The 115,343-nt window shown below is 35.4% G+C and carries 72 protein-coding genes and 1 tRNA gene (2 of these 73 cut by a window edge); 25 read left to right on the plus strand and 48 right to left on the minus strand.

The genetic code is table 11. The annotated features are described in order from the left end of the window. From cyoE to C8C85_RS05640, 22 genes are all read right to left on the minus strand, one after another. On the minus strand, positions 1 to 595 hold the 5' portion of the coding sequence (gene cyoE / locus C8C85_RS05535; RefSeq protein WP_116798386.1) for a heme o synthase. The gene continues 320 nt to the left of window position 1, outside the view; 595 of the gene's 915 nt are visible here — the first part of the coding sequence; its start codon is at positions 593 to 595; its stop codon lies off the left edge, out of view. A 195-nt stretch (positions 596 to 790) separates the two neighbouring features. Next, on the minus strand, positions 791 to 1,879 hold the full coding sequence (locus C8C85_RS05540; protein WP_116796184.1) for a glycoside hydrolase family 18 protein: 1,089 nt from the start codon (positions 1,877 to 1,879) through the stop codon (positions 791 to 793). Between the two features lie 46 nt (positions 1,880 to 1,925). After that, positions 1,926 to 4,040, minus strand: coding sequence for a gliding motility protein RemB (locus tag C8C85_RS05545; RefSeq protein ID WP_116796185.1), 2,115 nt, complete (start codon positions 4,038 to 4,040; stop codon positions 1,926 to 1,928). A gap of 17 nt (positions 4,041 to 4,057) precedes the next feature. Then, positions 4,058 to 4,801: a deoxyribose-phosphate aldolase gene (deoC, locus tag C8C85_RS05550; RefSeq protein ID WP_116796186.1), complete on the minus strand. Its 744-nt coding sequence runs from the start codon at positions 4,799 to 4,801 to the stop codon at positions 4,058 to 4,060. Positions 4,802 to 4,902: 101 nt separating this feature from the next. Next, entirely contained in the window at positions 4,903 to 5,295 is a 393-nt protein-coding gene (locus C8C85_RS05555) for a VanZ family protein (RefSeq protein ID WP_116796187.1), read from the minus strand. After that, the gene (gene gcvH / locus C8C85_RS05560) at positions 5,288 to 5,668 is read right to left on the minus strand and encodes a glycine cleavage system protein GcvH (protein ID WP_111409784.1); all 381 of its coding nucleotides are present in this window, start codon (positions 5,666 to 5,668) and stop codon (positions 5,288 to 5,290) included. Before gcvH ends, C8C85_RS05555 begins: the two co-directional genes overlap by 8 nt. 84 nt (positions 5,669 to 5,752) lie before the next feature. After that, entirely contained in the window at positions 5,753 to 12,901 is a 7,149-nt protein-coding gene (sprA, locus tag C8C85_RS05565; RefSeq protein WP_116796188.1) for a cell surface protein SprA, read from the minus strand. 24 nt (positions 12,902 to 12,925) lie between these two features. Then, the gene (gene ruvA / locus C8C85_RS05570; protein WP_116796189.1) at positions 12,926 to 13,507 is read right to left on the minus strand and encodes a Holliday junction branch migration protein RuvA; all 582 of its coding nucleotides are present in this window, start codon (positions 13,505 to 13,507) and stop codon (positions 12,926 to 12,928) included. 144 nt (positions 13,508 to 13,651) lie between these two features. Next, entirely contained in the window at positions 13,652 to 15,937 is a 2,286-nt protein-coding gene (locus C8C85_RS05575; RefSeq protein WP_116796190.1) for an NADP-dependent malic enzyme, read from the minus strand. 151 nt (positions 15,938 to 16,088) lie between these two features. Further along, on the minus strand, positions 16,089 to 16,514 hold the full coding sequence (locus C8C85_RS05580; protein ID WP_116796191.1) for a CBS domain-containing protein: 426 nt from the start codon (positions 16,512 to 16,514) through the stop codon (positions 16,089 to 16,091). A 76-nt stretch (positions 16,515 to 16,590) separates the two neighbouring features. Then, positions 16,591 to 18,456, minus strand: coding sequence for a trehalase family glycosidase (locus tag C8C85_RS05585; protein WP_116796192.1), 1,866 nt, complete (start codon positions 18,454 to 18,456; stop codon positions 16,591 to 16,593). Beyond that, the gene (locus C8C85_RS05590) at positions 18,440 to 19,666 is read right to left on the minus strand and encodes an MFS transporter (protein WP_116796193.1); all 1,227 of its coding nucleotides are present in this window, start codon (positions 19,664 to 19,666) and stop codon (positions 18,440 to 18,442) included. The genes C8C85_RS05585 and C8C85_RS05590 overlap by 17 nt, the downstream gene beginning before the upstream one ends. Before the next feature lie 108 nt (positions 19,667 to 19,774). Then, on the minus strand, positions 19,775 to 21,511 hold the full coding sequence (locus C8C85_RS05595) for a glycosidase (protein WP_116796194.1): 1,737 nt from the start codon (positions 21,509 to 21,511) through the stop codon (positions 19,775 to 19,777). Between the two features lie 6 nt (positions 21,512 to 21,517). Further along, positions 21,518 to 22,444 carry a carbohydrate kinase family protein gene (locus C8C85_RS05600; RefSeq protein ID WP_116798387.1) on the minus strand — a complete coding sequence of 309 codons (927 nt, stop codon included), beginning with the start codon at positions 22,442 to 22,444 and terminating at the stop codon, positions 21,518 to 21,520. Between the two features lie 16 nt (positions 22,445 to 22,460). Next, entirely contained in the window at positions 22,461 to 23,765 is a 1,305-nt protein-coding gene (locus tag C8C85_RS05605) for an MFS transporter (protein ID WP_116796195.1), read from the minus strand. A 123-nt stretch (positions 23,766 to 23,888) separates the two neighbouring features. Continuing rightward, positions 23,889 to 24,800 carry a GyrI-like domain-containing protein gene (locus C8C85_RS05610; protein ID WP_116796196.1) on the minus strand — a complete coding sequence of 304 codons (912 nt, stop codon included), beginning with the start codon at positions 24,798 to 24,800 and terminating at the stop codon, positions 23,889 to 23,891. A 2-nt stretch (positions 24,801 to 24,802) separates the two neighbouring features. After that, positions 24,803 to 26,155 (minus strand): vanadium-dependent haloperoxidase, encoded by a 1,353-nt coding sequence (locus tag C8C85_RS05615; protein ID WP_116796197.1) that lies wholly within the window; start codon positions 26,153 to 26,155, stop codon positions 24,803 to 24,805. A gap of 40 nt (positions 26,156 to 26,195) precedes the next feature. Further along, entirely contained in the window at positions 26,196 to 29,456 is a 3,261-nt protein-coding gene (locus C8C85_RS05620) for a VCBS repeat-containing protein (protein WP_116798388.1), read from the minus strand. Then, positions 29,449 to 32,766, minus strand: a complete 3,318-nt coding sequence (locus C8C85_RS05625; RefSeq protein ID WP_116796198.1) for a VCBS repeat-containing protein — start codon at positions 32,764 to 32,766, stop codon at positions 29,449 to 29,451. Before C8C85_RS05625 ends, C8C85_RS05620 begins: the two co-directional genes overlap by 8 nt. 164 nt (positions 32,767 to 32,930) lie before the next feature. Continuing rightward, complete coding sequence (locus C8C85_RS05630) at positions 32,931 to 34,460, minus strand: RagB/SusD family nutrient uptake outer membrane protein (protein WP_116796199.1); 1,530 nt, start codon at positions 34,458 to 34,460, stop codon at positions 32,931 to 32,933. Positions 34,461 to 34,471: 11 nt separating this feature from the next. After that, positions 34,472 to 37,459, minus strand: coding sequence for a SusC/RagA family TonB-linked outer membrane protein (locus C8C85_RS05635; RefSeq protein ID WP_243412064.1), 2,988 nt, complete (start codon positions 37,457 to 37,459; stop codon positions 34,472 to 34,474). A gap of 449 nt (positions 37,460 to 37,908) precedes the next feature. Further along, positions 37,909 to 39,915, minus strand: coding sequence for a glycosyl hydrolase family 95 catalytic domain-containing protein (locus tag C8C85_RS05640; protein WP_243412066.1), 2,007 nt, complete (start codon positions 39,913 to 39,915; stop codon positions 37,909 to 37,911). Between the two features lie 180 nt (positions 39,916 to 40,095). Between C8C85_RS05640 and C8C85_RS05645 the strand changes: the two genes are divergently transcribed. The 12 genes from C8C85_RS05645 (at position 40,096) to C8C85_RS05700 (ending at position 56,566) form a co-directional block, all read left to right on the plus strand. Further along, a complete protein-coding gene (locus tag C8C85_RS05645) occupies positions 40,096 to 41,718 on the plus strand; it encodes a glycoside hydrolase family 32 protein (protein WP_116796200.1) in 1,623 nt (540 codons plus the stop codon). Positions 41,719 to 41,721: 3 nt separating this feature from the next. Then, complete coding sequence (locus C8C85_RS05650; protein WP_116796201.1) at positions 41,722 to 43,050, plus strand: sugar porter family MFS transporter; 1,329 nt, start codon at positions 41,722 to 41,724, stop codon at positions 43,048 to 43,050. Then, positions 43,047 to 43,955 (plus strand): carbohydrate kinase family protein, encoded by a 909-nt coding sequence (locus C8C85_RS05655; protein WP_116796202.1) that lies wholly within the window; start codon positions 43,047 to 43,049, stop codon positions 43,953 to 43,955. Before C8C85_RS05650 ends, C8C85_RS05655 begins: the two co-directional genes overlap by 4 nt. A 12-nt stretch (positions 43,956 to 43,967) precedes the next feature. Continuing rightward, on the plus strand, positions 43,968 to 45,722 hold the full coding sequence (locus tag C8C85_RS05660; protein WP_116796203.1) for a glycoside hydrolase family 13 protein: 1,755 nt from the start codon (positions 43,968 to 43,970) through the stop codon (positions 45,720 to 45,722). A 13-nt stretch (positions 45,723 to 45,735) separates the two neighbouring features. Continuing rightward, positions 45,736 to 47,472, plus strand: coding sequence for a glycoside hydrolase family 13 protein (locus tag C8C85_RS05665; protein ID WP_116796204.1), 1,737 nt, complete (start codon positions 45,736 to 45,738; stop codon positions 47,470 to 47,472). A gap of 25 nt (positions 47,473 to 47,497) precedes the next feature. Then, a complete protein-coding gene (locus C8C85_RS05670) occupies positions 47,498 to 49,186 on the plus strand; it encodes a glycoside hydrolase family 13 protein (RefSeq protein WP_243412068.1) in 1,689 nt (562 codons plus the stop codon). A gap of 183 nt (positions 49,187 to 49,369) precedes the next feature. Beyond that, a complete protein-coding gene (locus C8C85_RS05675; RefSeq protein ID WP_116796206.1) occupies positions 49,370 to 49,921 on the plus strand; it encodes a hypothetical protein in 552 nt (183 codons plus the stop codon). Positions 49,922 to 50,281: 360 nt separating this feature from the next. Further along, positions 50,282 to 51,487, plus strand: a complete 1,206-nt coding sequence (locus C8C85_RS05680; RefSeq protein WP_133243372.1) for a hypothetical protein — start codon at positions 50,282 to 50,284, stop codon at positions 51,485 to 51,487. Between the two features lie 21 nt (positions 51,488 to 51,508). Next, positions 51,509 to 52,420: a hypothetical protein gene (locus tag C8C85_RS05685; RefSeq protein WP_116796208.1), complete on the plus strand. Its 912-nt coding sequence runs from the start codon at positions 51,509 to 51,511 to the stop codon at positions 52,418 to 52,420. Position 52,421: 1 nt separating this feature from the next. Further along, positions 52,422 to 53,978: a phosphatase PAP2 family protein gene (locus C8C85_RS05690; RefSeq protein WP_116796209.1), complete on the plus strand. Its 1,557-nt coding sequence runs from the start codon at positions 52,422 to 52,424 to the stop codon at positions 53,976 to 53,978. Positions 53,979 to 54,437: 459 nt separating this feature from the next. After that, positions 54,438 to 55,457 (plus strand): LacI family DNA-binding transcriptional regulator, encoded by a 1,020-nt coding sequence (locus tag C8C85_RS05695; RefSeq protein WP_116796210.1) that lies wholly within the window; start codon positions 54,438 to 54,440, stop codon positions 55,455 to 55,457. Positions 55,458 to 55,543: 86 nt separating this feature from the next. Then, complete coding sequence (locus C8C85_RS05700; protein WP_116796211.1) at positions 55,544 to 56,566, plus strand: LacI family DNA-binding transcriptional regulator; 1,023 nt, start codon at positions 55,544 to 55,546, stop codon at positions 56,564 to 56,566. Between the two features lie 67 nt (positions 56,567 to 56,633). Here the strand turns inward: C8C85_RS05700 and C8C85_RS05705 are convergent, their stop codons facing one another. From C8C85_RS05705 to C8C85_RS05765, 13 genes are all read right to left on the minus strand, one after another. Next, positions 56,634 to 58,580: an OmpA family protein gene (locus C8C85_RS05705; protein WP_116796212.1), complete on the minus strand. Its 1,947-nt coding sequence runs from the start codon at positions 58,578 to 58,580 to the stop codon at positions 56,634 to 56,636. Between the two features lie 11 nt (positions 58,581 to 58,591). After that, positions 58,592 to 59,521, minus strand: coding sequence for a type IX secretion system membrane protein PorP/SprF (locus C8C85_RS05710; RefSeq protein WP_116798391.1), 930 nt, complete (start codon positions 59,519 to 59,521; stop codon positions 58,592 to 58,594). A 37-nt stretch (positions 59,522 to 59,558) separates the two neighbouring features. Further along, positions 59,559 to 73,178: a Calx-beta domain-containing protein gene (locus tag C8C85_RS05715; RefSeq protein WP_116796213.1), complete on the minus strand. Its 13,620-nt coding sequence runs from the start codon at positions 73,176 to 73,178 to the stop codon at positions 59,559 to 59,561. A gap of 235 nt (positions 73,179 to 73,413) precedes the next feature. Beyond that, positions 73,414 to 74,334 (minus strand): tRNA epoxyqueuosine(34) reductase QueG, encoded by a 921-nt coding sequence (queG, locus tag C8C85_RS05720; RefSeq protein WP_116796214.1) that lies wholly within the window; start codon positions 74,332 to 74,334, stop codon positions 73,414 to 73,416. Positions 74,335 to 74,461: 127 nt separating this feature from the next. Continuing rightward, positions 74,462 to 75,484 (minus strand): Holliday junction branch migration DNA helicase RuvB, encoded by a 1,023-nt coding sequence (ruvB, locus tag C8C85_RS05725; protein WP_116796215.1) that lies wholly within the window; start codon positions 75,482 to 75,484, stop codon positions 74,462 to 74,464. Positions 75,485 to 75,566: 82 nt separating this feature from the next. Continuing rightward, a complete protein-coding gene (locus tag C8C85_RS05730) occupies positions 75,567 to 77,363 on the minus strand; it encodes a cbb3-type cytochrome c oxidase subunit I (RefSeq protein ID WP_116796216.1) in 1,797 nt (598 codons plus the stop codon). Between the two features lie 28 nt (positions 77,364 to 77,391). Further along, positions 77,392 to 78,549 (minus strand): cytochrome c oxidase subunit II, encoded by a 1,158-nt coding sequence (locus C8C85_RS05735; RefSeq protein WP_116796217.1) that lies wholly within the window; start codon positions 78,547 to 78,549, stop codon positions 77,392 to 77,394. 19 nt (positions 78,550 to 78,568) lie between these two features. After that, the gene (locus C8C85_RS05740) at positions 78,569 to 79,897 is read right to left on the minus strand and encodes a quinol:cytochrome C oxidoreductase (RefSeq protein WP_116796218.1); all 1,329 of its coding nucleotides are present in this window, start codon (positions 79,895 to 79,897) and stop codon (positions 78,569 to 78,571) included. A gap of 30 nt (positions 79,898 to 79,927) precedes the next feature. Continuing rightward, on the minus strand, positions 79,928 to 80,476 hold the full coding sequence (locus C8C85_RS05745; protein ID WP_116798392.1) for a c-type cytochrome: 549 nt from the start codon (positions 80,474 to 80,476) through the stop codon (positions 79,928 to 79,930). Between the two features lie 7 nt (positions 80,477 to 80,483). Then, positions 80,484 to 81,008: a DUF3341 domain-containing protein gene (locus tag C8C85_RS05750; RefSeq protein WP_116796219.1), complete on the minus strand. Its 525-nt coding sequence runs from the start codon at positions 81,006 to 81,008 to the stop codon at positions 80,484 to 80,486. Further along, entirely contained in the window at positions 81,001 to 82,404 is a 1,404-nt protein-coding gene (gene nrfD / locus C8C85_RS05755; RefSeq protein ID WP_100432160.1) for an NrfD/PsrC family molybdoenzyme membrane anchor subunit, read from the minus strand. The genes C8C85_RS05750 and nrfD overlap by 8 nt, the downstream gene beginning before the upstream one ends. A 36-nt stretch (positions 82,405 to 82,440) precedes the next feature. Further along, positions 82,441 to 85,503 (minus strand): TAT-variant-translocated molybdopterin oxidoreductase, encoded by a 3,063-nt coding sequence (locus C8C85_RS05760; protein ID WP_116796220.1) that lies wholly within the window; start codon positions 85,501 to 85,503, stop codon positions 82,441 to 82,443. A gap of 108 nt (positions 85,504 to 85,611) precedes the next feature. After that, positions 85,612 to 86,946, minus strand: coding sequence for a c-type cytochrome (locus tag C8C85_RS05765; protein ID WP_116796221.1), 1,335 nt, complete (start codon positions 86,944 to 86,946; stop codon positions 85,612 to 85,614). 218 nt (positions 86,947 to 87,164) lie between these two features. Between C8C85_RS05765 and C8C85_RS05770 the strand changes: the two genes are divergently transcribed. Further along, positions 87,165 to 87,554 (plus strand): SPOR domain-containing protein, encoded by a 390-nt coding sequence (locus C8C85_RS05770; RefSeq protein WP_116796222.1) that lies wholly within the window; start codon positions 87,165 to 87,167, stop codon positions 87,552 to 87,554. A 31-nt stretch (positions 87,555 to 87,585) separates the two neighbouring features. Here C8C85_RS05770 and C8C85_RS05775 read toward each other — a convergent pair whose 3' ends face one another. The 4 genes from C8C85_RS05775 to rimP form a co-directional block, all read right to left on the minus strand. After that, positions 87,586 to 88,341 (minus strand): 5'-methylthioadenosine/adenosylhomocysteine nucleosidase, encoded by a 756-nt coding sequence (locus C8C85_RS05775; RefSeq protein ID WP_116796223.1) that lies wholly within the window; start codon positions 88,339 to 88,341, stop codon positions 87,586 to 87,588. Between the two features lie 334 nt (positions 88,342 to 88,675). Further along, positions 88,676 to 91,579 (minus strand): translation initiation factor IF-2, encoded by a 2,904-nt coding sequence (gene infB, locus C8C85_RS05780; protein WP_116796224.1) that lies wholly within the window; start codon positions 91,577 to 91,579, stop codon positions 88,676 to 88,678. Between the two features lie 90 nt (positions 91,580 to 91,669). Then, the gene (nusA, locus tag C8C85_RS05785; protein WP_116796225.1) at positions 91,670 to 92,923 is read right to left on the minus strand and encodes a transcription termination factor NusA; all 1,254 of its coding nucleotides are present in this window, start codon (positions 92,921 to 92,923) and stop codon (positions 91,670 to 91,672) included. Positions 92,924 to 92,936: 13 nt separating this feature from the next. Continuing rightward, the gene (gene rimP, locus C8C85_RS05790; protein ID WP_116796226.1) at positions 92,937 to 93,401 is read right to left on the minus strand and encodes a ribosome assembly cofactor RimP; all 465 of its coding nucleotides are present in this window, start codon (positions 93,399 to 93,401) and stop codon (positions 92,937 to 92,939) included. Between the two features lie 174 nt (positions 93,402 to 93,575). On the opposite strand from rimP, the gene C8C85_RS05795 reads away from it, so the two are divergent. After that, positions 93,576 to 94,400, plus strand: coding sequence for a universal stress protein (locus tag C8C85_RS05795; protein ID WP_116796227.1), 825 nt, complete (start codon positions 93,576 to 93,578; stop codon positions 94,398 to 94,400). Between the two features lie 109 nt (positions 94,401 to 94,509). Here C8C85_RS05795 and C8C85_RS05800 read toward each other — a convergent pair. Further along, positions 94,510 to 94,580, minus strand: a tRNA-Gln gene (locus tag C8C85_RS05800). 262 nt (positions 94,581 to 94,842) lie between these two features. On the opposite strand from C8C85_RS05800, the gene C8C85_RS05805 reads away from it, so the two are divergent. After that, positions 94,843 to 98,118 (plus strand): DUF2723 domain-containing protein, encoded by a 3,276-nt coding sequence (locus C8C85_RS05805; protein ID WP_116796228.1) that lies wholly within the window; start codon positions 94,843 to 94,845, stop codon positions 98,116 to 98,118. A gap of 94 nt (positions 98,119 to 98,212) precedes the next feature. Further along, positions 98,213 to 98,863 (plus strand): polysaccharide deacetylase family protein, encoded by a 651-nt coding sequence (locus C8C85_RS05810; protein ID WP_116796229.1) that lies wholly within the window; start codon positions 98,213 to 98,215, stop codon positions 98,861 to 98,863. Positions 98,864 to 98,877: 14 nt separating this feature from the next. On the opposite strand, the gene C8C85_RS05815 is transcribed toward C8C85_RS05810, so the two are convergent. From C8C85_RS05815 to C8C85_RS05840, 6 genes are all read right to left on the minus strand, one after another. Beyond that, positions 98,878 to 99,174 (minus strand): thioredoxin family protein, encoded by a 297-nt coding sequence (locus tag C8C85_RS05815; RefSeq protein ID WP_077371545.1) that lies wholly within the window; start codon positions 99,172 to 99,174, stop codon positions 98,878 to 98,880. Positions 99,175 to 99,246: 72 nt separating this feature from the next. Continuing rightward, positions 99,247 to 100,482 carry a metallophosphoesterase gene (locus tag C8C85_RS05820; RefSeq protein ID WP_116796230.1) on the minus strand — a complete coding sequence of 412 codons (1,236 nt, stop codon included), beginning with the start codon at positions 100,480 to 100,482 and terminating at the stop codon, positions 99,247 to 99,249. A gap of 177 nt (positions 100,483 to 100,659) precedes the next feature. Continuing rightward, complete coding sequence (locus tag C8C85_RS05825) at positions 100,660 to 100,857, minus strand: hypothetical protein (protein WP_116796231.1); 198 nt, start codon at positions 100,855 to 100,857, stop codon at positions 100,660 to 100,662. Positions 100,858 to 100,960: 103 nt separating this feature from the next. Next, positions 100,961 to 102,295, minus strand: coding sequence for a sensor histidine kinase (locus C8C85_RS05830; RefSeq protein ID WP_243412070.1), 1,335 nt, complete (start codon positions 102,293 to 102,295; stop codon positions 100,961 to 100,963). A 24-nt stretch (positions 102,296 to 102,319) separates the two neighbouring features. Beyond that, the gene (locus tag C8C85_RS05835) at positions 102,320 to 102,994 is read right to left on the minus strand and encodes a response regulator transcription factor (protein ID WP_116796232.1); all 675 of its coding nucleotides are present in this window, start codon (positions 102,992 to 102,994) and stop codon (positions 102,320 to 102,322) included. Between the two features lie 185 nt (positions 102,995 to 103,179). Further along, positions 103,180 to 103,368 carry a hypothetical protein gene (locus tag C8C85_RS05840; protein ID WP_116796233.1) on the minus strand — a complete coding sequence of 63 codons (189 nt, stop codon included), beginning with the start codon at positions 103,366 to 103,368 and terminating at the stop codon, positions 103,180 to 103,182. 234 nt (positions 103,369 to 103,602) lie between these two features. On the opposite strand from C8C85_RS05840, the gene polA reads away from it, so the two are divergent. Both polA and C8C85_RS05850 read left to right on the plus strand, forming a co-directional pair. Beyond that, the gene (gene polA, locus C8C85_RS05845; protein ID WP_116796234.1) at positions 103,603 to 106,476 is read left to right on the plus strand and encodes a DNA polymerase I; all 2,874 of its coding nucleotides are present in this window, start codon (positions 103,603 to 103,605) and stop codon (positions 106,474 to 106,476) included. A 101-nt stretch (positions 106,477 to 106,577) separates the two neighbouring features. Next, positions 106,578 to 106,967 carry a hypothetical protein gene (locus C8C85_RS05850; protein WP_116796235.1) on the plus strand — a complete coding sequence of 130 codons (390 nt, stop codon included), beginning with the start codon at positions 106,578 to 106,580 and terminating at the stop codon, positions 106,965 to 106,967. 56 nt (positions 106,968 to 107,023) lie between these two features. On the opposite strand, the gene C8C85_RS05855 is transcribed toward C8C85_RS05850, so the two are convergent. Next, a complete protein-coding gene (locus C8C85_RS05855; RefSeq protein ID WP_116796236.1) occupies positions 107,024 to 108,043 on the minus strand; it encodes a LacI family DNA-binding transcriptional regulator in 1,020 nt (339 codons plus the stop codon). Between the two features lie 351 nt (positions 108,044 to 108,394). On the opposite strand from C8C85_RS05855, the gene rplM reads away from it, so the two are divergent. The 4 genes from rplM to tsf all read left to right on the plus strand — a co-directional run bounded on the left by rplM (position 108,395) and on the right by tsf (position 111,303). After that, entirely contained in the window at positions 108,395 to 108,850 is a 456-nt protein-coding gene (gene rplM / locus C8C85_RS05860) for a 50S ribosomal protein L13 (RefSeq protein ID WP_111409710.1), read from the plus strand. Further along, entirely contained in the window at positions 108,850 to 109,236 is a 387-nt protein-coding gene (rpsI, locus tag C8C85_RS05865) for a 30S ribosomal protein S9 (RefSeq protein WP_077371473.1), read from the plus strand. The genes rplM and rpsI overlap by 1 nt, the downstream gene beginning before the upstream one ends. A gap of 173 nt (positions 109,237 to 109,409) precedes the next feature. Then, a complete protein-coding gene (rpsB, locus tag C8C85_RS05870) occupies positions 109,410 to 110,204 on the plus strand; it encodes a 30S ribosomal protein S2 (protein WP_116796237.1) in 795 nt (264 codons plus the stop codon). 136 nt (positions 110,205 to 110,340) lie between these two features. After that, positions 110,341 to 111,303, plus strand: coding sequence for a translation elongation factor Ts (gene tsf / locus C8C85_RS05875; RefSeq protein ID WP_116796238.1), 963 nt, complete (start codon positions 110,341 to 110,343; stop codon positions 111,301 to 111,303). A gap of 321 nt (positions 111,304 to 111,624) precedes the next feature. Here the strand turns inward: tsf and C8C85_RS05880 are convergent, their stop codons facing one another. Next, positions 111,625 to 112,866: an MFS transporter gene (locus C8C85_RS05880; RefSeq protein ID WP_116796239.1), complete on the minus strand. Its 1,242-nt coding sequence runs from the start codon at positions 112,864 to 112,866 to the stop codon at positions 111,625 to 111,627. A 222-nt stretch (positions 112,867 to 113,088) separates the two neighbouring features. Between C8C85_RS05880 and C8C85_RS05890 the strand changes: the two genes are divergently transcribed. From C8C85_RS05890 to C8C85_RS05900, 3 genes are all read left to right on the plus strand, one after another. Beyond that, a complete protein-coding gene (locus C8C85_RS05890; protein WP_116796241.1) occupies positions 113,089 to 114,147 on the plus strand; it encodes an exopolyphosphatase in 1,059 nt (352 codons plus the stop codon). A gap of 146 nt (positions 114,148 to 114,293) precedes the next feature. Then, a complete protein-coding gene (locus tag C8C85_RS05895) occupies positions 114,294 to 115,007 on the plus strand; it encodes a hypothetical protein (RefSeq protein WP_116796242.1) in 714 nt (237 codons plus the stop codon). Beyond that, positions 115,007 to 115,343 carry the 5' portion of a DNA-3-methyladenine glycosylase I gene (locus tag C8C85_RS05900; protein WP_116796243.1) on the plus strand. 227 nt of this gene lie beyond the right edge of the window, so only the first 337 of its 564 coding nucleotides appear in the window; its start codon is at positions 115,007 to 115,009; its stop codon lies off the right edge, out of view. The genes C8C85_RS05895 and C8C85_RS05900 overlap by 1 nt, the downstream gene beginning before the upstream one ends.

Consider the following 115,343-nt stretch of genomic DNA (forward strand, 5'->3'; position numbering starts at 1 on the left):
AAAACCAACCAATCGCCCAAAAATGAGGAAATTGCCAGAAAAATTGAATCAAAAACAAAGTTCCCGCTTCAATACCAAACTCTCCCGTTGCCGCAACCCATCCTAACATAAAAGGAATTGCACCCGGAAAAGCACCCACAAAAACCGACAGCGAAGTTACTGTTTTAAGTGGTGTATAAATACTGGTATATAAGAAAATTGAGATAGCGCCAAACATGGCTGTTTTTGGATTTATCGTATAAAGTAAAGCCACACCCACAACAGTAAGCAAACTTGCTACGATCAAAGCCAAACTAGGAGACATTCTTCCAGAAGCAACAGGACGATTCTTTGTACGATCCATCAAAGCATCCAAATCTTTCTCTATAACTTGATTGTACGCATTGGAAGCACCAACCATACAATATCCTCCTATTGCGAGTTTTAACAAAACCAACCAGCTAAAAGAATGTGTAGAATCAAATCCTAATACATAACCAGCGATTGAAGAAAAAACAACACTAATAGCTAAACCCGCCTTTGTAATTGCTTTAAAATCAACATAAATAGACTTGAACGAAATGGAATTAGGTGTTGTATTCAATGCAGATGAAATTGGTATATTTTTTGAAAACTGGTGCAAATATACAAATTAGATTCAAAAATGGTCTATGAAATTGAAATTTGAAAAATTAGTTATTGCATTAGTCGGTTTTTACTGTTTAATTAAGCTCTTCAAAGAAAAACATTATTTCAAAACAGTATTACTATAGAATTAAAAACTTATTGCTTAGACAGTATCAAACAAAAACTATTTTTTAGTTTTTAATTCATAAATAGCGTTTACCATACCATTTCTGGTTGTGTCCAAACCAAGTTCCCAAAACATAATCCCTCCAAGTTTCTTTTTTATAACATAAGAAGTTTTCGCTTTTACAGATGCAATATCATCACTTGTTGCAAACATTTTTTCTTTCTGATTGTACCAATATGGAGCATTTGCTTTTTTATCCCAAAAATACTTCCACCCTTTCTCTTCAGTCAATTCGTCTTTAAAATTATTAAAACTCACGCCTCCAGTATGGATTCCCGGCTGATATAATCCATTGTTAATATTCTCTACATCTTTCCATGTTCGTGTGTAAAAAGCCGAGCCAATAACTATTTTATGAGACGGAATACCCAACTTCAACAAATATTCGACTGCTCTATCTGTAGATTCCTCATCTTTATTGGTACTAAAAAGCGGGGTATGATGGCCTGTAACTTTTGAATATCCATTCACTAAGTCATAACTCATAATATTTACACGATCCACTAGTGGCATTACCAATTCCCACTCTACAGATTCGTCCAAATATTTCTGAAAACCTCCTGCCGCAAAACTTAATTCGTTAGCATTTCCTAATTCAGTCCTTAAAACTTTTACCAACTCCGTGAAATTCTTTCTATCAGCCGGTTGATATAAATGATCCGGAAACCCTTTAATCGTAGGATATTCCCAATCCAAATCCAACCCGTCGGTTTTAAAATAGTCATTAACTTCTTTTACAGATTTAGCGAAAACAGCCCTCCCTGAAGCAGTTGAAAAAGCACTCGAACAGTTTTCACAACCACCCCAACCGCCTAGAGACAACATTATTTTCAGCTTAGGATATTTGGTTTTTAATGAAACTAAATGCTTAATTGTGATAGAATCATTGGCATTATCAACATTTAGTTTTCCATCTTTAAGATGACAAAAACTATATATTATATGAGTTAATTTTTCAACTTCAAAATCATTTATCTGCTTATCATCACCTGTATAATAGGCCAATACGGAAAAGTTTTTACTTTTTTGAGCTTGTAAACTAAGACATGTGATCACTAAAAGAAAAGTCATTATGTGTTTTCTCATTTTTCCAATTTTAAATTAATCCTAAAAAAAATACCTTCTAAATCTATTAATAATCAAAATACCAATTAAACACATCTGACCTAAAACCAACAGTAAACCAAGTAGTTTGTTCTTTAAATACTGCTGCAGTATTGGTTGTAGGATCAAAATTTCGATATAAAAAATTACCAAAAAACTTCAAATTAGTAGCAGGATTAACCAAATAACCCACCTGAACTTCTGTGATAAAAAGACTTGTTTTATTTCCCTGTCCTACTTTCACCCCTTTGTCATAAGGTCTGCTTTCATCGTAGTCTTTATATATGTTTTGACCATAATTAAAAGTATTATCAGCCGTATCAAAATCAAGTCCTCGCGTTCCTATAGTAAACTTAGCATTTGAATAAAATCTATCTTTATGATAATAGCCTAACAAAACCAACTCCTGGAAATTTCCTCCCCATTGATGCCCTAAACTTTGGTTGTTATGCCCATAATTGGTAATCGGATCACTATGTGAGTAAACATAAGGCCGAACATGATTAAACTCCAATTGCAACACCAAATTATCTACATGAAATGCATTGAAATATTTGGCTCCCAATTGATATCCCAATTTATTTTTCCAGCTATTATCGCCGGCTGCTATATCACTAGTAGAAAATTCATCAATAAGAAATTGCCCATACAAATTTACCTGATTGTTCCATTTGTACTTATAGCTCAATCCCAAAACAGCATTCCCACTTCTGGATGAAGACGAAAACTCAACTGCTCTATAAAACACGATTGGGTTTATAAAATTTGCATCAAAACCTCTTCCATTAGTATTTGTCCAAATAGCCGATTCAAAAAAACCTAAATTCAATCGATTCGAAACATTCCAACTCAAATAGTGATTCACCATATATTTGGAAGCATACGTTCTATCAGCGGTAACTTCAGGACGAACGTCCTTTAACCACATATAATTTACGGTATATTTAATTTTCCAAAAATTGGCATCTATCTTAAAAAAAGGATATGGACTTACTCCATCACTCAAGAATAAGGAACGGTAACCGTCTCCAATAAAATTTTTTCCATATCCTAATTGCAAATCCAAAAATTTTGCAGCATTATAGGAAATATTAGCATCAGCCAAAGGAAAATCATAAGCATCCGAATTATACGATTTTGCAATACCAATTCCCGGCACAATTGCTGGATTCCCCCCAGATGGCTTTATCGAATTAGCATAAGCATTGTAATAATCGGCAAAACGACCTTGGCTTTCATAAAAAGTGGTTGTGAAATTCAAATGATTCCCAAGGCCACCTTTAAAATTAAGTGCCCTTGTATTCACAAATGTATAATCTGTCTTGCTTGGATTGGAAATTCCACCTTGAACATTAAACAAAAAATTTAAGGCAAACCAATATCCTTCACCCTTAATTTCTGCTAAATTTTCATTCCATACTTTTCGTCCCCACCATCCTGACTTATTTTTCATAAGACTGGCATTGACTTTTTGAAAATTATAATATTTTTCAACTTCGGCATAAGAGTATGGCTTTGAAGCTGTGTGATTATTACTCCCAACCTGATTTATTTCACCGTCAAACTGAGCATAATAACTATGTGAAAATGGAATACTTAGATGACTAGAAAATTGGGGATTATCAAAACGTTTGTAAACAATACTATCCAATTCTGTTAAGCCTTCGTTTACGTTAATATTTTCTTTTTTTGCCAATAGCGTTGCCGCAATCTCTTCAGGAGATAACAACGGAATATCTATACTTATATTAAACTTGGAGTAAGTTGGATTTCCAGCATATGTAGGCGGGTCAATTTTAGGAAAACCAGCAAAGACCCTTTTAGTTTCGGCAATAAGCTCTTCATTATTCGAATTTATGTACAGCACTTTAAATTTACCTGTCACATCAACTTCAAAAAGCACTTTAACAAGTCCTTTATAATTATTCTGTTGCAACTTTTCGGGCACTTTGAAATTATGATATACGTGTTGCTGAACTTCATTATAGAAGCAATTTTTCAAATCTTGTCCTTGCAAATTTTGACAATTTGAAAAAACAGGAAAGCGCTCATCAGAAGATTCCAACTTACTCGAAGCTGGAGTTTGCGCATTTACAGCTAATGCACCAAGAAATAGAAGAAAAGAAAAATAGTTTTTTATCATTTGAATAATATGTCTAATCAATATTGAGAAGAAGACTCTTCTCCATTTGCAATCGCTTTCGCCCCCGAAGTTCCAATACGTTTTACACCAAGCTCAATCATCTGCATGGCTTCTTCATACGTTCTTACTCCACCAGCCGCTTTGACAGGAAGTGGCGATGCATTTTCAAGCATTATTTTGATAGAAGAAACAGTAGCGCCATTAGGTAAATCATTTTCTGTTTTATAAAAACCTGTCGATGATTTCACAAAAACAGAACTAAACGATTCCTCGCTAAAATTAGAAATCACCACATTTTTAATCAATGCGGACAATTGTGCAATCTGCAATTCATTTAAAGCTGCCACTTCAATAATCCATTTTACTGTTTTATTATGTTTCAATCCTAGCTGAGTACCTTCTAGAATTTCTTCTTTAACCAAATCTATGTCTCCAGCTTTGAAAGCTTCATAATTACAGACAAAATCCAAATCATCGGCACCATTTTGAATACATTCAAAAGCCTCATCTAATTTTTTATCCAAAGAAGATTTCCCTTCCGGAAAGTCTATCACCGTCCCAACCAATACTTTGGACTGTGCAGCAACTATCATTTCCTTTGCCAAAGTAACTCTATCAGGACGTATCATTATCAATTTAAAACCCTCGTCTATAGCTTCCTGAATAAAACCCTGAGCTACAACTATGTTTTCACTTTCGCTCAAACCAGCTTGAATATTGGTTTTTAAATAGGTAGAATCCAAATAATCCTTAATGTTCATCTTTAGATTTTAAGAAGTTAAACTAAGCAAAATTACATCATTCGAATGAAACGACCTCAATGGTATTTCATACAAAATAAAAAAACCCACCGAAGTGGGTATTATTTTTTTAATATTGAATTTAAAATATTGAATTTATTACAAATTAAAACTGTAAAAACAGCCAATATTGCTCCAATACTATTGGCAACTACGTCCAAAATATCGGCATGTCTAGTTGTCGTGATTGATTGTTGCAACATTTCAATTGCTATTCCAAAAACAAAAGAAAAAACAAAAGAGTACATCAAAGGCTTAATTGCATTATCACTTTGAAGCTGTTTTCGAAAAAACAAAAACCAAACAAAAGTAAACACTAAATGAAAGAAAGTATGAATGCACTTGTCCAGATTTGGAATATTTATGACAGGAATTTCATTTGAGTTAACCAAACAAAAATAACTCACTATCCCAGTCCATATTAAAGCAACCAAGAACAAAAAGTATTTAGGCACCTATAAGTTCTTTATACGCCTCACTTGAAAGTAACTCTTCAACTTCTGACGGATTCGAAATTTTCACTTTGATCATCCATCCAGCACCATAAGGATCTGCATTTACACTTTCTGGATTACTTTCTAAAGCATCATTGAATGCGATGATTTCCCCAGACAAAGGAAGAAACAAATCAGATACTGTTTTTACAGCTTCAACTGTTCCAAAAACTTCATCTTTATCTAAAGTTTGATCCAATGTTTCAACTTCAACATATACAATATCTCCTAATTCCTTTTGTGCAAAATGAGTGATTCCCACTGTAGCAACATCTCCTTCAAGACTAACCCATTCGTGATCTTTTGTGTACTTTAAATTTGCTGGTATGCTCATAAAAATGATAATTGATAATTAATACTTATTTTTTTGTACAAATGTAACAATCTTATGTACAATTACGGTTTAGATTTTCAAAAATTAATTTCCAAAACTATAACGGAAAGTAAATCCGGAACTAATATTTGTTAGTGGAAACGAAGTTGAAATAACCGGTTTAGAAAAAGAGTGGTTATAATAAAAGATTATGGTCAAGTTTTTGCTCAAAGAATAATCGGCTGTAGTATTCAATGTCCATATATTTTGCCCACCACCCAACTGATTGTTATCATAATCCAAATAACGGACAATCGTTTGATTGTCTCTATAAGTCAAATCGACTTTGATGTTAATATCACTTTTTATAATCCCCATCGGATTATCCGCCAAGGTGGAAGAGAAAATAACATCTTTTATTCGATAACCTAAACCTACCACATATTCAATTCCATGAACTTCCGTCAATAAATTATTATCAAAACTCATGGACAATGCTCTATCCTTATTAATTTGTGTCAATAATTTGAAAGAGTTTTTCAATTCAAAATCAATTTTCAATAACGGATTAAACTGTTCTACCAGAGTAACATTTGACATAATAGTAGGATTGTAAAAATTCCCGCTATCATCAACACCATTTGGATTATTTGTATAATTAAAATTAGATCTGAATGAATTTACCGTATAAGATGCTCTATAGTTTTGCTGCAAAGAAAAACGCTTAAATGTCTTCTTGAAAAACTCATATCGCATCAATCCAGTGTATTTAATAGCCCAGTTAGGCAATGGAAAACTCTTAAAAATATCAAAAGAAACATGATCGGCACTTGTCCCTGAATAAGCAGCCAAAAATGCGGGCAATAAAACGGCTTGATTAGAACTGGAATAACCAATTGGATACCCTTTCGAGTCAAGACTGGCCGGATTATTAATATCTATTCCTCTTTCGGTAGCCAATCTATTAGCTACAATAAGCCTATTCTTTCTGAACTCATCAAAAGCCGTAGATCGAACTTCATTACTGGTAGAAAAAGAAGTTCCAATCAATACTGTCGAAATTGAGAAAATACCAAAACTATAAGGAGACCTTGGATTGTAACCTCCATCAGCACCCACGTCATACTGTTCTGAAAAATTCTCGGAATAGGAACGGTCTCCCAGTAAATCTATCTTTAAATCCGGAGTTAATTCCAAATTGGCAGAACCTTTAAAGATCTGATTATTGACAGTCGTATAATTTTGATTAAACTCCTGATAAGTGGTCAGCCAACCTCTTTTGGCTGCCTCATATCGCACATCATTTTGACTACCAAAAACAAAGCCCAAAGTAGGCTTTGAAGACCCAAAGAATCCAACACTAGGAATATATCCCGGAAGAACAGTTCCTTGATTCTCAGTAAAACTAAGATTGATACTTTTTACACTCGTCAATATCCCTTTCAATCCATCTATAAACTGATTTTGGTTAATCTTTTTTAATGGATCTGTTTTTACGATTTTTTCACCAGGCTTAGGAGCTACAACAGGCTTTGGCTTACTACCTGAGCTTTTGGAAATCCCTATATATTTATACAAGGTTTCCATATTGAATGTGGAATTAAAATTAGTTGATTTGGCATTTTGCACCGTATTACCCAAATCATAAAATTCTCCTCCAATTTCAATATTACTCAATGCCTCAGAAGCTTGCTGCCAACTGTAATCACCCGTATATGAATAATTAGCCTTTATAAAACTTAAAAAAGGAATCTTATCAAAAGGAATTTCATAGTTTAAAATGAACTGTTGCATGTGGTAATTGGCAGTTCCCGTATCGAAATAACCATCCCAAATCGTAACATCATTCATAGGCTGATCATTGGCATCCAAATAATTCTTTACTAAGTTTCTCGAAGCTGCCGTATAATTTATTTTTAATGATTTTGTCAAATTAAAATTAAAACCATATTGGTAATTAAAGCCAAAATTTCTTCTATACAATGGTTCAAAACCAATACCTATATCTTCCACTTGTCTAAATTGTTGCTCATTACTTTGTCTTACCACATTGGTATTAAAAGTAACATTTGAAGGCAAATAATTAAAATTAAGATCACTCAAAAACTTCCAATAGGTGCTTTTCTTCATGAACTTAGTTTTTTGAAAAGGCTCAACCGGTTTTGGTTTAAAAGCAAAAGCATAATCAACGGTGGTTCTTGATTGCTGATCCACATTCTTTTCAACTTCGAAATCGTGGCGCTCTACTTCATTATAATATTGCGAAAAAGTGAAGTTTTCGGCATCATATGGCATGGGTTTCTTTTCGGCGCTTCTTTCTTTTCGCACTCCTATCAAATTGATACTTTTACGTTTGGTGTAATCAATTGCCTGATCCAATTTACTTTTTCTTTCGGCCGCAGTATCGGCATCATCCAAAACTTGTTTTAGCTTGATATCTTCATAAAACGGATCGTATTCAGGTTTAATAATTTCTTCTCCAATAGAATAATTAAAAGGCACATTAACCCCCCATTTTTTAGGCAAAAACTTTCCTAAATTAATATTGGTCACTACATTATACTGCTGAATATCTTCTCTACTTCTTTCATTAGGGCCTTGTTCAATAGTACCAAAACCAAAATTTTTGACATTACCTGTCAATGAAACCGTTGCCAAATCGGCAAAGTTAGTATCTACGTTTAACAAAGCTGCAATACCGCCTTTATTGTCCATGTCAGCCAAACGAAGTTCATTGAACCATACTTCTCCTTTTATATCTTGATGAAGTTCATTGCTTTTTAAACCAAGCATTATATTTCGAATCAAACCTAAATTGGGATTTCCCTTGATTCCTAAACGCAGCTTGCTATTTCCATCACCATCAGTTTCATTTGGATCGTCATCGGAATAATAAATACCATCTGCAGGCAAAGTTGACTTATCTATCTTTAACGATTTAAGCTTTAATTGGGTCAATAATTCCAACGACAAATCTATTTCGTTATCTGATGGCCAAACTAAATCTGCACTCAATGGCGGGCAATCTTTTCCACCAGAAGCAGAAGCCACTGTAACTTTCAAGGGAATTTCTACTTGATAAAAATCATTCGAGTAATCCGCCCCAAAACGCAAAAAAGCAACCATTTGATTGTCTTGCAAAGCGATTTCATCTGGCAGAGATTCGGCATGCAAAAACATTTTAAGTTTATTATATTGACGCATATCGATATTGAAATTTTTGAAAGCCCCACGCCCATCCAAAGGCTCAAGCCCTTTTCCAGAAACTTTCATCGATAAGGACTGCTCATCCTGATTGATAACAGTATTATTATTATACAACTGTTCTCTTTTCACACTTGGCGGACTCACATAATTTATAGGACATCTACTGGAATTCTCTTCAATATTCACAGAAGCTGTTTCATAAACAGTTCCATCATCATCTACATTCAAATCATTAAAATCTAATGCTTGTGTATAGCGTCTCCATTCTCCTCTTATCAAATCCAATGCTCCGAAACGCAAAGTAACTTGATCCGTAAATTTCGTCATAAACATTCTCATGAATCGAATGGATCTAAAATCTGAAATTTTTCCAATAGTATTTTCTGGTTGGGAAATCGGAATTTTAAACTGAATCCATCTTGCTTCGGTCGAACTGCCGTTTGGCAAAGTAACTGTTGTATTTCTTACATCTGCAATATAGTTTTGTCCAACTTGCATATCCGGTTTCATATCAATGCTGTATTCATAATAAGCATTAATGGTGTTCATTGTATTATCCCTATTCACATCTTCCACATCAGGAACTGTTGAAGAACCCCTGTTAGCCGAATTAATGTTAACATTTGAATTCCCATCAACTCCATTGTAATTTCTATAACGGTCTAATACGCCGCCAGTAGTATTTAAATAATAAATGTAATCATCACCAGCTGGATCGGGTTCAGAAGCATAATTAGAATATACTTTTGCCTCTTCAGCGGAAGCAAGTCCATCTAATCCTATATCCTGGTTGGTGCGGTTGCCCTCATTATTGTCAAAAGCATAAATTAATGATTGAGAGGCTGGTGCATTTCCCCAAACAGGAGGAGGATTCACTACAACTTGATCGGGACCAAAACCGTTCTCATATACTTTTCTACCATCTTTCAAAACATCCTCAGAAATTTCCCCAAGATTGAAATAGACTTTTCCCGTATTAGATTTTGGCACACTTCCCGCACCCACATAAGGATCCATAACCCAAAACTGAATATATTCTACGTTACTTTGCTCAAAATTGGTAGAACTTAACGATCTCACAATTCCTCCAAAATTTTCATTAGGATTATCAGCTACCGTAGATGAATTATTATAAGGTCCTCTATCTTTTGGATAATAACTCATGTCCAACGTACTAACCACAAGCGACTGACCTTGAACAATATCTGTCAATGGATACAATTCTTCACTATAAACCCTCCTTGTAGTATTCAAAGACAAATCATCATTTGTTATTCCCGATGGTTTTGAAGTATAAAAAACAGGATCTATAGAATACCATGCTAATTTGGCCCTTTTGAAACCATAATCCAACCCATTTAAATTTCCATTAAAATTGTAAGGACTGGTTGTATTGTTCTCTGGAGTAGATGACATGGTCCAGGCATAAGGAGAGCGCAAATCGATTGAAGACTGAGAGCTTTCAAAATCATCAACATAAATAGTAGATTCGCCCTGAAATTGATCTCCTTTAGAAGCGTTTGGCATCAAATAAGCAAACTCTCCACTCACTGAAATATTGGAAGGAACATCAGTATCTATGTTCGGTAATTTATTAACCAAACGAGTGAAAAACGGAACTTGCGATGAAAAATTCCCATGCAATCCAAAAATACTGTTATTTACGGATTCTTGACCATAACTTGATTTTTGTGTGAACGGTTTCTCTTTCATATTTAAGAAAGTAGCCCCAACCATAAAATTTTCGGATATTAAATGATCGACATTCACCCCAAAAAATCTTCTGGTTTGTTGTCCAAAAACAGAGTTGTTTTCCAATGAAATTTCAATTGGCGTATTTGACGCCTGTAAAGATGGATCCAAAATTTGAACTCTACCCAATTGATAATTGACGCTATAATCAACACCTTCAACCAAAACCCTTCCGGCAGCAGTAACTTTCACGGACCCCAAAGGGACATTAAATGCTCCAATCGGAATTCCTTCTCCGCCTACAGATTTATATTTTCCTCGCAAAAGAAACTTATTCACTTCTGGGTTTTGAATCGCTCCTGCTTGGGTAACCCTGTACATATATGGATTTACATACTTTTTTTGATTCTCGTTATAGGTATTTATATCATTGTAATCTTCGGTCGAGCCTTGATTTTTCAGTTTAGAAAACAATAACTCACCAAAAGGTTCTTTGCTCGTAAAAATGATTCTACCATTCTGTTGATCCACGGTTAGACCTGGAATAAAATCAAAAAAACCATCACCTCCTGCTTGTGGATCATTGTTATAATTCAATTTGTCTACATTAAGCACTTTCAACAAAGTGGTGTTTTCTACCGTATTTTCAGGAGTTGGATTGGCTGGAAAAGGACTTCCATCAACAGGAGTTATATAATTTAATGCTGATGGATTTTTATATAAAATATTCAACCTAAAATCTTCCTGCTGTAATTGATAGGCGCCTTGTATTTGATAAATATTTTTCATCATCAAATTCCAAACTGGGTTTGATACATTTGTCAAACTACTTTTTAACATTTTCAGAATTAAAGTCTGAGAAACAATCGTTTGATTGGACGGCTGATTTCCTCCCACTACAGTAGCTTCAACGCCATCATTACCGAACTCACCTACTTGATAAACTTTGTCTCCAATTGAATATTGGTATGCTACTGCCAAAATCTCATCATTCCCTAATCGTTGTTGCAAGGAGATATATCCCAACTGAGGATTAAAAGTATACTCATTCGACAATAACTTTCTGGCATTTTCCAATTTTGAATAATCTTGCCCCTCACTAACGGTGATAGTAGGCGAAAACCCAGAACTTGCGGTTACTATTTCACGAATATTATCATTCAAATAACCTGTGTTCGTCTTGATTAAAGCGGGGTCATAAAGGTTGTTGGTATTATCTGATGGAGAATCAATTGGTTTGATAAACATTCCTGTAGAAGGATTCAGCACTACTACTTTATTATCCGGCAACCCCGTTATTTGTGCCTCACCTAAATCCTGAAGCGCTATAATATTTCTTAAATTATTACTGGTTGTGTTTACTCGGTTTTGTTTGTTTGTAATCCAAACTTCCAGCCTTGTTATTTGAACCCTTGAATCAATAAAAGGGTAATTCTTTAATGAAGCATCATATTTATCCCTGAAATATTGAGACAAGAAGAAGTGGCGATCATTGTCATAATCCAAACCATACATTTCAAATTCCTGAATCGTTCCTCCACCTTGGGCAATTACGCTTTTGGCTTGCGATTTTTGTTCTGAAAAAACTCCCGTAACCGTTGTTTTACCAAACTGCAATTCCGTTTTTACACCAAATAAACTCTGAGCTCCTTGAATCAAAGTACTGTTTAAGGGCATACTAACATTCCCGACTTCAATTTTACGAACAATGTCATCGTCCGCCGGAGTATATTCTAATTTTAATAAATTTTGAAAAGCAAAGGTAGATTGGGTGTCAAAATTGGCATTAACCTGCAGTCTTGTCCCCACTTTTCCTAACAAACTCATACTTATCCTTTGATTAAAATCGAATGAGGTGTTCGTTCTATTGCGAGGAGAGAAAGCCGGATTATCTTGTTTGGTATACAATAGTCCCAAATCGATCTCGATAGATCCAGTAGGTTTTACGTCAATGGTATTACTTCCAAAAACGGATTCAAAAAGTCCAGATTTTATATAATATCGAGGCAGTAAATCCTTTTTGGCTGCATCACTTCCTTCTTTTTTTCCATCAATAGCATCCAACTTTTTACCAAAATAATCATTCATTGATTCCTTTAGCATCAACTTTTCATACTCGGCAGGAGTTAAAACAATAGGGTAATTGATATTGAAATCGTCTATAGAATTGGTATAGACATAAGTATCCGTAACTGGATCATAGGTGTATGCAGACAAAATGCTTTGAGGATTTGCCATCTGAACCTCACCAACATCGTATCCTTTTTTTATGGTATCCTGAACAACACCTTGCACTTGAGCCTGCGATACAAAACCACAAAATAATACCAGCAAAAAAATGTAAATTTTATGCATATCGATTAGGCCTCTATTATCCTCTTATAAATTTTTTAAAGCTTTTTTAATTATAGCCTCCACAGTAGCCTCTGGATCTTCTTTTACAATTTTTTCAATGATTTTTTCAGATGTTTTTCGAACAAAACCAAGAACTTCTAGAGCAGATAACGCCTCATCTTTATTTGTATTGCTCAATGACATTGAAACTTCATCTAAATCATATAATTTTAACACTTTTTCTTTTAAATCAAGAATTACCCTTTGAGCCGTCTTGCTACCAATTCCTTTTATTTTTTGAATGGTAACTACATCTCCCGACGCTATGGCATTAATAATTTGCTTGGGTTCCAAAGAAGAAAGCATTGTTCGTGCAATACTGGCTCCAATCCCGGATACAGACAGCAACATTTTAAAAATTTCTCTTTCAGATTTCTCTACAAAACCGAACAAAGTATGCGCATCTTCCTTTATTTGAAGATAGGTATAAAGTTTTACAAAATCGGTATTGGGCAGTAATGAATAAGTGTGCAAAGATATATTTACGTGATAACCAACTCCACTACAGTCTATCACAACATCTGTAGGTGTCTTTTCCACTAATTTTCCTTGTAAATGTGCTATCATAAAATAAATTATCTGTTCAAATATAATAAAATTTGAGATTAAAAGACAATTGTATTGCGTTTAATGGAGTACACTTTTATGTATAAACCAACACGTTACATTTTAATCTTAAAATCTCAAATTTTAATCTACGGGTATTTAAATTTATTTCCCTTTTAATCTCATACTTTTTTCTTGTGCATCAATTACTGCAATTGCAGCCATATTTACCATTTCTTCAACACTGGCACCCAATTGGAAAACGTGGACAGGGTTTTTCATTCCCATCATAATTGGTCCAATTGAACCAACTTTGTTCAACTCTTTCAAGAGTTTGTAAGTAATATTAGCCGATTCCAAGTTTGGAAAAACTAAGGTATTTACCTTTTTGCCTGCTAGTTTTGAAAAAGGGAATTTGGCAGATAACATCTCTGGATTCAATGCAAAATCAGCTTGAAGTTCTCCATCAACAATAATATCTGGATGATTTTCATGCAAATAAGCTACCGCTTCTTTCACTTTTGAAGCGCTTTTATTTACAGAAGACCCAAAATTTGAATACGACACCATCGCAATCACGGGTTCAACTCCAAACATTTTTGCCGTATTGGCTGTCATTACAGCAATTTTAGCCAATTCCTCGGCAGTTGGATCTATATTTATCGCCGTATCCGATAAAAACATCGGACCGCGATTAGTCATCATAATATTTGTAGTTGCTACCAAAGAAACATTCGGGGCTTTACCAATTATTTGCAACATCGGTTTCACAACCGAAGGATAACTTCTAGAATGCCCAGAGACTAAAGCATCGGCTTCACCAGTATTCACCATCATTGCAGCGAAATAATTTCTCTCTCTCATGAACTTTTCAGCATCAAAAAGTGAAATTCCATTTCTTTTTCTGGATTCCCATAATTCAACAGCATATCTTGTTCTTCTATCTTGTTCTTCGTCAAGTTTTGGATCTATAATTTGAACATCAGCATCAAAACCAAGTTCTTCCTTTAATTCCAATATGATTTCTTTATTCCCTAATAAAATTGGGAACCCGATACCTTCTTCATAAACAATTTGAGCCGCTTTTAAAACGTCTAGTTGTTCTGCTTCCGCAAAAACAACTCTCTTAGGGTCAGTTTTGGCTCTGTTAGTAATCATTCGAATCATTTTATTGTCGTTACCCAAACGATTCAAAAGTTCTTCCTCATACTTTTCCCAATCCGTTATCGGATTCAATGCCACACCAGATTCCATTGCAGCTTTAGCTACAGCTGGTGCAACAACAGCAATTAATCTAGGGTCAAAAGGTTTAGGAATGATATATTCCCTACCAAAAACCAATTTAGTGGCTCCGTAAGCAATATTTACCTGTTCTGGAACATTTTCTTTGGCAAGTGCTGCAAGTGCTTTTACTGCGGCCATTTTCATAGCCTCATTGATCTTTGTGGCACGAACATCAAGTGCTCCTCTAAAAATATATGGAAATCCAAGTACATTATTTACTTGGTTAGGATGATCTGAACGTCCCGTTGCCATAATAACATCTTTGCGTGTTGAAATAGCGAGATTGTATGCAATTTCAGGATCTGGATTTGCCATGGCAAAAACAATAGGATTATCTGCCATTGCCAATAACATTTGGGGAGTCATCACATTTGCAGTTGATAATCCCAAGAAAATATCGGCCCCTGTCAGTGCTTCTTCAAGGGTAAGAGAAGCTCCTTCTACAGCATATTTCAATTGCAATTCAGACAAAGCAGGATTATCTTTCGTCAAAAGACCTTTACTGTTGAACATTAAAATATTCTCTCTTTTTACTCCCAATAAAACATACAAATCGGCACAAGCAATAGCTGCAGATCCTGCACCAGACACGACCATTTTTACATCTTCTGCTTTTTTATCGGCCAATTCCAATGCATTAATTAAAGCTGCTGAAGATATAATTGCTGTTCCATGCTGATCGTCGTGCATTACAGGAATATTCAGTTCTTCAACTAGTCTGCGCTCGATTTCAAAAGATTCCGGCGCTTTAATATCTTCAAGATTGATTCCCCCAAAAGTGGGTGCAATATTCTTTACTGTCTGGATAAATTCTTCAACATTTTCGGTTCCAATTTCGATATCAAACACATCAATATCAGAAAATATTTTAAACAACAGACCTTTTCCCTCCATTACTGGTTTTGAAGCTTCTGGTCCAATGTTACCAAGTCCCAAAACGGCGGTTCCATTTGTGATAACAGCCACTAAATTCCCTTTAGCGGTATATTTATAAACATTATTAATGTCTTTTGCGATTTCCAAACACGGTTCTGCAACACCTGGAGAATAGGCCAAAGACAAATCTCTTTGTGTTGCATATTTTTTGGTAGGGACTACTTGGATTTTACCTGGAGTAGGTTTGGCGTGGTACAATAACGCTTCTCTTCTTTTACTGTTCTTATCCATTTTTATTTTTTTTTTCTAATTCACAAAGGTAACGGACTTCCTTTAAAACCGAAGCCTATATCTCTCTCTTTTATTAAGATTTAAGATAATTTATAACCAAAAAAAATAGCTACACATGATGTAGCTACTTAAAAGTATTTTTAACTGACTGTTATTGTGAAATGTAGGAATCCAAATGTTTTATGGTTTCTTTTTGAATTTCTATTATTGATTTTACGACATCACCAATTGAAACAAGTCCAATTATCTCTCCATTTTCAATCACTGGTAAATGTCTGATTCTTCTTTTACTCATTAATTCCATACAATAATCTAAATTATCGGATGGTTTAACAGTCACCACATCATTCTCCATGATTTCGCTAACAGGTGTTTTCTTTGAAGACTTATCTTTTAAAACAATTTTTCTAGCATAATCTCTTTCTGATAGAATTCCTTTTAAAGCTCCATCTTCAATTACAAGAATAGCTCCTATGTTTTTCTCCCCCATTACTCTCAACGCCTCGAAAACGGTAATGGTCGAAACAATAGAATAAACCTCTCTTCCTTTTGTGCTTAGTATTTGATTTACAGTCATAATAGATAAATTTTAGAAAGCTAAATTTAGAAAAAAATCATATACAAAAAGTAAAAAAAGCAATAAATTTTATTTACTAAAACAATTCGTCTGGAGATGTCAATCGATTCAATTCGTCTATTAATTCACCATCCAAAATTTGCAAGCCATATTGATACGATGCATTTACCCAACCAAAACCTTCTTTTGCAATGTAATCAAACTCAGTTCCCACATTTCCATATTCGGCAAAAACTTTATGCGAACTGGTCTCTAAATCAAATTTTTCCGGAATAGTTCCGTTGTATTCTACGGCATTCTTTGTAATTAACCAAAGCCAACGATAAACCATTTCTTGCGCTTTCTCCTTGTAATTGTATTTCAGCAATCCTTCCCATAACAACATTTGGTGAGGAGCCCAACCGAAAGGGTAATCCCATTGTCGTTGTGGAGCATTTGGGTCCGATTCCAACCAACTGTTTTGGGTACTGCCTGTAATTCCACCCATTTTTATAAAAAGAGGCAAAGCGTTTTCTACTAACTTTTGAGCTTGATGTTCGTCACATAATCCCGCCCAAAGAGGAAAGAATGTCGTCGCTGCTTCAAATGGAAATTGTTTTTTGTTTACAAAATCGTAATCAAAATACATGCTTGCATTTTCATTCCAACACAATTCATTCATCTTCTCTTTTCTGAACTCGGCCTTCTTAGCCCATTCACTTGGAGTATATGTTACCTTTTCAACAGTAAATGAACCTTCAAAATAATCACTGATTAAACTTTCGATGTCTTTTTCATATTTGTATAAAAAACTATTGACATCAACTGAATTCAAATTGGCACAAGTATTAATTAATCGATTGGTTGTATCGTGACCGCTTTCACGCATACTTCGATCGTGCACAAAATACAAATCCAGTTCTGGATCGGTAATCGTTCTAGCCAAATATTGTTTTTCAAATTCTCTAATTGGCAAATTATACTTGATGGCATAAGGCTCCAAAACATCATCAAAATGACCTGGTTCCACCTCAAAAGGCATTCCTATACCATCCGCTTTATATCGACTCAAGCCTGTTGGTGTCAACCTATTTCCTTGTACCATCCAAACCGTATTGTACTCTAAAATCACGGTTTCCAGATGGCTTTGCAACCATTCTTGACTGACATTACCCTCTTTAACAATAGCGACCAGTAGTGAAGAATACAAAGGCGGCTGTGTTCTGGTGAGGTAATAACTGCGATTGGCATTTAAGATTTTTCCGTAATGCAGGATTTGATATTTAAAATTCTCGGCTATAGCAATTGCCTTATCTAACTTTCCGTCAATCAATAATCCAACTCCAATAAAATAACTATCCCAGCCGTACATTTCATTGAATCTTCCCCCTGGCACCACAAAAGGAACTCCCTGTAAACTGTAAACTTTTTTCTGTAAGGCTAAAGCTAAAATCCCTGGCTTATGATCTAATGTTGCTACATAATCTTCAGAAATAACTGAAGGCATAACGATCACTTCGAAGTTTTCCAACTCCTTTTCTAATTCTTTAAAATAAGCAACACCTTGAGAATCTTTTTCAGAAACATATAGAGTGGCTAATTCATTGGAAGTTTTTACATCTTCAATAATTAGCTTCAACCCTTTTTTATCAATAGTCCGAGTCAGTTCGTCCCAATAATCTTCTTTGATTTTTCTGGAAATTCTTTCCACAGGATTTTCTTGGATATAATCCAAATCTACTTCTCCTAACACTTCTCCATTTTCTTTTAGCAAAGCCAATTCTTGTAGTAAATTTGACAAATGATAAGTCCCTTCAATAATTTGCTTTTCTTTGGTATTTTCATCTACCAACACAAATATTTTTGGCCCTAAATCATCTTTGGTAATTTTTTTATCATAATCCGTATCTTCTTGAAGCAACAGCGCTTCAAACACTTGGTCGACTTTAAGTAAGAACTTCATTTTTTTTAGTTATTTTATTAATAAAAAAGAGAACAACGACTAGAACTGTCAGAGGAATTAGCGAAAAATAGAACGCTTTACTTCCTCCAATTTTTTGGAATAAATATCCAATAATTACCGATCCGCAAGTTCCTCCAATTGCGGAGAAAAAAGTAAGTAAACCAGCAACAGCTCCATGAAAATTTTTCTCAGTAGCACTTATAATTGTTGAATTTACTATTGGATAAATGGGGGCCAAAAACAAACCAATCAATGGAAACACAAATCCAATCAATGGAACTTCAGACAGCATATCAATCTGTGTAATCGCTATTCCCGAAGCCATTGGCAAAACAAAGACAACTAAGCTCGCTGCCGCAAATAAACAAACAGTCAAAAAAACATACCAATGTATTCTCTTGACAATTATCCCCGAAACAAAACGCCCAAAGGCAATAGAGAGCATTAAAATCACGGCCATCTGACCCGCTAATCTTTCGTTAAGATGCAATACTTTTTGATTAAAAGTAGGTAACCAAGACATTATTCCCTGTTCGGTCATCACATACATAAAAGCAAAAACAGCAAAAAGCAAAATCAAAGGTCTTTTCAACAAACCCAACATATCTTTAAAATCTTCTTGAAAAGATTTAGGGTTTTCTACTTTGGGCAAATTAAATTTTGAGGTTAAAATAAAAACAAAAACAAGGGCTATCAATCCCGCTAAAACCAAGTAAACATTGAGCCAAGCTTTCGGATCGGTTTCACTATAAAACATTGGAAAAATCAGATAGGCAAACACAATCCCTAACATAAAAACACTTTCGATATAACTCATAAAGGCCTTATGCTGTTTTTCAGTATCGGTAACTACACCTATTAAAGCCATAACAGACACTTTGATTATCGCAAACGAAAACCCTGTACAAGCAAATAGCACGATGACACTCCAAAACGAATCCCCAAAATACATCACAAAACACCCTGTAAAAACTACAGCCAAACTGATTAACATTCCTTTTTTATAACCTAACTTAGGAAGCAATGAACCTATCAAAAAAGCAACAAATGCAATGGTTAAATCTTTGGCAGGTTCCAAAACACTTGCTTGTACCTCAGAAACACCATACATATTTTGAGACTTTTGAATCAACAATCCCACACTATTCAAAAGGGCTGCAAAAACAAAATAATTGATAAATAATGCGAGCTTAATGGTGATGTTCTTCATATTTTATTTTTTAATCATTTAAACAATTAAGATTTTAAATCCTTTCACGCGTCACTATTTTTATTTTGATATTTTAACAGGCCTAATTCTTCCATTATAGTATGAAATTTAGAAACCCATAGTGCTTGTCATTCCATTTACCGTATGGTCAATTGTAAAACCATTGGTTTCAAGGTTTGCCTTTAGGTGCGCAACTGTGTTACCGTTCACCCATTTGATATCTATAATAGCATCTACAGCATCATTTATTTCAACCTGACCTGAAAACGCATTTGAAGTATTTCTTAAGTGCATAATTTCTAATTGTTTATTTACAACTTCCGTTTTAAGCCCTTGCGCAATATCCTTCATTGTCAACGAGGTACGATTAATTTCTTTATGTCCGGCACTACCACCATTATCTGCAGCTTCATAATTGTTTTTACCTGCAAAAATATCTAAATACCAAACCTGCGGTATTCCTGGCATAAACATTTGAATGACTCTTGCAAGGAGTAACTTTTGTTCGTCTTCACCTAGTGCACTAAAGAATGTAGCATTTATTTGATAATAAGAAATTTTATTCCCTGAAGGATCGTACAGATTCTTTACACGACCGCCACGTTCCATGATTTTATTCATGATACTTTCTATCTCGGCATCTTCTAACAATCCTTTATTATAAATACCATTTACCTCCTTACCTTTCAAATCTAGAACAGGTATTCCATCATGGCAACCAAGCATGTTTACTGTTTTATATCCTTTAGCAATAATTTCCTTAGCCCAACTTAATAAGGCTTTACTAGTTTTATTTTCGATAGTATGTATCGTTAAACCAGGTAAGAAAAAGTCATAGATATAATATCCTTCATTGGCTACCTCATCATGTAAATGCAAACCATATTCTGCGTGAATTTCTGGCAATAGCATCAAATTATTTTGTTGGGCTATTTTCTTAATACGCTCTAAATATTCCCAAGTTCCGGGTTTATTAAAAAAATTGGACTCCCCTACTTGTTTATGCAAATAGGCAAAAGCATCTAATCGAAGGATATTGCAACCATAACCATTTAATTTCTTTAGTGTCTCCTCATAAAAATCCCATACTAAAGATGATGCAGCATTGACATCCATTTGTCCCAAATAGGAACGTTTTTGTTCTACAATTTGTAAAAATTCTGATTTCAAAGGAGCACAATCTTCAAAATCAATGGTCGTAAAATCTTGATTCTCCTTAATTGCGGTATTAATTACAGCAACAACAAATAAACTTTGCTCGTCTGTTAATCCTTTTACATTTTGCAAATCTGCTACAGTAATCGGATTATAGGTTATTTGCTGATAAAAAGTATTCCAATAAGGCTGTTCTGTACCATCCGGAAAACGTACTTTCAATATAGGTAAACCCGACTTTCTCATGAATAATTTATTGAGAAACTCTGGTTTTGGAATTACGATTCCGTCTTCATTTTTCACTCCATTTCCCTCCCAGAACTCATTCCAATTGATAAAAAAATCTTTAAATTTAGATTCATTACCGTGTTGCAGCATGTCTTTAAACTGAGGAGAAGCCACAGAAAGATGATTTAACACAATATCAAATTTCAACTTTATCTGGAGCTCATCCAAGTCCTTTAAATCTTTTATATCTACTAAATCTTTATTTATATCATAATCAATAATAGAAAAACCTCTATCTAAATCACTATTAAAAAAAGTAGGCAACACGTATATTAAAGAAAATACATCTTTAAACTCTGCCATTTTTAGCATGGCTATGGTGTCATTAAATTTTTCTCCAATACTATCTGGATAAACATTGAGCATTACACCATTACTGATCTTTTTACTATTTTGTTGCATCGTATTTTATAAAAGTTTAGAAAGGATATTTATGTTATCCGGTAATCGACCTACATTTTGCAGTTTTAAAGCTGCTAATTTTAAAGCGATATCCAAACATTCATTAATTGATTTTTCCTTTATATAAGCAAATAAAAATCCGGACCAAAAAGCATCTCCTGCTCCAGTGGAGTCCATCACTTTGTCAATTTTTATCGCTGGCATTTGTATTACTTCTTTCCCTTTTTGTGATAATTTCACCCCTTTGCTACCTAGAGTTAAGCAAACAGTATCTACTCCTTGATGGTGAAAAAAATCAAATATTTCTTCATGAGGAAGTTCCTTCTCAAAAAGGCGGAGCATATCATCTTCACTAATTTTTATTAATGGATTAAACTGGCAATAGGTTTTGATTACTTTAAAAGCCTTCTCTTGACTTTTCCATAGCTTTCTTGCATAGTTAACATCGATACTAAGCCGACATCCTAAATCGTGTGCTTCTTGTGCTTTCTTTAAGATAGTTTTCTGAGCAGGATTTTTACTTAATGCGAAACAAGTAGTATGAAATATCTTGGTATTGGATAGTATTTCCTTGGAAATTTGTTCTTCATAAATACAACAATCTGCTGAACGATACGGTATGAAATCTGGTGTCCCCTCGGACCTCGAAACAAAAATAACACTAGTCGATTTATCATCTAGAACGTTAACGTGGTTTGTATTTATTCCAACACTCGCTAACCGTTCTGTAATATAGGAACCAAAACCATCGTTGCCTACTGTTGCAACCATGATAGTATTCAAACCTAATCTTGTTGAATTCATAGCAACGTTAGTAGGCGAACCTCCTAAATACCTATGATAATCCCTAGTTTCATTAATAAGCACTCCTTCTTGATGACCAATAAAATCTACAAGAACTTCACCAACACAAAGGATATCTATTTCGTTCATATTCTTATTTATTGTATTATTCACTTAATTTTGTCTTTTTTATTTTAATCAATAATGTACAAAGAGCAGCAGTAACTAACAATACTCCTGCAAAATTGATTGCTTGTCGAGGATCATTATTTAAAAAATGCTTTAAAATATAACCAAATGAAAGGTTTTGAATAATCATTGGAATCACAATCATCATATTAATAATTCCCATATAGACTCCATAACGCTCTTTTGGAACAACAGCAACGACCATCAAGTAAGGAATTCCCATCATACTTGCCCAAGCAATACCGTAGCCAATAACTACAGCAAAAAAAACATATTGGTTTTGAACTATTGGAAACCACAAAAAAGAAATAGCTCCTAATAAAAGACATACAAAATGAACTATTTTTGCACCATGTTTTTTGGCTAATACTGCCAAATAAAAGGCTACTGAAAATGTAACTATAAACCCAAAAGCACCGATCAATCCATTCCACTCCACTGCTTTTTCATATCCTACTGCATTCTTTGGCGTTACATTCCAAACGGACAAAGCAATACTTTTTGCATTATTTTGCCAATAGCACTGCAAAGCATACCACTGAAACAAATACACCAGAAACAGTTGCCACATTACTGTTGGCATCCCTAAAACCGCTTTGTAAATATCAATAAAAGGCGAAAAAACATTTAAAGGTTCTGCTTTTAAAATGGTTAATTCGTCTGCTGTTGGAGGGATTTCTTTTGTTTTGCTCATACTCCACCAAATGGAAGTTACAGAAAGTACTGCCCCTAGAAAAAAGGAGGCATAAATCCAAGTGGGCAAAGATCCAGTGTAACCGACAAAAAATATTGGAAATAGAAAAAGAGAAATATAAGCCAAAAACTGCCCGAAACCAGTAAAAAAACTTTGCGCTTGAAAACCCATCGGTTGCTGGTCTTCATTCAATGTATCCGCAATAAAGGCACGATAAGGCTCCATAGCAGTATTATTACCAACATCTAAAATCCAAAGCAAACCTGCAGCCATCCATAATGAACTACTAAATGGGAATAAAAATAAAGCAATACTACAAACTATTGCACCAATAAAAAAGTAAGGCTTACGTCTTCCCCATCTTGGATGCCAAGTTTTATCACTCATTGCCCCGATAATGGGTTGAATCAATAAACCCGTCAATGGCCCGGCAAGATTTAATATAGGAATTTGATCTGGACTTGCATGTAAAAAATCATAAATCGGATTTACAGCACTTTGTTGCAATCCGAAACTATACTGAATGCCAAAAAAACCAACATTCATATTGATAATTTGCCAAAAACTCATTTTTGCTTTAAAATTCATACCGTGGTTTAGTTAATATTTAATTAAAAGTAATTCTATACAAGCAATTAAAACATAATATAAAATCGAAATCGATTTCGAAAACACCAAAAACGTTTTCGTAAAGCAAAAAGAATTGAGCTATTATTTTTTTTCGAAAGGAATAATAACTTCAGTCTTCCAAGTAATTTCATCCCCCCCATCAAAAGGATTTGCAAAAAAATGTTCCAACGGCTTATTATTTAGCTCATAACCATTCTTTTTTGCATAATCTAACAACGCAAACCAAGAACGATCTGACGTTCTCATGTTACCATAATAAGTCGCTTTCAAACCTTTCACTGGTGGAATAGTTTTAAACTTTACATACTTATCGGCAATAATTTTCGTGTTTTTATCAATTGGAAAACAATAATTAAAATCTAGCGTTTCTTTATCCAAATCCCATTTTGTGACCTCAACATAAGGTCTTCCCTGAATTTTAATATTATGAATTTGCAGAAAACCAGTAATTAACCCATCATTCCCAATCATGGTTTGTGCTTTGGTTTGCAAAACACTTTTTAATGATAGGTATGCCACAAACTCTTCTTTTGACGAACCTTCTCCATCAATTTTGTATTTAAACTTTGAAATATGGTCATTCAAACCCTCTTTAAAAGACTTTATCTTTTTTATTTGACCTACTTTAAATGATGTATTCCAAAATGGAGCGGTAATTTTATTGTACAATCCATGTCCCAACTCTTTTATGCCCACATTTACCCTCGTCATTGAATCATTTATAGAGACCATTTCCCAAGTATATTCCATTTGAGAATTACCTTTAGTCATTTTTTGCTGGATAAAATCAAAATTATTCTTAGCAATGATTTTATAACTTTCTTTTTCTTTTTCTAATTGAACTGCACTCCATTCTTTAATTCCTTGAAAAACAGTTCCAGTTGCAGCTTTTACAGTAAACGAAATCGTATAATCATTTTCTTTTATAAACAAATACCAAATCAAAAAAAACGATAGCAATAAGCTAAAACCAATTATAATTTTATTTTTCATAATTACTTAACCATCTTCAATTTTGAAATAATAAAATCCCCTATATTTTGACCTTGAACAACTCCATTTTCAACCGCCGCCCTGTAATGTATTCCTCCATACATTCTACTATTTGCCGCTTCTTTTGCCGCTGCTTTAAAAGATGAAAATTTTCTTGTTGGTAATCCAAAAGGAATTTCTGAATCATCAACAAAAGCAAAATTATCTCCAAAAATGGTGGTTAAAAGTGCTGCCGAACAAGTTGAAACTACAGAATGTCCACTTGTATATTCAGGAAATGGAGGTGTTTGTAACAAGGGTTTCCAATTCTCATCAATATTCTGATTGATTACCGTTTCAGGACGCACCATATTACTTTTGTATTTCTCGTCCCAACAACTGATAAACGACTCGAAAATCCCTATTGATGTCTTGGTATAAGCATAAACTGTTTTTTCAAAATCGGCATTGGTTTTTACACATGCAATTTTGGTTATACCAATCCAGTGTGCATCTGGAGTATTCTTCTTTTTGGCAAACATCATGTGACCTTGACTTACGGTTACATAAGGATTGCAATCCCAAAAAACGGCAACTTTTGATTCCTCTGGAACTGGATTGCTTTTAGATTCTTCTGATTTTTTTAATCCTTCAGAAATTTTTAGACTTATGTTGTAAATCTCCATTACTTCCTTGAAATAAGCTGACTTTTTATCTAATGAAAAAGGTATTGCTGGAGTCGGTTTAAACTGTGAAGCCGAATCTAAAACCATCGTTCTTATCTCTCCCCAATGCGGCTCAACTCCATCCATATAAGCCGGTGGAGTGGGTTGCCATCTTCCAGGTTGACTCGCAAATACTGAAAATTTAGGCAAGGTTCTAGTTTGTTTGTAATTATCTTTTCCCATCCATTTTTTAATACGCTCGGCAACTTTCAATCCATACTCTTTGGAAACTTCAAATTCTTTTGAATTCTCGCCTTCCCATTTTTTATACAAACTGTCTCTAAATTTCTCCAATGCATCTTCAGAGAAAATCAATTGCTTGCTTACTTCCATGTGTGCAATTATCGCAGCCAACTTTTGGTTGACACCTGCTTTAGAATCCAATATTGGGATAGAATCCAATCCATTCAGCTGACCTTGTAAACTTGCGTATGTTTTGCTGTTTTGGGCAATAACTTCATAAGCTGCAATATTTGGGTATGCATATATTCTACTTGCTACAGGAGGAGAAAAAATATCATGAATCATTATTTCTGAAACGGTATCAACCGCAGCACGAAAATCACTGGCTGACACGACTATTTTTTCATGTTTTCCACATGAAATAAAAAGCAAACAAACTGCTGCTATCGTATATAATTTATACTTCATATTATATATTATTAAATTTTGAGTAGGTTTTAGTTTTTTGTTAATTAGAACTCATTGGTAATTCATAAATCTCCGCTTTCTTATTATTTATGGTAACCAATAAGTATTTTTTACCGTTAAAATGAATAACATCCAAGTGTCGTACCGCTTTCTGGGTCAAGTCAATTCCTATCTGATTGCCTAAGAATATTGTTTTTTCATTTTTGATTAAAGCACCAGAGAATCCGTCAAATCTACTGTGATAAGGTGTAACTCCAAAATAATTTCCGGCAGCAAAAACTTCTTCTTTTGAATCGCTATCAAAATTGGATTTCACAAAACTTGTAATAGGAGACACTTGCATTTTATTGCCAAAAGAAACAAAAGTAAATTTCCCATTATCATTTCTCAGATAGCCCGATTTCAAGTTATGCACTTCATACAATTTTCCTTGTTCCAGCATTTTCATATCAAAAACTTCCTCAAGCGGTTTTCCTGCAAATGATTTGTAACTGTTGAATTTCTTTTTCAGCAAACCACTAAACTCTTCCACTAGTTCATCAAGTCCCAATATAGTATAATATTTTCCATCTTTTTCTTTGGCAACAATGGTTTCATAAGTTCCATTTTTATCAAAATCATCATAATACATTTTCATAGGAAATTCTTGTGATGCTTTAAACTTAGAATTCATTCCCCAGTTTCCTACCAAATAATCTTGATCCCCATCATTATCAATATCAAACGGGATAATAGACTGATACAATCCGTTGCTTTTTTCTGCAAAAACAGTTTCGGTTACATTAACAAATTTTCCATTTTTATTAGCAAAAAAGGTCGGTTTCATCCATTCACCAACGACGATTAAGTCGATTTTACCATCTTTGTTGAAATCACTAAAAACAGCATCGGTAACCATTCCAATACCTTCGAATGTTTTCGCTTCCGCTAATGCAAATACCCCTTTATTGTTTTTTAGTAAATAACAGTCAGGTGTACTTCCGAATCTATTATTCAATGAATTATTGCCTACAAACAAATCTAAGTCTCCATCCTTATCATAATCAAAAGCTTTGACCACTGATGCATTTTGAGAAAGGTCAGGCAAAACAGAATTTACCAATTGATTTCCTTTGGCAACATACAATCGATCTTGTAAATTTGAAGCATTTTCTCCACCTCCAGAAGCCACGAACAAATCATTTATTTTGTCGTTGTTAAAATCTCCAATTACTGCAGAAGCATCTTCAAAAACAGAATCTTTTTCAATTTCAGCATATCCTTTTTTAGAAAACCCATTCGCATTTTGAATATAAATTGCTGCTTTTTTACCTTTAGATCCGCCAAAAAAGATATCTTCTTTGCCATCGCCATTTAAATCACCAATCGCAGTAGCAGGACCTCTATCGGATCGTCCGTAAGGAATTAATTTTTGATACACAAAATCAATATAATCATTCTCTTGATGCGTGAAATCAACACCCAATCCCGTTTCAACTTTCTTGAAAACAGGAATAACGGCTGGATGCAATTTTTGATAATCAAATGCTTTTCTGTTGGCATTTGCCTTTATAGTCAAAGTTTGATTACACTTCACCTTTTTCAACGTCTGATACGTTTTGTCAGGCCAGATTACTACTAGAGAATCAATAGTTGCAATTTTTCCATATCCAAAATGAATCATCGGCTCTGATGACGATTGAAAACCTCTAGTCGTTTGCAACTCTTTGAATTGTTTTTTCCCTTTTGAATAAGAGATTACTTTAGCCCCAATTCCATAAGTGTTTTTACCCGTAAACTGAAGTTTTACTTTTAAATAATGAGCTTTGTTATTCGTTTGATTAATATAAACCGATGCAATATCGTTGATGTTATTCGTTACCAGATCTAAATCTCCGTCATTATCCAAATCGGCATAACCACTTCCATTCGAAATAATGGAATCATTTTCAATCCATTGATCCGACTTGTTTATAAATTGAAGATCCGATGCTCCTTCAAAAATATAATTAGTCACGTTACCTGCCGGCATTTTTTTCAATGCCTCTTTGTCTAATAATTTTGTCGAGCCGATTTTCCTTTTGACTTGCTCATTCGAAAAATATTTCACATAATCCAAATCATTTGGTCGTTTTGGAATTCCATTACATACAAATATATCCTGTTCTCCATCTTGATTATAATCAGCAAATAAGGCACTCCAACTCCAATCGGTTGCAGCCACGCCACTCAACAAGGCCGTTTCTGTAAAATGTTTCCCTCCTTGATTTATTTGCAACATATTTCGCGTATATTGATAATGATAGCCATACTTTTCGGTTCTCAATTTCAACATTTGAACGTTATCGTCTCCCAAAGATGATTTCAAAACTTTTTCGTCTTCCGGAAGCATATCCAATGACATTATATCTGGAAAACCATCATGATTTATATCGGCTACATCTACCCCCATCGAGAACCTACTCGTGTGTCCAAAATAACTTTTCAAACTTTCCGTAAAAGTTCCATCTCCATTATTGAGGTAATAATAATCGTCTTCGTGAAAATCATTTCCTATATAAATATCTGGATAACCATCTAAATTAAAATCAGAAACAGCGATACCCAATCCATATCCATTGGCTCCACCAAAAATTCCAGCTTGAGCACTTACATCAACAAATTTTCCATTGTCGTTTCTAAATAATTTATCACCGCATTCATAGTTTCTGTTATTTCTGATATTGGCGTTCCCAAAAGACAACTCCGAATGTACTGCATGATTTAACAAATACATATCCAAATCTCCGTCTAAATCATAATCAAAAAATGCTACCGATGTACTGTAATTATCGAGATCCAAACCGTACTCGGCTGAGCTTTCGGTAAACGTATTGTTTTTGTTGTTAATAAACAACTCATTATGTCCTTCAAAACCATTGATTCCAACAACAGCACATACATAAATATCGAGATAACCATCTCCATTTACATCGGCCATTACTGTTCCTGTGTTCCAATCACTTTCTCCTTCTACTCCTGCTTTTTTTGAAATATCCTCGTATTTATTATTGCCTTTGTTGAGATACAATTTATTTTTCCCTTGATTTGAAGTAAAATAAATATCTACCAAACCATCATTATTAATATCTCCCAAGGCAACACCTCCACCATTGTAATAATAGAGGTAATCTAATATGGAGATATTTTTTGATTCCAATAATTCATTTTTAAAAGTAATATTGCTAGAGGCAGAATCTAATTTCTCGAACAAACGATCTTGTTTTTCCGAGCAACTCAACATAAGCAATGCAACTAATCCTAAACTATAAAACTTATTCATTGCTCTTAAATATTTTTGGGGCATTATCATTTGTAACTGTAAGTATTGAAACTCCTTTGTTTTTATTCTTCAAAGTCTGAATGTGCTTGATTTCTCCTTTCAAAAAGAAGCCCGATTGGTTATAGGGCAACCAAGAATAAGAACCTGATTTACTTCCTAAAAGTACACTTCCACAATTGGCATCCATTCTTCCGAACTGAGGTTTGAATTCATATTGATTTCCTCCAAGAACTAGATCTGGAATTCCATCTTTGTTTACATCGGTTACACAAATAGTATTTACACATGAAAACTGAACTTCTTTTGGAAGTGCCTTAACCTGAAAATTGCCATTGCCTTTATTGATAGCAATTACACTCTGCTGAATTGTTGCAGTTTTCTGAATGGAATTATCAACAACATCTTGAGCAAATATTTCCTGAAATGATTTTTTTGAATAGTCAGCATAACTCAAATTTTTCTTTTTTATGGAAGGAATTTGGCCTGCTAATTCTTTTTTCAAATGCAAAGGCATATCTTTTCCATCGATAGAGCGCGTGGTAATTTGTTCAATGGTTCCGTTATTATCAAAATCATTGACAAACATTCTCATTGGATTTTTCTCGGAAGCTTTATATGAAGTATTGGTTCCTTTGTTTCCTAAAACTAGATCTTTCTTGCCGTCATTATTTAGATCAACGCAACTTACTGCGTTCCAAAAACCACTTAAATTGGCAAGATTAGATTTAAAATCAACCAAACGACGACCCGTATTTTTGAATATTCGAGGAGCCATCCAATCACCCACCACAATTAAATCTTTCTTTCCATCGTTGTCAATATCTTCCCAAACGGCATCGGTGATCATTCCCACTTCATTCAGTTTGAATGCTTTTTTATCTGTAGCGTTGGTAAAATTTCCTTTTCCATCATTTTCCAGAAATAATTGTTTTGGATCGATCCCATATACTCCAGGCACACTTCTACTTCCCACAAAAACATCCATATCACCATCATTGTCATAATCATAGGAAGCAATTACAGAAACGTTATTATTGGTGGTTGGAATATTGGTTTTGCTTTTAGTAAAAACACCTTTTCCATTATTCAAATACAAACGATTTTTATAATTTCCCTGATCTGCTTTTTCGTTCCCACCTGAACCTACCATTAAATCTTGATCTCCATCATTATCAGCATCAAAAAAACTAGCAGCAGTATCTTCATAATTGGCATCGGCAATCAAATCAGTTTGTTTAGTGATTGTAAAAGTATCGTTACCTTTACTTAAATAAATATTTCCAGACATTCCTTTGGCTCCGCCAATAAAAACATCATCATTCCCATCGCCATTAATATCAGCAACGGCAAGTGAAGGTCCTTCTTGAGAAAGCATTTTGGAAATCAATCCTTCGTAATCAAAATCAATATAATCATTCTCTTTATGTGCCAAAAACGAACTTGGTTTTTCAGAAAACAGAGATTTTACATTCGGTTTTTTGAAAGTATAATTTAAAGTTGCATCTGCTATATTCAAATTAACAGTTGAATTATTAGTCACCTTTTTAATGGTTTGGTATTTCCCATTTGGCCATATCACTTGAAGAGAATCTATTTTTTTGGTTCCAATTCCAAAAGTCATCACATAATCTATTGAAGATTGAAAACCTCTGGAAGGAATTAATTCTTGTCTCAGGATTTCTTTGCCAGAAAACAATTCGACTACACTACCAATGGCAAATTTATTCTGGTTTTCACCCTTCAGTTTTACTTTTACAAAATGATTGTCTTTCTTTTTCTCCGAATTATTTTGAAAAACAAAAGCCTCTTGATTAACATTATTTACGATTAAATCAAGATCACCATCATTGTCCAAATCACCATAAGCTGCTCCATTTGAAAAACTAGGAGTGTCTAATCCCCAGTTCGTAATTTCATTGGTAAAGGTTAAATCTTTATTATTTTTAAAAGCGTAGTTTGGTATTGGAGTACTTGGCATTTTACCAATAATGTTTTCCATTTGTTCTTTCTTGCCCGTAACCGCCATTCTTTGAATTATTCCGTTGGCAAAAAAGTCCATAAAATCCTGATTGGTCAAATCATTATTAATTCCATTACACACATAAATATCTTTATACCCATCATTATCCATATCAAATATTAAAGCTCCCCAACTCCAATCGGTCTTAGCAACTCCTGCATAATTTGCGATTTCAAGAAATTGATTATTCCCATTATTTAATTGCAAAGTATTTTGCATAAATTGATAGAAAAAATCCATATTTAATTTTCTTCTAAACAAATCATAGTTATCAAAACTCGTTGTGGTTTTCAAACGCTCATCACCTTCAGGCAACATATCGGTAACAAAAATATCTGGCTTTCCATCATTATTTATATCTGCCATATCAGCCCCCATGGAAGACTGACTTGTATGTGATGCCCAACCTTGAATTTGTTCACTAAAAGTTCCGTTTTTATTATTGATATACAAATAATCGCGTTCGTAAAAGTCATTTGAAATGTAAATATCCGGATACAAATCTCCATTAACATCGCCAACAGTTACACCAAGTCCAAAACCAATAAGGCTTCCATAAATACCCGCAGCTTCACTTACATCTACAAATTTTCCATTATCATTACGCATCAATTTATCGCCTCCTCCTTTTAGAATGTCACTAACCGCCCAATCTTTGTCTCTCAATTCTCTTTTGTTAGAATAATTAAGACTGCTTACAGGAATAAAACTATTATTTAAAATATAAACATCTAAGTCACCATCCTTATCATAATCAAAAAAAGCGGCATGAGTCGTAATACCAGTATCGGCAAGATTGTACTCAGCTGCTTTTTCAGTAAAAGTCAGGTTTCCGTTATTGATAAATAATTCGCTCTTTCTTTTGGCATCAATGCCATTTCCAGCATTACAGACAAAAATATCCAATAATCCATCTCCATTGATATCGATCATTTCTACACCAGTAGACCATGATTTAGAAATCACAATTCCAGAAGATTTAGAAATATCTTCAAACTTGAAATTGCCTTTATTGAGGTACAATTTATTCTCTCCAAGATTCGAAGTAAAAAAAACATCCGATAAGCCATCGTTATTGATATCTCCAATAGCAACACCACCACCATTGTAAAAATTTCGGTATTTGAAAATATTCATATTTTTTCCGTTCTTAACTTCATTAATAAAATTAATTCCGGTTTTGGAAGATTCTAGTTTCGTAAATAAACTGTTTTCATTAGTGCTATTTTCTTTGGAACAATTAGAAAAAAAAACAATAAAAAGAGAAAATAGGACAACTCGATTGCACATAATAAAGGTAGAATTTGGTTAGGGAATTGGCTCTGTTATTACGGTGTAAAATATAAAATAATTAGTAATAAAAAAGCAAAAAATATAAAAAATTAAATAAATAAAGAGGGTAATAAATTACCCTCTTTATAACTAACTCAAAACAAAATGAAGTAAACAATTTCTTAGTATCCAGGATTTTGCGTAACATTAGGATTAAATAATGCATCTGCTGGTATAGGATATAAAGCATACTTAGGATCAGAAGTTGTTGGTTTTAATTCTCTAGGAGCTAAAAACTTTCCGAAACGAATCATATCATTTCTTCTCCATCCTTCATACCATAATTCTTTTCCTCTTTCTAGATAAATACCGTCCAAAGTTGCTGGAGTAGAACCCGCAGGTAATTTAGCTCTTACATCAATTTGATCAAGAATTGTTTTTGCTACGGCTGCTCCTCCTGTACCACCTCTTAAGGCAGCTTCAGCTTTCATTAACAAAGCATCAGAATAACGCATCAATACATAATCATTTTCTGGATTTCCTAAATTGGCAGCATCTGGTTCGTATTTTTGAGTACGAATCCCTGCTGTTTCAAGTGTAGGTCCACTAGTAATCATAGTTAATTCTTTAGTGTAAAATAATGGATTTCCATTTCTGTCTTTCAAAGCGATAACTCCTCCGGGCTTATACATTTGTCCATATTGGAACCCAATTGGATTACCAAAATTAGCTATGATTGAAGGCGAAGTATGTTGTCTACGATCATCTGCAGCATCAAATCTATTATAATATTCGGCTACGGTTGCAAAACCATTCCATCCATCAGGAGTTTGATTGTAGTGCATTCCCATTCTCCATCTTGATTGTATTCCTCCACCAGACCCTAGCACATTTTTAGAAGAAAAAATAATCTCATTTGAAGTGTTATTTGTTGGTGCAAAATTGCTCCAATACTCAGGAGCCAATGAACTTGAAATAGCATCTACATTTGAAATCACTTTATTCATATCAGCGGCATCGAAAGTATAAGGACCAGCTGCATTATCAGCATTAAATACTCCTTTATTCAAATACAATTTAGCTAATAACAAGTGTGCTGCATCTGCATTTGCAATACTAGCATCATTAGCAACACGAGCAGGTAATTTACCAACTATTGCCTCCAATTCACTTATTACAAAAGCTGTAGCTTCTTTTCTAGTCCAAAATTTAGGATTATCTGTAATATCAGAGCCTTCTTCTCTGTAAGGTGCTTGTCCAAACAAATCAATTACATTATAGTAATAAAACGCTCTTAAAAAACGAGCTTGTGTTTTTTGAGAATCTGTAGCTGTATTGTAAATAACCAAGTTACAGTTGTAAACGTTAGTCAGCAGGGCATTCCAAGCGTTTCTAATCTCTACGTTATCAGATCCCCAAGTATGCACGTGGAATTGTCTCCATTTTGCATTGTCATCCCAGTCACCACCTCTAGTAGGACCAACTAATCCATCACCGGACATCTCATCCAAAGTAAACATTTTGTCTTGGTCTTGAAAACCTCTTAAACCTTCATAAGCAGATTGCAAGAAAGAAGCAGTATTTACAGTTCCAGAACCACTGTTATTTACTACAAAGCCGTCTAAAACTTCTTCATCTAAATTTGTACAACTAACGCCTAAAGCTACAGTACTTACAAAAAAGATGCTTTTAATTATATTTATTCTTTTCATTTTTTTCTAAATTAAAATGTTACATTAAGTCCTACAGAAAAACTCTTGTCTTTTGGATATGACAAATAATCCATACCTGCAGAAGGAACTCCGTTAAGGGCTTTATTAGTATCCACCTCTGGGTCAAATCCAGAATAACTTGTGATTACAAACAAGTTTTCACCACTTACAAACAAACGAGCTGAACTTAATTTTATTTTATCCATAAACGCTCCTTTGAAAGTATAACCAACAGTTAAATTTCCTAATCTCAAGAAATCTCCACTTTCTAAGTATTTAGTTGAAGGTGAGTTTGGATCACTTCCATTTTGTGGAGAACTACCAACTTCTGGAGTAACGTTTCTACCCCCGTACAATGCACTTTTGAAAAAGTAAGCATTGGCAGTATTATTATACAAATAATGACCAAAAGCACCATAGAAAGAAACTCCAGCATCTAAATTTTTGTATTTAAAACTAGTATTAAATCCAAGATTAATTTTTGGCAAAGGTTGTTTGTCCAATAATTTTTTATCCGCATTACCTAAACCAGTATCTGATCCATCAGCTGCTGCGTAAATTGAATTACCAGTAGCATCGTACCCTTTAAAATCATACAAAAAGTAAGTATATAAAGGATATCCGTCTTTTATAATCTCAGCATTAGCACCTGACAAACCTTGTCCATTGATACCACCTGCCAGTAAAGAAACTGAACCAAAATTAGTCATTTTATTTTTCAAGAAAGCAGCGTTTATTCCAAAATCCCAAGACATATCATCTTTGTCAATAATTTTGTAGTTCAAAGCAACTTCAATACCATCATTGATTAAATTTCCAGGTAAATTAACACTTCTATTAGATCCTGGCCCCGGTTGCGCAGTAGCTTGTGGTACTGGCGCAATCAAATCTTGAGTATCTCTTTTGTAATAATCCAATGATCCTGACAAACGATTATTTAAAAATGCAAAATCAAGACCTACCCCATATGAAGTGGTAGTTTCCCAACGTAATTCGCTATTTGCACCCGAAACTGTTTGTGGAGAACCACCATTTCCATAATTGGCTTTATTAAGAGCTGAATTCACAGGAAACTCTTGATTTCCAGTTATACCCCAGTTACCTCTTACTTTGATATCATTCAAAGCCCCATCATTACTATTGATGATTTTATAAGCCGCTCCAACTGCTGGGAAATAACCCCATTTGTTATCAGCTCCTAATTTTGTAGATCCATCAGCACGTATTGAACCATTAATAATTAAATTTTTATACAATGTAACTTCTGCCTTAGCAAAATAAGACTGTAATTCAATTCTATTTTTGAATGAAGTAGTTCTAAATTCTTGAGCAATACCTCCTTGAATATTATCAACAAGTAATGTTTGTTCTGGCACATAACCAACTCCTCTTGCATTAGAACCTTCTGTATCATAAGAGTAGTAAGAAAAACCAGCTAATGCATTAAGAGATACATTATCACTGAAATTATTATCATAAGTCAATGTGTGCTCTATTGTTTTATTAAATTTACTTATTCCTGATATTTCTGCAAAACCTCTTTTTGCAATACCTCCGTTAGCAGGATCATTTTTAATTAAATCCTGGCTGTTTATTTTCATTGTTGGTAATAACTGTCTTTTTCTAACTGAATTAGATGATTCAACACCAAATAAAAATTTATATTTAAAATGAGAACCTAATTTCAAAGTTGCTGCAACACTTCCAAGTACTTTGTTTGTTTGCGTATGGTCATCATACGCATTTAACAATTGAACCGGATTCAAATAATCTTCCGCAACAAATGTATAACTACCATCTGGTTGGTATATCGGTAAAGTAGGATTCCAATACAAAGCAGTTCCAATTAAGTTTCCAATATATCCAGCATCATTACTTATCAAAGTCGTTTGATCTTTAAGTCCTGCATATAAAATATTCGTATCTATTTTAAGTACTCCACCAAAAAAGTCATTTGTATTGTTAAATGAAGCAGTATATTTATCGATCCCCGTATTTTTTACGATTCCATCTGTAGAACTTGCACCCAATGAAAGTCTTGTATTAGAGCTATCTGACCCACTGCTTATGGATACATCATTATTAGAAGTAAATCCACTTCTTAAAATAGCATCTTCCCAGTTGTAAGATCTAGATCCTTTGTCTGGCCCTCCAGCGGCTACAAACTCGTCTCCGTTTAACAATCTAAAATCTCCTGACATTGTACTAAATCTCATAGAAGAATTAAATGTTAATGTAGGAACTTTTGTTTTTCCTTTTTTGGTTGTAATCACAATAACTCCATTTGCTCCACGAGACCCGTAAATTGCAGTTGAAGAAGCATCTTTCAAAACAGAAATACTTTCGATATCATTTTGATTGATAAAGTTTAAAGGGTTTCTTGCAGAAGAAGATCCCAATCCTGCCACATCAGAACCTCCTGACGAAACATCTCCACCGTCTAATGGAACACCATCTACAACATATAATGGATTATTTCCAGAACGAATAGATGAGTTTCCTCTAATTCTTACCGAAACACCAGCTCCTGGTTCACCACTAGTTTGTGTCACCTGTACCCCTGACACTTTTCCTCTCAATAATTCTGATGGAGAAGTTGCTGAAATATTGTCAAATTGTTTTGAACTTAACATGTCTACAGCACCAGTTGCATCTTTCTTTTTTACAGAGCCATAACCTACAACAATAACTTCATTCAATTGGCTCTGATCTTGTGCCATTTTTACATTTATAGTGCTTTTACCCCCAACACTTACTTCCTGAGTTTTAAGTCCAATGTAAGTAAAAACTAAGACTGCGTCTGAACCCACATTCTTAATTGTAAATCTTCCATCAAAATCAGTTTGTGTCTCCGTTTTTGTTCCTTTCACTAATATCGAAACCCCAGGGAGTGGGCCACTCGCATCAGTCACCAATCCTGATATATCTTGCGAATATATCAAGCTAGTACATAGCATGGTTATGAAAACCATTAAGCCTTTTTGTAGACTATTTTTCATACGTAATAAATAAGTTAGTTAATAATTTGGTTATTTGTTTAAAATATAAAGTCAAACATAGTTATTTTATTAAGAAAATTTTAAGAAAACCAAAACTATAACGTTGTAGTAAGACCGAAAACGTTTTCGATTTCGAAAATTGAGTGTTAAAATTTTAAGAAATAAAAATATATAATGGAATAAAAAAGTGTAAAAAAAACACATTTAATTATTTTTAAGCATTTTAATTGAAAAATTCAAAATAAAAAGAAAAATTAAATAATTTTAATCCTATTTTACTTATAATAAAGATAAGCCCTCAAATTGATTTGCTAGCAAAAATCACAAACAACTAACCTACAGCTAATTAATAAAATAATTCCAATTTTTGAGCATAAAAAAACCACAAACCTTAAAGTTGAATTTTTTAAAGAAAATTCAACTTTAAGGTTTGTGGTAATAAAAAAATATTATTTTATTGTAATTATACTATTGTCAGGACCAATTCCTTTTATCGTTAAAGATTTCCATTGTTTAGGCAAAAGCCCTTTATTGTACTTCAATCCTTTATCCGTTTGCTCCACACCTCCAAAACCATAAATAACCGCCTGAAGCATTGCGCCCGCACCAGTTGCAAAATAAGGATTATTACTATTAGCCGATTCCGAAAACACTCCAAATGGCGGACGACTATTAGGCAAATACGATTTTACAAAATAAGCATATGCTTTGTCCTTGTCGCCTAATCTAGCATACAAAACAGATAATACTCCCGAAGCCATAGCGGGTCCATCTTTTTTATCAATTTTTTCAGTGTAATACTCTAAGTCTTTTTCGATTTGTTTTCTATCTGTGATAACATGTAGTGGATATGCCAATAAATTCACATCAGCTTGTTTGATCATTTGCCCTTTGTACCCTTTGTAGTTTTGGGTAATTCCATTTTCAGAATGAATAATTAATTTATTCGAAACATCCAGCCACATTGAATTTATAGGCTCATTCAAAATGGTTGCCGCCTTAATTGTGTTTTTCAAAGCTTCTATAGTCGAAGCATTAGTAAATGCATTATCATCTACATGCTGTGCATACTCGTCAGCTCCAACGACATTTAGAATAGAATAACTACCATCTCCATTTTTGATTACGCGACTTACCCAAAAATCGGCGGTTTCCTTAAGCACTTTGTAGTTTTCTTTTAGCCAAGTTTTATCTTGAGTGTATGAGTAATAATTCCAAAAAGCAATAGCCACATCAGCAGTAATATGCTGTTCGAAAATACCTGTCAAAGCCCAAGTTGGTGTGGCTTCTTCGCCTGTATCATCCGACTCCCAAGGATACATTGCACCTTTATACCCATAAATAGTGGCTTTTTGTTTGGCTTTCTCCAATCGATCGAAACGATAATCCAAGCACGATTTGGCCATATCTGGTTGTAATGCCAAAAGTGTAGGATACATCCAAAGTTCACTATCCCAAAAAATATGCCCATTATATCCTTGTGAAGACAATCCCATAGGAGCAATACTTTCTCTGGTTTCAGGACGGTTGTAGGAATACAAATTAAATAATGCAAAACGAACACGCTGTTGCGCATCCAAATCCCCTTCTATTTGAATATCCCCTGTATTCCACAATTCGGCCCAGGCCTGTTTATGACGATTCAGTAAATTATCAATTCCCTGTTGCAAGGCATAAATAGGTTGTCTTTCGGATTCATTCAATGGATCATTAAAATCCTTGGAAGTGCAGATTCCTCCTGCAATTGCAAATCTATATTGCTTTCCTTTCAGTAACTTTTTCGAAAAGCCTACTTCGTTTCCTGTTTGCTTCAAGACTTCAGTTTCGCCATCAAACAAAAAAGTCGTGGCAGCCGAAACTGTATATTTACCAGTCAATGTTTTTGCAGTTGTCCCAAAAACAGGCATCAAATACTGATTGTCTTTTAACACTCGATACTGACTTTTTGCTTCCTTTAGTTCATCAGGTACCGTCATGTAATTATTAGCCACAATTTCAATGTCTTTTTTGGGAATAATAGTAACAATCGCCATAGCCGAATAAGGCACAGCTCTATTTGCAAAAATTGTATAATTGATAGTAGCAAAATCTTTAAACGAAAATGAAGTGGTGCTTGTTCCTTCTTTCATATTGACAATCTGGCTCCAATTGGAAATATTATCTGATTTGACTTCCTGTGCATCAATACTCAAATGGAGATTCAAAAACTCTATACCGCGCACTATTCTGCTGATTCCGTTTTCAGGACTGCTATCATAAACACCATTCAGAATAATTTCCTTGGTTTTTAGAGGGGTATCATCAGTTACAATACCAATTTTACCATTGGCCATAGCCACCCCAAAATAATTTTCTCTAGAATTAGCATACAAATGCCACTCATCGGATTTTTCCTGACCAAACATCGCTGATCCAACCATGAGTATGAAAAACAACCCTTTTACTTTTGAAATCATATATTTTCTTTTTTTTTTAGTTATTCAAACTTAAAACATTTATTCTGTAACTCATTGAAATTTAAATCGAAAACGTTTTCGAGGTCCCGAAAACGTTTTCGATTTTTATAATTAGAAATAACTAAAAAAGGAATCCTAAATTTATAATTCCATTTTTTTTTAACTTAAACACAAAAAACAATGCAATTGAAAATCCATCGGATATTATTCGCTTTGTCATTCAATCTACTTGCATTGCTTTTTTCCTGCAAAAAAAAAGAAAATACCAACACAATAACTATTGCTACGACGGAAGCAATTGCAACAGATTCTAATTTGTTTTACAAAGAACCCTTTCGTCCACAATTTCATTTTTCCCCCGAACAAAAATGGATGAATGATCCAAACGGTTTGGTATTTTACAAAGGAACCTATCATTTGTTTTACCAATATTTCCCAGGTGATATTGTTTGGGGACCAATGCATTGGGGACACGCCACCAGTAAAGATTTAATTCATTGGAAACATCATAAAATCGCCTTATTTCCAGATAAATTAGGCCTTATTTTTTCTGGAAGCGCCGTTGTTGACATCAATAACACTTCAGGACTAGGCTCTGTTGAAAATCCACCAATGATTGCCATTTTTACTTATCATAATATGGAAATCGAAAAGGCTGGAAAAATAAATACGCAATCCCAAGGTTTGGCCTACAGCTTAGACGAAGGAGAAACTTGGACTAAATACAAAGGAAATCCGATTATTGGAAACAAGAGTATGAAAGATTTCAGGGACCCAAAAGTATTTTGGAATCGAGAAACAAAACTTTGGAATTTAACTCTAGTTGCTGGAGATCATGCTCAATTTTACAGTTCCAAAAATCTAATTGATTGGACCTACATGAGTCAATTTGGCAAAAATATTGGTGCTCATGGAGGTGTTTGGGAATGTCCCGACTTATTCAAACTAAAAGTTGAAAATTCTACAGTAGAAAAATGGGTCTTACTCATCAGTATCAATCCTGGAGCGCCAAATGGAGGCTCTGGAACACAATATTTCGTGGGTGATTATGATGGAAAAAGTTTTAAAACCAATCAAAAAGACATCAAGTGGGTTGATTCTGGAACTGACAATTATGCTGGTGTAACTTATAATGACGCTCCAAATAACGAACGTATTTTTATCGGCTGGATGAGTAATTGGCTGTATGCTCGAAACACTCCCACAAAAAACTGGAGAAGTGCCATGACCTTGCCCAGAAAACTTTCGTTAGAAAAAATAGGCGATAATTATGTTCTCAAAAACAGTCCAATCCAACAATTGAAAACAATTATAATCCCTGAATATTCAGAAGAATTATTGAACATTCAAGCAAATAAAAAAATAGCTTTTGAGTACAATCATCTCAATCAATCTCAAATTGATTTTAAAGCTTTAGCCAAAAATTTAAAATTGACGTTTTCAAATGAAGTCAATGACTCATTAGTTCTTATTTATGATCGTAAAATGAATTCCTTTTCAATAGACAGAACCCATTCTGGATTAGTCAATTTTGAAGCCGATTTTGGAAAATCAATTCACAAAACCGAAACACCAAATCTAACAACAACAACTTTAGATTATCAAATTATTTTGGATTGGTCCTCTATAGAAATTTTCTTAAATGGAGGTGTTTATTCCTTTACTGAACAAATTTTTCCTAACAAACCTTATACAAAATTAAGCATACAGTCCGACGAGGATCAAGAAATTAAGAACCTGAGTATTGCTAAAATAAAAGGTATTTGGGAAACCAACTCTACATCCAAAACCTCTAAAAAATAAAAGATGAACAACGTACAAAAATGGTCCATAACAGTAGCAGTCGCGGGGTTTTTATTTGGATTCGACACCGTAGTTATTTCAGGTGCCAACTTACCTATCAAGGAATTATGGCATACGACTCCCCTATTTCATGGAATATTCATTATGTCTATGGCATTGTGGGGAACTGTTTTGGGAGCAATGTTCGGTGGTATTCCCTGTGACAAATGGGGAAGAAAAAAAACCTTGTTATGGATTGGAATTTTATTTTTAGTATCTGCATTAGGTTCGGCGTTGGCTCCCAATCCGTATGTTTTTTCTTTTTTTAGATTCATAGGAGGAATCGGGGTTGGAGCTTCTTCGGTAGCTGCCCCTATATATATCTCCGAAATTTCAAGTGCCAAAAACAGGGGGAAACTGGTTGCACTTTTTCAATTTAATATTGTTTTTGGAATTCTGATTGCTTTTTTTTCCAATTATTTATTTGAAGGTTTTGGCGGTGCCAACGATTGGCGTTGGATGATCGGCATTGTAGCATTACCGGCATTAATCTATAGTGTTATCGTTTTTCAAATTCCAGATAGTCCCCGCTGGTTGATTCTAAACAAGAAAGATAACGTAACAGGATTGAAAGTCCTTGAAATGATTTATTCTAAAGAAGAAGCTTTGGAAAATTTTAATGAAATCAAAAAAGATGTGGTTGACTCCACCGAAAAAGAAAATTTATTTACCCAAAAATACAAATGGCCAATCGTCTTGGCTTTCTTAATTGCTTTCTTTAACCAACTGTCCGGAATTAATTTTATTTTATACTACGCACCGGAAATACTGGAAATGGCAGGATTAGGCTCGAAAGAATCTTTGATGAACTCGATACTAATTGGTATTGTCAATTTAATTTTCACCATTATTGGCATGCGATTAATTGACATTTTGGGTAGAAAATTATTAATGACTATTGGCAGTATTGGTTATATTTTGAGCTTATGCATAATTGCTTGGGCTTTCAAAACTAATGCAGGACCTGTCATTTTATTAACCTCCATTCTTGTTTTTATTGCTTCGCATGCCATTGGTCAGGGAGCTGTAATTTGGGTTTTTATATCCGAAATATTTCCAAATACTGTTCGTGCTCGAGGGCAATCTTTTGGCACCAGTATTCATTGGATTTTTGCTGCATTGATTACTTTGTTTGGTCCAGTGGTTATTGATATCTTTCACGAAAACCCTTGGCCTATTTTTGCCTTTTTTGCGTTCATGATGGTACTGCAATTGATATTTGTTTTATTCATGATGCCAGAAACCAAAGGATTATCACTTGAAGAATTAGAACAAAAAATGATCACCGAATGAAAGCAACAAACCAAAAAATTAGTGTGATATGTTTTGGAGAAGTCTTGTTTGACGTTTTTCCCACTCATAAAAAAATTGGAGGAGCACCGTTAAACGTGGCTATCCGACTGGCTTCATTAGGAATTCAATCTCAAATAATAAGCCGAATAGGAACTGACGAAATAGGAAAAGAATTGCTAGAATATATTAATGACCACAAGGTAAATTCGAGTTCCATACAAATTGATAAAGACTTAAAAACAGGGGAAGTCATTGTCCAATTGAACGACAAAGGCTCCGCTTCGTACACCATTAATTATCCTGCAGCCTGGGATAAAATTATCGAAACACCAGAAGATGAAATTATTGTAAAAAAAGCCGATGCATTAGTTTTTGGCAGTTTAGTTTGTAGAGACAGCGTTTCACAACACACTTTATTTGAATTAATCAATTACGCAAAATACGCTGTATTCGATGTCAATTTACGAGCTCCTTTTTACACTAAAGAAGTACTCAATCATCTGATGCATGAAGCTGATTTTATAAAATTTAATGATGATGAAATTTATGAAATTAGTGAATTTCTCCATTCGCCTTTCCATTCATTGGAACAAAACATCCTTTTTATGGCCGAACGAACCAGCACCAAACATATTTGTGTTACCAAAGGCAGTCATGGAGCCGTTTTGTATTATAACAATCAATTCTATTACAATAGTGGTTACAAAATAAAAGTGGCTGATACTGTTGGAGCTGGTGATTCCTTTTTGGCTGGCCTTTTAAGTAAATTATTAGCCAAAGAAGACCCGCAAAAAGCTATCGATTTTGCTTGCGCCATCGGAGCATTAGTAGCACAAAAAGAAGGAGCTAATCCGAAAATCAACGAGTCAACCATTGATTCTTTTATGAATCCAATAAAAAAATAAACAACAACTAAAATGAAAAAACACACCACACTTTTGCTTATGTTACTCACTATCATTTGCAACACCATGACTGCACAAGAAAAAACAGCGCCGATAGACCGAAAATGGTGGAAAGAAGCAGTCGTTTACCAAATTTATCCACGTAGTTTCAAAGACTCTGATGGAGATGGTGTAGGCGATTTGAAAGGAATTATTTCCAAATTGGATTACCTCAAAAGTTTAGGTGTTGATATCATTTGGCTGAATCCAATTTATAGTTCCCCAAATGCCGATAACGGTTATGATATTTCCGATTATCAAAATATTATGAAAGAATTTGGCACAATGCAGGATTTTGATGCTTTATTAAAAGGAATGCATGAACGAGGCATCAAATTAGTCATGGATTTAGTTGTAAATCACAGCAGTGACGAACACAAATGGTTTCAAGAAAGTCGTAAATCTCGTGACAATCCATACCGGGATTATTACCATTGGTGGCCAGCCGAAAAAGGGAAACCTGCCTTTCGCCCAGGAGCATTTGAAGCTGATGGAAGCGGTTGGAGATACGACAAAACCACAGATTCCTACTATTTGCATTATTTCAATTTCAAACAACCTGATTTGAATTGGGAAAACCCAAAGGTAAGACAAGAAATTTACAGCATGATGCGCTGGTGGCTAGATAAAGGCATTGATGGATTTCGAATGGATGTGATTCCTTTTATTTCCAAAGATCCAAGTTTTCCAGTAATCACTCAAGCAGAATTAGACAAAAACTATCATGGCCGTTGGGACGTTTATATGGGAAGCGGGCCGCATTTACACGAATACCTTCAAGAAATGAATCGTGAAGTTTTGAGTAAATACGATTGCATGTCATTGGCCGAAGGCGCAGGAATGCTTACCTCAACAGCGTTGAATTTTGTGGATGCCGACAGAAAAGAATTGAATATGGGATATCATTTTGAAGGAACCAATTTGGGGTATGTCCCTGGTTATTTCAAAAAAGCGGGACCATACTCCTTAGTCGATTTCAAAAAAATCTACTCCGATTGGGATGCTGTATACCAAACGAAAGGCTGGGGAACCATCTACTTAGGCAATCACGACCAACCTAGAATGGCAACCCGATGGGGAAATGATTCTCCTGAATTTCATGATTATTCCTCTAAACTACTGACTACCTTTTTGCTCTCGATGAGAGGAACTCCTTATTATTATAACGGAGACGAAATCGGAATGGTGAATGCCAAGTTTGACAAAATTGAAGATTATCGTGATATTGAAGTTTTTGCAGAATACGAAAAAGTAAAAAATGCAGGTGGCGATTTAAAACAATTCATTGAAGATCAAAAAACAGGTGGCGCAAGAGATAATGGAAGAACGCCTTTTCAATGGAATAATTCAACCAATGGTGGGTTTACCACTGGAACTCCTTGGTTAAAAGTAAATGACAATCATACAACTTTGAATGCCGAAGCTCAAGATAAAGACCCCAACTCAGTGTTGAATTATTTTAGAAAAATGGTAAAATTACGTAAAAACAATCTTGTCTTGGTTTATGGAAAATACACTCTTTTGGACAAAGACAATCCAAATGTATATGCCTACACCAGAGAATTAGACGGCAAGAAAGTATTAGTGCTATTAAATTTTAGCGCTAAAAATGCTTCCGCAAATACCGGAATCAACATTTCGAAAGCCAAAATTTTAATCAACAATTACGCAACGCCATCAAAAACGGAAGAACTTAGACCGTATGAAGCGATTCTTTACCAACTTTAAAACTAAAATAAATATGAAGTTAAATCTCTTTTTATTTTTATGCTTAGGTTTAATCCTATTCTCATCTACAACTCTTACTGCTCAAGACAATAAAACATTACTATTAAAAAATGTAGACCCGAAATGGTGGAAAGAAGCCGTGGTGTATCAAATCTATCCTCGCAGTTTTAAGGACAGTGACGGAGATGGTGTTGGAGATTTGAAAGGGATTATTTCTAAACTGGATTACATAAAAAGTCTAGGTATTGATGCCGTTTGGCTCAACCCTATTTATGCTTCACCAAACGATGATAATGGTTATGATGTGAGCGACTATAGAGCCATTATGAAAGACTTTGGAACCATGGAAGATTTTGATCTCATGTTGAAAGAAATGCACAAACGTGGCATCAAACTCATCATGGATTTAGTGGTAAATCACAGCAGTGACGAACACGAATGGTTCAAACAATCCAGAAGCTCCAGAGATAATAAGTACCGAGATTATTACCATTGGTGGCCTGCCGAAAAAGGAAAACCACCTTACAGATGGAGCTTTTTTGATGTAAATAGTGATGCTTGGAAATACGATCCTCAAACCAATTCGTATTACCTTCATTATTTTTCTCAAAAACAACCCGACCTCAACTGGGAAAACCCAAAAGTCCGAGAAGACATTTATGAGATGATGCGTTGGTGGCTTGACAAAGGCATTGATGGCTTTCGAATGGATGCTTTTCAGTTTGCTGCCAAAGACACTACTTGGCCAGAACTACCAAAAGGATATGAAAAAGACATTATAAAATACTACGGAGTAGGACCCCATTTACATGATTATTTGCAAGAAATGAATAAAGAAGTTTTTAGCAAATACGATATTATGACCGTTGCCGAAGGTGCTGGAAGTTCTCCCGAGGACGCCATGCTTTTTGTTGATCCTGCTCGAAAAGAATTAAATATGGCCTATCATTTTGAAAGTGTAGATATTGGAAAACATGTAAGTGATTTTGGATTAGTCAAATACAAAGCTATTTTTTCTCGATATGACCAAGAATTTAAGGACAAAGGCTGGCTCGCTATTTTTCTCGCCAATCATGATCAGCCGAGAATGGTGAGTAAATTTGGTAATGATTCCCCAGAATTTAGAGCAATTTCATCCAAAATGCTTTCCACTTTTGTAATGACTATGCGAGGAACTCCCTATTATTACTATGGCGATGAATTAGGGATGGACAATATCCGTTTCAATACTATTGATGACTATCATGACCTTGACACTCGCAATAAATATATTGCCTTAAAAAATAAAGGTGGTGATTTGAAGGCTTTTTTGGAAGAGCAAAAGCAAACCTCCAGAGAAAATGGCAGAACTCCTTTCCAATGGGATGCACTACAAAATGCAGGTTTTACAACCGGGACACCTTGGCTTAAAGTCAATCCAAATTATACTATCGTAAATGCTGCCCAACAAGAAAAGGATCCTAATTCGACATTGAATTATTTTAGAAAATTAGTCCAATTACGTAAAAAGGAACCCACATTGATTTATGGAAAATTTGAATTGGTTGACGAAAACAATCCTGCTATCTTTGCTTACACTAGAGAATTGAATGGTAAAAAATTACTAATCCTTTTGAATTTTACTTCGAAAAATGCTTCCGCAAAAACTGGAATCAACGTCTCAAAAGCAAAAGTAGTTATGAATAATTATGCAACCTCTTCAAAAACGGAAGAATTGCGACCTTACGAAGCCGTTATTTATCAGCTTTAAAATTAATTATTAAAATCATTTTATTTTGAATACGCCCTCAAGCAACATAATTTCAAAAATTGATAAAAAATGGTGGAAAGAAGCCGTAATCTATCAAATATATCCTCGAAGTTTCAAAGACAGTAATGGTGATGGAATTGGCGATTTAAAGGGTATTATCTCCAAATTGGATTACCTAGAAAGTTTAGGGATTGATGCCATTTGGATTAATCCCATTTATGAATCTCCCAATGATGACAATGGATATGATGTAAGTGATTATTGCTCAATTCTAGCCGATTTTGGCACTATGGAAGATTTTGATTTACTGACGAAAGGGTTGCAAGAACGTGGAATCAAACTCATCATGGATTTGGTATTCAATCACAGTAGCGATGAACATTTTTGGTTTCAGGAAAGCAGAAAATCTAGAGACAATCTTTATCGCGATTATTATTACTGGTGGCCAGCCGAAAAAGGAATTCCTCCCTATCGATGGAGTTGGTTTGACGTAAACAGCAATGCCTGGAAATATAACGAAACTACCGATGCTTATTACTTGCATTATTTTTCACAAAAGCAACCTGATCTCAACTGGAACAATCCAAAAGTACGTCAGGAATTATATCAAGTAATGCGTTTTTGGTTGGACAAAGGTATTGATGGATTTCGAATGGATGCGTTTCAGTTTATTTCGAAGGATGATTCTTTCCCAGAATTGCCATCTGAGATTTTGGGTAATATCCCCGAAATTATGAAATTTTATGGAAGAGGACCACACTTACACGAATACATTCAGGAAATGAATCGCGAAGTTTTGAGTAAATACGAAGTCATGACCGTCTCTGAAGGCGCAGGCGCTTCACCCGAAGAAGCAATGCTTTTTGTAGATCCAGACCGAAATGAACTGAGTATGGCCTATCATCTGGAAGGCGTTGAAATTGGCAAACACTTGGACGAATATGGGTTTGTAAACTACAAAAAATTATATTCCAGATGGGATGAAGGATTCAAAGAAAAAGGATGGCTTTCCATTTTCTTGGCGAATCACGATCAGCCCAGAATGGTGAGTAAATTTGGGAATGATGCTCCCGAATTTAGGGAAGTATGTTCCAAAATGCTTTCCACATTTGTCGTCACGATGAGAGGGACACCTTATTATTTTCAAGGAGATGAATTAGGAATGGTCAATATTCGTTTTGACAACATTGATGATTACAATGATATCGACACGAAAAATAAATACATCGCTTTACAAAACGAAAACGGAGATTTGAAGGCTTTCCTTGAAGAACAAAAACAAGCTTCACGAGAAAATTCAAGAACACCGATGCAATGGGACAGATCAAAAAATGCAGGTTTTTCAGATGGCAAACCTTGGCTAAAAGTAAATCCCAATTATGAAACGATTAATGCCGAAGTTCAAGAAAAAGATCCAGATTCAACTTTAAACTATTTTAGAAAACTTGTTCAATTACGCAAACAAGAACCAACATTAGTTTATGGAAGCTATACTTTATTAGACGAAAACAACTCTAAAGTTTATATTTATTTAAGAGCATATGAAGCTGAAAAAATAATTATTCTACTTAATTTTTCATCAGAAAATGCAAAGTATAATTGTGGCTATAATCTAGAAAAATCAACCATATTACTTAACAATTATTCAACTTCAAACAAAACAAATGAATTAAGACCTTTTGAGGCACTTGTTTTGGCACTAAATGAGTCTTAATTATAAATTTTAAGCATAAATATTAAAAATCAATTTGCGAAAATGCAATCAAACAAACCAAAAAAACACATTTAAAAACAAATAACAAAATAAATTAACTTATTTTTTAACATATTAAAAATTATTTCTTAATTTTTTATTTTAATTAACAACAATCAATATTAATTGTTATTTTTGGAACGAATGAAAAAAATAGCCTACATATTACTATTCACAACACTAATTGTAACATTGTTTTACAATGCATTGGGATATCGTATGCTTTTTGCTTTTGACCAAGAGCAGGAATGGGTAACTGCTATGAAAAAAATTCCAGACCCTGAATTTAAGGTAATTCGCCTAAACGCTTCATTATATACTTTTGCAGATGATACGGAATTAGAATATGTAAATGAAAATATTTCAATCAACAATAAGAGTTACCATATTTTCAAAAAACAAATCAAGGACAATATTCTTAATTTGTATTATCTACCTAATGTTAATTCTTCCTTATCAACCCAAGAGATTGAAAACATAGTTGATATGCAACTTTTCAATTCTAGCAATGAAAATAAAGGAGCTTCAAAAAAAATCGTTAAGTCTTTTACGGTAGATTATTTTATACAATATCCAGAATCTATTACAATCAATAATACTACAGATTTCAAATCAATCCCTTTAATTTCTTTTTCAAATGAGAAATTGCATGCTGGATTTGTACCTTCATTTTACTCTCCGCCAGACTTAGTTTAGTTTTTCTTATTTATAGAAAAAAGGCAAAGACTACTTCTATTTGAGATTACCAATTATTCGTATTTATTATAAATCTTTTCATGATCAATCATCAATTGTGATGAATGAAATTATTCTGGATGGACATATTTAAAATATTCGATTAATTGGATTCAAACAATTTCCATTTTCGCATTTTAGGATTTAATTGTTAGCAAACTCAAATTTACGGTTCTCCCTTTTTTCTTTCCAACTTAAAAAATCAAAAAGCCTATCGATTTGAGCTAAAATTATTTTTAGTTCACACAAAACATTTTTGTTCAAAACAAACCTGTTCCATAAATCACATAGGTCCAAAACTAAACAAGTAAAATCAAAATTTTGAAAAAATCAAACCCTACTATATATATTACATTTACCCTAATACTATCATTTTTCACGGCCTTTCAGTCTCAAAAAATCAATGCTCAAGGTTGTGTAGCTGTACGACAAATGGGAGGACTAAATATGACGTTAACCAACTCCTATAATTTAAACAAGGGTGATTTTCAAGTAGGTGGAAATTATCGTTACTTCCACTCTTGGAGACATTTTGTTGGCAAAGAAGAGCAACCGCAAAGACAAACCACTGGAGGAGGATTGGACGAAAACGGAAACGAACGTGGTAATGCCGTGAACATTTATTCACACGCTATTGATTTCAACATTTCTTACGGCTTAACCAACCGCATTCAATTGAACGCCACATTACCTTATGTCAACAATGAACGCTCCCAGGTTTTAAAACAAAACCCAACAACCAAAAATTATCGCTATAGTGTATATGCAGATGGAATAGCTGATATTCGTTTGAGTGCTAATTTTTGGATATTTGATCCCGCAAAAATGCCAAAAGGAAATATCATGGTAGGTTTAGGAGTAAAGCTAAACAATGGTAGCCATGACGAAATGGACAATGCGCCTCAAACGGACGGAAGCATACAAAGTGTTGTAATGGATCAGGCTATCCAACCTGGAGATGGCGGAGTCGGTATTATATCAGAACTTCAACTTTTTAGAAAACTAACTGATCGTCTTTACGGTTTTGCCAATGGATATTATTTATTCAATCCAAAGGAATCTAACGGTACATTCAAATCCGCCCCAAAGCCAGGTTTAGAAGGATATGAAATATATGCCTGTCCTGATCAATATTTTGCTCGTGGAGGATTGATGGTCGCTGTTGACAAAAATCAAAACTTCAATGTTTCCCTAGCAGGACGTATCGAAGGAATCCCTGCATACGATGCCTTTGGAGGACAAGTTGCCTACCGTCGCCCTGGTTATGTAATAGCAGTAGAATATGGTTTTGCTTATACATTAGGCCATCATGGTTTTAGTTTATTCATTCCTTACAACATTGTAAAAAACCGTATTCAAAGTGCAGCAGATATTGCTACACAAGATTTAGCAAACTCTAAAATAACCGATCCTAGTAAATACGTTCACGTACAAGGCGACGCTGCTTTTGCCGATTATTCCTTTAATGTGGGATACTATTATCGATTTGGACTTGGAAAGAAAAAACACGTAACAGTTAATTTATAAGATTTAAAAAAGAATTAAAACATGAAGAAAATTTATTTAGGTTGCTTTTTACTAGGCACTTTTTTTGCAAATGCTCAAACAGAGATTGATGCGATTATGATGAGCAAAAACCGATTCTGCGTTGGTTCCGTTTACCAATACAGCAGTTGGGATAAGTATTGGGAAGGAACTAATAAAAGAGAAAATTTGAATTTAGGAACGGTCTCTACTCAATCAATTGGAGTAATGGGCAACTATGGAATTACGGACAAAATCAATGTTCTTTTTAATATCCCTTATGTAAAAACAAATGCTTCAGCCGGAACCATGAAAGGACAAGAAGGCATCCAAGACCTCTCTTTGACAGTGAAATACATGCCTTTTGAAAAGAAAATTAAAAATGCTACTTACTCTTTATACACTATTGGCAGCTACTCCACTCCGGTTTCCAACTATGCTGTTGATTATTTGCCATTAAGCATAGGTTTAGGCAGTCAAGTAGCCACCTTTCGATTGATGGGAGACTATCAGCTAGGGAAATTTTTCGCTACTCTTTCAGGAGCTTATTTATTCAGAAGTAATGTCAATATTGAAAGAAACACTTATTTCACTGATGAGATGCACTACACTAATGAAGTGGATATGCCTAATGTAATCAACATAAATGGTAGAATTGGTTATCGTTCTGACCGATTAATTGCAGAAGCAATTATTGACAATTGGGTTACGCAATCTGGCGGATTTGATATAACACAAAACAACATGCCGTTTCCAAGCAACACCATGAATGCTTTACGATTGGGAACAAACATAAAATACACTTTAAAAAAGATTCCAGAACTCGCCTTTATTGGAGGAACTAATTATGTGATTGACGGCAGAAACGTAGGTCAATCAACTAGTTTTTACGGAGGTGCATTTTATGTAATCAATTTTAACAAAAAAGCGAAATAAGATGAAAAATAAAATTCAAATAACTATTTCAAAAAGTCTCTTAATACTTTTAGTAGCATTCAACTATGCCTGCAATGATGACATTACTGAACGCAATAATCAATTTCCACGATTAAACCCAACAAACGCAGACGAACTTGCCGGAACATGGAAACCTATACTATTAACCGCTCCCGATGAATTCCCATTAGATGCTCCTATAGCAACAACATTACCAGCCTACACTAGAGAAATAAACGAAATAAAAAGCTACCAAGCCAATATCACCAAAGAACAACAGGCCATCATTGACTATTGGAGTGCTGGCGGAGTCTTGCGTTGGAATGAAATCATGAGAACTCTGGTTGCCAAACACAATCGCCCACCTTTTCAAAATCCTGATGGAACCTACCCTATTCCTTCTGGCGCAAATCCTTTTGCAAATCCAGAATTTCCATTTTCAAACCCTCCATATTCTGCCAGGGCTTATGCTTATGTAAGTGCCGCACAATATGACGCAATGATTGCTGCTTGGCATTACAAAAAACTATACAATAGACCAGCTCCATTTGTTGTAGATGCAACTTTACCTGTTTTAATTCCAAAAAGCAGTTTACCATCTTATCCTTGCGAAGATGCTGTTTTGGCAGGCGTTACTGTTGAATTATTAAAATTATTATTCCCAACCGAAATTGCTTTCATTCAAGAAAAAGCAGAAGAAGAAAAACTATACCGTATTATTAGTGGAGCCAATGTTCGCAGCGATGTCGATGCTGGAATAAGTTTAGGACGAAAAATAGCCGCCAAGTTTATCGCACGTGCTTCAACAGATGGGGCTGGGGCTGCTGTAGGAAATCAAGACTTATGGACTCTGCTCGAAACACAAACTGCGGCAACAGGTGAAACGCCTTGGAAATCATTAGAAATGCCAGCAAGACCTCCAATGTTACCTTTGTTTGGAAAAGTAAAATCTTTCTTGATGACTCCTGCTATGGTTGTAGCCAGTCGTCCAGTACCGCCTCCTTCCACAAAATCGGAACAATTTGCAAAAGAATTGGCAGAAATAAAAGCATTCAGCGAAGACAATTCTAAAAAACATCAAGAAATTGTTACTTTCTGGGCTGATGGTGTTGGTACTTACACTCCACCAGGACACTGGAATGCCATTGCTTCAGAAGCATTTGTAGAACAAAACTATAGTGAAGTAAGATGGGCTAGAAACATGGCTTTATTAAACATCTCCATGATGGATGCAGCTATAAGTTGCTGGGATGCTAAGTATTTTTATTTTAATCCAAGACCATGTCAAATGGATCCGTCCATAAAAACAACAACTGGCGTTCCAAATTTTCCGGCATATGTATCTGGACACTCTACTTTTAGTGGAGCAGCCTGTACTGTTTTGTCTCATATTTTACCAGCCAAAGCAGAAAATTTCAAGACTTTGGCCAAAGAAGCATCAGACTCTAGAATGTTTGGAGCCATTCATTACAGAAGTGATTGCGAAAAAGGTTTGATTCTTGGCGAAACAGTTGGTAACTTTGCAGTGGCAAGAGCCAAAACAGATGGAGCCGAATAATTTAATTTATTAAATACAATATATTATTTAGTTACACAGTCTTAGATGGATAAAATTATGGAGTTTTAATTGACTGAACACTCTTAAAACCCTATTTTATTTAGTTAATAGTTTGGTTACTATGTTTAAAAACAAATTCTAAGGCTGGTAACTATTTAAATTACCTTCAAAAAAAAATGCTTTTACAGAAAGGAAGCACCTTTTTAGGGTAAGAACTTGCTTAAATTCCCACAAAAAATTAAAAGTTAGTGAAATAATTTTAATAGAAACTCAACATAATATTATATACTTTTTTTATTAATTGATTATTAACTATTTAAAAAAAAATCAATTTAATATTTTAAGTAAAGTCAATTTCAAACTGTTACTTGAAAAATGGAAATACAATAAATAAATTGTATGTTTGTTTTTCAAGTAACAGTTTTTTTTAATTAGATTTTTACATCTGGGTTTACTATTATGAAAAACGCAACACTCAAACAAATCGCTGATCAGTTAGGTATTTCCATCACTACTGTTTCAAAAGCGATTAAAAACTATCCCGATGTAAGCCCTGCTACAAAAAAAATGGTAGTTGACTTAGCTACTTCTCTAAACTACACCCCAAATAGCTTTGCCGTAAACCTTAGAACCAAAGAGTCCAAAACCATTGGAGTAATCATACCAACTGTGGATTATCATTTTTTCTCTAAAGTATTCCAAGGAGTATTGGAAGAAGCCGAGAAAAGAAATTATTTAGTTATCATTCTACGATCTAATGAAAAATTAGAATTAGAAAAAAAACAACTTGAATTACTATTAAGCAAAAGAGTCGATGGAATTATCATTTCACTATCCAATGAAACGGGTGAATTTGATCATATAAAAAACGTACTTGCACAAAATATCCCTTTAGTCCTTTTTGATAAAATTGCCAAATTAGTTAATTGTTCCAAAGTAACCATAAATGACAGAAAAGCGGCTTATGATGCAACCGCTTACTTAATTAAAAAAGGACGTAAAAAAATTGCGCATTTCCGTGGATCTTATATGCCTCAGAACTCAATTGATCGATTTTTAGGATACAAGAAAGCACTTGAAGATCACAATATTCCTTATGACCCATCTTTAGTTTATGTTTGTGACAACAATACCGACTTAGAAGACGGTTATGCAAATGCGATAAAAGCCATTGCTGAACACCCTTATTTAGATGGGATTTTTACTGTAACCGACATGGTTGCAGTTGGTGTTCTCAAGTACTTAAATGAGGTAGGTATTTCAATGCCAAAACAAATTGCCATTGTTGGTTTTTGTAATTCATTTGTCACCGAAGTAACCACTCCGAGACTGTCAACAGTTGACCAACCAGGATTTGAAATAGGCAGAGTTGCTGCATCGGTTTTGTTTGATGAAATCAATTCAAAAAAACGAAATGAGCCTATTGTTTTTCAATCTATAGAATTGGGAACATCTATTTTAGAAAGAGAATCCACTTAATTGGTTATTCGATTATAATTAATATATTGCCGAAGCATTTTAAACACCAAAACTTAATTTTAAACTTAGTTTAGCCTCTTTTAATTATGAAAGACATTACTCTTAAAGAAATAGCGACTACATTAGGAATTTCAATTACTACGGTTTCAAAAGCTTTAAAAAACTATCCAGATGTAAGTGCCAAAACCAAACAGGCGGTAATTGACCTTGCCCAAAATTTACATTACACCCCGAATAGTTTTGCCGTAAACTTACGAACGAAAGAATCCAAAACCATAGGTTTGATTATTCCAGAGGTAATGCACCATTTTTTTTCGAATGTAATTAACGCCATTATAGACGAGGCTGAAAAAAATGGTTATTTGGTTATCATCCTACAATCAAATGAATCTATTGATTTAGAAAGAAAACAAGTTGATTTATTAATTAACAAAAGGGTTGATGGTATCTTGATGTCTTTGTCCAATGAAAGTAATTATGATGATCACATCCAACAGATTATAAATAGAAAAATTCCTTTTGTAATGTTTGATAAGATAACCAAGTTGGCTTCTTGTTCTAAAGTCATTATAGATGATCAAAAAGCCGGTTTTAATGCTGTTCAACATTTAATAAATATCGGATGCAAAAAAATAGCACATATTCGTGGACCGCTTAATCCGCAAAATTCCATTGACCGTTTTATTGGATACAAAAAAGCATTAGAAAAAAACAACATTCCATACGATTCAAACCTTGTTTATACTTGTGACAAAGTATCTTTTCAAGAAGGTTACGATTTTACAGCACAAATAATAAAGGAACATCCTGATGTAGACGGTATCTTTATTATCACTGATTTAGCTGCTTCGGGTGTTATATCATATTGCAACGAAAACCAAATTAAAATACCCCACCAAATTGCTGTAATTGGTTTTAGCAATTGGTTCATGTCCCAAGTAATTTCACCAAAATTAAGTTCAGTTGACCAACCAAGTCATGAAATGGGAGTTGCGTCCTTTAATTTATTATTGGAAGAAATGAACGCCCATAGAGATGAACTACCTTTTACACCAAGAACCATAGAACTGGAAACCAATATTATTATACGAGAATCAACTACTCGCTAAGTATATCTAAAAAAGCTTATCTCTGAATTACTTCACAAAGAAGCTGATTTTCATAAATTCTTATTAACTATTCATGCATCGAAACAATGATGAATTCACTTCTTCTATTGGCTTGATGTTCTTCTTCGGTGCATTTCACTCCATCAGAACAATGATTTACTAACTGGGATTCCCCATAACCATTCCCTATTAATCTAACCGAATTGATACCGTTATTCACTAACCAATCCACTGTGGCTTTAGCTCTCTTATCTGATAATTTATCATTGTACTTAGCCGTTTGACGACTGTCTGTATGCGAACGAACTTCGATTTTCATCTGTGGATATTGTTGCATTACTGCTAATACTTTGGACAATTCATAGGCTGCATCTTTACGAATGGATGATTTGTCCAAATCAAAGTAAACAATTGGAATATTCAATGTTTTGGCTAAATCAGTCCCAACTCCTACTGGTTTGATACGTCGTTCCAAAACCACAGGAAGGTCTTTACTACCAGAGAACGTCTTTGTTGTAACAGGAACTTCATTAGTCTGATACTCCTCTTTCTCCCCTCTTACATAATAGGTTTTACTGCAATCCACAGGAAAGCTATAACGCCCTTGCCCATCCGTTTGAACCACTTGAAGAGGTTTGAAGTTAGCATCAAACAAACTCATCTGAGCACTAATCAAAATTTGGCCTGAATCCAAGTCGGTTACTAATCCTGAAAGCGTTTGTTCACAAGCCAGTTTTTTATTCTCCACAAATCGGTAAATATCATCGTATCCTTGGCCGCCTTCTCTATTTGAGGTAAAAAATCCATTTCTGTTTTTGCTGTTAATTAAAAAAGCAAAATCATCTTGCGTACTATTAATCGGTTCACCTACATTCTGTATATCATAAAAGCTATTATCTGTCCCTATTCGAGCCACAAAAACATCTAATCCTCCTAAACCTGGTCTTCCATCAGAGGCAAAATATAATTCGTTATCATTGGAGATAAAAGGAAAGGTTTCTCTACCTTCAGTATTGACTTCTGAACCAAGATTCTCAGGAACTCCATAAGTACCATCGCCATTTATTTTGACTCTAAACAAATCTGACTGCCCAAATGTTCCGGGCATATCCGAAGCAAAATACAACGTTTTTTCATCAACGCTCAACGTTGGGTGTGCTACACTATACTCATTGCTATTGAATGGCAATTCCGTAACATTACTCCATTGACCCTCCTGATCGAGTGTGGCTTTGTATAATTTAAGTAAAGTATTTTTATTGGCATCTCTACCTCTTTTCCCTTCCAAAAAATTGTTTCTGGTAAAGTACATCGTTTGACCGTCTTGCGTAAATATAGGAGTTGATTCATTGAACTTGGAGTTAATCTTGCGTTCGAATCGTTCCGGTGTTCCCATTTCCCCATCGGGTTTAATCTCAGACCAATAAAGGTTTGTAAAAGATTTATTAGTCCATTTGAATACTTTCTTAGAGACTCCTCCTGTATCTCTAGCAGATGCAAACACCAGTTTATTTCCTAAAATTGAACTTCCATAATCTGAAAAAACTGAGTTTACCCCAGCATCTACAACTTGAAAGCGACCTGAATTGGCTTTGATTTCGTCAAGGTAATTTCGATTGTCTTTGAACAGTTTTCCTCGTTTATCGTTACTAGTTTTTTGATTGAACTGCTCCAGCATTTGATCGGCTTTACTATAATCACCATTGGATTTTAAAGTCTGGGAATAACGATAAAAATACTCTGGCTCTTGATTAGGGTATAACGCAAAAAGTTGATCGTACCACTTTAAAGCTTGTGAAAATTCTGCTTTAAAATAATAGGAATTCCCTAATTTTTGAAACATTTTCTCATCTTGATACCCTTTTGCGGCAACTTTTTCATAATTATCTATCGCATCTACATAAGCAAAACGATCATAATTTTTTTCGGCTTTGGTTACCGTAGATTTTTGGGCAAATCCATGCAAAAAGAAAATACTCAAGAACAAACTATATAGTAATTTTTTAATTTTCATAAGTGTCGGTTTTAGAAGAATCTTGGGGAGATAATTTTGTCATATTTATTAAACAATTCGTATCGCAAAAAGATTTCGTGAGAACCGGAATTGTATTTCGCAAATTCAGTGGTGTCAAAATCATAACTATATCCAATAAACCATGAATCGCTTGCCTGGAATCCAACCATGGCACTCATAGCAGCACTCCATCTATAAGCCAGACCTGCAACAAACTTTTCGTTCATCATAAAATTAGCCGACACATCGACTTGCAAAGGTGCACCTTGAACATATTTGGTTTCCAAAGAGGGTTTTAATTTTAAGCTTGGACTCAAATCAAATACATATCCTGCTATCAAATAATAGTTGATTTTCTCTGTAGCCACATGGCTTGAAGAACTTGATGTAGCTGATTTATCAAAATGTTCGGTTTCAATCAAATTCGGTGCCGATATTCCGATGTAGCTATTATCAGAATGTAAATAGAAACCAACTCCTATATTCGGAGAAAATTTATTATCGATATTATCTTGATAAGCATTTGGATCGCCAGGTTGATATGTAAGTTTACTAAAATCTATGCTCAACAAATTGGCACTTGCTTTTATTCCAAAAGAGATTTTATACCTTTCAGATGCAGGGATTGTATATGAAAAATCCGCCCCAATATTATTCTCTGTAGAAATTCCAATTTTATCATTTACAACAGACAGTCCCAGTCCTACTTTACTTTCATTTAATGGAGTATTAATAGAAAAGGAATTCGTCACTGGGGCTCCATCTACCCCGACCCATTGGTTACGATGCAACGCAAAAATACTCATCGCTTGTCGAGATCCGGCATAAGCGGGATTCACCACAATCGTATTGTACATATATTGGGTATATTGAGCATCTTGCTGGGCAGAACTGACAATAGTGAAAAACATTACTATCACCCCAATTATTTTTGTTTTCATGTGCTTTTTTTTATTCATAATACTTGGGCTCATATAACTATCTTCTATTCAAATACAAATAACCTGATTTCTCAAAAGCATTGGATTCACTGTCTTTGTATTTCAGTATATAGAAATAGGTTCCTGCTGGCAATTCCTGTGATTTTTCGACGGTCACTCTTCCTTCAGAGATACCTCTAAAGACAACATCATCATTGTTATAGTGTTCTCGCTCGAATACTAAAACTCCCCAACGATTAAAAATCTCTATTGAATTATCAGTATAACATTCTATTCCCTGAATATATAACTTATCATATTTATCACTTCCGTCTGGTGTTACTGCATTATACACTTTAATTGCGCATCCAGAGACTGTCAATACTGTAGGGTTGTCATTCACAACATTTATGTCATCTGATTTATCCTCAACCACTCTATTATTTGGACTCGTTCCAAAAACCGTTGCTTGATTCGAAATGGATCCTTTATTAATATCCGTTTGTTTAATCGCATATACCCCTTGAAAATGGGTTGCATTAGTTTCTCCTATTGCCAATGTCAACGGGGTCCCTGTCATTAAAACTCCAGGTAATGGATCTAATATGGTTACATTCGTCAATGGCACATTTCCAGTGTTCGTTACTTCAAAACTATAGGATATAGTTTCACCGGCTTGCGCATAACCATCAGCGTTCTCATCATTGAAATGGGCCGTTTTTACCAATGCTATACTTGGTCGTGCCACAAAAACATTGACTGAAGCCGTACTACAATTATTTGGATTTGCTTTCTCACAAATACTATATGTCAAAGTATAAGTCCCGCCTGGAATATTTGACAACGTATTTAACAATCCATTTGTACCCATTGTAAAATTGGGACTTGGAGTAAATATCAAGATTACATCAGACGGATTTATAGGCACCCCATTAAAAGTATCATTGGCAATAGCATTAAAAATTCCATTTGATGCTTTTAATCCATCTATTATTCCAGCATCATCATTGTTTGCTAATATATCAGCATATGTTTTACAACTAATTCCAAAATCCAGATCCAAATGAACCTTCTCCGTTGCTGAAAATTGTGCGTACAAAATATTATTCGTTGTTAATCCACAATCAACATAACTTTTTGATTTATTAGTGTTGGATTGTTTAAGAGTAACGCTTGGTAATACTTTTACCAATCCAGATGCAGACATCACTTCGGAAGCCATTTCAAAATTAGCTTCTTTTATAAACTCAATTTTATATTCCCCGTAAGCATCTTTTGGTGCTCTTGTTCTCCAATATCCTTCAACACCCATGGTTACACTTCTTGAGAATCCATTAGGACCAGTTACGAATATATTTGGAACATTGGTTGTGCCATTTCCAAAACCTGCTGCATTTAATTCTCCCGTATTTTCTTTTCCTTTATAACTACCGTCTCCATTAAAATCTATCCATTCCCATTTACTGTAATCGACAACTCCATTGGCATCTGGTAGATTTTTAGTCACAAGTCCGTCATTGTTGGCATCATACCACTCGTCTTGTATTCCGTTGTTATTTATGTCATACCATACAAAATCACCTAGTACTAATAAATCTGTTTTATCATACCCAAAATCAATTTTTTGATAGTTACAATCTTCAACTTTTAATATCAGGAAACTAGGAGTTGTATTAAATAATTCTTGAGCCGCATTCAAATTAGCATCTTGGACTTGCAATACATAATCTCCAGGAATCATTCCAGTAAATGCATAAGAACCATCTAATTTTGTTAAACTTAATAAAACAGGGCCGGTTGCATTATTGATTGGTTTTAATGTAACTGGAACGTTGGCTAATGGTGTATTTGTCCCCGCATTATAAACTACTCCTGAAATAGCTGTAGACAAATTACATATTACCGTTAGTGTGACTTTTGCAGATGCACAATTATTAGTATTATTTATATCGCAAATTGAATAAGTTAAACTATAAGTTCCTGCAGGGGTATTGGCCGCTAACTCAATAGTTCCGTCAAGTTTTAATTTCATAAATCCAGTAGAATCTGCTGCTACAGTCGATAATGTCACATTACTCAAAGTGGCTTTGTTTAAATCTACAAAATCATTGTCCAAGACATTCAAAATATTTTGAACACCATTGCTACTTGTTATAGGACCTGAAAGATCATCAACTGCAAAAACTGCTGGTGGAGCAGGAGCAGGAATATCATTATCAGTGATAGTGGCTGTTCCAAATGTCGTTGTATTGCTAGTGTTACCCGATGTTACCGTAGCGTTCAAAGTAAAACTCTCCGATGGCTCATCTATAATGTCGTCCTTCGTTGGAACGCTTACCGTTACGCTGGTTTGTCCCGCTGGGATCGTTACTGTCGTAGTGGTGGCAGTGTAATCCGATGTTCCCGCTGTGCCTGTGGCCGTTACAACGTCAACAACCGTATCAACTGAACTTGCAACGTCTATCGATACTGTGAATACCGCATTGACTCCTTCGGTAACCGTTGGGTTACTGATGCTCACCGTTGGCGTGGCTTCGTTATCAGTGATAGTGGCCGTTCCCGCTACCGATGTATTGCTTGTATTCCCTGATGTCACCGTAGCGTTCAAAGTAAAACTCTCCGATGGCTCATCTATAATGTCGTCCGTCGTTGGAACGCTTACCGCTACGCTGGTTTGTCCCGCTGGGATGGTTACTGTCATAGTCGTTGCCGTGTAATCCGATGTTCCCGCTGTGCCTGTAGCCGTTACAACGTCAACAACCGTATCAACCGAACTAGCAACGTCTATCGATACCGTAAATACCGCGTTGGCTCCTTCGGTAACCGTTGGGTTACTGATGCTCACCGTCGGCGTGGCATCGTTATCAGTGATAGTGGCCGTTCCCGCTACCGATGTATTGCTTGTATTCCCTGATGTCACCGTAGCGTTCAAAGTAAAACTCTCCGATGGTTCATCTATAATGTCGTCCGTTGTTGGAACGCTTACCGTTATGCTGGTTTGTCCCGCTGGGATGGTTACTGTCGTAGTGGTGGCGGTGTAATCCGATGTTCCCGCTGTGCCTGTGGCCGTTACAACGTCAACAACCGTATCAACTGAACTTGCAACGTCTATCGAGACTGTGAATACCGCATTGACTCCTTCGGTAACCGTTGGGTTACTGATGCTCACCGTTGGCGTGGCTTCGTTATCAGTGATAGTGGCCGTTCCCGCTACCGATGTATTGCTTGTATTCCCTGATGTCACCGTAGCGTTCAAAGTAAAACTCTCCGATGGCTCATCTATAATGTCGTCCGTCGTTGGAACGCTTACCGTTACGCTGGTTTGTCCCGCTGGGATGGTTACTGTCGTAGTGGTGGCGGTGTAATCCGATGTTCCCGCTGTACCTGTGGCCGTTACAACATCAACAACCGTATCAACTGAACTTGCAACGTCTATCGATACTGTGAATACCGCATTGACTCCTTCGGTAACCGTTGGATTACTGATGCTCACCGTTGGCGTGGCTTCGTTATCAGTGATAGTGGCCGTTCCCGCTACCGATGTATTGCTTGTATTCCCTGATGTCACCGTAGCGTTCAAAGTAAAACTCTCCGATGGTTCATCTATAATGTCGTCCGTTGTTGGAACGCTTACCGTTACGCTGGTTTGTCCCGCTGGGATGGTTACTGTCGTAGTGGTGGCGGTGTAATCCGATGTTCCCGCTGTACCTGTGGCCGTTACAACATCAACAACCGTATCAACTGAACTTGCAACGTCTATCGATACTGTGAATACCGCATTGACTCCTTCGGTAACCGTTGGATTACTGATGCTCACCGTTGGCGTGGCTTCGTTATCAGTGATAGTGGCCGTTCCCGCTACCGATGTATTGCTTGTATTCCCTGATGTCACCGTAGCGTTCAAAGTAAAACTCTCCGATGGCTCATCTATAATGTCGTCCGTCGTTGGAACGCTTACCGTTACGCTGGTTTGTCCCGCTGGGATGGTTACTGTCGTAGTCGTTGCCGTGTAATCCGATGTTCCCGCTGTGCCTGTAGCCGTTACAACGTCAACAACCGTATCAACCGAACTTGCAACGTCTATCGATACTGTGAATACCGCGTTGACTCCTTCGGTAACCGTTGGGTTACTGATGCTCAACGTTGGCGTGGCTTCGTCATCTAATATTGTTACTGTAGCCGTTTGAATACCATTTTCAGCAGCACAACCTCCTACTACACTTGTTATATTAGCAATAACTGATTCATTCCCTTCCGATATACTATCATCAATAGGATCAATGCTTACTGTTCCTGACAAAGAACCTGCAGGAATTACAATTGAAATACCCGATGCATTATAATCTAGACCACTTGCAGTACCTGTAAACGATAAATTAACTGTAACGTCTTCATATGATATTGTAGATAAACTTGCTGTTAAATCAACCGTTCCTATTGAATTTTCTAAAACATTTGTAGAACCTGATAAAGATACGGTCGGCGAATAAACACTTACAGTTCTCGTAACGGTTGCATCAGGACACCCGCCAGTTCCTACAACTTTATATGTTATGGTAGCTGTTCCTGATGAGATTCCAGTAATTAATCCTGTTACAGGATCTACTGTCGCTATTGAAGCATTACTACTAGACCAACTTCCACCAGCTACGGTTGAACTAAATGTAGTACTTCCGCTTACACAAATAGCTTGTGTTCCAGATAATGTACCTGCATTTGGAGCAGCATTTATGGTCAAATTAAACGCTTGCTTGACAGCACAACCAATTATGTTAGTCATTGTGTATTCTACTGTTACCGTTCCAGCTGTTTGTCCAGTTAAAACTCCACCAATTGTAATACTTGCTGTGCCTGTACCGTTGGTTACAGACCATGTTCCCCCTGCCATAGCATTTAAGAAAGTTACTGTTCCTGAACCAGCACATACATTAATTGAACCCCCTGTGATTGCAGGTACAACTGGCAAGGCAATTACACTAACATCTCTTGTCGCAGTCACATCTGAACATACTCCAGTTCCCGCTACAGTATAAGTAATCGTTACTGTTCCTGCAGTTACTCCTGTAATTACCCCAGTTAATGAATCAACAGTCGCTTTCGAAAGATCTCCGCTAGTCCAAATTCCTCCTGTTACTGTTGAACTGAATGTCGTATTTCCTCCTACACAAACAGCTTGTATCCCCGAAAGAGTTCCAGCACTAGGTTGTGCCTGCGCACTTACCACCACCGATGCTGTCGCATCAACCGTACAAGGTGTCGTAGCAGCAACGGTATAAGTATAGGTTCCAGCTCCCGCCAATGCCGGTGTCCAAATCCCTCCTGCTGTTGGTGTTCCACCTAATTGTGCAAATAATTGTCCTGCAGTTACCGTACTACCTGAACAAATGGTCAAAGTACCATCCGTTCCAGCATCGGGTCTTAGTATTATCGCTACTGTAGTTGTTGCACTCAATGGACGTGTACAACTACCATTACTAACAGTTGTTAGATTCAATGTTGTCGCGGTTGTTATTCCTGTTATTGTAATATCTACAGTTCCTGCGACTCCTATTGTCGCAGTGCCCGAAGCGGCTCCAGAATAGGTCACTATATTCCCTGCTGTGCCTGTTATTGTAAAGATAGCATCGCTTCCTGAACAAACTGAACTGCTTGAACTAATAGTCGGAACCGCAGGAGTAACCAACTTATCCAGATTGCTGAACGAAGCCGAAGCCCCCGAAGTACAGCTTCCGTTGTTTGAGGTAACCGTATAACTGGTGCCAAACACCATTGAACTTACCAATCCCGTGGCGTCCACCGTTGGACCCGCAGGGCTGAAAGTATAAGTATTTGTTCCAATGTAATTGCTGATGCTGCTTGTCCCAGCTGCCGCGCATGTTGGCGCAACCGAGGCAATAGTCGGAACCGCCGGAGTAACCAACTTATCCAGATTGCTGAACGAAGCCGAAGCCCCCGAAGTACAGCTTCCGTTGTTTGAGGTAACCGTATAACTGGTGCCAAACACCATTGAACTTACCAATCCCGTGGCGTCCACCGTTGGACCCGCAGGGCTGAAAGTATAAGTATTTGTTCCAATGTAATTACTGATGCTGCTTGTCCCAGCTGCCGCGCATGTTGGCGCAACCGAGGCAATAGTAGGAACCGCCGGAGTAACCAACTTATCCAGATTGCTGAACGAAGCCGAAGCCCCCGAAGTACAGCTTCCGTTGTTTGAGGTAACCGTATAGCTTGTGCCAAACACCATTGAACTTACCAATCCCGTGGCGTCTACCGTTGGACCCGCAGGGCTGAAAGTATAAGTATTTGTTCCAATGTAATTGCTGATGCTGCTTGTCCCAGCTGCCGCGCATGTTGGCGCAACCGAGGCAATAGTCGGAACCGCTGGAGTAACCAACTTATCCAGATTGCTGAACGAAGCCGAAGCCCCTGAAGTACAGCTTCCGTTATTTGAGGTAACCGTATAGCTTGTGCCAAACACCATTGAACTTACCAATCCCGTGGCGTCCACCGTTGGACCCGCAGGGCTGAAAGTATAAGTATTTGTTCCAATGTAATTGCTGATGCTGCTTGTCCCAGCTGCCGCGCATGTTGGCGCAACCGAGGCAATAGTCGGAACCGCCGGAGTAACCAACTTATCCAGATTGCTGAACGAAGCCGAAGCCCCCGAAGTACAGCTTCCGTTGTTTGAGGTAACCGTATAACTGGTGCCAAACACCATTGAACTTACCAATCCCGTGGCGTCCACCGTTGGACCCGCAGGGCTGAAAGTATAAGTATTTGTTCCAATGTAATTACTGATGCTGCTTGTCCCAGCTGCCGCGCATGTTGGCGCAACCGAGGCAATAGTAGGAACCGCAGGAGTAACCAACTTATCCAGATTGCTGAACGAAGCCGAAGCCCCTGAAGTACAGCTTCCGTTGTTTGAAGTAACCGTATAACTGGTGCCAAACACCATTGAACTTACCAATCCCGTGGCATCCACCGTTGGACCCGCAGGGCTGAAAGTATAAGTATTTGTTCCAATGTAATTGCTGATACTGCTTGTCCCCGCTGCCGCGCATGTTGGCGCAACCGAGGCAATAGTAGGAACCGCAGGAGTAACCAACTTATCCAGATTGCTGAACGAAGCCGAAGCCCCTGAAGTACAGCTTCCGTTGTTTGAGGTAACCGTATAACTGGTGCCAAACACCATTGAACTTACCAATCCCGTGGCATCCACCGTTGGACCCGCAGGGCTGAAAGTATAAGTATTTGTTCCAATGTAATTGCTGATACTGCTTGTCCCCGCTGCCGCGCATGTTGGCGCAACCGAGGCAATAGTAGGAACCGCCGGAGTAACCAACTTATCCAGATTGCTGAACGAAGCCGAAGCCCCCGAAGTACAGCTTCCGTTGTTTGAGGTAACCGTATAGCTTGTGCCAAACACCATTGAACTTACCAATCCCGTGGCGTCTACCGTTGGACCCGCAGGGCTGAAAGTATAAGTATTTGTTCCAATGTAATTACTGATGCTGCTTGTCCCAGCTGCCGCGCATGTTGGCGCAACCGAGGCAATAGTAGGAACCGCCGGAGTAACCAACTTATCCAGATTGCTGAACGAAGCCGAAGCCCCCGAAGTACAGCTTCCGTTGTTTGAGGTAACCGTATAGCTTGTGCCAAACACCATTGAACTTACCAATCCCGTGGCGTCTACCGTTGGACCCGCAGGGCTGAAAGTATAAGTATTTGTTCCAATGTAATTGCTGATGCTGCTTGTCCCAGCTGCCGCGCATGTTGGCGCAACCGAGGCAATAGTCGGAACCGCTGGAGTAACCAACTTATCCAGATTGCTGAACGAAGCCGAAGCCCCTGAAGTACAGCTTCCGTTATTTGAGGTAACCGTATAGCTTGTGCCAAACACCATTGAACTTACCAATCCCGTGGCGTCCACCGTTGGACCCGCAGGGCTGAAAGTATAAGTATTTGTTCCAATGTAATTACTGATGCTGCTTGTCCCAGCTGCCGCGCATGTTGGCGCAACCGAGGCAATAGTAGGAACCGCAGGAGTAACCAACTTATCCAGATTGCTGAACGAAGCCGAAGCCCCTGAAGTACAGCTTCCGTTGTTTGAAGTAACCGTATAACTGGTGCCAAACACCATTGAACTTACCAATCCCGTGGCATCCACCGTTGGACCCGCAGGGCTGAAAGTATAAGTATTTGTTCCAATGTAATTGCTGATACTGCTTGTCCCCGCTGCCGCGCATGTTGGCGCAACCGAGGCAATAGTAGGAACCGCCGGAGTAACCAACTTATCCAGATTGCTGAACGAAGCCGAAGCCCCCGAAGTACAGCTTCCGTTGTTTGAGGTAACCGTATAGCTTGTGCCAAACACCATTGAACTTACCAATCCCGTGGCGTCTACCGTTGGACCCGCAGGGCTGAAAGTATAAGTATTTGTTCCAATGTAATTACTGATGCTGCTTGTCCCAGCTGCCGCGCATGTTGGCGCAACCGAGGCAATAGTAGGAACCGCCGGAGTAACCAACTTATCCAGATTGCTGAACGAAGCCGAAGCCCCCGAAGTACAGCTTCCGTTGTTTGAGGTAACCGTATAGCTTGTGCCAAACACCATTGAACTTACCAATCCCGTGGCGTCTACCGTTGGACCCGCAGGGCTGAAAGTATAAGTATTTGTTCCAATGTAATTGCTGATGCTGCTTGTCCCAGCTGCCGCGCATGTTGGCGCAACCGAGGCAATAGTCGGAACCGCTGGAGTAACCAACTTATCCAGATTGCTGAACGAAGCCGAAGCCCCTGAAGTACAGCTTCCGTTATTTGAGGTAACCGTATAGCTTGTGCCAAACACCATTGAACTTACCAATCCCGTGGCGTCCACCGTTGGACCCGCAGGGCTGAAAGTATAAGTATTTGTTCCAATGTAATTGCTGATGCTGCTTGTCCCAGCTGCCGCGCATGTTGGCGCAACCGAGGCAATAGTCGGAACCGCCGGAGTAACCAACTTATCCAGATTGCTGAACGAAGCCGAAGCCCCCGAAGTACAGCTTCCGTTGTTTGAGGTAACCGTATAGCTTGTGCCAAACACCATTGAACTTACCAATCCCGTGGCGTCCACCGTTGGACCCGCAGGGCTGAAAGTATAAGTATTTGTTCCAATGTAATTACTGATGCTGCTTGTCCCAGCTGCCGCGCATGTTGGCGCAACCGAGGCAATAGTCGGAACCGCAGGAGTAACCAACTTATCCAGATTGCTGAACGAAGCCGAAGCCCCTGAAGTACAGCTTCCGTTGTTTGAAGTAACCGTATAACTGGTGCCAAACACCATTGAACTTACCAATCCCGTGGCATCCACCGTTGGACCCGCAGGGCTGAAAGTATAAGTATTTGTTCCAATGTAATTGCTGATGCTGCTTGTCCCAGCTGCCGCGCATGTTGGCGCAACCGAGGCAATAGTCGGAACCGCCGGAGTAACCAACTTATCCAGATTGCTGAACGAAGCCGAAGCCCCTGAAGTACAGCTTCCGTTGTTTGAAGTAACCGTATAACTGGTGCCAAACACCATTGAACTTACCAATCCCGTAGCATCCACCGTTGGACCCGCAGGGCTGAAAGTATAAGTATTTGTTCCAATGTAATTGCTGATACTGCTTGTCCCAGCCGCCGCGCATGTTGGCGCAACCGAGGCAATAGTCGGAACCGCAGGAGTAACCAACTTATCCAGATTGCTGAACGAAGCCGAAGCCCCCGAAGTACAGCTTCCGTTGTTTGAGGTAACCGTATAACTGGTGCCAAACACCATTGAACTTACCAATCCCATGGCGTCCACCGTTGGACCCGCAGGGCTGAAAGTATAAGTATTTGTTCCAATGTAATTACTGATGCTGCTTGTCCCAGCTGCCGCGCATGTTGGCGCAACCGAGGCAATAGTAGGAACCGCAGGAGTAACCAACTTATCCAGATTGCTGAACGAAGCCGAAGCCCCTGAAGTACAGCTTCCGTTGTTTGAGGTAACCGTATAACTGGTGCCAAACACCATTGAACTTACCAATCCCGTGGCGTCCACCGTTGGACCCGCAGGGCTGAAAGTATAAGTATTTGTTCCAATGTAATTGCTAATGCTGCTTGTACCAGCCGCCGCGCATGTTGGCGCAACCGAGGCAATAGTCGGAACCGCAGGAGTAACCAACTTATCCAGATTGCTGAACGAAGCCGAAGCCCCCGAAGTACAGCTTCCGTTGTTTGAGGTAACCGTATAACTGGTGCCAAACACCATTGAACTTACCAATCCCGTAGCATCCACCGTTGGACCCGCAGGGCTGAAAGTATAAGTATTTGTTCCAATGTAATTGCTGATACTGCTTGTCCCAGCCGCCGCGCATGTTGGCGCAACCGAGGCAATAGTCGGAACCGCAGGGAACAAATTAAAAGTAACATTAACATCATCCGCAGAGTCTGTACAAGGAGCATTAGAAATTGTCCAACGCAGCACATAAGCTGTTCCTGCTATGCCTGAGAAAGTTGTAGTTGGATTGGTATCCAAAACAAAGGAACCACCCGTTCCACTTACAATAGTCCATTTACCAGTACCAACTGTAGGAGTATTTGCATCAAGAACAACCGCAGTAAGTCCGCATGTAGTCACTCCTATTTGGTCCGCTCCTGCACTGGCAGTAGTTGGATTGGGAGTTGTTGAAACATTTACAGTGCCACTCGTTGCAGTACAAAGTGCAGCATTGGTAGCCACAACATAATAACCATTTCCGGCGGGCAATGAAGACCATGTTAATCCTGATCCTGTTCCTGCTATAGCACTTTGCACAGCAACGTTACCCGAATTATACAATTGATAAGTCACTCCGCTTACAGATGTTGTTGAAGTTATTGTGCCATTTGAACCAGGAGATACACAAATTGTACTTCCTGTTAAAGAAAGAGCTGTTGGATTGGGAGTTGTTGAAACATTTACAGTACCACTCGTTGCAGTACAAAGTGTAGCATTGGTAGCCACAACATAATTACCATTTCCGGCGGGCAATGAAGACCATGTTAATCCTGATCCTGTTCCTGCTATAGCACTTTGCACAGCAACGTTACCCGAATTATACAATTGATAAGTCACTCCGCTTACAGATGTTGTTGAAGTTATTGTGCCATTTGAACCAGGAGATACACATATTGTACTTCCTGTTAAAGAAAGAGCTGTTGGATTGGGAGTTGTTGAAACATTTACAGTGCCACTCGTTGCAGTACAAAGTGCAGCATTGGTAGCCACAACATAATAACCATTTCCGGCGGGCAATGAAGACCATGTTAATCCTGATCCTATTCCTGCTTTAGCACTTTGTACCGCGACATTACCGGAATTATACAATTGATAAGTTATTCCGCTTACTGATGTCGTTGAAGTTATTGTGCCATTTGAGCCAGGAGACACGCAAATTGTGCTGCCTGTTAAAGAAAGAACTGTTGGATTGGGAGTTGTTGAAACATTTACAGTACCACTCGTTGCAGTACAAAGTGCAGCATTGGTAGCCACAACATAATAACCATTTCCGGCTGGCAATGAAGACCATGTTAATCCCGATCCTGTTCCTGCTTTAGCACTTTGTACCGCGACGTTACCGGAATTATACAATTGATAAGTTATTCCGCTTACTGATGTCGTTGAAGTTATTGTGCCATTTGAGCCAGGAGACACGCAAATTGTGCTGCCTGTTAAAGAAAGAACTGTGGGTAATGCAACGGGAGTAGTCGATACACTAGCTGAATTGTTTGAAGTGTTACTGTCTGGCTGACTACCTGCTGGAATAGCAGCCGTATTCAAATATACTCCGCTAGCATTTACTTTACACAAAACTTTTAAAGTAATAACCTGCGCATTATTTAAATTACCTATACTCCAAATACCTGTAGTTGAATTATACGTTCCAACCGATGGAACAGAACTTATATATGTGTAGCCTGAAGGCAATAAATCGTTAACCGATAATCCAGAAGCATTATTGGGACCTAAATTAGTCACCTTAACTGTAAATTCAACATTTGAACCGACACAAGGATTAGCAACATCAACTGTTTTGAGTACTTCAAGATCAGTACATAAAGTAACAATAATCGGTCTTGATTGAATCAGAGACCCGCAAACTAAAGTTGACGCAACTGAATACGAACCAGTCTGTGTAGCTGTGTACGTATTTGAAGTTTCTCCTGAAATAGCAACTCCATTATAATACCATTGATAAGGAGCAAATCCAGATGGTGTAGATAAAATTGCCGAATTATTAGTACATCCACCTCCTGAAATATAAGTCAAAGTAGGATCATCTGGCTGTTGTGCAAAATTCGAGAAAAAACCTGCCATAGAAAACCCTCCTCCTTGCTGTACAATAGAAACGGTCAACTTAGCCGAACTTGAAACCGAAATTATATCAGGACTACTTATTTGTGTATCCGTAAAATTTATTAAATACCATCCAGTTGTACCTAATTGATATCTTGCCCCTGCAAGAGTTTCAATATTAACCCCATTAACATCAACAACAGCTGTTGCGTCTTTCAAAAGGACATATCCAAAATAAGGTAAAGAAGTAGCAGAATTATAAGCTCTAAATTTTTTGGTCTCTATAAAGTTTGAGCCTCCACAGGCAGATACCGGAGCAATTACTGAAATATCCACCTCACAAGATTGTGCAGTACCTGAATAAACAGCTACATTTTCTGTTGAGGAAACTCTTGTTGCGGTAAATGGAGTATTGGAAACTCCATTTTTAAATGTGTAAAAATCTCCTGCATTCACAAGAGTGGTAGTTACTGTACTCGTCAAAGTTCCAGTTGTTGAAAATGTATTAATGGTTAATACCGTATTGGCCTTTATAGCAACTACCGTTGTTTGCTCGGCAGTATCATTTCCTTTACCTCTTTCTATAAAATATTCAGCACCCAAAACAGATTCCGGTGGTATCTGATCAAAAGCTCCGTCTCCACAGCCCCCTGGCGCATCGAGTCTTGCTGAAGTATTCATAACTGTCCCACTAGAAGACTCCACCAAAGAACCTATAGCTGCCTGAAACAAATAACTCTCACCTGCATTTAATGTCGTTAAAACGACGCCATTTAATTTTATTGTTGTGCCATTATTTATAGCCATTATACTGTAAGTCGGCTTTTCCGTACCCGCCAAACTTCCATCTCTGTAATACCCAATTCTATAACGTACCCCAATTCCTGCATCACCAAAACTTGTTAACGATGCATTCCCTTTTATATTAGCATCTGTTCCATCAGAACCTAAATTATCTGAGGCCACATTTCTTAAATTAACTGAAGTAGGACCATCACTAGTTATTATTAGTCCTGCTGCATTTACAATTGTATTAAAAGGATGAACACCTAAAGCACTTGGAAGGCCTGAAAATCTATAAACTGCTGGCGTCCCTTTAATTGCCGTTAAATTCGTTATTAAAGTACCATCACTTTTTTTCAAAGCTATATTTACAGTAGTAGTAGAATTTGTAGCTATGATAATTTCATTAGCCTTACTAAAGTATTGCCATGGTGCCGGAGCTACATAGTGTTTCGTGTAAAATTGAGAAAAAACAGTATGACTACTGAATAAAAATAAAGCAACAATTAACAATGGCTTAATAAGGTTAAGCCTTTTGAAAGTAAAGTTCGTCATAATTAAGCATTAAGTTTCAATAGATTGGGTTCTACAAAACTATATAATTATTAATAACTTATTAACAAAATCCGTTTAACTGCAAATTTTGTCGCTAATAAGCGCTTTACTCGATAAAATACAAATTAAAACGTTAAATTACAAACAATTATAACGAATAATTTAATGATTTCTTCTAAGGAAGAGAAAAAACGTCATCAACAAGTAATACTAAAAACTTGTTAAAAAAAAAGAATTATTCCAGAAACGAAATATTCCTATTAATACCTTGATATTTAGCACGTTTAAGAGGAGAATCCTTAAACACGATTTTAAAAGTTTCCTCGGTTATTTCAATCCAATCTTTTTTGGACATCGAAAGTAATTCTGAATTGGGATTAAACAAAGGTTCATTATGAGATTTTGAAAAACGATTCCAAGGACAAACGTCTTGACAAATATCACAGCCAAATGCCCATTCATCAAATTTCCCTTTCATCTCTGATGGAATATTCTCCTTAAGTTCAATAGTGAAGTAAGAAATACATTTACTGCCATCCACAACATAAGGTGCAACAATTGCCTCTGTTGGGCAAGCATCAATGCAGGCGGTACAAGCTCCACAATGGTCTGTGACAGCCTGGTCATATTCTAAATCTAGGTCTATGATAAGCTCTGCGATGAAATAAAAAGAACCCACTTTTTGTGTTAATAAATTACTGTTTTTGCCTATCCAACCCAAACCACTTTTTGCAGCCCAAGCTTTATCCAAAACAGGAGCAGAATCTACAAAAGCACGTCCAGATACATCACCAATATTAGATTCTATTGAAAAAAGCAATTCTTTAAGTTTGTCTTTTATGACAAAATGATAATCCTGCCCATAAGCATATTTGGCTATTTTATAAGAATCAGGATTTTGAAATTCCGAAGGATAGTAGTTCAATAAAAGAGATACCACACTTTTGGCATCATCGACCAATAAAGTTGGGTCCAAACGTTTGTCAAAATGATTCTCCATATAGGACATTTGTCCATTGTAATTTTGATTCAACCAATTTTCCAAACGAGGTGCCTCCTGCTCCAGAAAACCAGCTTTCGATATACCACAAGATAAAAACCCGAGACGCTTGGCCTCGGATTTTATAAATTGCGTGTATTTAGACTTATTGTTTATGGTTCCTTATTTTAAAGAAAATAACTTAGTTAACACTACTGCCTTAGCCCTGATAGAAACGGCATCCTTTTCTTGCTTTCTTTAAGCAAGAAAAGATATAGTGGATAGCAGGAATAGCTCCTAACTATTAGAACAGTCCGCCTTGAATATTGGTTTTGATTTTACCTAAATGCTTATAAGCTTTTTCCGTAACTTCACGCCCTCTTGGGGTACGCATAATAAAACCCTCTTGAATCAAAAAAGGCTCATAAACTTCCTCAATAGTTTCACTACTTTCGGATACAGCTGTAGCCAAAGTCGATAAACCAACGGGACCGCCTTTGAATTTATCAATGATGGTATTCAAAATTTTGTTGTCCATTTCATCCAAACCATGGGCATCTACATTCAATGCTTTTAAGGCATAACGGGCAATTTCTATATCAATTGTTCCATTACCTTTTATTTGAGCAAAATCACGGACACGACGCAATAAAGCATTCGCAATACGAGGTGTCCCTCTGCTTCTACCTGCAATTTCGATAGCGGCTTCCATAGTAATGGGCATTTTGAAAATCATGGCACTACGTTCCACAATAGTGGTCAAAAGCTCAGTAGTATAATATTGCAATCTTGAAGAAATACCAAAACGGGCACGCATAGGAGCAGTCAAAAGCCCCGAACGTGTAGTTGCTCCGATAAGCGTAAACGGATTCAAATTGATTTGAACCGTTCTTGCATTTGGCCCAGATTCAATCATAATGTCAATCTTAAAGTCCTCCATAGCTGAATACAAGTACTCTTCGACTATCGGGCTTAAACGGTGTATCTCGTCAATAAACAAGACATCTCTTTCTTCAAGATTCGTAAGCAGTCCAGCCAAATCACCCGGCTTATCCAAAACAGGGCCAGAAGTGATTTTGATACCCACTTCTAATTCATTGGCTAAAATATTGGCTAAGGTAGTTTTACCCAAACCTGGAGGGCCGTGAAAAAGGGTGTGATCAAGAGCTTCTTTCCTTTGATTGGCTGCCGCAACAAAAACTTTAAGGTTTTCCAACACTTGATCTTGACCTGCAAAATCATCAAAAGATAATGGTCTTAATCTTTTCTCAATATCCAGTTCTTCGGAACTAAAATTATTATTCGTTGGATCTAAGTTTTCATTCATGGGGTAAAGGTAAAAAAAGTAATCATTCTATATAAAAAAAATGCCTTTCAATATTGAAAGGCATTTATATGATTTTGAAATTCTAGTGATGTAAAACTACTTCACCTTCTTTCATTGGAACCGTTTGAGGTACAAAATCCTCCTCATGAGCAGGATTACTGTAATCATAAGGCCAACGGTGAACTTCTGGGATTTCTCCAGGCCAGTTACCATGCATATGCTCTACTGGTGTTGTCCATTCCAAAGTATTTGATTTCCAAGGATTTTGAACTGCTTTTTTTCCGTAGAAAATACTGCTAAAGAAGTTATATAAAAACACTAATTGGAAAGCTCCACCGATTAAGGCAAATGTTGTAATTAATACATTTACATTTTGCAAATCGTCGAATAACGGGAAGTTTGTATTAGTATAGTAACGTCTTGGTAAACCTGCTAGTCCAATAAAGTGCATTGGGAAAAATACTCCATAAGCACAGATTGCAGTTACCCAAAAGTGAACATATCCTAAATTCTTATTCAACATTCTACCGAACATTTTTGGATACCAGTGGTAAATTCCAGCAAACATTCCGTAAAGAGCCGATATACCCATTACCAAGTGAAAGTGAGCTACTACGAAATAAGTATCGTGAACATTAATATCTAATGTACTGTCTCCAAGAATGATTCCAGTTAAACCTCCAGTAATGAAAGTAGAAACCAAACCAATAGAAAACAACATGGCAGGATTCATTTGAAGATTACCTTTCCAAAGTGTTGTAATATAATTAAATGCTTTTACAGCAGATGGAATTGCAATCAACAGGGTTGTAAATGTAAATACTGACCCTAAGAATGGATTCATTCCAGAAATAAACATGTGGTGTCCCCAAACAATTGTAGATAAAAATGCAATTGCAATAATTGACATAATCATCGCTCTATAACCAAAAATTGGTTTACGAGAGTTTGTAGCAATAATTTCAGAAGTAATCCCCAATGCAGGCAAGATTACAATATATACTTCAGGGTGACCTAAGAACCAAAACAAATGTTCAAAAAGAACAGGAGAACCTCCTTGGTAATGTAAAACTTCACCAGCAATATAAATATCGGATAAGAAGAAAGAAGTACCAAAACTTCTATCAAAAATCAACAACAATGCTGCTGACAATAAGACAGGGAAAGAAACGATACCAATAATTGCAGTCACAAAGAAAGCCCAAATAGTAAGAGGCAATCTTGTCATAGACATTCCTTTTGTTCTCAAGTTAATCACAGTTACAACATAGTTCAAAGATCCCATTAATGAAGACGCAATGAAAATTGCCATAGAAACTAGCCATAAAGTCATACCGGCACCTGAACCAGATATAGCTTGAGGAAGCGCACTTAAAGGTGGGTAAATCGTCCAACCAGCATTAGCAGGTCCTGATTCAACAAATAATGAACAAACCATTAATACACTAGACAAAAAGAACAACCAATAAGAAATCATATTCATGAATCCTGATGCCATATCTCTTGCTCCAATTTGAAGTGGAATCAATAAGTTACTAAAAGTACCACTTAAACCTGCGGTAAGAACAAAGAATACCATTATAGTTCCGTGTATTGTAACTAATGAAAGGTAAATATCGTTTGCCATTACTCCGTTTGGAGCCCATTTGTCTCCAAGTAATATATTGAAAATCTTAAAAGATTCTTCTGGCCAAGCTAATTGCATTCTAAAAAGCATAGACATACCAACACCTATAACTCCCATAATAATACCAGTAAGCAGGTATTGTTTGGCAATCATTTTGTGATCAATACTAAAAATATATTTAGTAATGAATGTGTCCTTATGGTGGTGTTCGTGTTCGTGATCGTGTCCGTGATCGTGACCTTCTGCTGACATATATTTATACTTTAAATTTTCTTAATAATTATTTCATAGCGATTTTAGCAACAGCTGCAGTATCTTTTGCAAGAGTTGAATCTTTGCTTGGAGCTGCATCTGGAGCCGCTGGTTCAGCTTTAGAAGCTTTTACTTCGCTAACTAAAGTAGTTTTTTCGCCTAACCATTTTTTATAATCCTCAGGAGTATCAACTACAACTTTCATTTGCATGTTATAGTGAGAAGCTCCACAAATTTTGTTACACAATAACAAATAATCAAAAGTGTAAGGATCTAAACCAGTTTCACCTTTAGCTACCAATTCTAAGCTTTTTTTAGCTCTAATAGCATTAATATTAGCTACTTTTTCAATCATGAATGGTAAAGCTTGATACTCAGCAGTAGTATAAATTGGAGTAAAAGCAAACTCAGTAACCATCCCTGGTACACAGTTCATTTGAGCTCTAAAATAAGGGAAGTACGCTGAGTGCAACACATCTTGAGATCTCATCTTAAAGTGAATCTTCTTGCCTTTAGGAATATGCAACTCAGAAACTACAATATCGTCTTGAGCATATGGATCTGATAAATCAACTCCAAGAGTATTAACTCCTTCGATCAATCTAACATTTGCTTTCCCTAAAACATTATCAGCTCCAGCATACCTTGCAGTCCATTTAAATTGCTGAGCATATAACTCAATAACAACTGTATCTTCATCTTCATCAATAAACATGATATTTGTCCATGCATAAAGACCGTAAAGAATCAAACCAGCTAATACAACAGCAGGGATAACGCTCCAGATTGCTTCCAATTTATTATTGTCTGCAAAATACAAGGCTCTTTTATCCTTATTACCTCTGTATTTGAAAGCAAAGTAGTGTAATAGAACTTGAGTAATTGCCTGAACAGTAAAAATCAATACCCAAGTGATATTCATCAGGTTGTCGATCAAAGCACCATGTTCAGATGCAGGAGTATGAAGAACTAATGGTCCCCATGTATAAACTCCGTAAATTGTAAAGATATAGATGAAGGCTAAGAAACCAAACATCAAATACCCTTGCACATTATTGTCATCGTCGGTTGCAATTTGGGAATTGTCCGAAGTCGAAGCAACTTGTGTTAAATCGAATATTTTCGTCAATTGCCAAACAGCAACAGCCAATAAAACTAAAACTATAATTACCAACAAACTTGTCATCTGTTTATCTCTTTAAATATTAATAATGAAAATGTTTACTCTCTTCTATATATGGATTTCTTTTTGGTAACAAAGGAGCTTTAGTTAATGCTGAGAAGACAACAAAAATAAATAATCCAAGAAAGAATAAAACGGATGCAATTTCTGAAACACCGATAAACCAACTACCACCAACGGTACCCGGCATAATCATATTAAAGAAGTCAATATAATGACCTAACAAAATTACAATACCAGCCATAACCAAAATCCAAGTGATTCTTTTGAAATCAGTATTAATCAAAATTAAAACTGGAAACAAGAAATTCATAACAACAGCACCAAAGAAAGGTAAATTATAAACTTGAATTCTCATCACAAAATAAGTAATCTCTTCAGGTATATTAGCATACCATATCAACATAAATTGAGAAAACCATAAGTAAGTCCAAAATACGCTGATACCAAACATAAACTTAGCCAAATCATGGATATGACTTGTGTTTACATTTTCTAAATACCCTCTAGATTTTAGATAAATAGTCACCATGGCAATCATAGTAATACCACTTACGAAGAAGCTAGCAAATACATACCATCCAAAAAGTGTACTAGACCAATGAGGATCTAAAGACATAATCCAGTCCCAAGACATAATAGATTCTGAAACAATAAAGAATACTAAGAACATAGCTGATATGTTAAAATTCTTTTTATAGAAACTATTATCATCTGATTCATCTTGAGCCAAACAATTTTTTCTTGAAAAATATCTGTAGGCATTCCAACCTGCTAAAAAGATAGCGGCTCTAACAATCCAAAAAGGAAAATTTAAATATCCAGATTTGTTAGCAATAATTTTATCATGAGCAACTACTTCAGGATCTAACCAAATAAACAAATGATTAAAATGTAAGCCGCATAAAATTAAAAATATAAAGAAAATAACCGACCCTACAGGTAAGTAGGCAGTAATTCCCTGCATCACTCTAAAAAGAACAGGAGACCAACCTGCTTGTGCTACTTGTTGAATACCATAAAAAACTAATGTTCCTAAAGAAAGTAACATAAAGAAAATACAGGCTACATATAATGCAGACCATGGTTTATTTTCTAATTGATGCAAAACATGAGTTAAATGTTCTGTATGTTCGGCTTCAGCTTTCACTTTTGCTTCAGCAGAAACTGCGCGAGCTCCTTCAGATTCACTACTTGCTTCATGATGACTACCGTGAGCATCAGCAGCAAGTATTTTTTCAACATCTTGAATATCTTTAGGTGCAGTTAAAAAACCATATCCAATTCCCAAAAGACCAACAGCCATTAAGACGAAAGAAAAAGTTTTTAATTTACTTGAAAATGTATACATATCTATTACGATCAGTTTGTTCAACAATTATTATTGTGCTTTTAGTTTAAGAACATAGTCAGCAACTAACCAACGTTCGTGTGCACTCATTTGATTAGCATGTGAACCCATAGCATTTAAACCATAAGTTTCCACATAAAAAATACTACCTTCAGTAATTTCTCTGTCTTTGTAATTAGGAACACCAAGAAATTTTTCTCTTTCAACTAATTTTCCTTTACCATCACCAGCAGCACCGTGACAGCTAATGCAATAAATCTCAAAAAGCTCTTTTCCTTTACCAGAATCTCTATCTAAAGAATCTAAAGGAGATTTCAAATTGGCTTTAGCCAAAGCATATCCTTCTGGAGTATTTTCATATTCGAACGGCTCAAAACCTCTATTTATTGAACCAACAGCAGGAAGCTGACCTTCTTTACCGTTTTTAAATACATCAACTGGAGCTGAAGCATAAGTTTCTCCACTCACTGCTTCATACATATTAGGCATATATTGATAATTTGGCTTATCATTACTATGACATGACGACACCAATATCATTAAACCCAATACAAGCGTTATTTTATATAAACTTTTCATATTACAATTAATGCTTTTCAATTACTTTAACTTCTACTGCCCCAGTACCTTCAAAGAAAGAAACTAATTCTTCTTCGTTATTGTTAATCGCTACTTCCATCAAAAAATGATCGTCAGTAGTTCTTACATCAGGATTTTCAGCTTCTTTAAACGGCCACAATCTACTTCTCATATAAAAAGTAATAACCATTAAGTGAGCTGCAAAAAATACCGTTTCTTCAAACATAATAGGCACAAAAGCTGGCATATTATCAATATAACTGAAACTTGGCTTACCTCCAATATCTTGAGGCCAGTCTTGAATCATAATATAATTCATCATCCAAGTACCAAAAGACAAACCACACAAACCATAGATAAAAGCACATATCGCTAAACGTGTAGGTGCAAGTCCCATTGCTTTGTCCAATCCGTGAACTGGGAAAGGCGTAAATACTTCTTCAATATGGTGATGAGCTGCACGTGTCTTTTTTACGGCATCCATCAAAATATCATCGTCATTATAAATGGCGTATATAACTTTATTACTCATGATGTGAATGTTTATTAGCTTCTCTTTCTTTAATATAATGTTCTCCTGTAGCTTTCAATATTGTTTTAACCTCGGCTTGAGCAATAACAGGGAATGTTCTTGCATACAATAAGAATAACACAAAGAAGAAACCTATTGTTCCGATAAAAATTCCAATATCAACAAATGTTGGAGAGAACATAGTCCATGAAGATGGTAAATAATCTCTATGTAATGAAGTTACGATAATTACAAATCTTTCAAACCACATTCCAATGTTTACAACAATTGAAATTATAAAAGAAAACATAATACTAGTTCTTAATTTTTTGAACCACATAAATTGTGGAGAGAACACGTTACATGTCATCATAGCCCAATATGCCCAAGCATAAGGTCCAGTTGCTCTGTTCAAGAAAGCATATTGCTCATACTCTACTCCAGAATACCAAGCAATAAATAACTCAGTAATATAAGCAACCCCAACGATGGAACCAGTAATCATAATTACAATGTTCATCAATTCGATATGTTGAATAGTAATGTAAGCTTCAAGATTAGAAACTTTTCTCATAATGATAAGTAAGGTGTTCACCATTGCAAATCCAGAGAAAACAGCTCCAGCAACGAAGTACGGAGGGAAAATTGTAGTATGCCATCCTGGAATTACAGAAGTAGCGAAGTCCATCGATACGATAGTATGTACAGAAAGCACAAGAGGAGTAGCTAAACCTGCAAGAACTAATGAAACTTCCTCAAAACGTTGCCAATCTTTAGCTCTACCACTCCATCCAAAACTTAGGATAGAATAAACTCTTTTATTAAAAGGTGTGATAGCTCTATCACGCAACATTGCAAAGTCAGGTAATAATCCAGTCCACCAGAAAACCAATGATACAGAAAGATAAGTTGAAATTGCGAATACGTCCCAAAGTAATGGAGAGTTAAAATTCACCCAAAGAGACCCAAACTGATTTGGAATTGGTAATACCCAATACGCCAACCAAGGACGTCCCATGTGTATAATTGGAAATAAACCCGCTTGGATTACAGAGAAAATTGTCATTGCCTCCGCAGAACGGTTAATTGCCATTCTCCATCGTTGACGGAATAATAAAAGTACTGCAGAGATAAGAGTTCCTGCGTGACCAATACCAACCCACCAAACGAAGTTAGTAATATCCCAAGCCCAACCAACAGTTTTATTTAATCCCCAAGTACCAATACCTGTGGACACTGTGTATATAATACAGCCCATTCCCCAAAGGAACGCTGTTAATGCAATTGTAAATACAATCCACCATTGTTTGTTTGCTTTACCTTCGATAGGTGCTGCTACATCAACAGTTATATCGTGATAAGATTTATCACCTATAACTAAGGGTTTTCTAATGGCTGCTTCGTAGTGAGACGACATAATCCTTTATTTGATTCTTAATTAATAATTTTTGTACTAGGTATTTCTAACTTTAACGTGGTATACAACATTTGGTTTTGTTCCAACATGCTCCAATAAATGATAACTTCTTTCGTCTTCTGCCAATTTAGTAACAGCTGACTCTTTATCATTTACATCTCCAAATATCATTGCTCCAGTAGAACAAGCATTTGAACAAGCAGTTTGGAATTCACCATCTTTTATTGTTCTTCCTTCATTTTTAGCTTTCAAAATTGTTGCTTGTGTCATTTGAATACACATTGAACATTTTTCCATTACTCCACGAGAACGAACGTTAACATCTGGATTTAAAACCATACGTCCTAAATCATCATTCATATGATAATCAAATTGACTGTTTTTGTTGTATAAGAACCAGTTGAAACGACGTACTTTATAAGGACAGTTGTTAGCACAGTAACGAGTACCAACACATCTGTTATAAGCCATTTGATTTTGACCTTGACGACCGTGTGAAGTTGCAGCAACTGGACAAACAGTCTCACAAGGAGCGTGATTACAATGTTGACACATTACAGGTTGGAAAGAAACTTGTGGATTATCGCCCGCTTTTTCCATTTCATTAAAAGTAGATAATGAACTAGATAAACCAGCAATATTTTCTTTTCTTTCATCATCCCCTGCAAAAGTACTTTCAGAAGAATAGTATCTGTCAATACGCAACCAGTGCATATCTCTACTTCTTCTTACTTCAGATTTACCAACTACAGGAACGTTGTTCTCAGCATGACATGCAATTACACAAGCCCCACATCCAGTACAAGCATTCAAATCAATAGAAAGATTAAAGTGATGTCCAGTAGAACGATCAAATGAACCCCATAAATCTACCGAAGTAGCTTCAACTTCTTTGTGATCCAAAGATACCATTGGTTTTTCATTCCAAAACTCTGCATCTTTAGTATTGAAAATTTCAAGAGTAGTTTCTTTAATGATATCTCCTCTTCCCATTAATGTTTTTTGACCTTGAACACAAGCAAATTCGTGTTCACCGTCTGCTTTCACTATTGAAACAGATTGTACATTATTAAATCCACTATATAAAGCGTAAGCATTAATACCTACTTGCATTTCTTCCTTTAAAGCTGCTTTACGGCCATATCCTAAAGCCATCCCCACAGTCCCAACAGCTTGACCTGGTTGAACAATTACAGGAACATTTTCAAGTTTTACACCGTTAGCGGTCAAAGTAACATAGCTACCATTTAATCCGCCATTAGCAACGATTTCATTTGTCAATCCCCATTTCTTAGCATCCGCATTAGAAACAGTAACATAATTATCCCAAGATACTCTTGTCAACGGATCTGGGAACTCTTGCAACCATGGGTTATTAGCTTGTTGACCATCTCCCATTCCTGTTTTAGTATACAATACCAATTCAATACCGGTAGATTTGGCTTGAGCCAATGTGTTTGCAGCACCATTGTAATCAGCAGTACCAGCTGCAGATGTAGGCACAACACCTACATAAACACCGTCATGTAAGACTTTATTCCAAGATGAACCCACAATCACTGAAGCTGCAAACGCTTTCAAATAATCATAGTACGTTCCAGGAATTCCGTTTATAGACAATAAAATATCTTGAAATTGTTTTGTATTGAATAATGGACGAATAGTAGGTTGAGTAATACTATAAGTTCCTTTTGTCAAAGCTAGATCTCCCCAAGCTTCCAAATAATGAGGAACAGGAGCAGCAATTGTAGATAATGAAGCAGTTTCATCTTCTTTTATTGATAATGAAACCGAAGTTTTCACTTTTTTCAATCCTTCAACAAATGACTTACTATCAGCCAAAGTGTAAACTGGATTAACGCCACTCATAATCAAAGTATGGACACTTCCAGCATTCATATCTTTTACTAATTGAGCAACCTTCTCATTAGATCCTTTACGGATTTGTCTAGTTCCAGAAGTTGTAAAAGCTTCACTTGCCAAAACTTGATTAATGGCAAGAACTAACAATTGAGCATTTTTATCTTGAATACCTGATACTAAAACTCCTTTAGATCCAGCAGCTTTCAATTGTTGAGCTGCTTTAATTACATCTGCTTTGAAAGCAGCATCCAATGAAGTTGCTACAGAGGATCCAGTAACAACATTATATATTTGAACTAATGCTTGTTTTTGATTAGCGGTTGACATAGCAACACGCTTATCAGCTGCAGCACCAGATAAAGTCATATTAGACTCTAATTGTATGTGTTTTGATATTGTTTTCTTTCCAACAGCACCAGATGGGATTCTTCCTTTAGCATAACCGGAGTCATATCCTCCACCTTGCCAATCACCAAGGAAATCAGCTCCAACAGAAACAATAACCGAAGCTTTAGAAAAATCATAATCCACTAAAGCTCTTTCTCCATAAACAGTTTCAAAAGCATCTAAAGCTTCTGAAGAAGAAACAGCATCATATATTACATGTTTTGCATTTGGATTCTTGGCGATAAAATCAGCAATTAATTTTTCGGTAGAAGGGCTTGCCAATGTATTTGTCAAAAATACTACTTGCCCACCTTTTGCTTTAGCATCAACAATACTAGATTTGATTTTTGAATCAACTGCAGACCAAGAAGCATTTTTAGCATCAAGCTTAGGCTCTTTCAAACGCATATTATCATACAATGACAATATAGAACCATGAATTCTAGCATTAGCTGCAAACTTAGCTCCAGCAATAGTGTTATTATCTATTTTAATTGGACGACCTTCACGAGTTTTTACCAAAAGGTTTGCGAAATCAAATCCATCAAAAACCGAAGTTGCATAATAATCCGCTACTCCAGGAATAATTTGTTCTGGTTGTAACACATAAGGAATTGACAAATGCACAGGACCTTCGCACGCAGCTAGAGAAGCTGCCGCTGTACTAAAACCAACGTACTTTAAAAAGTCACGACGTGTAGTTGAAGAAGAAGACAAAGCTGCTTCATTCCCTAAAAATTCATCTGTAGGAATCTCTTCAACAAATTCGTTATTTCTAAGCGCCTCAACAATAGAACTATTTCCGTCTAGTTCTTCAACACTTTTCCAGTATTTTTTGTTTGATGACATATTATATATAAATATTAATCTTAATAATTTTTTTTAGTTTCAAGTTTTCTTTGTCTCAAGTTTCAAGTCACACAAAAGCAACTTTAATCTTAAAACTTTAAACCCTTTTTAGTAGTGACATTTACCACATTCTAATCCACCCATTTGAGCAGCGGTTAACTTATCTACACCATATTTTTTAGAAAGCTCTTCGTGTATTTTTGTGTAATACTCATTACCTTCCATTTTGACATCAGTTTTTCTATGGCAATTAACACACCATCCCATTGTTAGTGGAGAGAATTGTTTCATGACTTCGAATTCTTGAACCGGACCGTGACATGTTTGACATTCAATACCAGCTACAGTAACGTGTTGTGAGTGATTAAAATAAACAAAGTCAGGTAAATTATGAATACGAACCCATTTTACAGGCTCAGTTTTTCCAGTGTATGATTGAGAAGTTGCATCCCATCCCACAGCTTTATACAATTTCTGGATTTGCTCATCATAAAAAGCTTTGCTGTATTCCGGAGTCGCAGTAGTTTCAGCAACCTCGCTAATACTTTTATGACAGTTCATACAAACATTCAAAGAAGGAATACCTGCGTTCTTACTCACACGAGAAGCAGAGTGACAATATTTACAGTTGATTTCATTATCACCAGCATGAATTCTATGAGAGTAGTGTATTGGCTGAATTGGCTCGTAGTTTTGATCTACACCAACTTGCATTAAAAATCCATATACTAAATAAGCTCCTGAAAGCAATAAGAATATAGCAGAAACCAAAACTAAAAACTGATTTTTAACAAATGCTTTCCAAATAGGCAAAGTAGGCTCTTTTGCAACTACTTCAATTCCGTTTGCAGCAGCCACCTTTCTTAATACGTTGTTGACCAAAACCAACATCACTATTAGTATCGCCATCACTAATGACAAAGCACCTAATATTACATTATTAGAAATCCCCTCTTCTTGAACTGTACCAGGCACAGCGGCAGAAGCACCAGCAGCAGCGGCAGGAGCAGCAGCTTTTGGCTCAGATGTATAAGCAATAATATTATCAATATCTCCTTCAGACAACTGAGGAAATGCAGTCATTGGAATTTTGTTATTTGCCTCAAAAACTTTGACAGCAGCAGCATCACCAGATTTAATTAAATCCGAACTATTGTGAACCCACTTATAAATCCAAGAAATTTCATGTCTTGAAATAACATCTCTAAGAGCTGGACCCGTAGATTTAGCATCTAATTTGTGACATGCTGCACAATTGGCATTAAAAAGCTCTTTACCTTTTGCCGCATCACCTCCAGAACTCGCCGCTGGAGCTGCTGTAGTTGCAGCAGCTGCAACCGGAGCTGCATCCTGAGCAAATGAAGCTACGGAAATACTCAACATCAATGCTAAGCTTAAAAATAATTTCCTTGAATTCGAATTATGGTTACCCACCTTTTTCATATTAATATATTGATTATCTACTAAAAAATTGTTCGCTTTTATTCTAAAAAAATAGAAGACAAAACGAACCTTATTTAAAAACTTGCACAAAAATACGACTTAAGAACTATTCTCAAAACCTTAAAATAATCTTAATTATAATTTATATTAAATCTAAATAACAAAACTATTACGATTTCCTGTTAAAAAACTATTTTTGCAGAATAAATAATCACATTATGAGATTTTTAAGAAACCTTAAAGCACTGTTGCTATTTACTTTATTTTTAATAACAACAACCAGAATAACAGCTCAGAACTCCAATTTAAGCGTAAATCAAGACCCCAAATTTGAGCAATTGCTGAATGAAAAAAGAAAATCCAACTCAAATTTATCTTATTCCGATCGTTATAAAATTCAAATTTTCAATGGAGCAAGTGAAAGCGCCAAAAAAACTTTAAACGAATTTCGCCAAGAATTTAAAAACTTAGATGGAACTATTATTTTCAATACACCAAATTATAAAGTTTGGGTTGGTAATTTCAGAACTCGAATGGAAGCCGAAAGGAATCTTATTGACATCCAAAAGAAATATAAAAATGTGTTTTTAATAAAACCAAGTAAATAATGTTTCTAACAAAAAATAGCCCTTGAAAGGGCTATTTTTTTAGCATTTTTTTTACTATTTCAACTCCAAACCTGGAAGCTATCTGAGATATAAATTCATTAAAATCGACCACAGAATTATCATTTGCCTCATCTGAAATAGTACGAATTATAACATAAGGAATATTGTATTCAAAACAAACTTGTGCCACTGCAGCACCCTCCATTTCAACACATAAAACTTCAGGAAGCATTACCAAAAGACCTTCTTTGTCTTCATGACTTGCAAAGAAACGGTCTCCACTGGCAATTTGACCAACAACCATTTTGGGATTCGATAAAGAAAACTTCTCTCTTTGTTTTGGCGAAAGCAAATGAATTAAACTCTCATCCCTTATCAATTCATCGATACTCTCTACTGCCTTATCCAACATCTCTTTTGGAGGACAAAGTATTGTTTTCCCCAATAAAGGAATTTCAAACCTCTTCATTATGGGACGTGCATCCAAATCATGCTGAATTAAACTGTTAGCTATAACAACATCACCAATATTTAAATCTGGATGAATAGCACCTGCAACTCCAGTAAAAAATAATTCCGTTATTCCAAACTCAATAATTAAATGGGTAACAGTTGTAGCTGAAGCCACTTTTCCCCAACGAGAAAAAACGACAACTACTTCAATATCATTTATTGTCCCTAAATAATAGGTACGCATTCCCTTTATGACTTCCGTTTTGTCTTTTAACAAAGAAACAACACCACTTATCTCCTCGGGCATTGCGCCAAGAATTCCAATTCTATTCATATACTGCATTTTGTTTTAAATCTGAATTCGATTATTACTTTTTTTCTTTTTTTGGATGATGGCAAAAAAGTAAAATTTTTCCCCTTAGCCCTGATGGGAGGGAAAATCCTTTTGTGAACTTTGTCAAAGTTTTAAACTTTGACAAAGTTCACAAAAGATTTGGAAGGACAGCAGGAAACCATCATTACAAAAAAGCCAAATCTTTCTACTCCTAAAAACAAATATTCAACTTCAACTTATTGTCAATTTTTAAATTAACAAACAACAAAACCATCATTACCTAAACAAAAAAATCCCAACGAATTGGGATTTTTAATTATAGATCTATGAAATCTTATTTCAATTTCTTTTTGATTGCAACTTCATGGTATGCTTCAATAACATCTCTTTCTTCAATATCATTGTAACCTTTTATTTGAATACCACAATCATATCCTTTAGCCACTTCTTTCACATCGTCTTTGAAACGTTTCAATGCAAGTAGTTCACCCGTGAATACAACAACACCATCTCTAATGATTCTGATTTTGGCATTTTTAGCAATTTTACCATCCATAACCATACATCCTGCGATAGAACCAACTTTAGAAATTTTAAATATCTCTCTAATCTCAGCAGTACCTAATACCTCTTCTTTCATTTCAGGAGCTAACATTCCTTCCATTGCATCTTTCAAGTCATCGATGGCTGCATAGATAATAGAGTAATAACGGATATCGATTTCTTCTTTATCAGCCAATTGTCTAGCATTTCCAGCAGGACGAACATTAAATCCGATAATGATTGCATCAGAAGCAGAAGCCAACATAACATCAGTTTCAGTAATCGCACCAACTCCTTTATGGATAATATTAATTTGAATTTCTTCAGTAGATAATTTAGAGAACGAATCAGACAATGCCTCAACAGAACCATCCACATCCCCTTTAAGGATAATGTTCAATTCTTTAAATTGACCCAATGCAATTCTACGTCCAATTTCATCTAATGTAATATGTCTTTGTGTACGTACTGATTGCTCACGCATTAATTGAGAACGTTTAGCAGCAATTTGTTTTGCTTCTTTTTCGTCTTCAAAAATATTGAATTTATCACCCGCAGTAGCTGCGCCATCAAGACCTAAAACAGAAACTGGAGTCGAAGGACCTGCAACAGTAACTATATTACCTCTTTCATCATGCATGGCTTTAATTTTACCATGGTGTTTTCCAGCCAACATATAGTCTCCAATTTTAAGAGTACCATGTTGTACTAATATAGTAGAAACATATCCTTTTCCTTTGTCTAAGAAAGCTTCAACAACTGTACCTTGCGCTGCTTTATTAGGATTCGATTTCAAATCTAAAATTTCAGCTTCTAATAATACTTTTTCTAATAATTCTTTAACACCTGTACCTACTTTTGCAGAAATATCATGAGATTGGATTTTTCCACCCCAGTCTTCTACCAAAAGGTTCATACCCGCTAATCTTTCTTTTACTTTTTCAGGATTAGCATTTGGCTTATCAATTTTATTGATTGCAAAAATAATAGGAACTCCCGCTGCTTGAGCATGAGAAATTGCCTCTTTAGTTTGCGGCATGATATCATCATCGGCAGCAATCACAATAATTGCAATATCTGTAACTTGAGCACCACGAGCACGCATCGCCGTAAAAGCTTCGTGACCTGGTGTATCTAAAAATGCAATTTTTTGACCATTATCTAAAGTTACTCCGTAGGCACCAATATGTTGTGTGATTCCTCCAGATTCACCAGCGATAACATTTTCTTTACGGATATAATCCAGCAAAGATGTTTTACCGTGATCGACGTGACCCATTACAGTAACAATAGGAGCTCTGAATACCAAGTCTTCTTCTTTGTCTTCAACAACTTGAATAGCTTCTTCAATATCTACAGTAATAAACTCAACATCATAACCAAATTCGTCTGCAACAATCGTTAATGTTTCAGCATCCAAACGTTGGTTCATGGTAACCATGATTCCAAGTGACATACACGTTCCAATCACTTTAGTAATTGGCACATCCATCATAATTGCAATTTCACCTACAGTAACAAACTCAGTAACTTTGATTGTTTTACTTCCTTCGTCTAAAGCTCTTTGCTCATCATCAGATTTCTGACGGTGTGTATCTCTTTTATCTCTTCTGTATTTTGCAGCTTTAGATTTACCTCCTTTACCTTGAAGTTTCTCCAAAGTTTCACGGATTTGGTTTTTAACCTCTTCCTCGGTAGGCTCCACTTTTGCAACAATTGCAGGTCGATTTCCTTTTACAAATCCTGGTCTTGCACTTCTATTTGCATTGAAACCACCACCTCCAGTGTTTGGAGTGATTTTATTTGGATTTGGCGCTCCAGGAACTCCAGGAGTAGCAGGCGGTCTAGGCGCACCTGGCTTTGGAGCAATTCTTTTACGTTTATTTTTATTAGCATTATTAGCACCAGCCGCTCCAGGAGCCCCAGGCTTATTAGGCGTAATTTTTGGATCTTCTTTTTTCTTTTTCGGTTTATTGAATTGAGACAAATCAATAACTTGACCCGTTAAAGTTGCACCAGAAAGTTTTTGATACTGAGTCGTGATAGATTCTTCAACCGGAGCTTCACCTGAAGTTGCTTCAGTTTTTTTCTCTGTTACCGCTTCTGGCTTCTCAACATTTTTAACCTCCTTAAACTTTGGTTTATCTTTTACCTCAGAAGTTGGGATCTCTTTTTTAACTTTTTCTACTGGAGAGTCAGTTTTTATAACATTCTCAACAGCTTCTTTTTTAACTTCTTCTTTTAGAACAGGTTTGTCTTCAGGAACTACCTCTTTAGGAGCAATTACTTTTTCAGCAACAACAGGATCTGGAGTGACAGTAGGCTTTTTAGGATTAAGATCAATTTTACCAACTTGTACTGGACCCGACAAAACAGCTCTAGCTTTTATAACTTCTTGTTGTTTCAAACGATCTTCTTCTAATTTACGTTTGTCTTCAACTTCTTTTTCACGCTCAATACGCAACGCTTCTTTCTCTTTCCTTTTCTCCTCACTCACTTCTTTCGAAGCTTCTTTATTCCCCTTGTCGCCTGCAAACTGACTTTGTAGGATATTAAATTCCTGTTCAGAAATTTTTGTGTTTGGGTTTGACTCAATAGCAATACCCTTATCTTTTAGATAATCCACAGCTCTTTCTAACGAAATATTTAATTCCCTTAAAACCTTGTTTATTCTAATAATTCTCTCTTCAGACATAAAACCTTTTTATTTTTACCTTATTCGTTGTTCTATTTATATTTTATAATAAAAATAGAAATTTATTTTATATGAGGAATTAATAGCATGTTAACTATCAAACTCTTCATTTAATATTCTCATTACATCTAGAATCGTTTCCTCTTCTAGGTCTGTTCTTCTAACTAAATCATCCACATTATGTTTCAAAATACTTTTAGCAGTATCCAATCCAATTTTTGCAAATTCTTCAATTACCCACTCTTCTATCTCATCTGAGAACTCAGTCAATTCAACATCGTCATCATCTGCAATCGCACCAGCTACATCACCTTCACGTATTACATCCAATTCATAACCAGTTAACAAACCAGCCAAACGAATATTATGACCTCCTCTACCGATTGCTTTAGAAACTTCTTCCAATTTCAAAAACACTTCAGCTCTTTTTGTATCTTCATTAATTTTGATTGAAGAAACTTTAGCAGGACTTAATGCTCTAGTAATATACAATTGAATATTGCTAGTATAATTGATTACATCAATATTTTCATTTCCTAATTCACGAACAATTCCATGAATACGAGATCCTTTCATACCTACACAGGCACCAACCGGATCAATACGATCATCATAAGAATCAACAGCTACTTTTGCTTTTTCACCTGGAATTCTCACAACATTTTTAACCATAATCAAACCGTCAAAAACTTCTGGAATTTCTTGTTCAAACAATTTCTCCAAGAACTTATCTGAAGTTCTAGACATAATAATCTGAGGTTTATTTCCTTTTAGTTCAACGCTTTCAATTATACCTCTCACATTATCCCCTTTACGGAAGAAATCTGAAGGGATTTGTTTTTCTTTTGGTAAAATGATTTCGTTTCCATCATCATCCACCAAAATTACAACTCTTGGACGTACATGATGCACTTCCGCTGTGTAAATATCACCAATAATATCTTTAAATTGTTTGTAAAGATTAGTATTATCGTGTTCGTGTATTTTTGAAATTAAATTTTGTCTTAAAGCCAATATCGCTCTTCTACCTAAATCTATCAGCTTAACTTCTTCAGAAACCTCTTCACCAATTTCAAAATCGGCTTCAATTTTTCTAGCTTCAGTTAATGTTATTTCTTCATTTTCAAAATCCAAATCCTCGTCAGCAACGATTACTCTTCTTCTCCAAATCTCCATATCTCCTTTATCAGGATTTATAATGATATCGAAATTATCATCTGAACCGTATTTTTTCTTCAATGCATTTCTAAATACATCTTCCAAAATTGCCATAAGCGTTACACGATCAATAAGTTTATCATCTTTAAACTCTGAAAATGAATCGATTAATGCTAAATTTTCCATGCGAATTCTTTAATTAAAATGTTACTGTAACAATTGCTTCTTTAATATCTGAGTAAGGAATCTGTTGTTCTTTTTGAACTGTCTCTTTTCCTTTACCAATTTTTTTGGGTTCTCTAGCTTTCCAAGACAAAATTATAAAAAGATCATTAGCTTCAACTAATTCTGCTTCAATATTTTCGGTATTCGTCTTAACAATTAATGTTCTACCGATGTTTTTTTTATACTGTCTAACCAATTTTAAGGGAGAACCAACTCCAACTGAAGCTACTTCTAAAGAGTAATCTTGCTCTTCTCTATCTAAATTATTTTCAACAGCACGACTTATATCAATACAGTCCTGCAAAACCACACCATTATCCCCATCAATACCAACAATAATCTTAAAACTGTCCGTAATGGTCAGGTCAATTAAAAAAACAGATGGTTTTTCAAGAAGAGCCTCTTCTAATACTTGCTTTACTTTTTCTTTAAATGTCATATCTTTATAAAAAGAGGCACGCTATGCGTGCCTCATTATCTAGTATATTAATAAATAACGGTGCAAATATAGTGTTTTTTTATAAATCAAAAAAATTGATTACTATTAAAAAATTTTATATCTTTAATCTATTAAATTAGCACAGTTTTACTGATAAATCAAACCCCGAACACCATGAAAAGAATTTTAATTCCCACTGACTTCTCTAAATATGCTGATGAAGCAATAGAAGTTGGCGCAGAAATTGCAAAAAAAAACGACTGTGAAATCATTTTACTCCATATGCTTGAACTACCAGGTCAAATGAATGACGCCTTAACAGGAGGAACAAGCATACCAGAGGTAATGTTATTCAAACGTAAAGCAGAAGAAACATTAAAAAGCATCAAAAACCGTCCTTATCTGGCTGGCATCAAAATTACCGAAGTAGTACGACTTGATGGAGCTTATCACGGAATAAACAATTACATCAAACAAAACGATATAGACCTCATTGTTATGGGTTCTCATGGAGCAACCGGAATCAACGAAATCATCATTGGATCGAATACTGAAAAAGTAGTAAGACAATCCGAAACCCCTGTTTTGGTTATTAAAAGCAAAATAAATAATTTCAAAATCCAAAACATCATTTTTGCTTCCGATTTTTCAAAAGAAATCAAAAAACCATTTCAAAAAATGCTTGATTTTACCAAATTATTTGGATCAAAACTAAATCTGGTAATGATTTGCACGCCAAATAGCTTCAAAAGCACTTCGGTCGCACGCAAAATAGTTACCGATTTTGTAGCTGATTTTGACATGCCTGAATACTCATTTGAAATATACAACGAAAACAATGTAGAAAAAGGAATAATCAACTATTCCAATGAAAAAGATGCCGACTTGATCGCATTTTGCACTCATGGAAGAACCGGTCTTAACCATTTTTTTGCCGGAAGCATCTCAGAAGATTTGGTAAATCACGCCACAAAACCCGTATTAACATTTAGAATATAATTCTCAATACAAAGAAAGCCTCTCAAAATTTGAGAGGCTTTCTTTTTTTCACATATTAACACTTCAATTAATACCATAAAAAAAGCCCCTCAATTTTGAAGGGCTTTCGTTGGTCTACTAGGACTCGAACCTAGAAAGACTGCACCAAAAACAGTTGTGTTACCATTACACCATAGACCAGCTTTGTTGCTAACATTTCTGCTAAGCGAGTGCAAATTTAAAACAAATTCCAAGCTGTGCAAACTTTTTTTGCCTTTTTCTTCAAAAAAAATGAAACAAATTTCAATTTAAAAAACAAAATCTGATTAAAATACTGAAAGACAAAGCATTTACCAAAACGATTATTTTCAATAAAATTATAATAATGCGACTTAACTTTAAAAAAAAAAACATTTTCTTTGTAACACTTTTTAAAACATATAAAAAAACAGAAGACTAGTATATGACATCATTCAATTTCAACAAATGGAATACAATTACAGGTTGGCTTGCCTTTTCAATCGCATTAATAACTTATACACTTACTGTTGAACCCACAATGAGTTTTTGGGATTGTGGTGAATATATCGCTACAGCCGCCAAACTTGAGGTTGGCCACCCACCAGGAGCCCCATTATTCCAAATGATTGGTGCTTTTTTTGCGATGTTTGCCATGGATAAAGAGCACATTGCTTTAATGGTGAATATGACTTCTGTATTTTCCAGTGCGTTTACTATATTATTTATGTTTTGGTCATCAACAATGATACTAAAAAAAATAATTGGACAATATTCAGAAATCAACACAAACAATTCGATTGTAATCCTCGGAAGTTCTTTAGTTGGTGCTTTAGCATACACCTTCTCGGATAGTTTTTGGTTCAATGCTGTTGAAGCTGAAGTTTACGCGATGGCTACCTTATTAATCTCTTTACTGTTATGGTTAGGATTGCGCTGGGAACAAGACATGAACACTCCCAGAGGAAACAGATGGCTTCTTTTAATTTCTTTGGTAGTTGGATTGTCTTTTGGGGTACACTTTATGTCTCTATTGACAATTCCTGCAATAGGATTTTTATATTTTTTCAAAAACTATAAAGTAGTCACTGTTAAAAACTTCATTATAGCGAATATTGTTGTTGTTTCTGTTTTACTTTTTATATTCAAATTATTACTTCCTTTAACGATGGCATTCTTTGGTAAAACCGAAGTTTTCATGGTTAATTCAATGGGATTGCCTTTTAATTCAGGAACCATTTTTGTAACTCTGCTTCTTATAGCTTTCTTTTATTTTGGTTTAAACTACACCCATAAAAAAGGATTAATACATTATAATACCCTTTTTTTATGCGTTCTTTTTATCCTAATTGGATTCTCAACTTGGTTAATGTTACCAATTCGCGCCAATTCAAATACGGTTATTAACGAAAATAAACCATCCGATGCTGCCGAAGTTCTTGCTTATTACAACAGAGAGCAATATGGTGTAAATCCATTATTTTATGGCCCACAATACACAGAGGCTTTTGCGGGATTGGATCCTAACAATCCGTATTTAGACAAAGCTCCTAATTACGAGAGAGATTATAAAACCGGGAAATATGTTATTGTAAACAACTACATAAAAGCAGAACAAAATAGTGATGATAATCAAAAAACTATTTTGCCAAGAATGTGGAGTACAGAACATATCGAAAACTACATTAATTTCACGAATCCACCAGCATTTAGAATGAATCCTGACTATCCTTATGAAGAGGATTTAGCAAAATACGGATTGGATCCAAGTAAATTAAGCGAGGAAGATTACAATAAAGCTATTGCTCAATTAAAAAACGAAACTGAAAAAACGATAGCCGAGTTCAGACAAGCCTATGCTCAAAAACAGATCGACAATGAAGGTTATGTTTCTTTCCTAAAACATTATGGAGATTATTTAATCATTGAAAAGCCAACTACTGCTGATAATTTCAGCTTTATGTTTGAATACCAATTTGGCTATATGTATTGGAGATATTTGATGTGGAATTTTGTTGGAAGACAAAACGACGAACAAGGAAGATATGATTATCTGGATGGAAACTGGATAAGCGGAATTACATTCCTTGACAACTTACATTTAGGCTCACAAGAAAATTTACCTTCAGATGTTTTAAATAACAAAGGTCGAAACGTGTATTTCTTCTTACCGTTTATACTTGGTCTTATCGGAATCATGTATCATGCAAGCAAAGACAGAAAAAGCTTCTATGTTTTATTGGCTCTTTTCCTTTTCTTGGGGATTGCATTGAAGATCTACTTAAACGAACGACCATTTGAACCCCGCGAAAGAGACTATGCCTTAGTAGGTTCGTTTTACGTATTTGCGATTTGGATTGGATTCGGAGTATATGCATTGTATGAAAGTGCACAAAAATACCTTGCTCCAAAAATTGCCGGACCACTGCTTATCGGTGGATGTTTATTGGCTGCGCCAATGCTTATGGCATACCAAAACTGGGATGACCATGACCGTTCTGGAAAATATACAGCCACCGCAATGGCAAAAGCATATCTTGAATCCTGCGATCCTAACGCCATTTTATTCACAATTGGGGATAACGACACTTTCCCGCTTTGGTATGCTCAAGAAATAGAAGGCATTCGTACCGACATTAAGATTGTTAACACCAGCTTATTCATGACAGACTGGTATATTGATCAAATGAAAAGAAAAGCGTACCAGTCTGAAGCTTTACCGATATCATTTACACATGATGAATACGTTGGAGACAAACTTGACTATGTAGCACACATTCAAAAAACCGAAAGCCGTTGGGATTTAAATGCTTTTATAAAATTTATAAAAGACCCAAGATCTACAGTAGAAATGCAAAACGGGCAAACCATACATTTCTTCCCAACAAATAAAATCAGAATTCCGATAGACAAAGCAAATATCCTAAAGAATAAAGTGGTTGATCCTATACTTAGCGATTCTATTGTTCCGTACATCGACATTACCATCAAAGGAAGCGCCATCTATAAAAACAGGTTAATGATGCTCGATCTAATTAACAACAACAATTGGAAAAGACCGGTGTATTTTAGTGGAGGAGCTTTTGATGCCGAAGATTATTTATGGATGAAAGACTATCTTCAATTAGAAGGTATGGTTTACAAATTAGTTCCAATAAAAACGGCATTGCCAGAAGATTCAGGTCAAATGGATATGGGTCGAATTGATGCAGATAATATGTATAATAAAGTAATGAAATGGGACTGGGGTAATAGCGAAAGTGACAAAATATACCACGATCCTGAAACCCGCAGAGAAAGTCTTACTTACAGAATGAATTTGTCTCGCCTGATGAACAAACTCATTGCTGAAGGAAAGATTGACAAAGCGAAAAACATCATTGATTTGGCTATGACAAAAATGCCTTTGGAAAAGTTTGGATATTATTCACTTTTAGAGCCATTCGCAAAAGGATATTATGATGTTGGAGAAAAAGCAAAAGCTCATGACTTACTAGATAGACTAATGGAGAAATATAAGGAAAACCTTAATTATTATGCCAAATTAGCACCATCTGAACAATCTAGCATTAGCATTGAAATCATTACCGATTTAGAACGCTACAGAGGTTTATTGATTGTGATGAAAGACAGTAATGATATGGATCATTATAATTCAAGCAAAAAAACTTTCAACACCTACATTGAAATATTTGCTCGATTTGGACGCAAAAAAGAATAGGTGTCAAGATTAAAATCATCACTTAAAAATGCAGTGCAATTAAAAAAGCACTGCATTTTTTTGTTTAAATTGCAGTGAATTGTGCTATTGAATTATGAAACCCTATTGGATTAAAACAAATAACTTTATTAAAAAAATATTCTCCAATTACATTTGGGACATTCCAAATGTGGAGAATAAAATCTACCTCACTTTTGATGATGGCCCAACTCCAGAGATCACAAAATGGGTTTTGGAAGAATTAAAAAAACATCAGGTCAAAGCCACATTTTTCTGCATTGGAAAAAACATAAACAATCATGCAGCTATTTTTTTGAAAACCATAGAAGAAGGTCATTCCATTGGAAATCATACCTACAATCATTTGAAAGGATGGAATACACCAACCGAAGACTATTTATACAATATTGCCTTGTGCGAATCGGAAATCTTAAATCTGCAACCTAAAATCTCCAATCTAAAATCTAAAATTTTTCGTCCACCTTACGGCAAAATAAAAAACTCGCAATCCAAAAAATTGCAACAATTAGGTTATAAAATAATCATGTGGGATATACTTAGCGCTGATTTTGACCAAACCATAACACCAGAAAAATGTCTGGAAAATGTATTGCAAAATGTAGAATCGGGAAGTATAATTGTATTCCATGACAGTGTAAAAGCATTCAAAAACTTAGAATACACACTCCCAAGATCTTTGGAAATATTAAAACAGAGGGGATTTACTTTTGAAGTAATTCAATAATCTAAAACCAAAGATTACAATTGCTCTTGCACTATTCCGATTAAGGTATTGGCATCCAACTCACCAGACTGTCTCCAGATCATCATACCTTCTTTATAAATCATCAAAGTAGGCAAGCCTTTTATGCGTAAAGCATCAGCTAATTCTTGATTTTTGTCAACGTCTATCTTGATTACCTTTACTTTGTCACCAAGCGCCGCTGCTACATCTTTTATAACAGGATGCATCGATACCGAAGATTCGTTCCAATCTGTGTAAAAATCTATTAACACAGGAACTTGAGTATTTATAAGTTCTCCAAATTTTGACATAAAACCAAAATATTTAATTTCTATTACTTTCGAAAAGAGATATCATCCTGCAAATTTAGCATTTTAAACTAATTATGCTAATTTTTTACTCTTTATTAGTTGAATTACTGTGATTTCCGGCATAATCCCAACCCTGCCAGGATAGGCATGAAATCCAAAACCACGATTTACATACACATATCTCCCCAAATTTTCGTATAATCCCGCCCATTGTTTGTAAACATATTGAGCCAAACTCCACTTAAAAAAACCTGGAATCTCTATCCCAAACTGCATTCCATGGGTATGACCAGACAAGGTTAAATGAAAATGCTTATCGTCGTACTGAACCACTTCATTCCAATGACTTGGATCATGACTCATTAAGATTTTGAAATCCTCCTTACTCAAATGTTGTGCTGCTTTCTTTAAATCACCAGCCTGTTTGAAATTTTTACCCCAATTTTCTACTCCAACCAATGCAATTTTATCGCCGTCTTTTTCGATAAAAGTATGTTCATTCAATAACAGTTGAAATCCTATTTGACCGTATAACTTTTTTATGTCCTCAAAATTTTTATCCTTGGCGGCTTGTGTTGGCCAAGTCACATATTCTCCATAATCATGATTTCCAAGAACCGAAAACTTACCATATTCATGTTTATCAATTCTGTTAAAAGTTTCAATCCACGGATGCATTTCCTTGGCGTGAGTATTAACAATATCACCCGTAAATAATATCATATCCGAATTCTGGGCATTCACCAAATCAATAGCGTAATTAATCTTCTCAGGATTATCAAAACTACCGCTATGTACATCTGAAATTTGGGTAATTGTAAAGCCATCGAAAGCATCGGGCAAATCCGGAAAATGTATCGCTTGCTTTATGACTTTATAATTATACTTCCCTTCAAATATTCCATAAATTAGCGATAAAAAAGGAATGGCAGCCAACCCTAAACCTATTTGACTAACAAATTTACGTCTGGAAGGCAAAAAATCGGAATTACTATTATTATCAATAAAATAATTGATTGACCCAGCTGCCAGTCGGAATACATCTTCTCCCAAAAGAATTACCGTCATTACAATTTTAGGAAGATAAACCACCAGCAACAAGCCCATAGTAAACATCGTCTGCTTGGTTTGCCCAACTGAACGGTCAAATTGCGTGAAAGAATAAAGGATAAATACAAAAAGAAAAAGGCTTATTATTTGATAAGAAATCAGCAGCCATTTCAATTTAATTAAAGTTTTAATTGCCTGAAAAGCATAAAGCTCAATAACAAAAAGAATAGCACCTATAAAGAATAAACGTAAGATCATTATTTTATAAAATTTTATACAAAGTAACAACTATTGAAAATGCTAAATACCCATATTACCATAATTTTAACGCAAAAAAAGGGAGTAAATTTCTTTATCTCCCCTTTTCTCCTATTAAAACCAACTTTTAACATCTTTTGAAATATTCTATGAAATATTCACTAACAAAAGATTATTTTATTTTTTTGGAGTTGCAGTCTCAGTAGTAGTTGGTTTGCTAACTTCTGTTTTGTGCGCTTTTTTTGTTTCTTTTTTTGCTTCTTTTTTAGTAGCTTTTACTTCTTTAGTAGGTGTAGTTTGAGCTGGTGTAGTTTGTGCGCTTACCATAACTGTTGTTCCTAAAGCTACTGCCAATACCATCAATAATTTTTTCATGATTTTAGATTTTAGATTAATAATTTAGTTTATTAATAGGTCAAAGCTATACATGCTAAATGAAGATTAAATGAAGTTTTGGTCTTCTCGAAAAAATTAACTTTTAATTGGGTTTTGACTCATTTGGAAACAACAAAATAAAAGTGGTACCAATATTTATTTCTGAAGTTATCTCAAGAGTAATATGATGAAATTGAGCAATACTTTCAACAATTGCAAGCCCCAGCCCCTGCCCTTCCTGATCAGAACTTACTCTGGTGAATCGTTTGAAAACATTCTGCTGTTGTTTTTTATTCATTCCGATACCCGAATCCGAAACTGACAAGAAATAATTTCCATGCAAAAAACCGTCCTTAATTTCAATTGTACCTAAAGATTTATTGTATTTAATCGCATTAACAATTAGATTATAAAAGAGAATATGCATCAGGGTTTTATTTCCCCTAAAACTAAAATGATGCTCCAAATTTATATATAATGACAATTCCTTGTTTTCAATTCTATCTTGTAAATCGGTTGTCAAATCAGTAATTATAGCATCAAAATCGATCTCCTCATTTGCTTCATAATGATTGTTTTCAATTTTTGAAATCAACAATAAATTGGCAATTATCTTTTTCAGCAGATCCAATGTACTTAGAGAACCTACAATTTTATCCACTGCATTATCATCCAAAGATTCATTTTGAAGTAAATTTTCAAATTTGTTTTTCAATAATGCAATTGGAGTCAAAAGTTCATGGGAAACATTTGCTATAAATTGCTTTTCCTTCTTAAACAATTCAGTAATTCTGTCCATCATTTGATTTAGAACGGTATCCAATTCCTGAAAATCTCTGGAATGCGTTTTTATTGGCGTGTGGTCAAAAGATTCGGGTTCATTTACATGACGGATTTTAGTATCAATAATTTTATAAAAAGGCTTTAATAAATATTCGATATAAAAAGTATCAGCCAAAAAAGTAATGACCACAATTATAATTAAAACAATTATGAAGAAAAATCGAATTACAAAGGTAAGGTCATTGATTTCACTTAAACTATTTCCAATTTCCAAAAGGTAGTTTGTATTTTCATACTTAAAATAATACTGAAGAATTCTATAATCATTTCGCTCATCTTCAATTATTCTTTGCTCTGTAATAAAAAGTGTTTGATCAATTTTGACCTTAGAAGGTACTCTGGAAAGCGAAAGAAACTCACTATGTAAAGTTGAAAAACTGGCATAAGTCTCGGAAGTGTCATTCCGAACAATGAAATCATTTATTTCTTCCTTGTCTAAATGCTCAATGAACTTTTGTTTTTTCTCCAGTAAACTTTTATTGATATGGCTGTAAACCACTTCTTTGACCAGAACGGGAAGCATTAGCCATAAAACCAAAATCAGCAACAAACGCGACAATGCATTAAAAATAGCCAGTTGATGCTTGATTTTCATATACAGAATATTAATTATTAAACGCTACACATTTATCCTATAACCCACATTTCTAACAGTTTCAAACCATTCAATTGAGGAATGTTTATCCAATTTTTTTCTAAGATTTCGAACATGCACATCTATAAAATTGGAATCGGAGTTAACTTCAAGAATATCTCCCCAAATATGCTCGGTTAACTGCAAACGTGTTATTACACGATTTTTGTTTAAAACTAAATATTGAAAAATATCAAATTCCTTTTTGGTCAAATTAATTGGAATCTCATCATAACTCACTTTGTAATCTTGCAACTTCAAACTAAACCCATGAACATCCAACTGATTAACAGTATATCCGTGCATTCTTCGAATAATGGCAAATAAACGGGCTCCCAACTCTGTTAAAGCAAAAGGTTTTGTCAAATAATCATCTGCGCCAAGTTGCAGTCCATTTATTCTGTCTTCCAATTCTCCTTGGGCAGTAATGATAATCACCGCAACTTTGGAATCTGTTTTACGAATGCTTTTTAAAACATCAAAACCACTTCCGTCGGGCAAGCCTAAATCCAAAAGCATAATGTCATAATCATTACTGTTGATTTCCTCCAATGCCTCTTCACAATTCTTGGAAATTTTACAGATATAACCGTTGCCTGAAAGATATTCTTTCACTTCTAGAGCCAATTCCGGACTATCTTCAACAATAAGAATTTTCATAAATGATTGTAATTAAAAACACTCAAAGTAATAATTAAGAAAAATTAAACACATTACGCTATTAAAATTTTAACGTATCTAAAAATACAAAAAAAAAGTCAGTAAATTTCTCCACTGACTTTCATAAACAATCAACCCTTTTGTTTTGTGTCCATCCTCATATGTGCACAAAACAAAAACATTCATTATTTTTTGGTACTAGAACTTGCTGTTCCGGTTGTTGCAGATTTTTTCTCTGTTTTGTTTTTTTTGTGTTTTGGGTGTTTAGTCATTTTGACTTCTTTGGCTGTAGCTGATTTTTCAGTTACCGGTTTAGCACTAACCATAACGCTTGTCCCAAACAATACTGCGATTAACAACAATACTTTTTTCATGATTTCTAAGTTTTTTGAATTAATAATTTGTTATTTATAGGTCAAATGTATAACCGATAAATGAAGACAAAATGAAGATTTACCCCTCAATAAAAGTTTAACTTTGCCTTAACGAACTCATCTTTAAAGTCAAAAAAAGAATTCATTATTACTTTTCTATTGGTAATTATAAATTTCGATAACAAATTCATTTTTAAAACTCAATTGCCTATTTTTACAGACTAAATTTTTTATATGTCTGTTCAAAAACGCCTTTACCTTCTTGATGCCTATGCATTAATATTTCGTGGTTATTTTGCCTTTATAAAAAACCCAAGAATCAATTCTAAAGGAATGGATACTTCGGCTATTATGGGATTTATGAATGCCTTGATGGATGTTATAAAACGAGACAAGCCAGACCATTTGGCAGTGGCTTTTGACAAAGGCGGAAGCACCTATCGATACGAAATGTATAAAGAATACAAAGCACATCGCGACGAAACTCCAGAAGCGATCAAGATTGCCGTTCCCTACATTCAAGAATTATTGAAGGCAATGCATATTCCGATTATTGAAGTACCCGGTTATGAAGCGGACGATTTAATAGGAACCATTGCTAAACAGGCAGAAAAAGAAAACTATCAAGTCTTTATGGTTACTCCTGATAAAGATTTTGCACAATTGGTTTCCGAGAATATTTTTATGTACAAACCCGCACGTATGGGAAATGGTATAGAAATTTGGGGAGTTCCAGAAGTTTTAGCCCGATTTGAAATAGAACGTCCAGAGCAAGTTATTGATTATCTGGGAATGATGGGCGATGCTGCCGATAATATACCGGGACTTCCGGGTGTAGGCGAAGTAACTGCTAAGAAATTACTGAAGGAATTTGGATCAATGGAAAATCTTTTGGCCAATACCGACAAGCTGAAAGGTGCCATGAAAGAAAAAATTGAAGCCAATGCAGACAAAGGAATTTTGTCCAAAAAATTAGCAACCATTCTACTCGATTGCCCTGTAACATTTAATGAAACTGATTACGAATTATCAAAACCAGATGTTGAAAAAACCGATGCTTTGTTTCAGGAATTGGAATTTCGTCAAATGAAAGCGCAGTTTGACAAATTTTTTGGAACTGGAAAAGAATACGATGAAATCGATACCAATGGTAACGGAAATGGTAATGGCAGTGACAATGACAGCGAAAAAATAATTAAAAAAGCTCCTGCCAAAAAATCCAATGAAGACCAGTTTGATTTATTCGGTTTTTCAGATGAAGAAACTGGCGAGGTAAAATCGAGTTCGCATTATGCCACTTTAGAAAATACGGAACATTTTTACCAAAGTATACAAGGCGATTTTGCCGTGAAATTGCTGTTGCAAAACTTAATGAACCAAACTTCGGTTTGTTTTGACACCGAAACTACAGGAATTGATGCCTTGAATGCCGAACTGGTTGGAATGTCCTTTTCTTTCGAAAAAGGAAAAGCATTTTATGTACCGTTTCCGGAAAATCAAGATGAAGCACAAGTTTTGGTTGACAAATTCAAACCTTTTTTCGAAAATGAAAACATCGAAAAAATAGGCCAAAACGTCAAATATGATTTAAAGATTCTTTCGCATTATGGTGTTCAAATCAAAGGAAAGCTATTCGACACAATGATTGCGCATTACTTGATTAATCCTGATATGCGTCATAATATGGATGTTCTATCAGAAACCTATCTGAAATATTCGCCAAAATCCATTGAAGATTTAATTGGCAAAAAAGGAAAAGGGCAAAAAACGATGCGTGAGGTTCCATTGGAAGACATTAAAGAATATGCCGCTGAAGATGCAGATGTTACCTATCAATTGAAGCAAAATTTCAGTCCGATTCTAGATAAAGCTGAAACCAAAAAACTATTTGACGAAATCGAAATTCCTTTAATACCAGTTTTGGCAGCAATGGAATTGGAAGGAATTAATCTGGATGTTCCTTTCTTAAAATCAATGTCGGTTGAAATGGCTACCGAAAGCAAGGCATTGGAACAAAAAATCTATGAAACTGCAGGTGAGAAATTTAATTTGGCTTCCCCAAAACAACTTGGCGATATTTTATTTGACAAATTAAAAATTGGTGGAGCCAAACAAAAGAAAACCAAAACAGGTCAATATGCCACTGGTGAAGAGGTTTTATCCTATCTGGCCAATGACAATGAAATTGTCCGTGATATTCTTGAATGGAGACAAATGGTAAAATTGCAAAGCACTTATATTGATGCTTTACCTAACCAAGTTGATGAAAAAACGGGACGTGTTCACACCGATTACATGCAAACTGTTGCGGCGACGGGGCGTTTGAGTTCAAACAATCCGAACTTGCAAAACATCCCGATTCGTACCGAAAGAGGACGATTGATCCGAAAGGCATTTATTGCCCGTGATGAAAATTACACTTTGGTTTCTGCGGATTATTCGCAAATAGAGTTACGGATTATTGCCGCTTTATCTGGCGAAGAAAACATGATCAAAGCCTTCAAAAACCACGAAGATATTCACAGAAGTACCGCTGCAAAAGTTTTCCATGTTCCATTGGAAGAAGTTACAAAAGAACAACGTAGCAATGCCAAAACGGTGAATTTTGGAATAATCTATGGAGTTTCGGCTTTTGGATTGAGCAATCAAACCTCACTTTCGCGAAAAGAAAGTGCCGAACTGATTGATGCCTATTATTCGTCTTATCCAAAACTAAAGTCATACATGTCCAATCAAGTGGATTTTGCCAGAAAAAATGGATATGTACAAACCATATCTGGTCGTCGTCGCTATTTAAAAGACATCAATTCAGCGAATGCCGTAGTTCGTGGCGCAGCAGAAAGAAATGCCGTGAATGCTCCTATTCAGGGAAGTGCCGCAGATATTATCAAAATTGCGATGATCAATATTCATAAAAAACTAATTTCTGAAAACTGGAAAAGCAAAATGTTACTTCAGGTTCATGATGAGCTTGTGTTTGATGTTCACAACTCAGAACTTGAAAAAATCAAACCAATGATTAAATATGAGATGGAAAATGCCTTTACAATGGCAGTTCCTTTGGATGTAGAAATTGGTGCTGGAAAAGATTGGTTAGAAGCGCACTAAGAAAGTGTTCAGTATTCAGCAGCAGTTCACAGAAGATTGATGGTAAAAAATAGACAGCAAATTAAACCACTTTGCAACTTTATAAAAACACAAATTTAAGAATGATTGACAATTTCAAACCTCCTATTAAAAGCAGAACGACGAATGATTTACTAGCGATTGTAGGTTCTCCAAAAAAATGGAACCCTGAAGCACTCAAATTAGCAAAGAGTGAATTATCAAATAGAAACGTTGACACAAAAGAAATTGACAATGCTGTCATGTTAGCTATCAAAAATGAAGAAGCCGAAGAATTAAAAAAAGCTGAAAAAAGCTATCAAATTTCAGATTTTATTTTAAAACCTAAATCAACAATTTTTGAATTACTGTTTACTTGGGAATTGAAAAAAGATGGCTACATTCTTAAAGCTCAACAACAAAAGTCTTTTAGAATTGCTCTTATCGTAATAATTTTATTTGTTTATTTTATATCACTAATAAACAAATCATAAGCATTAAAAACCATCCATAAAAAAAGCCATTCTTTAATTTTGAATGGCTTTTTTTATTATTTAGTAGATTCTCTTTCCTTTAATTTTGTTTTGATAACAACGGTTTCATAAGGCTTGTGTTCTTCCTTGGATTCCAATCTGTCAATTAACAATTTTACGGCAACCTCACCAATGTCAATTCCATGTTGACTAACTGTCGTTAAACTTGGGGATAATCTTCTTGAGGCAAGAATCCCATCCGCAAAACCAATAATTTTAAGATCCTTTGGTATTTTGTATCCTTTCTTAGCACCTACTTTCAAAGCTGCAACGGAATCGTTTTCATCTAATGCAAAAACACCGTCAACAAGATTATTCGAATACAAGTCCGTAATTTTATCAATAAGATCCATTTCTGAATCTGTTCTGATAATAATATTCTCATTTATTGTAATATTATTATCACTCAATGCCTTTAAGTATCCTTCAGCTCTCAATTTACCGACACTCAAATTATCCACCGATGAAATTAACGCGATATTTTTACACCCCAAATCAATTAAATGCTGCGTCGCATTATGACCTGAATCAAAATCATCCACAATAACTTTATCGCATTCCACTTCGTCTGTGGTTCTGTCGAACATCACAATCGGAGTACCATCATTTATAATATCCTTGAAATGATTGTATTCATGTAACTTTTGCGCTTCTTCAGAAATTGACAAAACAAATCCATCTATGGTACCATTACTCAACATTTCAAGAGTGTGGGCTTCTTTTTCTAGCGACTCATTGGAAATACACATAATAACATTGTATCCTTTTTCATCAGCCACTTTCTCAATACCACTAAAAACTTTGGCGAAAAAGGAGTTTAATATATTAGGTATAATAACACCAATCGTTTTAGTCTTTCTATTTTTAAGATTCAAACCAATAACATTGGGCTTATAATTTTTTAATTTGGCGTATTCTTTAATTCTAATTTTTGTTTGCTCGCTTATTTCCGGACTATCATTAAGTGCCTTAGAAACAGTCGATACCGAAACATTAAGTTCTTTTGCAATTTGTTTTAATGTTGCTTTTGCTTTCATTGTAGAATGGTATTTGGTACTATATTAAGAGTCGTTAAAAAAATTAAAACAACAAAGGATTAAACAAAACATGCTAAATTTTTATTAAATATATAAAATTTAACAGGCATTTGAAAGGTTAAAAGCGAAAATTACAAAAAAAATGCAACATCAAAAAAAATATTCCAGTAAATTATTTTAAAAAAATGAATCTCAAACTAAATGTTATTTGACTCAATCCAAATATATATTTGATAATCAGCAGGAATCCAACAAAAAAATATTCAAATAAGCTATTTGTATTTAAAATAATTAATTGTACTTTTGCAACCCCTTTATTGGGGATGGAATGTTTAATTAAAATATATTATTGTGAACGCATTAAGCTACAAGACAATTTCAACAACAAAAGCCAATTCTACAAAAGAATGGATTGTTGTAGATGCTGACGGTCATAACTTAGGTCGTCTTGCTTCAAAAGTCGCTATGATTTTAAGAGGTAAGTACAAGCCAAGTTATACGCCACACGTGGACTGTGGAGATAACGTAATTGTTATCAACTCAGAAAAAATTAACCTAACAGGTAACAAAATGGATGAGAAAACATACATCCGTCACACTGGTTACCCTGGAGGACAAAGAACTTTAACTGCTAAAGTATTGCAATCAAAAAATCCTGCATTACTAGTAGAGAAAGCTGTAAAAGGAATGTTACCTAAAAACAAATTAGGAGCTGAACTTTTTAGAAATTTAAATGTTGTTGTAGGATCTGAGCACAAACAAGGGGCTCAAAAACCTAGAACTGTTAACCTAAACGATCTTAAGTAATGGGAGTTATTCACAAAATCGGTAGAAGAAAGACCGCTGTTGCACGTGTTTATGTTTCTGAAGGAACAGGAGTTATCGTTGTAAACAAAAAACCATTCGCAACTTATTTCCCAACTGCTACTTTACAGTACAAAGTTTTGCAACCAATGTCTATGACAGAAAACGCATCTAACTTTGACGTAAAAGTAAACGTTTATGGAGGTGGTTCAACTGGACAAGCAGAAGCTGTAAGAATGGCATTGGCACGCGTTATGTGTGAAGTAAATGCTGAAAACAGAGCTATCTTGAAACCAGAAGGTTTATTAACTAGAGATCCAAGAATGGTTGAACGTAAGAAATTCGGTCAGAAGAAAGCTCGTAAGAGATTCCAATTCTCTAAACGTTAATATTACCAGTCTTGTATCATTCGTGCAAGACATCCTAGAATGTATTAAAAAATTTAAAACAATGTTGTTGTTGTCCGACCGAGGTTGGAAATTAGTTTAGCATCTAAATGTATGTAGCCGATCTATCGCCATTCATGCATTGCTAATCAACAGAACGTAAACTAGTACAAAAAATGTCAAACAAAGTAGAAGTAAAAGAATTACTAGAAGCAGGTGTTCATTTTGGACACATGACTAGAAAATGGGATCCAAATATGGCTCCTTACATTTATATGGAGCGTAATGGTATACACATTATCAATCTATATAAAACTGCAGCAAAAATTGAAGAAGCAAATGACGCTTTGAAAAAAATCGCTGCATCAGGTAGAAAAATATTATTTGTTGCTACCAAGAAACAAGCAAAAGACATCGTTGCTGATAAAGCAAAAGCTGCAAACATGCCTTACATCACTGAAAGATGGCCTGGTGGAATGCTAACTAACTTCGTAACTATCCGTAAAGCTGTTAAAAAAATGGCTACTATTGATAAAATGAAGAAAGATGGTACCTTCATGACCCTTTCTAAAAAAGAGCGTTTACAAGTTGATCGTCTTCGTGCAAAACTAGAGAAAAACTTAGGATCAATCGCAGATATGTCTAGACTTCCTGCAGCATTGTTCGTAGTAGATATCAAAGCTGAACACATCGCAATAAAAGAAGCTCAAAAATTAAACATTCCAGTTTTTGCAATGGTTGATACAAACTCTGATCCACGTGAAGTAGATTATGTTATCCCTGCAAATGATGATGCTTCTAAATCAATTGATAAAATTTTATCTTTAGTAACTGCTTCAATTATCGACGGTCTTGCAAATAGAACTTCTGATAAAGAAACTGATGCTACTGAAGTTGTTGCTGAAGCAGAAGCTCCTGTAGCTGAAACTCCAGCAGTTGAAGCTCCTGTAGCTCCAGCAACTGAAGAATAAATCAAATTTTAAATTCCAATTTTAAATTCCAAATTCCATAAAAAATTAGAAACAGTATGTTGATAATTTAATAAAATTGGAATTTGGGATTTGAAAATTGGAATTTTTACTTTTATAACATTAAACACATTATATTATGGCAACAATTACTGCTGCAGACGTAAATAAATTAAGACAAACTACAGGTGCCGGAATGATGGACTGTAAAAAAGCTTTAGTTGAAGCTGAAGGAGATTTCGATAAAGCTATACAAAACCTTAGAGAAAAAGGACAAAAAGTTGCTGCTAACCGTTCTGACCGTGAGTCTTCTGAAGGAGCTGCTGTTTCTTTTATTAATGCTGACAAAACTAAAGGAGCTATCATCACTTTAAACTGCGAAACAGATTTCGTAGGTAAAAATGAGGCTTTCGTAACTTTGGCTAAAGAATTAGTAGAAAGAGCTATTAACTTCTCTTCTAAAGAAGAATTTTTAGCTTCAGATTTCAACGGAATTACTGTTGCTGAAAAATTAATCGAGCAAACCGGTGTTATCGGTGAAAAAATCGAAATCGGTGGTTTTGAAATTTTAGAAGGTGCTTTCGTTGGATCTTACGTTCACGTTAACAAAATTGCTGCATTAACTGCAATTTCTGCACCAATTGCTAATGGTGACGTTTTAACTAAAGACATCTCTATGCAAGTTGCTTCTATGGGAGCTGATACATTATCTTACAAAGATTTTGATCCAGCTTTCGTTGCTTCTGAACTTGCTGCTCGTATTGCTATAATCGAAAAAGAAAATGAAGAAGCAAAACGTTTAGGAAAAACTTTAAAAAATGTTCCTAAATATATTTCTTACTCTCAATTAACTGAAGAAGTTATCAAACAAGCTGAAGAAGATGCTAAAGCTGAATTAAAAGCTGAAGGTAAACCAGAACAAATTTGGGATAAAATTATTCCAGGAAAAGTTCAACGTTTCATCTCTGACAACACTACTTTAGATCAAGAGAAAGCCTTATTAGATCAAAACTTCATCAAAGATGACAGTAAAAAAGTTGGTGATTACGTTAAAGGATTCAATGTTGAAATTACAGGTTTCAAAAGAGTTACTTTAGGATAATCAATTAGATTACATCAACGATATATCTAATTTTAGATTTTCGTTTACATATAAAATCCCATTTCATTACGAAATGGGATTTTTTTATGCCTTTTCTTAATCATTTTAAAATAAGTTTTCAGGGCAAAAAACACTGCTATGATCTAGGCTTCTAAAAACACTTTAACAAAAAAACAATTAATAACTTTTAACAAAGCATCAACAAAAAAAGCAATAAGCCTAGAGCAAAAAAAAAACAGCAGTGAACAAAAGTTTACTGCTGTTTTTAATTATTATTCTGTTTTTTATTAGTCTTGAACCACCTTTTAAAAGTAGACCAAACTAATTATTTTCGTTACTTTCTACGGGTATCATTCTCTCTTTCAACTCTTCTTTTTCAACCATCTTAGACAACTTGAAAACAAGTAAAGTACCTGCCATACCAAGAACCGTCATAAACATCCAATTCGACTCATAGCCAGAATTCTGAATGATTTCCATACCTGTTTTAGCGCTTAAAATATGTGCAAAACTGTAACTCATGGTAAAAGCTGCCATATACTTACCTTCTTGCATCTCATTAGATCTCTCCATTGCGAATGAATTAGCAAATGGGAAAGTCAACATTACTCCACATGTCATAAAAAGCATCATAGGAATCAAAATAGCTTCCCAAGGAAACAACAGAAGTAAAAAACTAGTTGCCATAAGCAATAACCCTAAAGAAATTACTTTATGATTATTGATTTTATTTTTGCTTACATAATTTACAATTGGAAGTTCGAAAAGCAAAATAAGCAGTCCATTTAAACTCAAAAGCAATCCGCTATCAAACTCTGACATATTAAATCGCTCTTTATGATACAGAGGCAAAGTTGTAAAAATCTGGAAAAATAATATTCCTGTAATCAAACAAATTACCAAGTGAAGCATAAAAGGCTTGTCTTTCATTACTGAAACTTTCTTAACAGCGTTCTCGTGATGTTTTTTCAATTTGACTTGCAATTTCTTTTCTTTCACAAAAAACATGAAAACAATTATTGCCAAGATACAGGTCGCTCCATCAACATAAAATATATATTCATATCCCAACTGCATAATAATCAATCCACCTAGGACTGGCCCAAAAAGGAATCCCAAGTTAATCGCTGCACGGGTTAATGAATAAGCACGAGCCCTGTTTTCTTTTGTGGTAAATGTCTTTAAACACACAAGCATCGCAGGCCTAAACATATCGGCTATAGTTGTCAATACAAGTATTCCTACGCATAGCTCCTCAAAAGTAGTTGCATAATGCAACAAAATAAACACTATACCACTAGCAAATAAACTGAAGACCATCACTTTATAAAAGCCGATCTTATCAGATAATTTACCACTAAGCCATGTTCCGATTATAGAACCAGCTCCAAAGAAAACCATCACCCAGCCAATTTGACTGTAACTGAATTCTAAATTTTCTTTCATGTACTTTGAGAGAAAGGGAATCACCATGGTCCCTGCTCTGTTGATGAATGTGATTAAAGTAAGTATCCAAATTTCTTTTGGAAAATCTTTAAAATTGTCTAGGTATTTTTTTATCATAATTAATTTTTTTTGGGGCAAAAAATTTTTTCATTTTGGCAAAAATAGATTTTTTTTTCAATCAACCAACAATCAAGTAGTTAAAAAACATAATAATTTTATAACAATTCTAAAACAATTTTGGTTAAAAAAAAAGTTATTCAAAAAAAACATTAAAAAAAAGGAAATTATAGATTTTTAATATAGATTTGCAAACAGCATTAACCCCAAATAATAATAATTATGAAAGAAAAAATTTACTATTTAATAATAGGCCTAATCTTTACCTACACAGCACAGGCCCAACTCTATGGCGGAATTGAAATAGGAAGTAAAGGTATCAAAATGACCGTTCTTCAAGTTGAAAGTATTAAAAGAAACACCTACGATGTAAAGGAGTTTTGGACTGAAAACGTAGGTATAGCAGCTGGTATCGGAATAGACGGTACTTTATTAAAAGAAGACATTGATAAAGCAGGCGCAGTAGTTTACAACAACTACAAAAAAATGCTTAATGAATACAAGATTGAAGACAAAAATATTTTCGTGGTTGCCTCTTCAGGTGTTGGTCTTGCGACAAACACTAATGATTTAGTAGTGAAAATAAAAGAGTTGACAAATAAAAAAATAGAAATCATCTCCTCATCACTAGAAGCAAAATTACTTTTGAGAGGCTGTATTCCTCCTAAAAACTATTTAAATTCTGTTATTATTGACATAGGTGGTGGAAATACTAAAGGAGGTTATGCTAAAGACATCAACGATTCATCTGTATTTTTCCCAATTTCATGTGATCTTGGAACAGTAACTTTGACTGAAATCATCAATAAAAAGTGTAAACAAAAAACGGTTTTCGAATTCAACGAAAACTTGTTTGACTATTTACCAACTATGAGAGAGAGTTTCAAAAAAATGTATACAAGTAGAGCGGAATCACAAGATAAAAGTAATGTTTACATCTCTGGCGGTGCAGCTTGGGCTTTTTACACTCTTTTAAATGGAGCAAAAGCCGAAGAAAACTTTACTCAGGTACAATATGATGATATCCTAGCTATCAGAACAATTGCAGAAAACAATTATCAAAGATTTGTGACTAGTGCTGAAAGTAATGTTGAAATGAAAAAAGTATTGAACACTTACCAACAAAAATACTTAATCGCTGCTTTTAATCTTTTGGAAACTTCGCTTGAAGTTATTCCTAACATACAAAGCAAAAAGATTTATTTCGCTAAACAAGGTCAAATCGCATGGTTAGTTAGTTATGTATTTGACAATGCTAAAGGTGTAAAACAAATATACTAAGCTTATAGTCCAAACATAAATTGCAAAAAATTAAATCCCATTCATTATATGTTTGGGATTTTTTTTGCACTTTTCAACAATTCTTATGATTAAGATTTTAAAAAAAAGTTTAAATTTGAGTAATTAAGCATCATAACGCTCTAATCATGAAGAACTTTAAAATAATACTTTCTTTTATATTTCTTGCTTCCCTATTTAGTTGTGGGAAAAATGAACCTGAAGAAAAGGGGGAAATAGAAACCAATTACACCCAAACTTCAAACATTACAACAGCCACTCCAGACACAAAGACTGAAAACGTAGGGTCAAATACTGAAACTGAAAACACAGAAACAGAAGACACTGATAATGATTCAGACTCAGGTCTGGCTACAGCTATACAAAGACAAATCCCAAATTCACAAATTTCAAACGAAAGCACCCAAAAAAATAGCAATAATCAAGATCAAATCGTTGTAACTATTGCAACACCTACAGCGGAAAAGGCAGAAACTATCGTCAACACTCCCTTAAGAAACTTATTGAGACAAGCTCAGGTAGGGAAATCGTACTCCAAAAGAGAACTTATTGAAGAATACAAATTCCCTAAAGAAGCGGTAGATCTGATAAAACATGTAACTTGCGTCGGACCAAACAAATTATATTTCAACTGGGGCTCCACTTGGCTTGTGGAAAAAGTCTCGGATGCCGAATTCGAAAACGATACTATGATTTTCACGTTCAAAAAAAACAAAACCTATGTATCGGGGGGTGCAATCGGCATTAAATACAATAAAAAAATATACACTGAATTGATACTTAATAACGGATCAGCCTACATTCCTTCCGTAAAAGGCTACCACTGGGAAATAAACAAATAATGCAAAAAGAAATCACAAGATGCGCTTGGTGCAATTCGAGCGAATTATACCAAAAATACCACGACGAAGAATGGGGCGTTCCCGTTTATGAAGACCAAAAACTTTTCGAATTCCTGCTTCTCGAAACATTCCAGGCGGGATTAAGTTGGATTACCATCTTAAACAAAAGAGAAAATTTCCGCAACGCTTTTGACAATTTCGACTATAAAAAAATAGGCAATTATTCCGAAGATAAAATTCAGGATTTACTCCAAGATTCAGGTATAATTCGAAACAAACTCAAGGTTTATTCTGCAGTTTCAAATGCAATAGCCTTTATGAAAATTCAGGACGAAT

Source organism: Flavobacterium sp. 103 (assembly GCF_003096795.1).
In the GTDB taxonomy this organism is placed as follows: Bacteria; Bacteroidota; Bacteroidia; order Flavobacteriales; family Flavobacteriaceae; genus Flavobacterium.

Coding starts and splice junctions, on each gene's coding strand:
- C8C85_RS05710 (WP_116798391.1), bottom strand. CDS start 59,521: ATGAAAACAAAAATAATTGGGGTGATAGTAATGTTTTTCACTATTGTC.
- C8C85_RS05600 (WP_116798387.1), bottom strand. CDS start 22,444: ATGAACGAAATAGATATCCTTTGTGTTGGTGAAGTTCTTGTAGATTTT.
- C8C85_RS05895 (WP_116796242.1), top strand. CDS start 114,294: ATGAAGAACTTTAAAATAATACTTTCTTTTATATTTCTTGCTTCCCTA.
- C8C85_RS05840 (WP_116796233.1), bottom strand. CDS start 103,368: ATGAAAAAAGTATTGTTGTTAATCGCAGTATTGTTTGGGACAAGCGTT.
- polA (WP_116796234.1), top strand. CDS start 103,603: ATGTCTGTTCAAAAACGCCTTTACCTTCTTGATGCCTATGCATTAATA.
- C8C85_RS05695 (WP_116796210.1), top strand. CDS start 54,438: ATGAAAAACGCAACACTCAAACAAATCGCTGATCAGTTAGGTATTTCC.
- C8C85_RS05620 (WP_116798388.1), bottom strand. CDS start 29,456: ATGAATAAGTTTTATAGTTTAGGATTAGTTGCATTGCTTATGTTGAGT.
- C8C85_RS05880 (WP_116796239.1), bottom strand. CDS start 112,866: ATGATAAAAAAATACCTAGACAATTTTAAAGATTTTCCAAAAGAAATT.
- C8C85_RS05615 (WP_116796197.1), bottom strand. CDS start 26,155: ATGAAGTATAAATTATATACGATAGCAGCAGTTTGTTTGCTTTTTATT.
- rpsI (WP_077371473.1), top strand. CDS start 108,850: ATGGGAGTTATTCACAAAATCGGTAGAAGAAAGACCGCTGTTGCACGT.
- C8C85_RS05635 (WP_243412064.1), bottom strand. CDS start 37,459: ATGAAAAATAGTCTACAAAAAGGCTTAATGGTTTTCATAACCATGCTA.
- tsf (WP_116796238.1), top strand. CDS start 110,341: ATGGCAACAATTACTGCTGCAGACGTAAATAAATTAAGACAAACTACA.
- C8C85_RS05545 (WP_116796185.1), bottom strand. CDS start 4,040: ATGATAAAAAACTATTTTTCTTTTCTTCTATTTCTTGGTGCATTAGCT.
- C8C85_RS05660 (WP_116796203.1), top strand. CDS start 43,968: ATGAAAAAACACACCACACTTTTGCTTATGTTACTCACTATCATTTGC.
- C8C85_RS05765 (WP_116796221.1), bottom strand. CDS start 86,946: ATGAAAAAGGTGGGTAACCATAATTCGAATTCAAGGAAATTATTTTTA.
- C8C85_RS05890 (WP_116796241.1), top strand. CDS start 113,089: ATGAAAGAAAAAATTTACTATTTAATAATAGGCCTAATCTTTACCTAC.
- C8C85_RS05795 (WP_116796227.1), top strand. CDS start 93,576: ATGAAAAGAATTTTAATTCCCACTGACTTCTCTAAATATGCTGATGAA.
- C8C85_RS05640 (WP_243412066.1), bottom strand. CDS start 39,915: ATGATTTCAAAAGTAAAAGGGTTGTTTTTCATACTCATGGTTGGATCA.
- C8C85_RS05760 (WP_116796220.1), bottom strand. CDS start 85,503: ATGTCATCAAACAAAAAATACTGGAAAAGTGTTGAAGAACTAGACGGA.
- C8C85_RS05665 (WP_116796204.1), top strand. CDS start 45,736: ATGAAGTTAAATCTCTTTTTATTTTTATGCTTAGGTTTAATCCTATTC.
- C8C85_RS05650 (WP_116796201.1), top strand. CDS start 41,722: ATGAACAACGTACAAAAATGGTCCATAACAGTAGCAGTCGCGGGGTTT.
- C8C85_RS05675 (WP_116796206.1), top strand. CDS start 49,370: ATGAAAAAAATAGCCTACATATTACTATTCACAACACTAATTGTAACA.
- C8C85_RS05815 (WP_077371545.1), bottom strand. CDS start 99,174: ATGTCAAAATTTGGAGAACTTATAAATACTCAAGTTCCTGTGTTAATA.
- C8C85_RS05630 (WP_116796199.1), bottom strand. CDS start 34,460: ATGAAAAGAATAAATATAATTAAAAGCATCTTTTTTGTAAGTACTGTA.
- C8C85_RS05740 (WP_116796218.1), bottom strand. CDS start 79,897: ATGTATACATTTTCAAGTAAATTAAAAACTTTTTCTTTCGTCTTAATG.
- C8C85_RS05625 (WP_116796198.1), bottom strand. CDS start 32,766: ATGTGCAATCGAGTTGTCCTATTTTCTCTTTTTATTGTTTTTTTTTCT.
- C8C85_RS05735 (WP_116796217.1), bottom strand. CDS start 78,549: ATGACAAGTTTGTTGGTAATTATAGTTTTAGTTTTATTGGCTGTTGCT.
- C8C85_RS05820 (WP_116796230.1), bottom strand. CDS start 100,482: ATGATCTTACGTTTATTCTTTATAGGTGCTATTCTTTTTGTTATTGAG.
- C8C85_RS05705 (WP_116796212.1), bottom strand. CDS start 58,580: ATGAAAATTAAAAAATTACTATATAGTTTGTTCTTGAGTATTTTCTTT.
- infB (WP_116796224.1), bottom strand. CDS start 91,579: ATGTCTGAAGAGAGAATTATTAGAATAAACAAGGTTTTAAGGGAATTA.
- C8C85_RS05655 (WP_116796202.1), top strand. CDS start 43,047: ATGAAAGCAACAAACCAAAAAATTAGTGTGATATGTTTTGGAGAAGTC.
- C8C85_RS05580 (WP_116796191.1), bottom strand. CDS start 16,514: ATGACTGTAAATCAAATACTAAGCACAAAAGGAAGAGAGGTTTATTCT.
- C8C85_RS05590 (WP_116796193.1), bottom strand. CDS start 19,666: ATGAAGAACATCACCATTAAGCTCGCATTATTTATCAATTATTTTGTT.
- C8C85_RS05685 (WP_116796208.1), top strand. CDS start 51,509: ATGAAGAAAATTTATTTAGGTTGCTTTTTACTAGGCACTTTTTTTGCA.
- deoC (WP_116796186.1), bottom strand. CDS start 4,801: ATGAACATTAAGGATTATTTGGATTCTACCTATTTAAAAACCAATATT.
- C8C85_RS05855 (WP_116796236.1), bottom strand. CDS start 108,043: ATGAAAGCAAAAGCAACATTAAAACAAATTGCAAAAGAACTTAATGTT.
- C8C85_RS05825 (WP_116796231.1), bottom strand. CDS start 100,857: ATGAAAAAATTATTGATGGTATTGGCAGTAGCTTTAGGAACAACAGTT.
- C8C85_RS05575 (WP_116796190.1), bottom strand. CDS start 15,937: ATGGATAAGAACAGTAAAAGAAGAGAAGCGTTATTGTACCACGCCAAA.
- C8C85_RS05805 (WP_116796228.1), top strand. CDS start 94,843: ATGACATCATTCAATTTCAACAAATGGAATACAATTACAGGTTGGCTT.
- C8C85_RS05690 (WP_116796209.1), top strand. CDS start 52,422: ATGAAAAATAAAATTCAAATAACTATTTCAAAAAGTCTCTTAATACTT.
- C8C85_RS05540 (WP_116796184.1), bottom strand. CDS start 1,879: ATGAGAAAACACATAATGACTTTTCTTTTAGTGATCACATGTCTTAGT.
- rimP (WP_116796226.1), bottom strand. CDS start 93,401: ATGACATTTAAAGAAAAAGTAAAGCAAGTATTAGAAGAGGCTCTTCTT.
- C8C85_RS05835 (WP_116796232.1), bottom strand. CDS start 102,994: ATGAAAATTCTTATTGTTGAAGATAGTCCGGAATTGGCTCTAGAAGTG.
- nusA (WP_116796225.1), bottom strand. CDS start 92,923: ATGGAAAATTTAGCATTAATCGATTCATTTTCAGAGTTTAAAGATGAT.
- C8C85_RS05810 (WP_116796229.1), top strand. CDS start 98,213: ATGAAACCCTATTGGATTAAAACAAATAACTTTATTAAAAAAATATTC.
- sprA (WP_116796188.1), bottom strand. CDS start 12,901: ATGCATAAAATTTACATTTTTTTGCTGGTATTATTTTGTGGTTTTGTA.
- nrfD (WP_100432160.1), bottom strand. CDS start 82,404: ATGTCGTCTCACTACGAAGCAGCCATTAGAAAACCCTTAGTTATAGGT.
- C8C85_RS05775 (WP_116796223.1), bottom strand. CDS start 88,341: ATGAATAGAATTGGAATTCTTGGCGCAATGCCCGAGGAGATAAGTGGT.
- C8C85_RS05770 (WP_116796222.1), top strand. CDS start 87,165: ATGAGATTTTTAAGAAACCTTAAAGCACTGTTGCTATTTACTTTATTT.
- C8C85_RS05745 (WP_116798392.1), bottom strand. CDS start 80,476: ATGAAAAGTTTATATAAAATAACGCTTGTATTGGGTTTAATGATATTG.
- gcvH (WP_111409784.1), bottom strand. CDS start 5,668: ATGAGCATACCAGCAAATTTAAAGTACACAAAAGATCACGAATGGGTT.
- C8C85_RS05700 (WP_116796211.1), top strand. CDS start 55,544: ATGAAAGACATTACTCTTAAAGAAATAGCGACTACATTAGGAATTTCA.
- C8C85_RS05610 (WP_116796196.1), bottom strand. CDS start 24,800: ATGAAAAATAAAATTATAATTGGTTTTAGCTTATTGCTATCGTTTTTT.
- ruvA (WP_116796189.1), bottom strand. CDS start 13,507: ATGATAGCACATTTACAAGGAAAATTAGTGGAAAAGACACCTACAGAT.
- ruvB (WP_116796215.1), bottom strand. CDS start 75,484: ATGAATGAAAACTTAGATCCAACGAATAATAATTTTAGTTCCGAAGAA.
- C8C85_RS05645 (WP_116796200.1), top strand. CDS start 40,096: ATGCAATTGAAAATCCATCGGATATTATTCGCTTTGTCATTCAATCTA.
- rpsB (WP_116796237.1), top strand. CDS start 109,410: ATGTCAAACAAAGTAGAAGTAAAAGAATTACTAGAAGCAGGTGTTCAT.
- C8C85_RS05830 (WP_243412070.1), bottom strand. CDS start 102,295: ATGAAAATCAAGCATCAACTGGCTATTTTTAATGCATTGTCGCGTTTG.
- C8C85_RS05605 (WP_116796195.1), bottom strand. CDS start 23,765: ATGAATTTTAAAGCAAAAATGAGTTTTTGGCAAATTATCAATATGAAT.
- C8C85_RS05595 (WP_116796194.1), bottom strand. CDS start 21,511: ATGCAACAAAATAGTAAAAAGATCAGTAATGGTGTAATGCTCAATGTT.
- C8C85_RS05715 (WP_116796213.1), bottom strand. CDS start 73,178: ATGACGAACTTTACTTTCAAAAGGCTTAACCTTATTAAGCCATTGTTA.
- C8C85_RS05850 (WP_116796235.1), top strand. CDS start 106,578: ATGATTGACAATTTCAAACCTCCTATTAAAAGCAGAACGACGAATGAT.
- C8C85_RS05730 (WP_116796216.1), bottom strand. CDS start 77,363: ATGTCAGCAGAAGGTCACGATCACGGACACGATCACGAACACGAACAC.
- C8C85_RS05750 (WP_116796219.1), bottom strand. CDS start 81,008: ATGAGTAATAAAGTTATATACGCCATTTATAATGACGATGATATTTTG.
- C8C85_RS05585 (WP_116796192.1), bottom strand. CDS start 18,456: ATGAAGTTCTTACTTAAAGTCGACCAAGTGTTTGAAGCGCTGTTGCTT.